This is a genomic window from Desulforhopalus sp. IMCC35007 (assembly GCF_005116575.1).
In the GTDB taxonomy this organism is placed as follows: Bacteria; Desulfobacterota; Desulfobulbia; order Desulfobulbales; family Desulfocapsaceae; genus Desulforhopalus_A.
This window is the reverse complement of sequence record NZ_SWCN01000011.1, coordinates 1-115,343: the sequence shown is the minus strand read 5'-3', so window position 1 is coordinate 115,343 and position 115,343 is coordinate 1. Positions and strand designations below refer to the sequence as shown.

At 47.3% G+C, this 115,343-nt stretch carries 90 protein-coding genes, 1 tRNA gene and 1 pseudogene (1 of these 92 running past the window's edge); 48 read left to right on the top strand and 44 right to left on the bottom strand.

What is annotated here, in order from left to right:
• On the top strand, window positions 1-384 hold the end of the coding sequence (gene pyk / locus FCL48_RS13195) for a pyruvate kinase (RefSeq protein ID WP_136872752.1). 1,413 nt of this gene lie to the left of the window's left edge; the window shows 384 of its 1,797 coding nt (coding positions 1,414-1,797); its start codon lies beyond the left edge, outside the window; its stop codon occupies window positions 382-384.
• Between the two features lie 112 nt (window positions 385-496).
• Here the strand turns inward: pyk and FCL48_RS13190 are convergent, their stop codons facing one another.
• The gene (locus FCL48_RS13190; protein WP_136872751.1) at window positions 497-1,306 is read right to left on the bottom strand and encodes an XdhC family protein; all 810 of its coding nucleotides are present in this window, start codon (window positions 1,304-1,306) and stop codon (window positions 497-499) included.
• A 661-nt stretch (window positions 1,307-1,967) separates the two neighbouring features.
• Here FCL48_RS13190 and FCL48_RS13185 point away from each other — a divergent pair.
• From FCL48_RS13185 to FCL48_RS13175, 3 genes are read left to right on the top strand one after another with little or no spacing between them, the layout of a single operon-like run.
• Complete coding sequence (locus FCL48_RS13185) at window positions 1,968-2,399, top strand: hypothetical protein (RefSeq protein ID WP_136872750.1); 432 nt, start codon at window positions 1,968-1,970, stop codon at window positions 2,397-2,399.
• Complete coding sequence (locus tag FCL48_RS13180; RefSeq protein ID WP_136872749.1) at window positions 2,396-2,791, top strand: helix-turn-helix transcriptional regulator; 396 nt, start codon at window positions 2,396-2,398, stop codon at window positions 2,789-2,791. Before FCL48_RS13185 ends, FCL48_RS13180 begins: the two co-directional genes overlap by 4 nt.
• Window positions 2,788-3,285 carry a protein-export chaperone SecB gene (locus tag FCL48_RS13175; protein ID WP_136872748.1) on the top strand — a complete coding sequence of 166 codons (498 nt, stop codon included), beginning with the start codon at window positions 2,788-2,790 and terminating at the stop codon, window positions 3,283-3,285. Before FCL48_RS13180 ends, FCL48_RS13175 begins: the two co-directional genes overlap by 4 nt.
• A gap of 205 nt (window positions 3,286-3,490) precedes the next feature.
• Here the strand turns inward: FCL48_RS13175 and minE are convergent, their stop codons facing one another.
• The 3 genes from minE to minC are packed head-to-tail and all read right to left on the bottom strand — an operon-like array spanning window position 3,491 to window position 5,353.
• Window positions 3,491-3,754, bottom strand: a complete 264-nt coding sequence (gene minE / locus FCL48_RS13170) for a cell division topological specificity factor MinE (RefSeq protein WP_136872747.1) — start codon at window positions 3,752-3,754, stop codon at window positions 3,491-3,493.
• Window positions 3,755-3,757: 3 nt separating this feature from the next.
• On the bottom strand, window positions 3,758-4,573 hold the full coding sequence (gene minD, locus FCL48_RS13165; protein WP_136872746.1) for a septum site-determining protein MinD: 816 nt from the start codon (window positions 4,571-4,573) through the stop codon (window positions 3,758-3,760).
• A 48-nt stretch (window positions 4,574-4,621) separates the two neighbouring features.
• Complete coding sequence (gene minC, locus FCL48_RS13160) at window positions 4,622-5,353, bottom strand: septum site-determining protein MinC (RefSeq protein WP_169309211.1); 732 nt, start codon at window positions 5,351-5,353, stop codon at window positions 4,622-4,624.
• A gap of 590 nt (window positions 5,354-5,943) precedes the next feature.
• Here minC and gss point away from each other — a divergent pair.
• Window positions 5,944-7,860 carry a bifunctional glutathionylspermidine amidase/synthase gene (gss, locus tag FCL48_RS13155; RefSeq protein WP_136872744.1) on the top strand — a complete coding sequence of 639 codons (1,917 nt, stop codon included), beginning with the start codon at window positions 5,944-5,946 and terminating at the stop codon, window positions 7,858-7,860.
• A gap of 181 nt (window positions 7,861-8,041) precedes the next feature.
• Window positions 8,042-8,824 carry a sugar phosphate isomerase/epimerase gene (locus tag FCL48_RS13150; protein WP_136872743.1) on the top strand — a complete coding sequence of 261 codons (783 nt, stop codon included), beginning with the start codon at window positions 8,042-8,044 and terminating at the stop codon, window positions 8,822-8,824.
• 45 nt (window positions 8,825-8,869) lie between these two features.
• Here the strand turns inward: FCL48_RS13150 and yqeC are convergent, their stop codons facing one another.
• The 10 genes from yqeC to gltB all read right to left on the bottom strand — a co-directional run bounded on the left by yqeC (window position 8,870) and on the right by gltB (window position 25,061).
• Window positions 8,870-9,601 carry a selenium cofactor biosynthesis protein YqeC gene (gene yqeC / locus FCL48_RS13145; protein WP_169309210.1) on the bottom strand — a complete coding sequence of 244 codons (732 nt, stop codon included), beginning with the start codon at window positions 9,599-9,601 and terminating at the stop codon, window positions 8,870-8,872.
• 19 nt (window positions 9,602-9,620) lie between these two features.
• Window positions 9,621-11,906: a xanthine dehydrogenase family protein molybdopterin-binding subunit gene (locus FCL48_RS13140; protein WP_136872741.1), complete on the bottom strand. Its 2,286-nt coding sequence runs from the start codon at window positions 11,904-11,906 to the stop codon at window positions 9,621-9,623.
• Entirely contained in the window at window positions 11,906-12,355 is a 450-nt protein-coding gene (locus FCL48_RS13135) for a (2Fe-2S)-binding protein (protein ID WP_136872740.1), read from the bottom strand. Before FCL48_RS13135 ends, FCL48_RS13140 begins: the two co-directional genes overlap by 1 nt.
• Complete coding sequence (locus tag FCL48_RS13130) at window positions 12,345-13,142, bottom strand: xanthine dehydrogenase family protein subunit M (protein ID WP_136872739.1); 798 nt, start codon at window positions 13,140-13,142, stop codon at window positions 12,345-12,347. Before FCL48_RS13130 ends, FCL48_RS13135 begins: the two co-directional genes overlap by 11 nt.
• Before the next feature lie 166 nt (window positions 13,143-13,308).
• A complete protein-coding gene (locus tag FCL48_RS13125) occupies window positions 13,309-15,864 on the bottom strand; it encodes a PAS domain-containing sensor histidine kinase (RefSeq protein WP_136872738.1) in 2,556 nt (851 codons plus the stop codon).
• 96 nt (window positions 15,865-15,960) lie between these two features.
• Window positions 15,961-16,479, bottom strand: coding sequence for a molybdopterin-dependent oxidoreductase (locus FCL48_RS13120; RefSeq protein ID WP_136872737.1), 519 nt, complete (start codon window positions 16,477-16,479; stop codon window positions 15,961-15,963).
• A 728-nt stretch (window positions 16,480-17,207) separates the two neighbouring features.
• Window positions 17,208-18,590, bottom strand: coding sequence for an MATE family efflux transporter (locus tag FCL48_RS13115; protein ID WP_136872736.1), 1,383 nt, complete (start codon window positions 18,588-18,590; stop codon window positions 17,208-17,210).
• The gene (locus tag FCL48_RS13110; protein ID WP_240744842.1) at window positions 18,568-19,128 is read right to left on the bottom strand and encodes a TrmH family RNA methyltransferase; all 561 of its coding nucleotides are present in this window, start codon (window positions 19,126-19,128) and stop codon (window positions 18,568-18,570) included. The genes FCL48_RS13115 and FCL48_RS13110 overlap by 23 nt, the downstream gene beginning before the upstream one ends.
• Window positions 19,129-19,169: 41 nt before the next feature.
• The gene (locus tag FCL48_RS13105; RefSeq protein WP_136872734.1) at window positions 19,170-20,585 is read right to left on the bottom strand and encodes an FAD-dependent oxidoreductase; all 1,416 of its coding nucleotides are present in this window, start codon (window positions 20,583-20,585) and stop codon (window positions 19,170-19,172) included.
• Between the two features lie 9 nt (window positions 20,586-20,594).
• The gene (gene gltB, locus FCL48_RS13100; RefSeq protein ID WP_136872733.1) at window positions 20,595-25,061 is read right to left on the bottom strand and encodes a glutamate synthase large subunit; all 4,467 of its coding nucleotides are present in this window, start codon (window positions 25,059-25,061) and stop codon (window positions 20,595-20,597) included.
• Window positions 25,062-25,471: 410 nt separating this feature from the next.
• On the opposite strand from gltB, the gene FCL48_RS13095 reads away from it, so the two are divergent.
• Window positions 25,472-26,257, top strand: coding sequence for a transporter substrate-binding domain-containing protein (locus FCL48_RS13095; RefSeq protein ID WP_136872732.1), 786 nt, complete (start codon window positions 25,472-25,474; stop codon window positions 26,255-26,257).
• A gap of 96 nt (window positions 26,258-26,353) precedes the next feature.
• Here FCL48_RS13095 and FCL48_RS13090 read toward each other — a convergent pair whose 3' ends face one another.
• The 3 genes from FCL48_RS13090 to FCL48_RS13080 all read right to left on the bottom strand — a co-directional run bounded on the left by FCL48_RS13090 (window position 26,354) and on the right by FCL48_RS13080 (window position 28,406).
• Window positions 26,354-26,728: a hypothetical protein gene (locus tag FCL48_RS13090; protein WP_136872731.1), complete on the bottom strand. Its 375-nt coding sequence runs from the start codon at window positions 26,726-26,728 to the stop codon at window positions 26,354-26,356.
• 684 nt (window positions 26,729-27,412) lie between these two features.
• Window positions 27,413-27,928 carry a rhodanese-like domain-containing protein gene (locus FCL48_RS13085; RefSeq protein ID WP_136872730.1) on the bottom strand — a complete coding sequence of 172 codons (516 nt, stop codon included), beginning with the start codon at window positions 27,926-27,928 and terminating at the stop codon, window positions 27,413-27,415.
• A gap of 19 nt (window positions 27,929-27,947) precedes the next feature.
• Window positions 27,948-28,406: a MauE/DoxX family redox-associated membrane protein gene (locus FCL48_RS13080; RefSeq protein ID WP_169309209.1), complete on the bottom strand. Its 459-nt coding sequence runs from the start codon at window positions 28,404-28,406 to the stop codon at window positions 27,948-27,950.
• A 230-nt stretch (window positions 28,407-28,636) separates the two neighbouring features.
• Here FCL48_RS13080 and FCL48_RS13075 point away from each other — a divergent pair, with 230 nt between their 5' ends.
• A complete protein-coding gene (locus tag FCL48_RS13075) occupies window positions 28,637-28,969 on the top strand; it encodes a hypothetical protein (RefSeq protein ID WP_136872728.1) in 333 nt (110 codons plus the stop codon).
• Window positions 28,970-29,104: 135 nt separating this feature from the next.
• On the opposite strand, the gene FCL48_RS13070 is transcribed toward FCL48_RS13075, so the two are convergent.
• The 10 genes from FCL48_RS13070 to galE all read right to left on the bottom strand — a co-directional run bounded on the left by FCL48_RS13070 (window position 29,105) and on the right by galE (window position 40,478).
• On the bottom strand, window positions 29,105-29,350 hold the full coding sequence (locus FCL48_RS13070; protein ID WP_136872727.1) for a hydrogenase/urease maturation nickel metallochaperone HypA: 246 nt from the start codon (window positions 29,348-29,350) through the stop codon (window positions 29,105-29,107).
• A gap of 39 nt (window positions 29,351-29,389) precedes the next feature.
• Window positions 29,390-30,481: a hydrogenase formation protein HypD gene (gene hypD, locus FCL48_RS13065; protein ID WP_136872726.1), complete on the bottom strand. Its 1,092-nt coding sequence runs from the start codon at window positions 30,479-30,481 to the stop codon at window positions 29,390-29,392.
• Between the two features lie 111 nt (window positions 30,482-30,592).
• Window positions 30,593-30,835 carry a hypothetical protein gene (locus FCL48_RS13060; RefSeq protein WP_136872725.1) on the bottom strand — a complete coding sequence of 81 codons (243 nt, stop codon included), beginning with the start codon at window positions 30,833-30,835 and terminating at the stop codon, window positions 30,593-30,595.
• A 178-nt stretch (window positions 30,836-31,013) separates the two neighbouring features.
• Window positions 31,014-32,462, bottom strand: coding sequence for a Ni/Fe hydrogenase subunit alpha (locus FCL48_RS13055; protein ID WP_136872724.1), 1,449 nt, complete (start codon window positions 32,460-32,462; stop codon window positions 31,014-31,016).
• Window position 32,463: 1 nt separating this feature from the next.
• On the bottom strand, window positions 32,464-33,405 hold the full coding sequence (locus tag FCL48_RS13050; RefSeq protein ID WP_136872723.1) for a methyl viologen-reducing hydrogenase: 942 nt from the start codon (window positions 33,403-33,405) through the stop codon (window positions 32,464-32,466).
• 12 nt (window positions 33,406-33,417) lie between these two features.
• A complete protein-coding gene (locus tag FCL48_RS13045; RefSeq protein ID WP_169309208.1) occupies window positions 33,418-33,837 on the bottom strand; it encodes a hydrogenase iron-sulfur subunit in 420 nt (139 codons plus the stop codon).
• A 138-nt stretch (window positions 33,838-33,975) separates the two neighbouring features.
• Window positions 33,976-37,026: a CoB--CoM heterodisulfide reductase iron-sulfur subunit A family protein gene (locus tag FCL48_RS13040; RefSeq protein WP_169309207.1), complete on the bottom strand. Its 3,051-nt coding sequence runs from the start codon at window positions 37,024-37,026 to the stop codon at window positions 33,976-33,978.
• Window positions 37,027-37,142: 116 nt separating this feature from the next.
• The gene (locus tag FCL48_RS25665; RefSeq protein ID WP_305791020.1) at window positions 37,143-38,591 is read right to left on the bottom strand and encodes a 4Fe-4S dicluster domain-containing protein; all 1,449 of its coding nucleotides are present in this window, start codon (window positions 38,589-38,591) and stop codon (window positions 37,143-37,145) included.
• Window positions 38,592-38,605: 14 nt separating this feature from the next.
• A complete protein-coding gene (locus FCL48_RS13025) occupies window positions 38,606-39,100 on the bottom strand; it encodes a hydrogenase maturation protease (protein WP_136872720.1) in 495 nt (164 codons plus the stop codon).
• Window positions 39,101-39,449: 349 nt separating this feature from the next.
• Window positions 39,450-40,478 (bottom strand): UDP-glucose 4-epimerase GalE, encoded by a 1,029-nt coding sequence (galE, locus tag FCL48_RS13020; protein ID WP_136872719.1) that lies wholly within the window; start codon window positions 40,476-40,478, stop codon window positions 39,450-39,452.
• Window positions 40,479-40,661: 183 nt separating this feature from the next.
• Between galE and FCL48_RS13015 the strand changes: the two genes are divergently transcribed.
• Window positions 40,662-40,850, top strand: a complete 189-nt coding sequence (locus tag FCL48_RS13015; protein ID WP_136872718.1) for a 4-oxalocrotonate tautomerase family protein — start codon at window positions 40,662-40,664, stop codon at window positions 40,848-40,850.
• Window positions 40,851-40,866: 16 nt separating this feature from the next.
• On the opposite strand, the gene FCL48_RS13010 is transcribed toward FCL48_RS13015, so the two are convergent.
• Window positions 40,867-42,822, bottom strand: coding sequence for a helix-hairpin-helix domain-containing protein (locus FCL48_RS13010; protein ID WP_136872717.1), 1,956 nt, complete (start codon window positions 42,820-42,822; stop codon window positions 40,867-40,869).
• Between the two features lie 276 nt (window positions 42,823-43,098).
• On the opposite strand from FCL48_RS13010, the gene ltaE reads away from it, so the two are divergent.
• The 4 genes and pseudogenes from ltaE to FCL48_RS12990 all read left to right on the top strand — a co-directional run bounded on the left by ltaE (window position 43,099) and on the right by FCL48_RS12990 (window position 47,193).
• Window positions 43,099-44,100, top strand: a complete 1,002-nt coding sequence (ltaE, locus tag FCL48_RS13005; RefSeq protein ID WP_136872797.1) for a low-specificity L-threonine aldolase — start codon at window positions 43,099-43,101, stop codon at window positions 44,098-44,100.
• A 428-nt stretch (window positions 44,101-44,528) separates the two neighbouring features.
• Window positions 44,529-44,756, top strand: a pseudogene (locus tag FCL48_RS13000) (ferredoxin family protein); the annotation flags it as partial.
• Between the two features lie 2 nt (window positions 44,757-44,758).
• Window positions 44,759-45,403, top strand: a complete 645-nt coding sequence (locus tag FCL48_RS12995; protein WP_169309206.1) for a ferric reductase-like transmembrane domain-containing protein — start codon at window positions 44,759-44,761, stop codon at window positions 45,401-45,403.
• Window positions 45,400-47,193 (top strand): FAD-dependent oxidoreductase, encoded by a 1,794-nt coding sequence (locus tag FCL48_RS12990; protein WP_136872714.1) that lies wholly within the window; start codon window positions 45,400-45,402, stop codon window positions 47,191-47,193. The genes FCL48_RS12995 and FCL48_RS12990 overlap by 4 nt, the downstream gene beginning before the upstream one ends.
• Before the next feature lie 133 nt (window positions 47,194-47,326).
• On the opposite strand, the gene FCL48_RS12985 is transcribed toward FCL48_RS12990, so the two are convergent.
• The 3 genes from FCL48_RS12985 to FCL48_RS12975 are packed head-to-tail and all read right to left on the bottom strand — an operon-like array spanning window position 47,327 to window position 51,216.
• Window positions 47,327-48,661 carry a protein kinase gene (locus FCL48_RS12985; protein ID WP_136872713.1) on the bottom strand — a complete coding sequence of 445 codons (1,335 nt, stop codon included), beginning with the start codon at window positions 48,659-48,661 and terminating at the stop codon, window positions 47,327-47,329.
• 3 nt (window positions 48,662-48,664) lie between these two features.
• Window positions 48,665-49,390 (bottom strand): metallophosphoesterase, encoded by a 726-nt coding sequence (locus tag FCL48_RS12980; RefSeq protein WP_136872712.1) that lies wholly within the window; start codon window positions 49,388-49,390, stop codon window positions 48,665-48,667.
• 8 nt (window positions 49,391-49,398) lie between these two features.
• A complete protein-coding gene (locus FCL48_RS12975; RefSeq protein WP_136872711.1) occupies window positions 49,399-51,216 on the bottom strand; it encodes an ABC-F family ATP-binding cassette domain-containing protein in 1,818 nt (605 codons plus the stop codon).
• Between the two features lie 253 nt (window positions 51,217-51,469).
• Here FCL48_RS12975 and FCL48_RS12970 point away from each other — a divergent pair, with 253 nt between their 5' ends.
• From FCL48_RS12970 to FCL48_RS12960, 3 genes are all read left to right on the top strand, one after another.
• On the top strand, window positions 51,470-52,372 hold the full coding sequence (locus tag FCL48_RS12970; RefSeq protein ID WP_136872710.1) for a M23 family metallopeptidase: 903 nt from the start codon (window positions 51,470-51,472) through the stop codon (window positions 52,370-52,372).
• Between the two features lie 74 nt (window positions 52,373-52,446).
• Complete coding sequence (locus FCL48_RS12965) at window positions 52,447-52,833, top strand: polymer-forming cytoskeletal protein (RefSeq protein WP_240744838.1); 387 nt, start codon at window positions 52,447-52,449, stop codon at window positions 52,831-52,833.
• 38 nt (window positions 52,834-52,871) lie between these two features.
• A complete protein-coding gene (locus FCL48_RS12960) occupies window positions 52,872-53,114 on the top strand; it encodes a hypothetical protein (RefSeq protein WP_136872709.1) in 243 nt (80 codons plus the stop codon).
• Between the two features lie 300 nt (window positions 53,115-53,414).
• Here the strand turns inward: FCL48_RS12960 and FCL48_RS12955 are convergent, their stop codons facing one another.
• Window positions 53,415-53,732 carry a TusE/DsrC/DsvC family sulfur relay protein gene (locus FCL48_RS12955; protein ID WP_136812700.1) on the bottom strand — a complete coding sequence of 106 codons (318 nt, stop codon included), beginning with the start codon at window positions 53,730-53,732 and terminating at the stop codon, window positions 53,415-53,417.
• A 553-nt stretch (window positions 53,733-54,285) separates the two neighbouring features.
• Here FCL48_RS12955 and FCL48_RS12950 point away from each other — a divergent pair.
• Both FCL48_RS12950 and FCL48_RS12945 read left to right on the top strand, forming a co-directional pair.
• Complete coding sequence (locus FCL48_RS12950) at window positions 54,286-56,181, top strand: SurA N-terminal domain-containing protein (protein WP_169309205.1); 1,896 nt, start codon at window positions 54,286-54,288, stop codon at window positions 56,179-56,181.
• 428 nt (window positions 56,182-56,609) lie between these two features.
• Entirely contained in the window at window positions 56,610-60,779 is a 4,170-nt protein-coding gene (locus FCL48_RS12945; RefSeq protein ID WP_136872707.1) for a DEAD/DEAH box helicase, read from the top strand.
• 34 nt (window positions 60,780-60,813) lie between these two features.
• Here the strand turns inward: FCL48_RS12945 and FCL48_RS12940 are convergent, their stop codons facing one another.
• The 3 genes from FCL48_RS12940 to FCL48_RS12930 form a co-directional block, all read right to left on the bottom strand.
• Window positions 60,814-61,233 carry a cereblon family protein gene (locus FCL48_RS12940; RefSeq protein ID WP_136872706.1) on the bottom strand — a complete coding sequence of 140 codons (420 nt, stop codon included), beginning with the start codon at window positions 61,231-61,233 and terminating at the stop codon, window positions 60,814-60,816.
• Window positions 61,199-62,746 (bottom strand): uroporphyrinogen-III C-methyltransferase, encoded by a 1,548-nt coding sequence (gene cobA, locus FCL48_RS12935; RefSeq protein ID WP_136872705.1) that lies wholly within the window; start codon window positions 62,744-62,746, stop codon window positions 61,199-61,201. Before cobA ends, FCL48_RS12940 begins: the two co-directional genes overlap by 35 nt.
• 225 nt (window positions 62,747-62,971) lie before the next feature.
• Window positions 62,972-63,652, bottom strand: a complete 681-nt coding sequence (locus FCL48_RS12930) for an adenylate kinase (RefSeq protein WP_136872704.1) — start codon at window positions 63,650-63,652, stop codon at window positions 62,972-62,974.
• Window positions 63,653-63,995: 343 nt separating this feature from the next.
• On the opposite strand from FCL48_RS12930, the gene FCL48_RS12925 reads away from it, so the two are divergent.
• From FCL48_RS12925 to FCL48_RS12910, 4 genes are all read left to right on the top strand, one after another.
• Window positions 63,996-65,303 carry a homoserine dehydrogenase gene (locus FCL48_RS12925; protein WP_136872703.1) on the top strand — a complete coding sequence of 436 codons (1,308 nt, stop codon included), beginning with the start codon at window positions 63,996-63,998 and terminating at the stop codon, window positions 65,301-65,303.
• A gap of 8 nt (window positions 65,304-65,311) precedes the next feature.
• Entirely contained in the window at window positions 65,312-66,535 is a 1,224-nt protein-coding gene (locus FCL48_RS12920) for a cofactor-independent phosphoglycerate mutase (RefSeq protein ID WP_136872702.1), read from the top strand.
• 14 nt (window positions 66,536-66,549) lie between these two features.
• A complete protein-coding gene (locus FCL48_RS12915; RefSeq protein ID WP_136872701.1) occupies window positions 66,550-67,002 on the top strand; it encodes a thioesterase family protein in 453 nt (150 codons plus the stop codon).
• A gap of 46 nt (window positions 67,003-67,048) precedes the next feature.
• Window positions 67,049-67,125 (top strand) — tRNA-Met (locus tag FCL48_RS12910).
• A gap of 63 nt (window positions 67,126-67,188) precedes the next feature.
• On the opposite strand, the gene FCL48_RS12905 is transcribed toward FCL48_RS12910, so the two are convergent.
• Together FCL48_RS12905 and FCL48_RS12900 are read right to left on the bottom strand one after the other, a co-directional pair.
• A complete protein-coding gene (locus FCL48_RS12905; protein ID WP_136872700.1) occupies window positions 67,189-69,144 on the bottom strand; it encodes a methyl-accepting chemotaxis protein in 1,956 nt (651 codons plus the stop codon).
• A gap of 101 nt (window positions 69,145-69,245) precedes the next feature.
• Window positions 69,246-69,746, bottom strand: coding sequence for a cache domain-containing protein (locus tag FCL48_RS12900; protein WP_136872699.1), 501 nt, complete (start codon window positions 69,744-69,746; stop codon window positions 69,246-69,248).
• A gap of 384 nt (window positions 69,747-70,130) precedes the next feature.
• Between FCL48_RS12900 and FCL48_RS12895 the strand changes: the two genes are divergently transcribed.
• Entirely contained in the window at window positions 70,131-71,273 is a 1,143-nt protein-coding gene (locus FCL48_RS12895) for a hypothetical protein (RefSeq protein ID WP_136872698.1), read from the top strand.
• Here FCL48_RS12895 and FCL48_RS12890 read toward each other — a convergent pair whose 3' ends face one another.
• On the bottom strand, window positions 71,274-73,136 hold the full coding sequence (locus FCL48_RS12890; RefSeq protein WP_240744837.1) for a glycosyl hydrolase family 28-related protein: 1,863 nt from the start codon (window positions 73,134-73,136) through the stop codon (window positions 71,274-71,276).
• Between the two features lie 272 nt (window positions 73,137-73,408).
• On the opposite strand from FCL48_RS12890, the gene FCL48_RS12885 reads away from it, so the two are divergent.
• The 3 genes from FCL48_RS12885 to FCL48_RS12875 all read left to right on the top strand — a co-directional run bounded on the left by FCL48_RS12885 (window position 73,409) and on the right by FCL48_RS12875 (window position 76,802).
• Window positions 73,409-74,851, top strand: coding sequence for an MBOAT family protein (locus tag FCL48_RS12885; RefSeq protein WP_136872697.1), 1,443 nt, complete (start codon window positions 73,409-73,411; stop codon window positions 74,849-74,851).
• Between the two features lie 20 nt (window positions 74,852-74,871).
• Window positions 74,872-75,807, top strand: a complete 936-nt coding sequence (locus FCL48_RS12880; protein ID WP_136872696.1) for a hypothetical protein — start codon at window positions 74,872-74,874, stop codon at window positions 75,805-75,807.
• Window positions 75,808-76,049: 242 nt separating this feature from the next.
• Window positions 76,050-76,802 (top strand): YdcF family protein, encoded by a 753-nt coding sequence (locus FCL48_RS12875; RefSeq protein ID WP_136872695.1) that lies wholly within the window; start codon window positions 76,050-76,052, stop codon window positions 76,800-76,802.
• A 90-nt stretch (window positions 76,803-76,892) separates the two neighbouring features.
• Here the strand turns inward: FCL48_RS12875 and FCL48_RS12870 are convergent, their stop codons facing one another.
• Entirely contained in the window at window positions 76,893-78,230 is a 1,338-nt protein-coding gene (locus FCL48_RS12870) for a glycerate kinase (RefSeq protein ID WP_136872694.1), read from the bottom strand.
• A gap of 544 nt (window positions 78,231-78,774) precedes the next feature.
• Between FCL48_RS12870 and FCL48_RS12865 the strand changes: the two genes are divergently transcribed.
• The 6 genes from FCL48_RS12865 to FCL48_RS12840 all read left to right on the top strand — a co-directional run bounded on the left by FCL48_RS12865 (window position 78,775) and on the right by FCL48_RS12840 (window position 84,883).
• Window positions 78,775-79,875, top strand: coding sequence for a BMP family ABC transporter substrate-binding protein (locus tag FCL48_RS12865; protein WP_136872693.1), 1,101 nt, complete (start codon window positions 78,775-78,777; stop codon window positions 79,873-79,875).
• Window positions 79,876-80,042: 167 nt separating this feature from the next.
• Window positions 80,043-80,684 carry a phosphoribosyltransferase family protein gene (locus FCL48_RS12860; protein WP_136872692.1) on the top strand — a complete coding sequence of 214 codons (642 nt, stop codon included), beginning with the start codon at window positions 80,043-80,045 and terminating at the stop codon, window positions 80,682-80,684.
• Window positions 80,685-80,690: 6 nt separating this feature from the next.
• The gene (locus tag FCL48_RS12855; protein WP_136872691.1) at window positions 80,691-82,211 is read left to right on the top strand and encodes an ABC transporter ATP-binding protein; all 1,521 of its coding nucleotides are present in this window, start codon (window positions 80,691-80,693) and stop codon (window positions 82,209-82,211) included.
• Between the two features lies 1 nt (window position 82,212).
• Entirely contained in the window at window positions 82,213-83,304 is a 1,092-nt protein-coding gene (locus FCL48_RS12850; protein WP_136872690.1) for an ABC transporter permease, read from the top strand.
• Between the two features lie 46 nt (window positions 83,305-83,350).
• A complete protein-coding gene (locus tag FCL48_RS12845; protein WP_136872689.1) occupies window positions 83,351-84,280 on the top strand; it encodes an ABC transporter permease in 930 nt (309 codons plus the stop codon).
• 18 nt (window positions 84,281-84,298) lie between these two features.
• On the top strand, window positions 84,299-84,883 hold the full coding sequence (locus FCL48_RS12840) for a pentapeptide repeat-containing protein (protein WP_136872688.1): 585 nt from the start codon (window positions 84,299-84,301) through the stop codon (window positions 84,881-84,883).
• Window positions 84,884-84,956: 73 nt separating this feature from the next.
• Here the strand turns inward: FCL48_RS12840 and FCL48_RS12835 are convergent, their stop codons facing one another.
• From FCL48_RS12835 to FCL48_RS12825, 3 genes are all read right to left on the bottom strand, one after another.
• Window positions 84,957-87,395 carry a bacteriohemerythrin gene (locus tag FCL48_RS12835; RefSeq protein WP_136872687.1) on the bottom strand — a complete coding sequence of 813 codons (2,439 nt, stop codon included), beginning with the start codon at window positions 87,393-87,395 and terminating at the stop codon, window positions 84,957-84,959.
• A gap of 109 nt (window positions 87,396-87,504) precedes the next feature.
• Window positions 87,505-88,395, bottom strand: coding sequence for a phosphate/phosphite/phosphonate ABC transporter substrate-binding protein (locus FCL48_RS12830; protein WP_136872686.1), 891 nt, complete (start codon window positions 88,393-88,395; stop codon window positions 87,505-87,507).
• Window positions 88,396-88,705: 310 nt separating this feature from the next.
• A complete protein-coding gene (locus FCL48_RS12825; RefSeq protein WP_136872685.1) occupies window positions 88,706-89,572 on the bottom strand; it encodes a YitT family protein in 867 nt (288 codons plus the stop codon).
• Window positions 89,573-90,298: 726 nt separating this feature from the next.
• On the opposite strand from FCL48_RS12825, the gene FCL48_RS12820 reads away from it, so the two are divergent.
• From FCL48_RS12820 to FCL48_RS12750, 15 genes are all read left to right on the top strand, one after another.
• Window positions 90,299-90,766 (top strand): hypothetical protein, encoded by a 468-nt coding sequence (locus tag FCL48_RS12820; RefSeq protein ID WP_136872684.1) that lies wholly within the window; start codon window positions 90,299-90,301, stop codon window positions 90,764-90,766.
• Entirely contained in the window at window positions 90,763-92,322 is a 1,560-nt protein-coding gene (locus FCL48_RS12815) for a nitrogen regulation protein NR(II) (RefSeq protein WP_136872683.1), read from the top strand. Before FCL48_RS12820 ends, FCL48_RS12815 begins: the two co-directional genes overlap by 4 nt.
• A 1-nt stretch (window position 92,323) precedes the next feature.
• Complete coding sequence (locus tag FCL48_RS12810; protein ID WP_136872682.1) at window positions 92,324-92,683, top strand: response regulator; 360 nt, start codon at window positions 92,324-92,326, stop codon at window positions 92,681-92,683.
• 35 nt (window positions 92,684-92,718) lie between these two features.
• Complete coding sequence (locus FCL48_RS12805; protein WP_136872681.1) at window positions 92,719-94,836, top strand: molybdopterin-dependent oxidoreductase; 2,118 nt, start codon at window positions 92,719-92,721, stop codon at window positions 94,834-94,836.
• Window positions 94,833-95,285, top strand: a complete 453-nt coding sequence (locus tag FCL48_RS12800) for a 4Fe-4S dicluster domain-containing protein (RefSeq protein WP_136872680.1) — start codon at window positions 94,833-94,835, stop codon at window positions 95,283-95,285. Before FCL48_RS12805 ends, FCL48_RS12800 begins: the two co-directional genes overlap by 4 nt.
• A 75-nt stretch (window positions 95,286-95,360) precedes the next feature.
• Complete coding sequence (locus FCL48_RS12795; protein ID WP_240744836.1) at window positions 95,361-97,049, top strand: GAF domain-containing protein; 1,689 nt, start codon at window positions 95,361-95,363, stop codon at window positions 97,047-97,049.
• A 36-nt stretch (window positions 97,050-97,085) separates the two neighbouring features.
• Window positions 97,086-97,490, top strand: a complete 405-nt coding sequence (locus FCL48_RS12790; RefSeq protein WP_136872679.1) for a hypothetical protein — start codon at window positions 97,086-97,088, stop codon at window positions 97,488-97,490.
• 91 nt (window positions 97,491-97,581) lie between these two features.
• Window positions 97,582-99,291 carry a sulfite exporter TauE/SafE family protein gene (locus FCL48_RS12785; RefSeq protein WP_136872678.1) on the top strand — a complete coding sequence of 570 codons (1,710 nt, stop codon included), beginning with the start codon at window positions 97,582-97,584 and terminating at the stop codon, window positions 99,289-99,291.
• A 79-nt stretch (window positions 99,292-99,370) separates the two neighbouring features.
• A complete protein-coding gene (locus tag FCL48_RS12780; RefSeq protein WP_136872677.1) occupies window positions 99,371-99,997 on the top strand; it encodes a hypothetical protein in 627 nt (208 codons plus the stop codon).
• A gap of 37 nt (window positions 99,998-100,034) precedes the next feature.
• On the top strand, window positions 100,035-102,500 hold the full coding sequence (locus tag FCL48_RS12775) for a PEP/pyruvate-binding domain-containing protein (protein ID WP_136872676.1): 2,466 nt from the start codon (window positions 100,035-100,037) through the stop codon (window positions 102,498-102,500).
• A gap of 285 nt (window positions 102,501-102,785) precedes the next feature.
• On the top strand, window positions 102,786-103,802 hold the full coding sequence (locus FCL48_RS12770) for a dual specificity protein phosphatase family protein (protein ID WP_136872675.1): 1,017 nt from the start codon (window positions 102,786-102,788) through the stop codon (window positions 103,800-103,802).
• Entirely contained in the window at window positions 103,799-105,262 is a 1,464-nt protein-coding gene (locus tag FCL48_RS12765; RefSeq protein WP_136872674.1) for a sigma-54 dependent transcriptional regulator, read from the top strand. The genes FCL48_RS12770 and FCL48_RS12765 overlap by 4 nt, the downstream gene beginning before the upstream one ends.
• Before the next feature lie 65 nt (window positions 105,263-105,327).
• Window positions 105,328-105,636: a hypothetical protein gene (locus tag FCL48_RS12760; RefSeq protein WP_136872673.1), complete on the top strand. Its 309-nt coding sequence runs from the start codon at window positions 105,328-105,330 to the stop codon at window positions 105,634-105,636.
• Window positions 105,637-105,679: 43 nt separating this feature from the next.
• Window positions 105,680-107,863 carry a sigma 54-interacting transcriptional regulator gene (locus FCL48_RS12755; protein ID WP_136872672.1) on the top strand — a complete coding sequence of 728 codons (2,184 nt, stop codon included), beginning with the start codon at window positions 105,680-105,682 and terminating at the stop codon, window positions 107,861-107,863.
• Between the two features lie 279 nt (window positions 107,864-108,142).
• Window positions 108,143-109,792 carry a fatty acid--CoA ligase gene (locus FCL48_RS12750; RefSeq protein WP_136872671.1) on the top strand — a complete coding sequence of 550 codons (1,650 nt, stop codon included), beginning with the start codon at window positions 108,143-108,145 and terminating at the stop codon, window positions 109,790-109,792.
• Between the two features lie 368 nt (window positions 109,793-110,160).
• Here FCL48_RS12750 and FCL48_RS12745 read toward each other — a convergent pair whose 3' ends face one another.
• Window positions 110,161-113,217: a PAS domain-containing sensor histidine kinase gene (locus FCL48_RS12745; RefSeq protein ID WP_169309204.1), complete on the bottom strand. Its 3,057-nt coding sequence runs from the start codon at window positions 113,215-113,217 to the stop codon at window positions 110,161-110,163.
• A 156-nt stretch (window positions 113,218-113,373) separates the two neighbouring features.
• On the bottom strand, window positions 113,374-114,570 hold the full coding sequence (locus FCL48_RS12740; RefSeq protein ID WP_169309203.1) for an MFS transporter: 1,197 nt from the start codon (window positions 114,568-114,570) through the stop codon (window positions 113,374-113,376).
• 265 nt (window positions 114,571-114,835) lie between these two features.
• Between FCL48_RS12740 and FCL48_RS12735 the strand changes: the two genes are divergently transcribed.
• Window positions 114,836-115,213 (top strand): hypothetical protein, encoded by a 378-nt coding sequence (locus tag FCL48_RS12735; protein WP_136872668.1) that lies wholly within the window; start codon window positions 114,836-114,838, stop codon window positions 115,211-115,213.
• Window positions 115,214-115,343 lie beyond the last annotated feature (130 nt).

Sequence of the window (115,343 nt, the reverse complement as noted above, 5' to 3'; positions counted from 1 at the left end):
CTGATGGAAGAAAATCTGTCCAACCCGGTCTTGACAGCCGTTTCCGGATTTAAAAACTCAGCGGCCACCCTGCTCCTTGATGCCACGGGAACCCTTTATCCAGCCCTGTCAAAATGGAGCAGAACCATTCCTTCCATCCTGGTGACAAAATCCTTAAAAGTTGCACGACACGCAACCCTGTATAAAAATATTATTCCCTTGATTATCAAAGAGGATCTCGACCGGGATCAGACAGTTCTACGCGGGATAAAGATGGCCCTGCAATTTGGGATCATACGGGAAGGTGACCTGATTTCCGTGGTGGAAGGCCCACGGCGCACTAAATCCGGCATGAACCAGAACGGAGCCCTACAGATCATGGTTGTCCCCAAAACTGAGGTCTGATCTTGCCTGCCAGCAGCTACTGGCCAAAACCATCTCAGAAGAGTCAAGACAAGTAGCTGTTCTCTGGCAGGCTTTGTAAAACTTTTGCCTGCCATCTTGAATTAAGGTGGCCTTAAATTTTGACCTTCTTTACCACCTTCATATGTTCCGGTGAGCCATTGTTTTTCATCAGCAGGATCTCACTTATAATGGCAACGGCTATTTCTTTGGGCTCGATGGTCGCCACGTTCAGCCCCATTGGGGTGAAGAGTTTCTCTATTTTCTCACGGGCAATACCTTGTGCCAGAAGATAGTCAATGGTGGTCCTGATCTTTTTACTGCTGCCGATCATCCCAATATAGGCAGCATCGGACTCCGCCACCGCAGCAAGGGCCAATTTATCCAGATCATGGGAGTGGGTGGCGATGGTGACAAAGCAGTTGTCAGCAAGGGGATAGCCTGCAAGTTCCGTCACAGGATCGCCGCAGACGATATGTGCAGCCTCGGGGAACCTTTCTTTTGTGGCGATCGTCTCTCTATCATCTAAGATTTCAACACGGTAGCCCTGCAAAAGTCCCTGCTTATATAGCTCCATCCCAACATGACCGCCACCGACAATGATGAGGCGTGGCTGGGAAGAAAACACCTTGATTAAAAAGTGGACCCTGCCCCCACAGGTCATCCCAAGTCCGCCACTTTCTGTGAGAGAGTAGTCGATTTCTTTACTCACCCCTAGCCTGATACATTCACCCGCTTCTGCCACTACCTGGTGTTCGAGGCTTCCACCACCTACGGTGCCGCAGGTTTCACCCTTGCCATCTACAAGCATCATCGCCCCACACTTGGCGGGTGATGAGCCACTGTTACTGATTACAGAAACCAGGGCAACGGGTTCTCCTGCTGCGACTTTTTTTGCCAGAGCATCTACGACTGTTTTTTCCATGTCTTTTCTCGTTCTCTATTTCAATAAGGCCAACATCGGCCAGAGAGTCTTCTTTCTATCAAAAGATCACATAATACAGCATACTTGTGTTGTGATATCTTGCAGACACTCTACCACAATCGATTGCTAGAAAGAAGTGATAGTGATAAAGTCAATTCGTATCTTCGGGCGATTAGAGTGAGAAGTGGTTTCGTCGTAGGGAGTAAGCCAGATCTGTATACCACATCAAAATTGCAGGTTATACGGTTAGAAATTGGATCTAATGGGCCATTTTTCTCTCTCAATAGGTAAGAGTTTGAGAAGCTATTAAGACCTATAGTTAACTTGCTATATCTCCAAACCACAAACAATGTCTGTATAGGTTTTGTACGCGTAAGATAACAAAGGAATTAAAATATTCATGGGCTAAAAGTTATGAGGTGAAAAGGAACTACCTCTTCTTTATTTCTGATAATTGCCAGTAGCCGATTGATTACCGACGTCGCTTCATTTGCAAATAAAAAAAACACAATCAGGGGTGTTATTCAACTAAATATTTTCCAAAAAACAAACAATTATCGCAAATATCAGCGCTACAGACTGTGCGTTTAAAATTGTAGTACACCACAATCTGTGACTTGACATTTTATCGCCTTTCACTTAACCTACAGGTTAACAGGGTATGCAATTAAGAGAAGTCAAAAAGGGAAAATGGACTATCTATGAGGTGTGTAACCCGAATGGGACATCACCACTACTTGCTTGGTGTAATGAGCTTAACCCAAAGTATAGAGGTTCTCTCAAAGGGCTTTTTGCTATTCTTTCACTTGTAGCGACAACGCAGGCAGGGCCAACGTTGTTGCCGAAAGAGAAATCGCATGAAGCAAACAAAAAAGAAAAAATATTTGAGTTTATTGCAGGCGACTTACGACTGTTTTGGTTTTACGCAGAACATCAAAGAAAGGTCATAATCTGTGGTTGTCAGCATATAAAGAAAACAAAAAAAGCGAATAAACTAGAAATAGATCGCATTATCAAGATCAAGAATGGGTACGCTGAATCTTACAAAGCAGGCAATCTTACATATTTTGATGATGAGGGGAAAATATCATGACAGAATATACTTCATTTTCAGATCTCTGGGCAGATTTTGAAGACGACCTAGAATACCTCACAGAGCAAAACATACTTGAATTCACTCTTCAGCTTCATCAGTTCATGGAGGAAAGAGATGTTTCAAAGAAAGAACTCGCAGACCACATCGGTTCCTCACAAGCATATATAACCAAGGTTTTCAAGGGAAAGGCCAATTTCACCATTGCGTCAATGACCAAGCTAGTGAATGCACTTGGTGGAAAACTTACTATTCATGTGACTGGTCAAGAAGAGAAAAACCAAAAATGGTTTAGAAGATTTGATGGTAATAAAGATGTAAAAACTCGCTGGCGTCAAAAACCGATAATTGAAAATCAATTTAATGAGATGTTGGAGCACGCTGGAGCATGAATCCACCATTAATTGTAAAAGAATATTTCTTCCCTTTTGTGCAGGTCTCAGCTGACCCGAACATTACTGATGAAGAATCGGCAGCAATGGATTTTGAGACCAAGGTTGCTGTAGATAAGGACCCTGACAATGACACCTACCAGGTTACTCTAGAAATCACAGCTATGCCAGAGGATGAAACAAAGCGGATACCTTACGCCATCCACCTGATAGTAGTTGGTATGTTCTCTGTGGATGAGAATTGGCCTGATCCTGAAAAACTGCTCAAAGTCAATGGCGCCTCAATACTCTATAGCGCAGCAAGGGAATTTATTATTACAATTACATCAAGAGGGCCTTGGCCTCCAACGATATTACCTACAATATCATTTTTACCAACTCCAGACTCAAAAGCCAGTCTACCAGAAAAAAACGACCTCAAGGAGCAAGCAAAAGAGACAAAACAGAAAACGAAAAAAGTCTCAAAAACAAAGTCTGCAAAAAAAATATCTTGAACATATAATGTTTAGTTCTTGGTACAAGATATCACAATTCCATTAAAACTCAAATCTCAACTCATTAAGAAAAACCGCTACTTTGTGCATTATCGTAAGGGGCGCAACATAATTCCTCAAAGTTCCCCAGGATGCAGATCAAAAGTAGCATAACATCCAGTAAGCAGACAATGCAGGTCCCCGCATTGTCTGCAATACAACCTGGCTACTCGGCCTCGGCTTGCTCGGGTAACATGATGTTTAACTCAAGCACCTCGCAATCATCATCTTTATCCAGCTTAACGGTAACGGCGCCATCCGGAACCTGGATATATTTGCGGACAACAAGCAGAAGTTCTTCCTTCATCATGGGCAGGTAGTCCGGCCCGTTTCTCGTCATTCGCTCCTGGGCGACGATAATCTGCAGTCGATCTTTTGCCGTCGAGGCGGAGGTCTTTCTGTTGTTTCTAAAAAAATCTAAAATTCTCATAGCTTAGCTCCTGAAAAGGCCAAGTTTCTGAAAGAAACCTTTTTTCTCGATTTCCAGGAAACGGTGCATCCTGTCTTCCCCCAGTAAGCGGCCCACCGCATCGTCATATGCCTGTCCTGCCTTACTCTCGGTGTCAAGAATCACCGGATTGCCAGAGTTTGAGGCACTGAGAACTGATTCTGACTCGGGGATAACACCAAGAAGTGGAATGGCGAGAATGTCTGTGACGTCCTCGACGCTGAGCATTTCGCCTTTTGCGACTCTGCTCGGGTCATAACGGGTCATCAGCAGGTGCTCTTTGACCGCATCGCGGTTGTTGACGGCACGGGCTGTTTTACTCGCAAGCAAACCGAGGATACGATCGGAATCCCGAACCGATGAGACCTCGGGGTTGGTTACGATAACCGCTTCATCGGCAAAGTACATTGCCATAAAAGCACCCTTTTCTATGCCCGCAGGAGAGTCACATATAATAAAGTCAAAAGTTTGTGACAGTTCATTAATGACCCGCCCGACGCCTTCAATATCAAGGGTGTCTTTGTCCTTGGTTTGTGATGCTGCAAGGATATACAGGTTGTCAACACGCTTATCTTTGATCAGGGACTGGTTAAGATTTGATTCCTGACGGATAACGTTGATAAAATCGTACACCACCCTTCGCTCGCATCCCATGATGAGATCAAGGTTCCTCAGGCCGACATCAAAATCGATGACAACCGTCTTATAGCCCCTGAGTGCGAGTCCTGTTCCGAGTGCTGCGCTGGAGGTCGTTTTACCAACGCCACCTTTTCCTGATGTTACAACTATGACTTTTGCCATTGTTTACCTCTTGGCTCATCGTTTATTCTTAATTGAAAGGATTGTTCTTTATGGGATTAACGGATCGATCTCCAGACTTTCTCCTTTCAGAGACATCTTAACTGCTGTGTTCCGTCTCGTAGAGGGCAGGTCTTCGTTGATGGTATAGTACCCGGCAATGGCAACCAGCTCTGCCTGGAGATCCTGGCAGAAAATCCGGACGTCCTCGCGGCCACTAACCCCAGCAAGAGCCCGTCCCTTGAGGCTTCCGTAAATGTGAATATTTCCGTCAGCCATTACCTCGCCACCAGGATTTACGGTGGACATGACAATCAGATCACTTCCTTTGGCGTAAACCCTCTGTCCGGAACGAACGGGATGATCAATTATCTGGGTAACTGATGCTGTTGTCGGTACGGGGCTGACTGAATCTTTTTCAGGCTGGGGCTCTTCAGGTTTGGCCGGTTCCGGTACAGCCGCTTTTTTGGAGGACCAGATGATAATGCCATTGGTCTGCGCCTCTTCTTCAAAGGATTTTGGAGCCCCGGTTATTCCGACAGGAATAAAACCCCGGGAGGCGAGAAGCGTATTGACACTTAACAGCCAGGTGAGGTCAAACTCCTCACACAACTCACCAAGATCAACAAGAAGAGGAACGTTGTTAAAAAAACCAGCTCCCTTATTTGCCTTGTCCCGTATCTGTTCGTCTATCGTTTTAAGGTCTGTTGAGTGAACCTCAAGCACGATGATTGAGACGGTGCGCACTTTTAAAGTTGCCGCCTCTTCGCTGGGACTGTTCATTATGGCTGAATTCATGAAAAAAAGAATATGTCTGACTAGAGTTAAAGATCGTTCCTGATAATCTACAAAAGTTGTTACTAGTACCGTGAATTGGCGGAGAATTCAAGTTATTTGCAGGTCTGCCGTAACTCTGACAACGGGGTGGTTTTTCTTTTTTTATTGTAATATCTAATTGTTAGGTCAGCAAGAACATACCACGAACATTGGCAGACAAGTGAAAATATTTTTTGCGGCCCCAGACGGTGAAATCTTACCAAAGTACCAGGAGGTGGGTCACCTGAACGACACCACATGAAAACTTCTTGTACATGCCATTAACATTTCTTTGTTTAACGTTCAAGGCAAAGCTGTCTTTTTACAATCGGACCGTTAATAGAATCCGAGGTTAGCACCCCCATTACCTTGTAACATATTGACATTAAATCAGATTACACTTTTTTTCTAACCCCCTGTGCAGGCAAGATGACTTTTGACGACCTTATCACTATTGTACAAACTGAAACTGAGACCTGCAACACATGGACAGTGCTTCTATGTAACTGTTTTTACAATAATATTTAATAAAAGATTGAAATATATCGAGGAACATCTTGAACAATTCAGACACAAAAACCCAACCTTTCGGGACTGTATTAGGATACGCCGCCGGAGATGTTGCGGCCTACTCCTCTGACTACAGCACCGCTTCGGAACGCCAATACCCAAAACGAAGTTCCTATCGAAGTTATGTTGATAATATTTTTATGGGCTACAAATGGCAATGTGTTGAATTTGCCAGACGCTGGCTGTACCTCAACAAAGGTTATATCTTCGACGATGTCGCCATGGCCTACAATATTTTTGAACTCCGCTCGGTGCGGGATATCAGAACCAACTCCCGTTTGCCATTCAACGCCTTTGTTAACGGCAATAAGAAGCATCCTGAGCCGGGATGTCTGTTGATCTGGAATAAAGGCGGCGAATTTGAGGGCACAGGCCACGTTGCCGTGGTGACCGAAGTTACCGATCAGTATCTGCGCATCGCAGAACAGAATGTCGGTCAACATTTATGGCCGGATAAGGGCGACTATTCCCGACAACTCCATGCCAAAGTAACAAGCGACGGGGAATACTGGGTTACCTGCTCCTATGGTGACGCCGAAATCTTAGGCTGGATGATACAAACAGACGAGGATACCTATGCCGAGCCGACCAAAGAAAAAAATCCTCAGCTCTTCACCATCAAAAGTGCCCAGGCTCATCCAAGCAAATCCAACAAGAAAACATGGCTGAACGTTGCCAATGAGGACGAGGCAGCCTTTGTAGAGGCAATGGGTGGACATTTTTTAACTGCTGTTGCTTCTGAACAGAGGCGTTATTTTATCCTTCCACACTCAATCCAGGAGGAACTTGAACGAGCGACAAATGAGCTGCACGGATTATTTATGCACGCCACAGAGTACGTACTCAGCAACGATGAATTACTGAAGAAATTCAATTTACCCCCGGCTATACTGCCAAAAATCCGCCATTCCTGGGATAATCGGCTTAATCATTTAATCACCAGCCGTTTTGATTTTTCCCTGACCCAAAAGGGCTTGAAAGTTTACGAGTATAATTGTGATTCGGCGTCCTGCTATATGGAAGCCGGAAAGGTCCAGGGTAAATGGGCACACCATCATCAAGTCACCGATGGCGAAGACGCCGGCAAGGACCTCTTTGCGGAACTGGTGCAAACCTGGAAAAAACATGATTCTATATCTATTATCCATATTTTATGCGATACAGACCCGGAAGAGCAGTATCATGCACTATTTATGCAGGATGCAATACGGGCGGCCGGATTGTCCAGTAAACTGTTAATCGGTTTATCGGGCCTTGTCTGGGATGCCCAGGGTAACGTGATCGACGCTGAAGGCGTGCGCATCGAGTCGGTGTGGAAAACCTGGGCCTGGGAGACGGCCCTTGATCAAATCCGCGAGGACCTCCAGGCAGACACTGCAACTGCAAACGACACGGGATCACACACATATGCCGCCTCCTGGGTGGAAGGACAGGCTGTAAAACTCTCCGATGTTCTGCTGCACAAAAATATCATGGTCTTTGAACCGCTCTGGTCGCTTATTCCAAGCAACAAAGCCATCCTCCCCGTCTTATGGCTGCTCTTTCCCCATCATCCCCTATTGCTCAACGCCTCGTTTTCCGTAACTGCTGAACTCCAGGCCAGCGGTTATGTGGCCAAACCGATTGTCGGGCGATGCGGTGCCAATATTGCTCTTTTTGATCATGAGGACAATGTGCTTGAGGAGACCAGAGGAAAATTTGCCGAGCAGAATAAAATTTACCAGCAGCTTTGTCCATTGCCCCGGGTTGACGGGTACTACACCCAGATTTGTACCTTTTCCGCAGCAGGTTTCTACGCAGGAAGCGGCACACGTGCTGATACCTCCATGGTAATTAACAAAGACAGCGACTGCCTGCCACTGCGCTTTGTCAGCGACAAGCAGTTTTTATCCGAGGCGTTTTAATGCAATTTCACTCCACTGCAAAACAACCGCAGTCTGCACCCTGGAGGGATCGTAAAACCGAAAGCAGGCAAAGGCCAGAGTCAAAAGGCAGGCCTGTACCTATTTGGGCCAACTGGCCCTCTCTTTGCCCGCCTTCTGACCTTTTATATAAATTTGAGTACAGCAGAGTAAGGATGGTGTCATGAAAATAGGATTAATGAATAATCCGGCAAAATCAGTCTATGATGAGGCTGTATTCTGCGGCAAGGCCGGCTTTGACTTTTTAGATTTAACCATCGAAGGACCTCACGCCGCCGACATTGATGTTGCCCGACTACAGCCGATCCTTGATTCCTATAACTTATCAATAACCGGGCATACCGACCCCTGCCTTCCCTACGCCTATCCCATCCAGGGGGTCCGCGATGCCTGTTTAAAAGAACTGGAGCGGTGTGCAGGAATCTTTTCCGCACTTGGGGCCAAGATCATGAACATCCATCCCTGCTATGTCTGCCCTCCGGCGATGAGAAAAGATTTGATCCCCTTTCATATTGAGGTATTACAGCCAATTGTTGCAATGGCTGCAACACATGGGCTGACAGTGGTATTCGAAAATTTCAAAGCCCCTTTTGACCGGGTTTCCACTTTTCAAACCTTACTGAACGAAGTGGTGGGTCTAAAAGCACATCTTGATTTCGGCCACTCAAACTTTGGTAAGGACGGTCATGAGGTTTTTTGCAGAGAGCTGGGAAAACAGATCCTGCATGTTCATTTTTCAGACAACCGTGCGAGATCCGATGATCATATGCCATTAGGTGTCGGCACCGTGAATTGGCAGAATGCTGTCCATTCATTAAAGACTATCGGCTACGACAGCACCATAACCCTGGAAGTTTTTTGCAATGATCTGCACATGCAACAAAAATATCTGAATCTGAACCGGGAGATGGTCCTGGAACTCTGGGATGAGAAGCCGCTTCTCTGAGATTATCACTGTTGTCTCTATGATTTTAGCCAGCATTTGCAACCGTCACTGGTGGATGATCTGTTCTATCCATGACCTCTGCACACTTCCTGCAACCACCTTGCGATCTGCAGACAAAGGATCTGCCAGTAACGCTCCCAGGCTTCGTGCGTGAAACAGGTCCTGTTCTGACTCGACCTTGTTGATATAGACGATTGTGTTTCCCACACTTTTTGCAAAGAGCCCTTTGGAGTGACTGATGATTTTTTCCAGATGATTAATGGTCACGGTATCACCTAGCCGAGCACCCGTGATTGTTTCAAAGCAGTCAAAACGATGGACAAGATTCTCATCGATCACCCTGCCAACCGTCTGTATATCCACGACTCCAATGGTATCTGTGGTAAAGGTGGGAACCACGGGTTCAAAATCCAGCCAGCCTTTTAAGGGTTTTCTGGCAGCACCGTCGGCTTCTAAGAGAACCATATCAAAGATACCGCAATGGCGGGCCAGGATATCTTCATCAAGACCTGTCATTTTTTCGTGAGCAAAAGGTTTGCCTGCGACGTAAATGCCAGGATTTTCGGGAGGATTTTTGATAAACCCATCCCCTGTAAGGTCAATTACATCGTAGAGATCAGACGTCGGGGAATACATTTTTGTGGTCGTCGACAGCAGGGTTTTCAGCCCCTGCTTTTTGGCCTCACGGCCAAGGTGAAAGAGCAGGCTGGTTTTTCCACCTGCTCCCACAATAGAGACAACCCCTCCTCGCAAAAGACCAAAAGCTTCAAGAAACAAGGGGTTTTCCGCAACCACTCTAATTGCCCAGGTGTAACAGAATTTTTTCTGCAGTAACGGGCAGACTACGGCAACGGACCCCGGTTGCATTGTAAATGGCTTCTGTGATCGCCGGTGCAGGGGTATTGCAGACCACCTCACCTATTGACTTTGCCCCATATGGGCCAGTGGGCTCATGGCTCTCTTCAAAGGCCACCCTGATTTCACCGATGTCCTGGCGGCTGGGAATTTTATATTCCATAAAAGAGTTGGTGGCCAGGCGACCCGAGCTGCTGTAGCGTACCTCTTCGTAGAGACCAAGACCAATACCCATAACGATGCCACCTTCAACCTGAATTCTTGCAAGGTTTTCATTAAGCACAGTCCCGCAGTCCACCACTGCAACATAATCCACGACCCTGCTTTCACCGGTTTCAAGATCAACTTCAACTTCGGCAAAGCCCGCCATAAAAGGAGGAGGAGAGGTCTCGCCACCGTAGGTTCCTTTACTGACAAGCTGGTCCATACCGGCAAAGGAACAGAGTGTTGTGGCCAGGTTTGACAGACTCATCTGCACCTCCCCAGGTCCTGTAAACATGCCATTTTCATAGTCTACCTCAGCCGGGGAGAGCTTGAGAAGGCGTGCAGCCGCCTCACGCATCTGCTGGACCATCTGTTCAGCTGCAATAACTGCCGCCCTGCCGGTGACATATGCCCCACTGGAGGCATAGGCGCCTGGATCATAAGGCAGGGTGTCGAGATCAAAACTTGCAACGATAATGTGCTCCATCTCGACTTCAAGTATTTCCGCTGCTATCTGACAGAGCATGGTGTCAGACCCCTGTCCCATATCAGAGGCTGCATGACTCAAGGTAAAAAAGCCATCTTCATTGAGCTTGATAGTCACAGAACCAGTATCAATTTTCGAAATACCTGAGCCCTGCATGGTCACCGCCATCCCGTAGCCTCTTTTGATATGAGGTGCGAGATTCTTACCTGGATACTTTTTCTTCCAGTCAATAAGCTCCATACCCCTTTCAATGCAGCGATGCAGGGTACTGCTGGCAAGGACCTCCGGGGCCCCGGCCACTGATCCTGACAGGGCTTCGTGGGAGTCACCCTCACGGATGAGATTTTTCAGGCGTAATTCAGCAGGGTCCATGCCAAGTTTTTCTGCAAGCTCGTTGACCGCAGACTCCAGGGCAAAGGTCCCCTGGGTGGCACCGTAGCCGCGCAGAGCACCTCCTGGGGCCTTGTTGGTATAGACGGCGTGGCCATGGTATCTACAGACAGACGAATAGAGGGGCAGGGTCTTTTGCCCCACAACCCAGAATACGGTTGGAGCATGCTCCCCGTAGGCTCCGGTGTCTGACAAGGTATGAATATCAACGACCCTGATGGTACCATCCCTGTCTGCACCGATACGCACGGTCAGAATCATGGCATGACGGCTGGTGGTACAGCTGAAGGTTTCCTGTCTGGTATAGACAAGCTGGGCCGGCTTGCCGGTCTTCATGGTGACAATGGCCGGAAAAATCTCTACAGATGCGGTCTGTTTACCGCCAAAACCTCCACCCACCCGAGGTTTCAATATCTTGATCTTACTCTTGGCAATCCCCAGAATGTGGGAAAGATGGCGGCGTACATGGTAGGGAATCTGAGTGCTGGTCATGACCTGCAAGCGGCCCTGCACATCAAACGACGTCGAAGCCCGGTACGTCTCCATCATTGCATGGGCCTGAGCCTGGGTTCTGTACGTCTGCTCGACCACAACTTCACTGCGGGCAAGCTCCGCTTCCACATCGCCAAATTCGAGACTATGGGCCGCAGCAATATTACGACTGGCATCACAGCCCACATCAAAATTGGTGTGGGGCTGGGCTGTATGAACAAGAACCTCATTATCCAGTGCACTCTCAACATCTAGTACCGGAGTAAGAACCTCATAGACCACTTTAATTGCAGCAAGGGCGCGGATAGCCGTTGGTTCATCCCCCGCAGCCACAATGGCCACTTCATCCCCCACATAACGAACGACATCTTCGAGTATTCTGCGATCGTAGGGCGAGGGCTCAGGGTAGGATTGTCCAGCAAGGGTAAAGGGTGTCTGGGGTACGTCCTTATAGGTGAGCACACATTCAACACCTGGCATTGCAAGAGCTTTGCTGGTATCAATACTGGTAATCCTGGCCGAGGCGTGAGGGCTGCGCAGTATTTTTACAATAAGCGCGTTATTGTTAATTGACAGATCACTTGTATAGGCTGGGGTTCCTTTAACAAGTCCAATACCATCAATTTTAGGGATTTTTCTGCCAACGTAGTCCATTATTTGACTCCCAAATACTTTACGATAGCTCTCATCTGCCCTTTATAACCTGAACAACGACACAGATTGCCGGCAAGATAGTGATTGATGGATGTAACCGTCGGCTCCTTTAATTCACGTTTCATGGCAAGCACCGTCATGGCAAAGCCCGGAGCACAAAAGCCACACTGTTCTGCACCTTCGGCTACAAGAAAGCGGGCAAATTCTTCCGCTTCACCGGCCAGGGCCTCAATGGTTGTAATTTCATGACCTTGCATGCGTGCGGTAAGAGTCGAACAGCTCAGCGTCGGTTTTCCGTCCAGCCAGACGGTACACAGGCCGCAGGAACCGGTATCACAACCTTCCTTGACACTGAGATAGCCATAACGCCTGAGGGTCTCGGAAAGAAATTCCCCCGCTGCAAAATCAAGCGTCACCGTATTACCATTAATGGTTGTTTCAAGCTGCATCTAACACCTCTATGAGCGCACGTTTAACAAGAACAGGACAGATTTTTCTGCGGTATTCACCACTTCCCCGCGGATTATCACCAAAGCTCAGATTTTCTGCCGCAAGCAGCCCTGCCTGCTCTGCCGTCTCCCTGGTGAGTCCGTTTGCAGCCAGATGTTTTTCGGCAGCTTCCACGCGTATTGCCCGGCTTGGCCTGCTGCCGACAACAACCCTAAAGTCCGTACCAACCCTGGCGACTGCACAGTTCAGTACCGCATAGTCGGTTGTAGATTTACGCATGCTGGTAAATGCGGCAACCCTCTCATCTTTTGGCAGAATGATCTTCACCAGAATATCACGCAGGCCTTTACCTGTAAGATAGTCCTGCAATGAAATCCTGCCTGCACCCTGAAAGACAAGTTGGGCATCAATGGCCAGTAATGCGGTTATGGGATCAGAAAAGGGGTACCTGCCGGCAACACTGCCGCCAAGGGTTACACAGGTTCTGAGCTGGATACCGACGATATTTTCAACAGCCCGCACCAGAGCTCCAGAGGCAAAAACATTTATACAAGAATCAGTTTCAAGGGTTCTGAGCGATACCATTGCCCCAATTTCGTAGCTGTGCTCCGTCTCTGTTATGGTATCCAGGCCAAGCTTTGAAAGATCAACAGCGGTTGCTATTTTTCTGGAACCAAGACGTAAATACCCACAACCGCCCAGAACAACTGCCCCCGGATCAGTTTCTACAGTGGCCAAAGCATCACCCAGACTTTCGGGAAAAATGATATTTTCAATTTCCAGCATAATGAAAAGATTCCTTTTAAAAAAACTTCAGATCAAAAAATTAACTCAACACCAACAGACAGGCGGAAGCACTCTAGGATAGAAGAAGATGAAATGCAAAGAAATACGACATAATAAAATGGAGATGATCAACAGAGCCGACACGAGGCATGTGCCGGGGCGTTACTTACGTATCTTTAGTATGTCTACTCTTATCAAGAAGTTGGCGTACAACCTGACTGAGATAGGCTGTGTCCACCGGTTTTAAAACCAGCTTTGCAATACCCAGCTGGCTGCAGTGTGCTTCACTCATCTTTTCACTGTAGCCGGTGCAGAGAATAATGGGTATTTCCGGTGAAATCTCCAGCATACGACCCGCCAGGATTTCCCCGGTGAGTTTTGGCATCGTCTGATCGGTAATGACAAGGTCGATCTCTTGGTATCTTTGATTAAAAATATCCATCGCTCCAAGAGGATTGGTCGTGGCAAACACCCTGTAACCAAGCTCACTGAACAGCATCTTGAGCATTTCTACAATCATTAGCTCATCATCTACAACAAGAAGAGTCTCCCTGCCCCTTTGCAGGACAACTTCAGCCACCCTGGCTTCTTTTGCAGGCGCAGATATTTCAGGAAAATAGAGATGAAAGGTCGTCCCCTTACCTTTTTCACTGTCAGCCCATACAACGCCCTCATGGCTTGTTACAATTCCTTTGACAATGGCAAGGCCCATTCCGGAACCCTTACCCACTTCTTTTGTGGTAAAATAGGGATCGAAAATGCGGTCAATAATAGCAGGATCAATTCCCGGACCATTATCTGAGACCTGAAGATGGAGATAGGAGCCGACAGTCAGACCCGGCTTCCCTGCGACATCTTCTTCCGCTAATTGCTCCTGAACGAGCGATAATTCAAGCAGGCCACCGGTCTCACCCATGGCCTGAGCGGCATTGGTGCAGAGATTCATAAGTATCTGATGAATCTGATTATGGTCGGCCAGGATTTGCCCGAAGTCACCATCCTGGTACAGGCTGATTTCGATGGTTGACGGTAGTGTGGCTCGCATCAGGTCAATGACGTCTTTAAGCAGAACCTGCAATTCCACCGGCTGCCGTTGCTGGCTTGAGGTGCGGCTGAAGGTCAGAATGTTTTTTACAAGATCCTTGGCCCTGTTTCCGGCAGTAAGAACCTTTTCAAGATTTGCCCTTGGCTGGCTCCCCTCATCCATTCCATTTCTTGCAAGTTCAGAAAAACCGAGAATTGCTGTCAGAATATTATTAAAATCATGAGCTATCCCTCCTGCAAGTGTTCCAATTGCCTCCATTTTCCGAGCCTGGGCAAGCTGGGCCTCAAGAAGCTGCTTGTCTTCGGAGGCCTCGACAGTCTGAGTGATATCCAGATGCGTCCCGGCAGCCCGTAACGGTATTCCTCCGGTATCACACTCCACGACCTTGCCATGGTTCAGGATCCAGGAGTAGTTTCCATCTTTTTTACGCAGACGATATTGGATCGACCAGTTACCACTGTTGCACCTGAGATAGTATTTCAGTTCCTCTTTGACTCTTTGCAGATCATCGGGATGTATGAGTTTTTCATAAAGTGTTATTTCTTTACCAGGTTCGCCAACAGCGTAGCCAAGCATCGTGTAATAACGGTCGCTGTAGTGGGCCACACCCGTTTTCAGATTCCAGTTCCACAGCCCAAGATCGGCGCCTTCAAGAGCAAGCTGCAGTCGCTCTTCACTGCTACGTACCCGTAACTCTGCGCTCTTTTGCGTTGTAAGATCCTGAGTAATGGATAAGATGAGCTTGTTGTTATCGTTTGTGCTGGTAAAAGGCAGCTTTGACACGGAGTACCAGCGTTTTCTACCGTTTTCTTCTTCAACAATATCTTCGGCATCAAGGATCGCTTTCTGCTGACTGATCACCAGCCTATCATCTGCCAGAATTTTTTCCGCCTTAGCCCTGTCCGGATGGACATCCGCATAGTAGGAACCCGTCAGCTCCGGAACAGGAAGCCCAAACTCCCGGGCCACGGTCTCATTGGCAAGAACAATTTTACCCATACTGTCACGCACGCAAATCCTATGGGGAATACGATCCACGATCCTGCGAAGATTCTCCTGACTTCTTTTGAGCTCTGCTGTAATTGCAGATTTGCGATAAAAAAGGATAACCAGTGTGATGAGCAAAATTACCATCAGTGTGAAAAATGTCACAATCAACCGGATTTCATGATCTATGGTACGATTGGAATCGCTAATACTTTTCTGCACATGAATATTAAACAGCCGGGAAACCTCCTGTTCCGATGCCACCAGGCCACTGAGTCCGTTTTTAATATCACTAAGAGCCAGGTGGGCTTTTTCTCGCCCTGCCGAGATCTTTGCATCAATCAGCTCAAGATGAGGATAGAGCTTTGTCGAAACATCATTTATCGCAGGACTGAAGTACTCACTGGATTTGACGACGACACCGACACGAAGATAAATAAGATCGATCGCCTCCACCAGAGCTGTATAAATTTCCTCGGAAGGATTATTTGAAAACTGCTCAACAAGCAGACGGAGCTTCGCCGTATCAAGCTCGAGTTTATTCGAATGAAAATATGTTTCATGGATCTCATCTGTCAGGTCTTTACCGAGTTGTGACAAGGAATGGTAAATATAAGCACCAGCCCCTGCACTGATGCAGAAAATCACAACTATTGACAGATAAAAACTGTTATTACGTTTTTCCCGCATTCAAAACCTTGTCATAAAAAATAGTCGATAGACACATTGCGATATACCGAGTGTAAACACCACGGCATGTAGTTTACTCATCAACTCTATCTCCACTCAATTTTTGAGATACACCGGGTCAATGGATTGTATTGCCCAAACCCACCGTAAACGCATACTACTGTCAGCAATTTTCCCTCCCCGATCCTTTGGATAGATGATTCTGAGAGGGCCTTTATTGCGGATTGGCATCATTTTTTGTTCGTACCGTGTTGCCAGCATAACATCCCAGTTACGCCAGTCATACTGGGGGATAATTGCCATATAATTATCCAGAGCGGTAATTTCTACTTCCACTGCATCTTCAATGCCTGCATCACGGAGTAAATCCTGTAACAGCACCCCGTCAAACTCCCCGGAGTCTTCCGGCCAATATGTCGTTGTGCTCATTTTTTTCAGTCCGAGGGCTTCTAGCTGAGCGTGGGTATATGTTCTCTCACCGGAGGGAGTAGTGACCCTCAGGATAACCTTGCTGCCAGTAAGAGGAGCAAGGGAGATATCCGTCAGTTTTACTTCTTTTGCAATGGACAAGCCCGGAAACAGTGCCAGGATCATCAACAACCAAACAACTCTCATAATAGGTGTCTTTCTCTTGTTACAGCAAATTGACTACCATCAGCCACAGCAGGAACTGGCCACCTCACGACAGGCTCCTCCTGGAGAGTTCAAACAATGAAGCACCAACCATATAAAGACACGACCGTATCCTTGCTGCTGCAGACGATGTAAAACAAAGACCGCCAGCGTCTTCACTGGCTGCATAGTGGCTGAAGACAAAATGGCGTCCTAACTAACAGTCTATCACAAACTAAAAGATTATGAACAGGAAAAATATAGGAATACTAGCAATTGCGATAACATGCACCACATATTTTGTAATTAAAGCAGAGTTATTTCTGCTCCTTTACTGTAGAGAACCTTGAATTATTGAACATTTCGGCAGCCTTGCCAGTTGATGAACAAGACCCCGAAGGGGCTGAATACGGTCATTGCTCTCTGGCCAGTACCCCTTGGAATCGAGTTGCCACAAATCGAAAATATCTCCCACCAGTTACAGATAATCTGAATCTGTTTTCTGCAAAAAATCTTATAGCTGCCTGCTCTTCAGATTTTTTCCACCCAGGTGTGTATATAGATCCATAAGGTCCTGAAGTGTAAATGCATCTTTTCCTCCTTTACTGGCATTGATTGACAACACAGGAGTAAAGTCGTGTTACGATTGTATAAAAATCCGGTTATAAATAGATGATTATCTACGATACTTTTGGGGAATTATAGAGGTGTCAGAAAAGCGCTGAAGAAAATCAGGACCTGTTTATCACAAAAAGGGGACTGCGTGGAGAACCCGGCCAGATTCGCAGGATACCAAAGAGTGCCCTGATCACAAGCCAACCGCCGGTAATCCACCAGATGACAGCAAGGGAATCAAGCTGCAGGATCTCAACGACTGCGAGACAAAAAGAGGCGCAGAGGGTCGCCACAATCACCACATTACGAAGATATTTAAAATCCCCCGTTCCCCAGTGAATGCCGTCGGTGACAAAGGCTATTGCTGCGACAGGCTGGAAAAGTGCGGCAATGATCCAGGCCAAGGAAAAGAGACTGGCGCCCCCCTCAGGTAGAAGCACCGTTGCCACCCAGTCTTTACCTGCGATCATTGCTGCCATGAGCAGGACGCCAATAAACAGACTCCAGCCGCAGACAAGCCATGCCACCTTTCTCGCCTGGACCACCTTTTGACAACCAACATAAAAACCAATGGCGCTTTGGGCCACCACTGCAGTTGCATCAAGAAAAAAACCGGTAAAGACCCACACCTGGCGGATTGCCTGATGTGCAGCCCCGGACTCAGGCCCCAGTTGAGTTGCCAGCCGGGTTGCCAGCAGGAGAAAAAGAATAAGTGATCCTGTTCGAAACAACATATCCCGTCCTATTTTCAGCATCTTCGTCAAGTGGCCCAGCTCAATGTCAGCGGTAAACCCCAGCTTCTTAAAGACCACATATCCGCAGACAATTGCTCCGAAAACCTGGCTCAAGCTGCTGGCCAGTGCAGCACCGGCAATACCTAAAGCGGGAAGAGGGCCCATACCAAAGATGAACAGGAAATCAAGGCCGATATTCATTACATTGACACCTACAGCAATCCCTAGAGGAGTGCGCATATCCCCAAGTCCATATAAAAGGCCAAAGGATGTTATCGTCACAAGAACCGCCGGACCGCCAAAGGCTCGGATCTGGATATAGGTCTCGGCATACTGATGAATTACAGCAGTCGCACCCAGTAAACTGGCAACCTGAGATGCAGACACATAGAGAAGAAGAGAGATACATATTCCGATGCCAACAGCCAGTATTAGGGCAAGACTTGCTATTTTTCTCCCCTGCGAGAGCTCCTTTCGTCCGAGGGCCTGAGCAACTTCCGTCTGGCTGCCAACGCTTAAGAAGTTAAATAACCAGAGCCCGCTACTGAGAACAACTGTACCAACACCCAGTGCAGCAAGGGCTTCAACTCCAAGCCTTGCCACAAAAGCTGTATCGACAAGCCCCGTCAGTGGCTCTGCCACCATTGAAAACAGGACAGGTATCCAGAGCAGGAAAAAGGATTTTCCGGGAGTCTCTAAAAACTTACGGATATGAATGGATGTCGTCTCGTCTGCCACCCGATCAACCGACACTTTCTGCTGCATGCTGCCGCAGATACTCGTACATCACCACAGATGCGGCAACACTCACATTGAGGCTACCGACCCTGCCATACTGGGGAATGGAGAGACTGCGAATTCCATCGTAGCGGGCAGGGTCAAAACTGATGCCAAACTCTTCATGCCCGAAAATAAAGGCGCTCTTGCCGGGGAGCTTGCTCTGCCCCACGGGCTTCCCCTCGCCCGGCTCCAGCGTATACATGGTATAACCCTTTCCAATCAGGTCCTGATAACAGGCGTCAAAATCCCGGTGAAAGAGGGCCGGAACCCATTTAAAGGAACCTTTCGCCGCCTTTACCTCAAAATAATCAATTCCAATCAGGTGGACCTCTCTTGCCCCGAAGGCATCGGCACTGCGAAATATTTTGCCGATATTAAAGGACGGCTTCAGATTATCGAGGACAATAACAAAGTGATGTACTCCAGGGGTGGCGTAAACGAGGTTGTGGCGTCGGTGTTTTTCATACTGCCGTGCGGCCCACTTGCGTGTCAGCCGCAACTTCTCCTTTGCACTTTTCGCCACAACTGAATTCCCATCTGAAAAAATCTTAGAACAACCCGATATTACACGTCAAGATATTCAAGAATGCTTTCCGCCGCTGTCCGCCCCTCTGCAATGGCTGTAACCACAAGGTCGGAACCTCGGACCGCATCTCCACCGGCAAAGATTTTTTCGTTACTCGTCTGAAAAGCAAATGCTGCTTCAGCCGGGGCCACAATAAGGCTTCGATCACTCAGTTTCACACCATTTTCCACAAGCCAGCCAGGAGGACTCGGCCTGAAGCCAAAGGCCATGATCACACAATCCGCTTCCAGCACCGTCTCTGAACCCTGAACGGGAACCGGCCGCCTGCGCCCTTTTTCATCGGGCTCACCCAATGTAGTGGAGACGACCTTTACCCCGGTAAGATCTCCGTTTGCATTAAGCTCAATTGCCTCAGGCTGCAGGTTAAAGAGAAAGCGGACGCCTTCATCTTCGGCGTTGGCAACCTCGCGCACTGATCCCGGCATGTTTGTGCGATCCCGGCGATAAGCGCAGACCACATCACGGGCACCCTGACGAACAGCGGTACGCAGACAATCCATTGCAGTATCTCCACCGCCAAGCACCACAACCCGTTTACCTTCAAGGTTGACATAAGGATAATCCGGGCGCTTGATGCCCATCAGATGATCGGTGTTACCAATAAGGTAATCAAGAGCGGCATACACCCCTGCAGCATCTTCACCATCCAGTCCTGCCCGCATCGAGGTGTAGGTGCCTGTTGCCACAAAAACGGCATCAAACTCTTCCAGCAACTCGGAAAAATCCAGATCTTTTCCTATCTCCACCCCAAGGCGAAACTCAATCCCCATCTCGGTGAATATTTTCCGTCTGAGTTCCATTACCCTCTTTTCCAGTTTAAAGGCAGGAATACCAAAAGTAAGGAGACCACCAATCTCGGGATGTTTATCAAAGACCACAGGCTGGACACCATTTCGCACCAGAACGTCGGCACAGCCGATTCCAGCGGGCCCCGCTCCCACCACGGCAACCTTTTTATCGGTTTTGACAACCTTGGACAGATCGGGTCTCCAGCCCATCTGAAAAGCGGTATCGACGATATATTTTTCTATATTTCCAATGGTAACCGCACCATAGTCGTTATTCAGCGTGCATGCCCCTTCGCAGAGGCGGTCCTGGGGACAGACCCGTCCGCAGACCTCCGGCAGGCTGTTCGTCTCATGACAGAGCTCGGCCGCCTCAATAATCCGTCCTTCATTGGCAAGCTGGAGCCAATCGGGGATGTAATTATGAACAGGACACTTCCACTCGCAATACGGATTCCCGCAGTCAAGACAGCGATCCGCCTGCATTTGCACCTGGGTTGTCTGGAAGGGATTATAAATTTCCACAAATTCATGACGGCGCCGCTCGATAGCTTTTTTTTGCGGATCCACCCGTTCAACTTCTATAAATTGAAAAAGATTCTGATTCATATTCTACCTTTATTGCACCACAGCCAGGGTTTCACGGGGGGAATTCCCACGACGTCCGAGCAGGGAGTCCACATCTGATGTTTTCGGCTTCACCAGTTTAAACAACGACACATAATGTTCATCAAACCCGGAAAGAATCCGTTCGGCCCTTTTGCTCCCGGTCTCTTCTGCATGGCGGTTTATGATCCCCCGCAGATGTTCCCGGAGCACTGCATGGTCCTCTAAAGTGAGAACATCAACAAGCTCAGGATTCACCCGGGATTTGAGACTGTCAGACTCATCTAAGATATAGACAAAACCACCGGTCATTCCGGCCCCAAAATTAACGCCGGTTTCCCCGAGGATGGTCACAATTCCACCTGTCATATACTCACAGCCGTTATCGCCAATTCCTTCGACCACAACCTTGGCCCCGGAGTTTCTTACACAAAAACGCTCTCCGGCCTTGCCTGCAGCAAACAATTCGCCGCCTGTGGCTCCATAGAGACAGGTATTGCCAATGATCACCGCCTCATGGCTTTTGTAACTGACCCCAAGTGGAGGCCGAACAACCAATTTACCCCCGGCCATACCTTTCCCCACATAATCGTTGGCATCACCGGTCAGCACCATATTCAAACCACCGGCGTTCCAGGCTCCAAAACTCTGGCCGGCCGTGCCGCTAAAAAGCAGGGTAAGAGGAGCTGTGGACATGTCTTTATTTCCATAAAGACGGGCGATTTCCCCTGAGAGCAGGGCCCCTACCGTACGATCGGTATTGCGAATGGTAAAGCTGCCTCCTCCACCGCTTTTATTTTTAACGGCTTCTCCGAACCTTTCCACAAGTTTGAGGTTAAGAAGACCTTTATCATCCGGAGTATTTGGTTCTGAATAACACAGACCGCTTGTCGGAGGAGGTACTGCTGTCTCCAGAAGAGGTGCAAGCACGAGCTTTTCCTGCTTTTCAGTAATGCCTTTGAGCTCAACCAGCAGATCGGTGCGACCAATGAGATCGGTAAGCTTTGCAACCCCCAGTTCGGCCATGAGCATCCTGGTCTCCTGAACCATGAACTGGAAGTAATTCATGACCATCTGGGGAATACCGGCAAAGTACTCTTTTCGAAGGGTCTCATCCTGAGTGGCGACTCCGGTGGCGCAGTTATTGAGATGGCAGATGCGTAAGAATTTGCAACCGAGGGAAATGAGAGGGCCAGTTCCAAAACCAAAGCTTTCAGCGCCTAAGATGGCGGCCTTGATGATATCCTGTCCCGTTTTCAGACCACCATCCACCTGCAGCCGCACCTTATGTCTCAGCCCATTGGAAACCAGGGCTTGCTGAGTTTCGGCAAGACCAAGTTCCCAGGGACTCCCCGCATACTTCACCGAGGTCAGAGGGCTTGCACCGGTACCTCCATCATAGCCCGAGATCGTTATAAGATCGGCATAGGCCTTGACCACCCCCGTGGCAATGGTACCGACACCCGGTTCTGAAACCAGCTTGACACTGATACGCGCTTTTGGGTTGACCTGCTTGAGGTCAAAGATCAATTGCGCCAGGTCCTCTATGGAATAGATATCATGGTGGGGTGGCGGTGATATAAGTGTCACCCCAGGGACAGAGTAACGAAGCTGGGCTATCTGCGCGGTTACCTTATGGCCGGGCAACTGCCCGCCTTCCCCGGGTTTTGCTCCCTGGGCCATCTTAATCTGAATAACCTCCGCATTGACGAGATAGTGTGGAGTGACACCAAAACGGCCTGAGGCGACCTGTTTAATCTTAGAGACCCGCTCGGTCCCAAAACGGTCCGGATCTTCCCCGCCCTCACCACTGTTTGAGTAACCGCCCAGACGGTTCATGCCAATGGCAAGGGCTTCATGGGCCTCCTGGCTCAGCGCTCCAATGGACATGGCCGCAGAGTCAAAACGGCTGTAAAAGGTAGATGCGGGCTCCACATCTTCAAGGGGTATAGAGGCAGTATCTGTTCGCAACCCCAGGAGATCACGAAGACAGGCAACAGGCCGTTCATTGACCAGCCTTGAATACTCCTGATAATCACTAAAAGCACCGCCACGTACTGCCTTTTGCAGGCTCTGGACTACATCCGGATTGTAGGCATGGTACTCGCCGCCATGGATATATTTAAACAGGCCACCACGCACCAGCGGCTTATGCTGACGCTTCCAGCTCATTTTGGCTCGCCGAAGCTGATCTGCATGAAAATCACTGAAACTGGCCCCCTCAATGCGACTGACCACATTGCTGAAACAAAAATCAACAACCTCCCGGGAAAGGCCCACTGCCTCAAAAAGCTGAGAACAACGGTAGGAGGCAATGGTTGCAATTCCCATTTTGGACAGGATTTTCAGCAGTCCCTTATCTATGCCTTTGCGGTAGTTGTAGACGGCCTTATTATAGCTCATGTCGGCCATGGATTCCGCAACCAGCTGGCTAATAGTCTCGTAGGCAAGATAGGGATAGATTGCTGTTGCACCCATGCCGAAAAGAACGGCAAAGTGGTGGGGATCCCGGACTGAGGCCGTCTCGACAATAATATTGGTATCGCAGCGGGTTTTATTTTCAACCAGAGTCCGTTGCACGGCTCCCACCGCCATGGCCATGGGGATCGGCAAGGTATTCTCTGAGATATTTCTATCGGAGAGGACCAGAAGCACCACCTTGTTTTTCACCTCGGCTTCAACCCGGGTACAAAGCCCTATAAGAGCCTCTTCCAGATTACCGTCAGCCGGATAATTGATATCAACAACAGCGTGGCGGTAATGCGCCTGATCGAGAGCCAGAAGATTCTCCATGTCAGTGCTCACAAGCACCGGCGAATCAAAGATTACCCGGTAGGCATGGCCCTTCACCTCATCAAAAACGTTTTGCTCCCGGCCAACACAGGTGGCAAGGGACATAACATGCCTTTCCCGCAGTGGGTCGATGGGAGGGTTGGTCACCTGGGCAAACATCTGCCTGAAATAATCATAAATGCTGCGTTCTTTTTTGGATAAAACGGCCATGGGCGCATCGTCTCCCATGGAGGCAATTGGCTCCTGCCCCGTCTCGGCCAATACCTTGATCACCTGTTCGACTTCTTCACTCGTGATGCCAAACAGTTTCTGATAGATGAGCAAGGTATCATTGTCAAATTGCCGCTCGAGATCCTGATTTGCCTCTTCAACCATAAAGGGAGGCAAACGGTGACAACATTTCTTCATCCACTCCTTGTAGGGGTGGCGACGCTTGAGCTCCTGATCGATATCCCAGGAGGTCCAGCGGGTACCGGTGAGAGTATCAATGACCAGAAGCTCACCTGGCCCGACCCGGCCTTTTTCCAAAACCTCATCAGCCTCGTAATCCCAGATCCCGACCTCGGAGGCAAGGGTGATCCATTTGTCCTTTGTCACCACATAACGGGCCGGTCGCAGGCCGTTGCGGTCAAGACCACAGGCGGCAAAACGGCCGTCACTCATGACAATACCAGCAGGCCCGTCCCACGGCTCCATGTGCATGGAGTTGAAATCATAAAATGCCCGCAGGTCCTCATCCATATTGGGGTGATTCTGCCAGGCAGGAGGAATAAGCAGACGAAAGGCACGAAACAGATCCATTCCACCTGCCAGAAACAACTCCAGCATATTATCAAGAGCCGAGCTATCAGAACCTGTACTGTTGACAAAAGGAGCGGCTTCCGCCATATCGGGCAATAACGGAGATCTAAACTTGTAGGACCTGGACCTGGCCCATTGCCTGTTGCCTGTAATGGTATTTATCTCACCATTGTGGGCCAGAAAGCGAAAAGGCTGAGCCAGCGGCCATTTCGGCAGAGTATTTGTGGAAAATCTCTGATGGAACAGACAGATGGAAGACTGCATTCTGATATCTGCAAGGTCCGGATAAAAGAGTGAGAGATCAACAGGACGGCACAGACCTTTGTAGATAATCACCAGATTGGAGAGGCTAACGATATAAAAATCAGGATCATCTGTAATCCGTTTTTCAATCCGCCTTTTCACCATATAGAGCCGGCGCTCCAGATCCTTTGATCCCCAGCCAAACGGACCATTAAAAACGACCTGAACAATGCGAGGCATGGTTTTCTTCCCGAAATCACCCAGGACCCCGGTATCCACAGGAACTTCCCTCCAGCCCAGAACGGTCAGAGTCTCTGCCTCAAGTTCCTCGTTTATTATCGCTTTCTCGGCATCATTTTTGTCTGGATCCTGGCTGAGAAAGATCATTCCAACGCCATATCTGCCACCAAGGGCCCAGCCCTCTTCCCTGGCGATCGCTTTAAAAAAACTGTCGGGTTTTTGCAGCAGTACCCCACAACCGTCACCGGTCTTACCATCAGCGGCGATCCCTCCGCGGTGGGCCATCCTGGCGAGGGATGAAATTGCCGTGCGTACCAGTTTATGGCTGGCCTCGCCTTCCATATGGGCAATCAGCCCAAATCCACAGTTATCTTTTTCCAGCTGGGGGTTATATAAGCCCATTCGGTCCTCTTAACACTTTATCAATATCTTTTTAATACTCGTTATTACATCAGTTACTGCCATGGCTTGGTGAACGATTGCAACATAACCAAGTCACCAATCTTTTTAAGCCGGCATCGGATCTGCCGGAGCGTTGCAGCCAATATTAATCTTCGCATTTCCCCCCACGCAAGCTCTTATTTTTTCATGGGTCGGATAACAGGATATTCTACCGGTTTTTCAGCAAAAAGGACATCTCAGCATTTATTAACATAGATCCTGGCTTTTTTGATGAATTATGAACAATTTTGCTATAAAACATTTATTGACACATATCTACCCTAAAGAACACCTACTTTTATTCTGTTCTATCTCCCGCAACTGCTATAACAACCTAAAATCTCATTTCCTCAACACAAAAGGAGAATACAATGAAACATATTACACAACTCAGCGTTATATTCACCCTCTTAACACTGCTGCTGTCCACTGTCGCCTGGGCCCAGCCATCCCGCCTGGATGAAATTGCAGAAAGGGGTTACATCCTTGTTGGAACCACCGGCGACTACAAACCTTTCAGCTATTTTAATGAAGAAACCAAGATGTTTGAAGGCCACGATATTGATGCGGCCAGACTGCTTGGAGATGCCTTGGGTGTTGAGGTTCGTTTTGTCAAGACCACATGGAAGACTCTCACTCAGGGCATTCTGGATAATTCCTATGATGTTGCAATGTCGGGAATTACCAGAAACCTCACAAGACTAAAGCAGGTTGGCCTGACCAGCCCGTACATCAAGGTTGGCAAATGCCCGCTTATAAGAATGACCGATAAAGATCGTTTTCAGAGCGTAAAGGAGATCGATGTTTCCGGCGTAAAAATCGGAGTAAACCCTGGCGGCACCAATGAAAAATTTGTTCTTGCAAACATTAAAAATGCAGAAATTGTGGTGATAGAAAAGAACTTAAGTATTCCGGAAGCGGTTGAAAAAGGTGAGGTCGACGTGATGATCACCGACAACGTTGAGGCCATGCTCGTTGCCGGCAAAAATCGACAGCTCTATGCAGTTGCCCCGGACAAAACCCTTACCAAAGATGATTTTGGCTACATGCTGCCCCGGGATGATTTTGCCTTTCTGAATTGGATGAATCTCTGGATGCACCAGATGCATGAAAAAGGAGAATTTGCAGCACTTAAAATGAAATGGATTGCCGAGTAAAAGACCTGCTGTACTATTGCTGCCCCTTACGATCAATCTGCAATGGTAAGGGGCAGCATCACGCCGTTTTATTACAATGAATACGCCGAAGGCTCTTTAATAGCCGCTACCTACTATGAGATTATCTTTTGTTCGTTTTGCATAGGTATTCTTCATTTTCCCCTTCCATTCATACTGAATCCATCCCCCTGCAGGATCTGCTGCAACAAGGGCCTCATAGACAGGGGCCGCCTTTTCTTTCAGGCTTTCTCCTTGCAGGGACGGGTGGACCAGAAGCTTTCCTGCTTCCTCCAGAATAAAGACATAGGGATCGTAGGCGTCTGCTGTAAAACTGGTTGAATCTTTTCCACCATCTATCGCTGCAACGATATCATCCACATTTTTACTGATAGCCATTTTATCTACAGCCAAAGCACCTGAAACTACAAAAAGTATCGATAACATTGAGAGGATAACCATTAATCTTTTCATTGAGCTCTCCTTGTTGAGGTAAGCGTAATCATGCCCCGCAACCACAGGTATGCGAGCCGCACAATCACCTTTTACTGAAAAAGATTTATCAAGTATTGTCTAACTGTAATCAATCTTTTGTACTACCCCTAAAAATTGCATTCTCTGTTTTGTGATTTTAAATATTAGCGTATTTTCATGATCTTACACCAGGGACTCACAAGGTTCCAGTTCACAAAAGTGCGCAAAAAGTACAACTCAAAACAAGCGAACCCTGGAGGAGCACCCTTTGGTCAGATCTGCAGTGTTACAAGACATTTGCAATATTTAGGTTACATTTTGCAAGCATTCTGATGTCCTTACCGTATCAGCACCACCTCCTTGTTTTTGTCTGGTTGAAGTTTTGCTCTTACAATATACAACGATCTGCTCGTTTTTCTGCCAAACAGCCAAGACAGCCTGCATATTCACAATTGTACAATAGAATCGTCCTGTCTGGTGCCAGCACGTCTTGATGGGCCTTTTGGTCGGCTTTCTACATATTTGCATTTTCCATGCCTAACACTTTTTCCTGGCATTTATTGCAAGGGACGAAGGTCGATATTTTAGGACTGCACGGCAAGAATGCAATATTTACCCACCTGTGAGCAAAAAAGGGCAACACCTTCTGGTGTTGCCCTTCGTTATTCCTGAAAACAGCCTCAGCTATTTTACGGTAGCAACCTCATAGTCTGCACCTTTCCAGGCGAAAATTCCACCTGGATAACGATAAACATTTTTATAACCCAATTTTTTGGCCCAAAGGGCGCCGTTATGACTTCTGGTACATTTTACAAATCCGCAGTATACGATTATTTTTTTTTCTTTGTCCGGTCCGAGAAGGGCCAGGAAATCCTCCTGACTCTTGCCAGCGGTTTCAGCATCGTTCCAGGTAGTCATATCAGGAATGGGAAAGAGGAACTGCACAGCCCCTGGAATGTGATTTTTCTTATAACTCTCTTCATAGGGCATGGTATCAATCACCAGAATGTCTTCCCCCGATTCTTTGAGTGCGGCCAGTTCTGCCGTTGTTATAAGATCATAGCCACCAGCGGCAACATCGCGAACTAATTTTACAGCGACAGTTTCCGTTGCTATTTCATCTTTGAATTTTGAGCCGAAAGCATAGGCATTAGATGCCACTAATAGCATAGCCAGTGTGAGCGCGACAAGGTTCTTCATCTGTGTAATCTCCTGTTAATTATTTATATGATTCCCGGTAGTTGCAGTACCAGAGTGAATATAAGAGCAAAAATATCATTACAAGGTCCCGTACAATTGCAACACGCAGCCCCTGAAAAGCGCGATGCTCAGGATCCTCTGAACCAAAGCATCCGCAATCGATATCCAGCCCCTGGGAAATTGCATAGCAGAGAACAGCAATAAAAAAGAGCAGCAAGAAGATAGTCAGATATTTACTTGAGGCTCTGTTAAAAATAAGGCCCAGGGCAAGGGCGATTTCGGCAAGAGGAAGGAATACCGCCACCGGTGTCACAGCAAAACCGGGTAGAATGGCGTACGCATTAATGATTGCGGCAAAATCAGCAATATTAAAGAGTTTTGGAAGAGCTGCAGCCAGAAGTACCAGGATAATAACCGCCCGACATATTTTTTCTGCTACAGACAGGATTCTTTGCTTTTTTTTTCGGCGCGCGTCCACTCTCTCTTCCTTTCTCTCTCGGGCTTTCGTTGTGCATTGGTGTTGACTTTGATCAACTGCACAAGATGCCGTAACAATTGGATTTTGTCCAATAGTTAAAGCCTATCACAAAGAGTAGATTTATTGGAAATATTGATATGTTCAGATTAATTCGGAAATGTATTTGGAGAACCTGTCATTTACCTGCTAAACTGAAACACCCGTAAAAGAAAAATAACGAGGAATCAGAAATGAACCCAGAAAAAAGAAAACCCCCGCTTGCCTTTACAATCGCTCTATTCAGCATCCTGCTGGGCGGCATAGGGCTTGGTGTAAGTCTGTTGATCCAGGCGGTACCAAAAGGGATCGATGAATTAGCGATAGGCGGTCTTCTTCTGGGAGCAGGTGAATATCTCAACCATCCAAGGTTGTCTCGACAACCGGCCAGCTCCAGTACTCAGAAGACGACTCTCAACCTCGCCAATTTTCTTATGCGCAGGCGCAACGTCTGCGCCCTGGGGAACCTGCTTGATATTGCAGGAATATTGATGCTCTGTATAGGCTTGGGCACACTTTTATTATAGCATCTCAGCAGTTTTCAAACCGATACCCGTGCAAGAGTGTCCCTTGAATGCCGGACTCACCTGATTGTTTGATGAATATTTCAAGACGGTTGAACTGTGATACAAGCAAAGCTCGCAGGGAAAAGAAAGTCAGTATCACTCCAGTTCAAGACGCTGCAGAATCAGATCGCTACTATTGTCATGATTGACCACAAGCTCTATCCCTCTGGTCTCTTGATACTGCTCGGCCAGTACATTAAAACCAAAGAGAAATGACTCTTCAACAATTCCCGCATTGCTGCCAATACTAATCTCGGCCATCTTAACACTTTTCATCCCATGCTCGCGCACAAGATCCATCAACTGCGTATGTAAGCCCTGCGCAAGGGAGAATTCATGCATTGTGTGACACTGAGGTGTACAGATACATCATGGAAAATATCAATGTGATGAGTTCTTACTCGACTGCAAATGGTATTTAAAATAAGAGTGACAGATCCCCTCATCGGAGATCATACACGGACCAATCGGAGACTGGGGAGAACAGACCATACCAAAGGCCGGACAATCGGGGGGAAGGCCTCTTCCGGTAATGATAGCATTACACTGACACATACAGGATTCCTGGCCTTCTTTAAAACGAACATTAAAACGTTTGGTCGCATCATAAAGTGAGAGTTCATCACGGATAACAAACCCGCTTTTCTCTATGGTGCCGAGGCCACGCCAGTCGGTATCCACGGTAAAAAACACTTCGGAGACCATTTTGCGCGCTTTGCGGTTATCCTCAGAAGAATAAATAAACGCAGAAGTGTCATCAAAGACAGATACATCATTGCGGATCTGACGCACTAGGCTGACCAGCCCTTCCAGGATCTCTACAATCTCAAAGCCTGCTATATAACATGAGAGTTTATGGGTCTTGGCAAGTTCGGTGTAGGCCTCGGTATCGGATATCGTATTGATATGATCTGAGCAGAGCAGACCCCGGATATTGAGTTCCGGATCCAGCATAAGAAGGTCTATGGTCGGGGGTAAAAGGCGAATTGAGGGGATAACACAGAAATTCTCGACACCAAAACGTGCCGCTTCCAGAATTGTTTCCGCAACACTGGGAGCTGTTGCTTCAAAACCGACAGCGGGATAGACAACGATCGATTCAGGTTCCCGTCGGGCGATATCAAGGGCGTCCATGGGCGAGGTGATAATCTCGACCCTTGCCCCTTTTGTCATTGCCGAGCCAAGAGACTCCTTGCTACCTGGTACCTTGAGCAAATCTTCACAGACAGCTGTGATCACATCCGGCTGCATGGCAATTTTAACAAAGGCATCGATATGACCCGCTGGCATAACACAGACACTACAACCAGGACCGGCCACCAGATCCAGGTCTTTAGGCAGCAGTTCCCGAAGACCGTGCTTTAAGATTGCCTTGTTCTGCGTACCACAAACAACCATGAGACGCATGGGTCGATCGACAAGCATATGCAGCTCATCCAACAGCACCTTTTGACGTTCAAGATCCTTACCCAAATTTCGGCTCCCTATGGCATACCTAAAGCCCAGGCGATATATATCACCTGGGCTTTATTATTTCGTAAGCAATTTTAAAACACAATTGCTTAATATTCTTGAAATAGTTCCTTACTGCTCGGCTTCCGCCTCTTTTTTCATTTCCTGGTAACTTGCAGATTCGGTAATTTTTTCGGACTCTATTTTCTCAATTTCTGCACGGGTTAAATGAAATTTCCCGCAGGCAGGACAGGTTCCGTCAAAATCATCACCAACAGCTCGAGCTTTGAGCTCATCTATTGTCATATGATCAAGTTTGCCACAGGCACCGCTCGGATTTTCCGCACGAACCTGAGTTCTACGTGGGTTTGACATTGGAGCTTCCTCCACAAAGTGAGTCATCCGATAAACGGATAACATTATAATAAAAACTATATTACCTTATCAATCAAAAAAAACAACTCAGGCGGACAAGATATGTCATCATTCATCCGCCGCCCTCGTTATTGATCTACAGACAAACAGTCCTTACGGACGCTCTGCAGACGTTTTTCTAGCTGACAATATTGTCGATTTCAACACCTTTTGAGTCCTTGATTGACACTGATACTGGTATGCCGCCATCCAGGCGGTGGGTTGCACAGGACATTCAGGGGTCGTAGGCGCGCACCGCCATCTCTACCTGATTGAGCAGGCCCTCATTATAAATACCATTTTTAATAAGAGTGGTTGCGGCCTGCTTCACACTCATATTCATCGGCGCAATATTGTGGGTTGTACCAACAATGAGATTGGCCTTGGTGATACAGCCGTTCTCATCGGTGTGGTAATCGTGAATCAGGGTTCCCCGTGGAGCTTCAACAACACCTACACCCCGTCCGGCCTTAGGTTCAGCTTTGGCACGAACATTAGGATCAGTGATGCCCTCCCACTCAAGTAACTCAATGGTTCGTTCACAGGCATAGATCATCTCGATCAGTCTTGCGTAGTGATAGAGGAGTGTCTGCTGGGCAGGACGACCAAAAGAAGCCCGGAAGGCCTCAAGTGCAGCCTGAGCCTTTGGTGTGGAAATCTTATCACAGACGTTGATTCTAGCCAGGGTGTTGGAACGGTAGATACCTTTTGGAGCGGAAAGCTCCATATCAAAACCTTCGTTCCAGTTCTTGGCGTATGGCATTTTCGAGTAGCCCCATGGCTCCACATGTTCGCCGAGATATTTCAGGTAATCAACGCCCTCAAAATCATCGTAGCTACCGTCCGCCTTCATCAGCCGCAACTTACCGTCATAGAGCCTGAGTGCGCCGTTTTCACGATCCACGGTCCCCAGAAAACCGGTGTTAATCACCCCAAGGTCGCTGATAACATCCATATACTTGGAAAAGACATTCTCAATGGCGAAATCCAGCGCATAAGTCGAGAAATCCAGAAGCGTACGGGCGCCTTCTAAAAGCTCCAGACGCTCTGCTTCCATCATCGGCTTTGCAAATCCACCAACAACGCCTGCAATGGGATGGATTGCTTTACCGGCAAATTTATCGAGCATCATCTGACCGAGCTGACGCATCTTGACCACCTGAGTGGCAAGCTCCGGTGCGGCCTTAACCACTCCGATCACGTTTCTCACTGAATAGTCAGCATCTGGGCCCAGTACAAAGTCGGGTGCAGCGAGAAAGAAAAAGTGGAGAATCTTATCGTTGATGTGGGCCAGAACCTGGCACATCTCACGCAACTTATGTCCCGTCGGGGTTGGGGTCACGCCATAGGCCGCATCCACTGCTTTATTGGAAGCCAGATGGTGCATCCATGGGCAGATGCCACAAATACGATTGACAATGCGGGGTACTTCTTCGGCAGGCCTTCCCTCTATAAACTTCTCAAATCCGCGAAGAGACTGGATGTGGAGGAAGGCATCCTCGACATTACCATCATCACCAAGATGTATTGCAATCTTGGCATGCCCTTCAATGCGGGAAACCGGTGCTATATTTAAAACCTTTCCCATCTTAATCCTCCTCTACGACCTTCTTTTTCAGAGGTCGAAGTGTTCCGTGGGCTCCTGAAAACCTCAGTATTGAACGACGATCTATAACAGATTTATAGTCAATGCCATTACTTGCAAGAGCATTCATCATATCAAGCAGCTGATTGCCATCTTTTCGTACCGGACCAAAACAGCCTCGACAGGGAACTCTGGCACTAATACAACTTGGCGCCCCCCGCTTGGCACAACCCGCAGCAGTTACAGGTCCCATACAGAGGTATCCCTGTTCCAGCAGACAGCGCATCTTATCGAGCGGTTCGCCCGGCTTAAATTCCGCATTGGTCAAAAAACGCTTGAGTTTATCTACATCACCCTTTCCTTCACGTCTGGTCGGACAGGTGTCACAGACACTTTTGCCGGGAAGTACAGGATCCCGACCTTCCACCAGAGACATGATTACCTCGGCGATCAGTTCAGGATTTGGCGGACATCCGGGAAGCTGCATATCGATCTTCACCTTCTCATCACATGCATAAACACGATCAAGCAGTGCCGGCACCTCGATGTTTGGGATCTCAGCACCCGGGTCTGTAGATTCAGTGCTGAAAATATCAGCAACGGCCTGACCCAGATCCTGTCCATTCATGAGCGCCGGAATTCCACCATGGGTGGCACAGGTGCCAAGGGCAATAAGCACCTGGCATTTTTCCCGCATCTCTTCGAGAACCTCGAGGTGTTCATGGTTACTGACCCCGCCTGTAACGATACCAACAACGGCATTTGGTATGTTCAGGGTAACCCCTTCACCGCACTGGCCAAAATATTTATGGTCCATTAAAACCGGTGCATGAACAATATCCAGGGCCTCTGTGATAATAGGAACGAGAGCTTCTCCGATATTCAGGATGGCTATTTCACACCCGGAACAGGATCCCAGCCACTCTAAAGCTGTAGTTACACCCATATCTCCCTCCTGTTACGCCACTGGGGCATCCTGACTGTTGACAGGACCTAATTTTTTAACCTGGGCGGTCATCTTCGTAACCGCTTCCACGAATTTATCAGGTTCCGCTGAAGACACCCAGGCTAGGCTGAATCTCTCTGCTTCGTATCCAAAATCTTCCAACAACTCCACGACCATATTCGAGCGGGTCATCGCTTTATAATTACCATCCAGGTAATGACATTCACCGAGGTGTCAGCCAAGTACCATGACCCCGTCAGCACCTTGGGAGAGAGCATCCATAATAAATTCAGGGTGCACCATTCCAGAGCACATAACTCGAACAATCCGCACATTATGTGGATACTGCATCCGGGCAGTACCTGCGAGATCAGCGGCGGCGTAGGAGCACCAGTTGCAGCAAAAAGCAACTATTTTAGGCTCAAAACTCATGTGATCTACTCCTTTTTTATCCCGGCTTATTTTCCATGTACCGGGGCTATTAAAGTTTATCTCGAAAATCCTCTCCCAACCGTCAATGGAGAACGTATTGAGCGGCGGGAGAGGCTTCGATTGTATTCAAGATAAATATCAGACTGCCAGGGCAGCCTGTACCTGCGCACTGATCTGCTGCATCGTAAATCCTGCTACAAACACACCCCGCTTCGGACATGTTCCCTGACAAAGACCACAGCCTTTACACTGCGCCTTGTTCACCCGTATGATCTTGCCGTTTCCTTCCGGCCGGTCAACGAGCGAAATTGCATGGTATGGACAGACATCAACGCAGAGTGCGCAACCATCACAGTAGTTTTCATCCACCGTCGCCTTGATTGCATCAAGAGAGACACTGGTTTTCGACAACAGTGTTGCAGCCCGTGAAGACGCGGCCAGCGCCTGGGCAACTGACTCTTCAATGGGTTTTGGATAGTGAGCCAGACCTGCGACAAACATACCATCAGTTGAAAAATCCACCGGACGGAGTTTGGCATGGGCCTCCTGGAAAAAACCATGACCATCAACCGGCACCTTGTAGAGCTTACCAAGATCCGAGGCGTCCACCTTTGGCCGAACCGCCGTTGCCAGAATCACCAGATCACATTCAATCTTCAGCGGTCTGTGCAGTACGTGATCCCAAACTTCAACGGCTACCATATTTCCTGCCTCGCTCACCTTAGGCTTGCCATGAAGTTCGTAGTTAATGAAGACGACACCAAGTTTTCTTGCCTGCTTATAAAGCGACTCCCGCTGTCCATAGGTGCGCATATCCCGGTAGAGGATATAGACATTACGCTCCGGATTTTCTTTTTTGAGAGCAATCGCAGACTGAACAGAGTGGGTGCAGCACACCTTTGAACAGTACATATTGTCGCCCTCACGAGAGCCGACGCACTGAATAAAAACAAAACGCCTGGCACTTTTTACGTGCTGCTCTTTCAGCTCAAAAAGCTTGTCAAACTGCACTGAGGTGACAACACGGGTGATACTGTCGTAGTTGTACTCAGTTGGAGTAAAGGGCTCGCCACCGGTTGCAATGATGCCTGCCCCGTGCTCGACAACCTTAGTCTTGCCATCCTTCGTGGTAACCGTAGAACGGAAATTTCCGACAAAACCCTCAACAGCCGACACCCTGGCTTCTTTGTGCAGGAGGATCTTTTCATTCCTCATAACCTTGTCTACCAGTTTGGCAACCTGTGTTGGAACATGCTCACCCGACCAGGTGTGCTTGAGGTGCAGTGCATTTCCACCAAGGGTATCTGTCTGTTCGACCAGATCGACCTCAAAACCCTGCTCGGCAAGGTTGAGCGCCGAAGTCATACCCGCGACACCGCCACCGATAACCAGACATTTCTGGGTGATCGGAACTGAGATTGGCCTTAAAGAATCACCATAGGTCACCTTGGCAACCGCCATTCTCACAAGGTCTTTTGCCTTGGCTGTAGCACCTTTAGGATCTTGAACATGGACCCAGGAATCGTGGTTTCTGATGTTGGCCATCTCAACCAGATACTCGTTGAGGCCTGCTGCTTTCAAGGTTTCCCTGAAAAGCGGCTCATGGGTACGGGGGGTGCAGGCGGCAATGACGATCCGGTTCAGATTCTGTTCCTGGATGCGTTTGGTGATCATATCCTGCGTATCCTGAGAGCAGGAAAAGAGATTTCGTTCAACATAGACGACATCAGGCAGGGTGGCTGCGTAATCTTCCACACTTTTGACATCGACTACGCCAGCGATATTTGAACCACAATGACAGACGAACACGCCAATGCGTGGTTCTTCACCGGTAATATCTTTTTCCGTCGGAAAGCTCGGCTCAGAGGTCAGCTCATGTCTTGCCGGTGCAAGCAGATCAGAAACAGCGGCGGCCGCGGCAGAACCCTCCACAACCGATTGCGGAATGTCTTTTGGTCCTGCAATTGCCCCACAGGTAAAGATCCCCTCACGGGAGGTCTGAACCGGAGCAAAATCAGAGGTAGCTGCAAAATTTGCAGCGGTAAGTTTAATATCCGCTGTCTTGGCAAGTTCTAAAACATGCTTTGGAGTCTGCAGGCCCACAGAGAGCACAACCAGGTCGTAGAACTCCTCGAGCTGACGTCCATCTTCGTTGACATAGCTCAAACGGCAGTCTCCGCCAACCCCATCTGTCTCTACGCCATTGACACGGCAACGGACAAAACGGACGCCAGAATCATTTTTGGCGCGCTCAAGATACAAATCAAACTCTTTGCCGTGGGTCCGCATATCCATATAGAATATGGTGGTCTGCAGGCCTGGAACATGATCTTTTGCAATAACCGCCTCTTTAATGGCGTACATACAACAGACAGAAGAGCAGTAACCGTTGCCACAGAGATTTTCATCCCTGGAACCGACACACTGAAGAAATGCAACCTTACGTGCAGGCTTGCCGTCCGATGGGCGAATAAGATGCCCTTCGGTGGGACCGGACGCGGAGAGATATCTCTCGAGTTGCAGAGCAGTTATGACATTTGGGTTGGTACCAAAGCCCCAGACTCCTGCTTCAGTTGGATCGTATGCCTCAAAGCCAGGCGCAAGAACAATCGCGCCGACATTGATCTGGTGCATTTTTTCGGTGTCATTAAAATTAATGGCTCCCGCATCACACACCGTCTCACAAAATCCACAGGCACCCGGCTTTTTCAGGCGGATACAAGAATTTGGATCAATCTGATACTTCAGGGGTACAGCCTGGGCATATTTAACATAAATCGCCTTACGCTTGCCCGTTGCGGCATCGTACTCACTGTCTACTTTCTTTGGACATTTCTCCGTGCAAGCACCGCAGGCGATGCACTTATCCACATCTACGTACCGTGGAGACTCTTTAACCGTAACATTAAAATCCCCAGCGATACCATCTACTCCAACGACTTCGCTGAGCGTCATCAATTTTATATTCAAGTGCCGACCGCACTCTACCAATTTTGGCGCGATGATTCACATCGAGCAGTCATTGGTCGGGAAGGTCTTGTCAAGCTGGGCCATGGCACCGCCAATAGCTCCAGACTTTTCAACCAGATACACATAGTATCCGGAATCAGCGAGATCAAGGGCTGCCTGCATCCCTGTGACTCCACCTCCCACGATCATTACAGACCCAACTTTCTTTGTGCCTAGCATGACGGGTATCTCCTGTCGAATGGTTCTAGAAAATCTTTCTGCAAAAGCAAAAAAGATATCTCATTTCTTAACATGCCCAGCCTCTACGAGGATACGAGCACTTCCTCTGCAAAAGCTTACTGCTTATCCGGCATTATCAGGGAGTCAGCAACAAGCTCCCAGAGATACTTGACCTCAATGCCAAGATCATACTCTTTGTTCAGTGATTTCATAATCTGATCGCGGCAGTTATGGCATGGAGCGACAACCAGCTCAGCACCGGACTCGGTAATCTGACGGGCTTTGGTTCTTCCGTAGAAGACCCTCTCATCGGAGTACGGCATCGCCCAGGCCCCACCACCGGCGCCGCAGCAATATGCACCATTTCTGTTTGGGTTCAACTCGCGCACATCATCACAACAGGCTTTGGTCACTGCGCGGCCTTCTTCAAAATAGGCCTTTCCAAAAGCTTTGAGCGATTTACGACCATAGTTACATGGATCATGATAGGCGACGGGATGTGCATGAATAGACTTATCCAGCTGTACTCTACCAGCTTCTATATATTCGAGGAGGAGATCAAAAACCGTGGCAATCTTAAATTCTTTGAGTGCTTCAGGGTACCATCTGTTCAACCCGGACCGGGTTGCAAAGTATGCATGGCCTCACTCGGGGAGGAGGAGAACCTTACAGTTCAGCCTCCGCATGTTGTCGACTATTCGTCCGACAACGGTTTTCATCGCCTCATCATCACCGGAGAACAGGCCCCAGTTCACACCTTCCCAGTTTTCAGAAGAGATAGTCCAGGATTCACCTGCGGCATAGAAGATTTTCCACCACCACTTCATGTCATCAGGCTCACCAAAGGGCTCTTTGGAATTGACTGTGACAAGCACCCTAGCGCCATGGACATCAATGGGAGTTTTAAAGCCCGGGCAACATTCTTCAGCCAGTTCTTCTCCAAGATCTTCACAGAGAAAGACGAAATCTTCTTTTGGAATACCAAGGTTATTGCCGCGCTCAAGGCACATAACAACACCTTTATGGATGGGACCGGGAACCTTATCACGCTCCCGGGCGCCACGGATTTTGCGCATGAGGGAAATGATCTGAATATTTGCAGGACAGGCCTCTTCACATTTTGCACACATGGTACATTTCCAGGGCCAGGAAGATTCAATCAGCTCCTTATCCATTCCAAGTACTGCCATCCGCACAATCTTTCGCGGATCCAGACCGTCCACGCCTGATATGGGACATGCACTTGCACAGGTGCCGCAGGTGAGACATGCATCCGCCCATGATGGATCAATAGCCAGGGCGCTCTTCGTCCCGTTGATCATTAACGGCTCTACATCGCTTTCCTCCAGGGCTCCCAAGGCGTTGGGACTTACGTGATTGGATAGACTAACATGTGGTTCTCGGCCAAACTTTTCGCAGAGTTTCTGGTAGTCATGAAACTTCATAAGATACTTTCTGCCAGGACCCTCTGTGGCAGGAAGAGTGCCGGCATTTATCCAGTTTCTTATGGTGTTTCGATGAACCCCAAATTCATCTGCAAGCTGGCTGACTTTAAATTCATACATCATAAACAGTCACCTCACTTGACTTTAAGAGAAAGAACTTGTGAAACCTTCTCACACGCCTCTGTTACAGCTTTTGACATTGCAGGAGAAAGCCCGGGAGCAATCTCCTCAGGGATGAACTCAATTTGCGCGGCTAGGATTTGAACTTTAATGCCGGTATGTTGTTCTAACTCCTGCAATAAATTTACGGTGGGAAACTGGTGAAGGGAAAAATCATGGATTTTTTTTGCCGGAATCTGATCAGGAAAGATCTCAAAAACCTCACCCGGCTTTTTATCTGTGAAATCGACGGCATCAAGGATGATTATCCGATCCGGCCGCCCCTCTTCAGTTAACAGATAATCAAACAGATACTCACGTACACAGGTGCCAACATCCACAGCTTCGATATTGTCTGGAAGGTCAAAAGTATCGTTGATTTTGTCAATAACAGAAGGCCCATAGGCATCATCTCCCATTATGACATTTCCACAGCCAAAGATTTTAACGACTTCTTGTGTTGTTCTCATTGTGCAAACAGTGCCTCATGTTCAAAGTTTCAAGGAAAGTACCATTAGAGACTGTTTAACGCAATATCATTTTTATCGACAAAAACGGGGGATAGCACATAGTTGTGGAACTATTGATATATTTTATTAAAATCCCACCATCCCGTACCCGGCAATGAGCAAAAACACCACTCTGTCGGATATTGTATTGGTTTCCAATTACTTACCAACAACAACGAAACCGCAGACAACCTGCACAATTGGTATGGAAATGGCTAATTGGTATGACCAAAAACAAAGCAGCCCCTGTCTTGTAACAAGACAGGGGCTGCTTTTCTTGGCCGTTTTGATTTATTTTTTTGTGCTTATACTATTTCACTGCTTGCCCAAAACCCGTAGGATTTTCCTTCTGCCAGCGCCAGGTATCCTCACACATCTCCTGGAGCCCATACTGAGCAGTCCAGCCCAATTCTGCCAGGGCCTTTGCAGGGTTTGCATAACAGGCAGCAATGTCGCCTGCCCTTCTGCCAACGATTTTATAGGCAATTTCTCTACCACTGGCCTTGGCAAATGCCTGCACCATTTCAAGAACACTGTACCCCTTGCCGGTTCCGAGGTTATAGGTAACCACCCCGGGCTGTGTGACGATTTTATCGAGAGCTTTGACATGGCCTTTGGCAAGATCGACCACATGGATATAATCCCGGACCCCGGTTCCATCGTGGGTTGGATAGTCGTTGCCAAATACAGACAACTCCTGCAACTTACCAACCGCGACCTGTGAGATATAGGGCATGAGATTATTGGGAATACCGCTCGGGTCCTCCCCGATCTGCCCGCTTTTATGGGCTCCGACCGGATTAAAATATCTGAGCAGACAGACATTCCAGGCAGGATCTGCGACCGCAACATCAGTCAAAATTTCCTCCACCATAAGCTTGGTCCGGCCATAGGGGTTTGTGCATGAGAGGGGGAAGTCCTCTGTAATTGGCACGCTGGCAGGATCGCCGTATACCGTGGCGGAAGAACTGAAAATTATATTCTTCACCCCATATTTTGCCATGACCTCGGCCAGTACCAGAGTACCTGTTATATTATTATGGTAGTACAGCAGAGGCTTTTCAACGGATTCCCCCACGGCCTTTTTACCGGCAAAGTGAATGACAGCATCAAAACGGACACCACTTGCGGCAAAAACATCTTCAAGCCCTTTCCTGTCGAGCAGGTCGGTCGTATGAAACTCTATTTTCTTTGCGGTCAACCTTTCGACCCGATGCAAAGACTCCGTACTGGAGTTTGATAAGTTATCGACCACACAAACATCATGCCCACACTGTAATAGTTCAAGACAGGTATGGCTGCCGATATATCCGGCTCCACCGGTAACTAAAATATGCATAGCAGTACTCTCTTTTTCATAGTTGGATTTTCAGTTGAGGCATCGTAACATCACAAACATTACACGTGGACCGCCAGACCGTTTTATGCACAGGGAAAAATTGTCCTTTGTTGCAAAAAGAAAAAAGGGTACTTTACCCAGGCTACACCTAAAAAAACAATTCAACACACGACAGGAGTAACAATGCCATACGTAAATATCAGAGTTGCAGGAACATTGTCAAAAGAGCAGAAAGCCAACATCGCAAAAGGGGTCACCGAGGTCATCAGCAAAGAGGCGAACAAGCCACCCGAAAATGTGCTGATTTTCATTGATGAGGTCCCCCACGAAAACGTCGCCAAAACAGGCAAGCTCCTTGAGCCTCCCAAATAAGACCCGGCAGTTGCGGTTATTCTTCCAACAAATGAAGATACTCTTTTTCTGAGAGTATCTTCACTCCCAACTCCTCTGCTTTTTTCAGCTTGGAGGCCCCCACCTTTTCCCCACAGACGAGCAAATCCGTTTTTCCGGTAATCGAACTGCCCACTTTGGCTCCGAGCCTTTTGGCCTGCACAGTCATCTCGTCTCTGGTTCCCTGACGCATGGTGCCACTGAAAACCAGGAGCTTTCCCGTAACCGGGCTTGACTGACCGGGAGCATCTGAAGCGACATCGGTTCTCGTGAGATTAAACCCAAGCCGGTACAAGGCAAAAAACATCTGCCGAACACTCTGCAGCCCGGGGAGAATTTCGTCTGCAATCTTTTCACTAAAACCTTTTATCTCGACGATCTTCTGTCGATCAAGCTCGAATACCTCTTCAAGCGGGTAGACGCTGAGCAGTTTTTCGCAATTGCCCATACCAAGCCGATGGATGCCAAAAGCTGCGAGAAATCGCCAGTCCTCGATAGACTCCTCCCGGCTCCGCTGTAATTGAGCAACCATATTTTCAGCCTGTTTGGGGCCAAAACCAAAGGAAACAAACCGCTCCTCATCCAGGTTATATATCTCCAGCAGACTTGTCACTCCACCTGTATATATTTTTTCAATGGAAGAGGGGCCAAAACCATCGACGTTCCCCAGAACCTTAAAAAAGTGCTCAATGGTATGGGTTATCTGTGCGGCACAATTCATCACATTGACACAGACAAGGTAATCATTCTCCCAGACAAGGGGAGAACAACAACTGGGGCAGACCTCCGGCAATTCAGGGGCAACAGGCTCAAGAACCGCTTCTATTTTTGGAATAACTTCCCCTGAACGGGAAAGCTGTATAAGCGCCCCTCTGCCGATTCCTTTGTCCCGCACCATGCCAAAATGGTGGGCCGTCGCCCGTTTGATCAGGGCACCGCTGAGCCGGGTCGGTTCTATTTCCGCCACGGGATTCACCCGGCCGGATCTGGAAGTCTGGGCCACCACCTGCAAGACACGGACTTCTGCAATTTCCGTATTCTGTTTATAGGCAATCTGCCATCTGTGGTGATGCCTGGTCGCCCCCATGTGCTCTTTTATCCTGGAATCGACTACTTCAAAGACAATACCATCAACATCGTAATCAACCTCTTTCCAGAGACGCTCCACAATACCTTCAAAATCAGCAGCAAGCGCCTTCCAACTGCCTTGCCAGGAGGGTAATTGGCTAAAGGGATAGAAAAGAGCAGCACCTTCAGCAATGGCACGGGCGGCGGGCTCATCGAGTTCTTTTTCCTTAATGAGGCTTGCCTGAAAATTCCTCGAGTTATCAAAGACTCCCGCCAGATGCTCAGAAAAATAGGAACGGCTTACGACAATCTCCCCGGCTCCAAGTCCCCTTTCTCCAGCTCCGGCCACCCTGAGACCCCGCTCAAAGGCGCGGCTTATATCCGTTCCTCTCCGACCATCTCCTCTGGTGTAGAGGGTTGTACCATCATCGTATGCAGCGTAGCCGTCAAGCTTTGGAGTCGCGCGAAACAGAATACTTTCAACGTCTACTCCGCACTCTTTCGCTGCTTTATCAATCCGCGAAGCCCAGCGAGCAATGGATTTAAAATCGTAGGCCTTGTCCGTTGAAAGCATCCGGACAGGCAACTCTACAGTCTTGGCAAGAACCAGGGCCTCAGGCTCAACATCTCCTAAAAAAGGATGATCCGGGTTCCTGTTTTTCAGTTCTGCAAGAAAGGTAAAATCATAGAAGACATCAGAAATGAGGGGCTCCCCCCCTCGGTACAGCAGGTTTGTCGCGACCAGAAATTCAACCAGTTCCTCATCGGAAAGAGAGGTTACCTCACGATCGCCATTTGCCACCTCAAGAAAACCGGTAATGGTCAAGGCCGAAAATTCAAATCCTGCCTGCTGCAGAACTTCACACTGTTTGCTACTTAACTCCATTGTCCATTTCCATCCATATCGTCCATCTTTTATTTGAAATACTCCATAGGATACACTGCATCACACGTTTTGTTTAAGCTCCAGCTCTTTGGCAAGATCCAGAAATACTGCACAATCTTCAAGCAACACTTGAGACACTTTTGTACATCTCCGTACCAACCGCCAGAGTACTCTCGCACAATCAAACTAAACCGGATAGAGTAGTAACTCTGACACTAAAGCAAACTACATAATACTTTTTCAACCTTGATACAATATGGAGCAACCGTGCAACACATAATAGACCTCCGCAGCGATACAGTTACCCGTCCCTCAGAACAGATGCGGGCAATCATGGTCGAAGCCCAGGTGGGCGACGATGTATATGGTGATGACCCAAGCGTCAATTTCCTGCAGGAAAAGATAGCCCGGCTCACGGGCTTTGAGTCAGCACTTTTCACAGCAAGCGGCACCCAGGCCAATCTCATTGGCATCATGAGCCACTGCGAAAGAGGAGATGAATATATCGTTGGACAACAGGCCCATACCTACAGATACGAAGCAGGAGGCGCAGCGGTCCTTGGTTCCATTCAGCCCCAGCCCATCGAATATGAAGCGGACTCCACCATAGACCTTAGCAAGGTGGAGGAAAAAATCAAACCCGACGATGTTCATTTTGCAAGGACTAGGCTTCTCTGCCTGGAAAATACCCAGAACGGCAAAGCACTACCGCTCTCATACCTCAAAGAGGCCTCGGATTTTTGCAAACGACATAGCCTGAAACTCCATCTCGACGGGGCGCGTCTCTTTAACGCTGCAAGCGAGCAAAAGGTGGAAGCAAAGACGATCACCAGCCATTTTGACTCAACCTCTATCTGCCTCTCAAAGGGACTGGGCGCTCCAGTGGGCTCCGTGCTCTGTGGCTCGAAGGCTTTTATCGAAAAAGCAAAACGCTGGCGCAAAATGGTGGGAGGCGGTATGAGACAGGCTGGTATCCTGGCCGCAGCAGGAAGCTATGCTCTCGACCACAACCTGACCCGCCTTCAAGAAGACCACGACCATGCCAGAAGGCTTGCAGAGGGTCTCCGGCAGATCCCGGGCGTTGCGGTAACAAGCGTTGCGACCAACATGGTCTTCTTCCAGGTGCCAACCAGCACCACAGAGGCATTGGCACAACATCTCAAAGATCACGGAATACTCATCAGTCCAGGGAAAACCACAAGACTGGTCACGCATCTTGATGTCAGTGGAGATGATATCGTCTATGTACTTGATACAATAGCAACCTTCTACAATTGATACCGACACCCCATAACGTTCAACCGTTGACCTGTTACAGGAAAGGCCGAACGTTATGGGAGCTGATGCCCAAAAACATCAAAGTATTTTTTAGAACAAAAGACCATCACCTGCTGACCAAATGAAAAAGCAGTCTAACCAATACATTATGGAAGAAATATGCACGTTGCGCATATGGACTTTGCGCCTTTGCCTCTATTGTCCCAGATAATTTCTGTCATATACCCTCTAATATCAATTATTTTTCCGCCTTCCCTGCTTACGCCGTGCGTTTCATATTACATTTCAGAATTATTGAACAACAGCCATAATTCTTGCACTTTATCAGGTCAAAATAGCGGCCAACTGTTGTTTAACGATAGAGAGAAAGAACAAAAAACGGTTGGACGAGTCTTCAGGAGAGAGTTTTTCAACCAAAGCAACAAAGAAAGAGAGAGAAAATGACAATACAAGCGATTAACGGATGCATCGGCTGTGGGACATGCGTAAAAAGCTGCCCAACGGATGTCATACGACTGGACCCGAAGACCAAAAAAGCTGTTATCAAATATCCAGCAGATTGCCAGATCTGCCATCTGTGCAGGATGTATTGCCCTGTCGATGCCATTACCATTTCACCAGAGAAATCGATTCCAGTCATAGTTTCATGGGGTTGATAATGAAAGAGAACACTCAAAAAAAAACCATGTTACCCCTGGCCGTTCTTTTTATAGGGTTGCCCCTGTTCTTCTATGCAACGGGTGATTTTCCAAAACGCACACCGTTGAAAGATTCTCTTTCAGTTTTGACGATCCTGGCTTTTTGCCTGATGCTCGCCCAGTTTTACCTCACTCGAATGAACCGCAGTCTGCTGGGTGGGTACCGACAAAGCACTATCACCACAATCCATAAGGCGCTCGGATATATATTTCTCCCGGTCCTGATTATCCATCCCTTTCTCATTGTCGTACCGAGATACTATGAATCCGGGGTTAGCCCCACTGAGGCCTTTTTCACCATCATCACCACGTTTAGTTCCTTTGGTATTATCCTGGGAATCTGTGCATGGTGCCTCATGGTCATCTTAGGGGTTGCATCTCTTTTCCGCACAAAGTTATCCCTGTCCTATAAAACATGGCGACTCATCCACACTATACTGGCTGTTCTCTTTATAGTTGCAGCCTCCTGGCATGCCATAGACCTTGGTCGCCACACCGACACCTCGCTCAGCACCTTTATTATTATAGTTGCAGCAGGTAGCCTTCTCCTTGTTTTAAAACACTATATTTCAGAATCACTGCTCAAACAGGAACCAAGCAAATGACAAATCCACAGGAACACAATGCCATTTCCCGACGCCATTTCATGGCCCTTGCTGGCGGTGCTGCAGGAATGGCGACCCTGGCCGCGCTGGGGATATCGACAGGCTGGGCTGCTAATAAATCAACAATAGACGCGAGCGCCATAAAATCTCAGGAGACAACATCCGACGTCCTTGTTATCGGGGGTGGAATGGCTGGACTATTTGCAGCCGTTAAAGCTCACGACGCAGGTGCCTCTGTGACACTTGTCTCCAAAGGACGTCTCGGTTCCTCGGGGGAGACACCTTTTGCCAAAGGAATATTTGTTTACGATCCCAAGAAGGAAAAACTGAGTCTTGATGAATTTGTCGACACGGTTTCCCGCTCAGCCCTCGGTACAAACAATCCAGTTTATACCAGACAAATGGCAGAACACTCCCTTGCCCGTGTCAATGATCTGCGGGAATGGGGTTTTTTTGAGTCGCCGCTCTACAATAACTGTTTTAACAAGCCAATGAAGGAGCGAAACATCCCCGTTCTGGAAAGAATTGTTATCACCCATCTTATCAAGGAAAACGGCAGAATCGTCGGCGCGGCAGGCTTTAGCCTCGACGAGGAGAAGGTTCATATCTTCCAGGCCAAAAGCGTCATCCTCTGTACAGGGGCCGGTGGTTTCAAGCCTAATGGCTTCCCCATCTGCGACCTGACCCACGACGGTACGGTGATGGCCTATAACATCGGAGCAAAGGTCACCGGAAAAGAATGGAATGACGGACATCCCGGTCAGACGACAAACCCGGCCGCCTGCTACGACGGCTGGCATGGCATGTTCGACAGAAAGCCCGGCACGACAGGTGTTGAGGTTCACCATGATCTTGGGGTAGATTTGAATTATTCCGCCTATATGAATGGCGGCCCCCTTGCTGGCGGCCCTCCGGGAATGGGTGGTAATAAACGTCTTGCAGGCGGCCCCTATACACCTGCCGAATTTGAACGAAAATTTGAACGAAAAGGTGGTCCGGGAAGCGGCCCTCCACCTGGAAAGGAGATGGGTGACAAAGGCAGACCTGGTCCCCCTTCAAATCACGATGGAGGGCCACCAAAAGAGGGCGGTGCTCCTCCGGGAATGGGTGGTTCACCGGTTGGAGGCTCTTCCGCTGGAATGGCCATACATAAATCAGAAGGGCTGGTTCCTATAAACGATAAGTGCGAGTCCAATATCCCCGGATTGTATGCAGCAGGTGATGCCCTGGGCTCACATATGGCCGGAGGTATATATACACAGGTCGGTTCATCACTTGCCGGATCCGCAGTCCAGGGAGCAATCGCGGCAGAGGCCGCCGCAGAGTATTGTAGAAATGTTGATGTTGTGACTGTTTCCAAGGCAAGGATTACAGAAATACAGGAAGAGATTCTTGCACCACTGAAAAGAACCGCCGGATACAGCCCCGCCTGGGTCACCCAGACCCTGCAGGGAATCATGATCCCCAACTTTGTTCTCTATATCAAAAAAGAATCTCTCTTAAAGGCCGCCCTTGCCTATGTAGAGGAACTGCGTGATCATCATATGCCTATGTTGAGAGCCGCAGATATGCATGAACTCAGGCTGGCCCATGAAACAGGCAACATGATCATCAGCGCAGAGATGAAACTGAAGGCATCACTTATGCGTAAAGAAAGCCGCTGCAGCCATTTTCGACTGGATTACCCGGAGATGGACGAGAAAAACTGGCGTGCATGGATCAATATTTTCAAAGGCCACGACGGAACCATGCAAATGGAAAAGCAGCCTTTTGGCACCTGGCCTGTATAGGTTTTCTCCAGGCACAGTGGACATACATGTCTCCCCGCTAAAAGGAGACATGTCTCCCCCATGATCGTTGCCTTACACGGCCAGAAAAGCCCAGCCCTGAACACAAGCCTTACATCATAAGTTACCGCCGATTTTATGCACTCACGGCGCAGACACAAGCCGCACCATCACGGTCCAAACGCTGAAAGTAGCTTTCGGTGACATCAACGATCCACGCCTGCTTTTTATTACTGTGATCCGCCGTCCAGACCCAGTGTACAGAAGAGCCAAACAACGGCCAGTTCGAACAGGAGCTGACATGCAGAGGCGGCGCAAGGACGAGACAAATTTCCTCAACGGTGGGAAGTCTCCAATTTTTTTGACCCTCCCAGACTATATCATTGAGATGATCTATATATTCCTGTGCCTGGCTAAAGTTAAGGGGAAAACCAGCGCCCCTTCTCTGCCAGAGCAGACCACTGTTCTGCTCCTTTGCAACCAGATGATCCAGCACAGAAAATTTGGGCTGATAATATTTTACAGGACGAAAAAGATGATCAAGTCCAAGCAATTCTCTGATATTTTTAAACATAACCCGTTCAGCTTTCGCACGAACTCTTCCTTTCGGAGGCTTTTTCCATAACTCTGCCCCGGAATCAAGGCTTGCCAGGTTATTTTGCACAACCGGTAGGGCCTCCAGCTCAATCCGCATGGACATGGCACTGCTAAAACGGTTTTCGACAAGCCTTGCTGTCGCTTTTTCCAGAAACTCCTGCCACTGACCCTGCACTTCCCGGCTGGGAATATCAAGAGTTGGCCGTTCGTCATTATAGGAAAAGAGGCGTCCGGTCAACATCCGAAACCCGAGCACACCAACGCTATAAAGATCCGCCCTGGCGTCAGCGCTTTTAGGGTCCCTCCCCTGCTCGGGTGCAGCATAGTACGGGGAACCGACCTGCATCCCTGCAATAAGCATCTTCTCTTCACCCCGTACCCGTGACAAGCCAAAATCAATGATTTTGATCCGATCATCGTTGGTAATCATAAGGTTAAACGGCTTGACATCCCGATGGACAATGCCTGCAAAATGCAACCGTTCAAGACCCCGCAGGATCTGCTGCAGATAATACTTCGTTTTATCCAGTGAAATAACTCTGGACAGATCCTCGACCCGGTACGCCTCACCGATAAAGCTGCCGAGGGAATGGGGAAAATATTCAAGTACCATAAAAGGCGTGCCATCCTGCTCATCACAATCGATGATTTTGGCCACATGATCATGGGAAACACCCCCCATAATCCGTCCCTCATCAACAAACATTTCCCGCAAACGTTCGTAGCCCACCAGGCTTTCAAAAATATCATCTCTTGGCTGTAGTACCTTAAGGGCCACCAGACGTCCGGTAACCGGGGCCTTTGCCTTATAGACGGTACTCATCGCCCCTCTGCCAAGACGCCCTGTTATCTCGTATCGACCTATCTTTTTCATAAATCACCCCAGGCGTTGCGCGTACACCTTGGGAAAGCCGCGCCCTTGAATTTTGTCTTTCGTCTGCTGGATATCGTAGGGAACAAATCGTACCTCAATCTCTCTCGCAACCGAATTCCACAACACATATTTGGCACTTTTATCACCGTCCCTTGGCTGGCCAACACTTCCACAGTTTATGATATATTTTTTCCCTTGATCCAGACTGAACCGCCCTTGTTGTAACTCCTGGCGGACAACCACTCCATCCACCTCTGTTACCAATTGAAGATCATGGGTGTGGCCCACAAAAAAAAGTGAGGCAGCGCTTTTTTGAAACAGCTTTTTAATCTTTTCATCGTCCTGTTTGGCCAGGTAGAGAAAGAGGGAGGTTTCTGGAAATCCATGAACAAAGTAACCGTCTTCAAGCACTATGAAAACGGGAAGACTTTGACAATACTGAATATTTTCCAGACTCAGCAAGGCCTTGGTTTCCTGATTATTTTCAGCAGCCTGAAAATTGAGCCAGCGACGGCCTCTTTTGTCCATCAGGGCGAATTCATGATTACCGAGCACCGAGATATAGCCGTGTTGGCGAATAGATGTGAGAACCTCATCAGGGTCCGGCCCATAACCAATGTTATCGCCAAGACAGACAACACGGTCTATTGTAAAAGAACGCAGATCAGCCTGCACCGCCCGCAGTGCTTCAAGGTTGCCGTGAATGTCAGCGAGGATCGCAACGTTCATCCCGTCCACTACCCTTCAATTTTTGCTTCCAGTTCATCCCAACGCTCATAGAGTTTTTCGACCTCCTCCTGAGCTGTTTCAAGCTCGGCCCAGCAGGCGGAGAGTTTTTCGGAATCAGAGACGACCTCCGGGCTCTCCATTTTTGCCTGCAGTTCTCCTACCCTTTGTTCTCCCACCGCAATATTTTCTTCAATCTGATCGTACTCACGCTGGTCTATGTAAGAAAGACGACCTGACTTTTTCTGAGCCTGTGCAGGAACAGTTTTTTTCATTGCCTTTTTCTCCTGCACCTCCTCTGGCAGATCATCAAGCCACTGCTCGTAATCGGCATAATAGGTCACCCCGCTCCTGCCGCCAAAGCCAAGCAGCCGGTCACAGATGCGATCAAGCAAAAATCGGTCATGGGTCACAAGTACCAGAGCTCCTGGAAACTCGAGCAGACTTGACTCCAACACGTCGAGAGAAGCGATGTCAAGATCATTGGTGGGCTCATCGAGCAGCAGAATATCAGCGGGGGACCGCATAAGACTGGCGATAAGAATCCTCGCCTGCTCTCCTCCTGAGAGCTGGCCGACCTGGGTTTCCAGCTGGTCTGGTCTGAAGAGAAATTTTTTTGCCCAGGAAACCACATGCAGAGACCGGTCCCCGTAAACAACGGAATCCCCGTCGGGCGCAAGAGCGCGCTTCAGGGTGAGGGTTGGATCAATTCCCTTTCTATTCTGATCAAAGGTGACGATTTTGACATTTTCTGCAACTTTGATGGTTCCACTGTCAGCCCCGTTTTCCTCATCCGCTGCAGCGGCCATGATCTTCATCAATGTCGATTTCCCGCAGCCGTTTCGCCCGAGAAGTCCGAGGCGGCTTTTTGGTGCCAGGGTAATATCAATATTTTCAAAAAGCACCTTGTCATCATAGGCCTTTGAAACCCCGATCATTTCCAACAGCTTTTTGGTCTTTCGTCCGGTCGCCTCAAAGCCAATCTGTACACTGGAGATGGATCGGTTTCGTGCCTTAACATCAGCAAGATCGTCTGTCAGTTTATAGGCTTCATCAATCCTGTATTTGGCCTTGGTTGCCCGGGCTTTGGGACCACGCCTCAACCATTCAATTTCCCGCCGGGCTTTATTGGCAAGTCGAAGTTCTTCTTCTTCCTGACCGGCCAAAAATTCGTCCCTTACTTCAAGAAACTTTGAATACGGCCCTTGAACCTGCAAAGTTCCCTCGGGGTATACGGCAGACAGCTCTACAATTCGATTGGTACAGTTTTCTAAAAATCTTCGATCATGGCTGACCAGAAGATAGGCCTGGGGGCTATTAGGCCCGGTGAGAATTTTCTCAAGCCAGAGAATACCTTCAATATCAAGATGGTTGGTCGGTTCGTCCATTACAAGTACATCAGGCTTTGCCAGCAGCGCCCTGCAAATAGACAATCGTTTTCGCCAGCCTCCGGACAAGTTGACAACCTTGTCATCATTGTCGGGAAATTCAGCTCTACTTAAAAGAGTGTGGACCAGAGTGTATTTCTCGGTTTCTTCAAGATCTTCATCTTCAAGTGATACTAACAGATTGTCAAAGACACTCCTGTCATCGTCAAACAGATCCTCCTGAGCGAGATAACTTAAACGGATGAATTTCTGCCGCACAATCTGACCGCTATCGGCCTCTTCAAGCCTGCAGATAATTTTTAACAGGGTCGATTTACCGGAACCATTTGGACCAATCACCCCGATTCTATCGCCGGAATGAACAACAAGATCAATATTTTGAAATAATTCCTGAGCTCCATATGCTTTGGAAACTCCTTTACAGACAATGATATTTGACATAGATAACAGAAGGTTTAAAAATTATGCAGCATGTGTGAAATAGATACAAAGGTTCGTCTCCAAACCCGAATTATCTAGCGGATACAAGATGTTCGACAAAACGTCAGGCCACTGTTTCTGCACGTTTTATATTGAATTAATTACCTCAGCCGAGTATAAGCAATAAGAATTTTAAACTTTGTTTTGGTAAAGAGATGCACCAGAAAACAGCATACTTTCTGTTTTTTAAATAAACAACAATTTTGGAGACTACATGGATGACCAAGTCCATATCATCATTGCTGGAGACAGGGGCAAGGTAATAAAAGTACCCTGTTCACGGAAAAAAATTCGCATCTACGCCGCAGTTTCAATCGTTATCCTGCTCTTTCTCACTGGCACCAGTATCTGTTCCATATCTTATTTTACCCGGCAGCACTACTCTTCAGATGAAGTCAGCAAATTACAACGAGCCCTCAAAATAAGCACCAAACAGCAGAAAGAACTTGATCTTAAAATTGCCAAACTCGAAAAATATGCGGCCGAACAGGCCGCCGCCTTTGAAGCTGAAAAAGAGAACCTTATTTCAACTGCGATTAACAAACTTTCAAAACGCAGCGAACTTATAGAAGATATCGTCACTTCTATAGGTATTAAACTGCCGGAACCGGAAACAACAGACAACCAGAACAGCGGTGGACTTTTTATCGAAGATAAGGGCCAAGAGCAGGACGACCTGCTGCTGAAAGCTGATAAATACCTTGAAACCGTTCGTTTTTTACCCTTAGGCAGACCCGTCAAGGGTACTATTTCTTCTCCCTATGGCAGGAGAAAAGATCCCTTAAACAGGAAAGCCGCTTTTCATACAGGGGTAGACTTCAAAGCAAAACGAGGTGACAAGATTTTAGCGACCGCCGATGGGGTTGTTATCAAAGCCTTTAGAAATGGTGGCTACGGTAATTACGTTATGATTGATCACGGCAACGGCTATACCACTTCATTTTCTCACATGCAAAAATACAAGGTACACCGTGGAGATAAAGTCAAGCGGGGGCAAGTTATAGGTCTTGTAGGTAACACTGGTCGATCTACCGGGCCACACCTTCACTACGAGGTGGCCCTTAAAGGAAAAACCGTTAATCCATACAAATTCATGAAACTTGCAAAAGTTAAATAATCAGACGAGCACATCGTAACGGAGAACAACACATCATGGGGATGTTTGGAAAGCCTGCTAATATGGAACAAGAAATGAAAAAAGTTGAAAGTGAAGCCATCTCTTCAATCATAGACAAGAGTATGATCATAACCGGTGAAATTACTTTCAAAGGTAAGGCTAGAATTGATGGAACCATCAACGGCAATATCGAAGGCGAACATCTCATTCTCAGTGAGACGGGCAAAGTGAATGGCGATATCAACGTCACTTCATTTAACTGCTACGGTATACTTGAGGGAAACGTTACAGCGAACTTGCTCACCGCGAGGAAAAACTGTTCCATACATGGTAAACTTGAAGCGACAAGCCTTACCGTAGAACCCGGCGCCTCAATTCAGGGCGAAATCCGTGCGGCGGCCAAAGATTCAGCCCCTGTCAGCAAACCGCAAGACCCACCTGTGAAAATAAACGCCAAGTAACTGTATCTAAATCAAGCTGCCAACAACAAACAATCATTATGTCTTTATCACAACCGAAGGTGGCAAACTTACTTACCTGCCCCCACTGTGGAAACGATACCGAGTTTTTTGAAATAGCAGACGATGTTATCACCACAACTCACTACATTCAAAACAGTGACGGTAGTTTCACTATAGAGAGCAAGAGTTCTCAGTCACTTGGGGATGTGAAACTGTTTTGCGGCAACTGCGAGGAAGATCTCAGCTCATTTCACCAGCGTTTTTCTGAAATGATTTTCTAAAGAAAAAACCAGCAAAGAGAACAATAACTCCTGGAACGTGTCGGATACGACAAGAGGAGTAGCGGTTATGTTGATGGCTCACAAGTAAATCACCGCATGAGGATTCTTGGACAGTTTCAAGACAGCCTCCACTACCTTAGTTTTCTAAAATATTTTGTAGCAATAAAGCCTCACACCTGAGGAGTCTTATAGGCCATCAGCCTTGCAACAGCCGGTGCCAGGCGGTCAGAAAAAACAAAAAAAGGGAGTATGCAATTATTGCATACTCCCTTTTTCAACTACAACATCAGATCGTATTAATTATACACAACCTGTTGGCTTAGGAAGACCAGCCATTTTACATGCTCCCTTACCAGGTCCTGATGGGAACAGTTCGTAAATTCTCTTGAGTGGGAAACCAGTGGTTTTAGAAAGGATACGAACCATAGGTGCGATACCGTTCTTCTTGTAGTACTCTTGAAGAGCGTCGATAACTTTCTGATGCTCATCAGTCATCTCAGAGATACCTTCTACACCTTTTACATAGTCAACCCAATCAGCGTTGAAATCATCACCTTTGAGAAGAAATCCGTCCTCATCTACCTCGAAGCTACTTCCATTGTGTTCAAGTGTTGGCATTGCAAACCTCCTTAAAATATTATTTAGTACTTCTCGCCATTTTTATAAATTCAGAAGCTAACTAGGGCTTAATACTATAGGCAAAACAATTTGTCAAGTGAATGACTAATCATTTAACCAAACAATTCGTCACAAAACAATCTGTAGATATGTCGCGAAATTTCAACAAGATAGGCCAGATAAAAAGTGATCTCCAAAGAGACAAAAAAACATGGGTGAATTTAAAAGACAGCTCAGTTCTCATTGTTTACTGACACACAACATTAGAAATATATACACAACTCACGTCCTTGTTTGCAACAGCTTTGTTTATTGCATATGCAAATTTCTCCCCCCTCATATCTTCATTGTACTCGATCGTCATTAAAAGCTGCTGGCTCTAAACCGGCCGGAGGTAAGGGAAAAAGTATTTTTCCTTGCAGTGGAGCCAAAGAAAGAGTAAATCGATCACATTATTTATTATTTAACGTAATTGGCCTGTTGCTCCTATGCAGCTTCCATGGTGGTATACAATCTGGCCATATCTATTAATTTAAAGGACTCATCAATCTTCATGCTTCAAATACTACGCAGGAAAGCGCAATCAACTTTTATCCAAATCATAGTTGTCATTATTGCACTGGTTTTCATTTTCTGGGGAGTCGGGTCGAATCTTTCCGGCGACAGGCAGGCAGCGGTGGTCGTCAACGGTGACGAAGTGTCCTTCCAGGATTATCAGCAGGCCTACGACAGAACCTATGAAAGATTCAGCCAGCAGTTCGGCGGTAACATGCCAAAAGACCTGGCGGAATCCTTAGGCATCAAGCAACAGGTCATCAACCAGCTCATACAGACCAGTCTTCTTCGGCAAGGTGCCCAGAAAATGGGAATTTACGTCAGCGCCGAAGAAGTGCGAAAGGTAATTGAAGGCATGGTACAGTTTCAGGATAATGGGGCCTTCAGTATGGACCGCTACAAAGCTGTGCTCACCAATATCCGCACTGCACCGACAAAGTTTGAAAAGTCAATGCGCACAGACAGGCTCGCCGAAGTGGCTGTGCGGGAAATAAGTAACTTCGCCTCGGTGGCAACTGAATCTGAAATCCAGGAAATCTACAGCCAACTCAATGAAAAAGTTGTCGTAAATTTTGTCTCTTTTAAACCTTCTGATTATCTCAACCAGGTGCAAACTGACGACGCAGGTCTTTCAGCCTGGTATGAAACTGTTAAAGACAATTACAAGACCTCCCCTGAAATCCAGTTAAAATACTTCACCTTTACCTACGATAAGATCGCAGATAAAGTTGTAATCGATGACAGCCAAATCGAAAACTATTACCAGGAAAACACGCAGCTCTATACCGTACCTGAGCAAAGAAAAGCGTCTCACATTCTCTTTAAAACCACTGCTGATGATTCTCAGCAGGTTTTTCAGGAAAAAGAGGCAAAAGCTGAAAAGGTTTTGGCTCTTGCTAAAAACGGCTCTAATTTTGCCGACCTGGCCAAAGAGTATTCGGAAGGACCTTCCCGTGAAAACGGTGGCGAACTTGGATATTTTTCTCGGGGGCAAATGGTTCCTGCCTTTGATGATGCGGTATTTTCCATGGAAAAAGGTGCCGTCAGCGAGGTAGTACAAACCCAGTTTGGCTACCACATCATTTATCTTGAAGATATTAAACCCGCATCCACCCGTTCGCTTGAAGAGGTGAAGGCACAGATTGTAACCACTCTAAAGGAAAAAGAGGCTGAAAGCCTTGCTTTTCAAGTAGCAAACAGTGCTTACGAAAATATCATCGCGGCAGGTGGCCTCGACCAGTATCTATCTGCCACGCCCGATGCCGAACTGCAAACAACAGAACTCTTTAAGCGAGAAGCCGCGCCGGATGATCTGAAAAAGGATTCCATCTTTCTTGACAAGGCTTTTTCCTTGAACAAAGGTGACTTCAGCTCACTGATAAAAGGGAACAGTGGTTATGCAATTTTTTATGTGGAAAATGTTAAAGAACCAGAGACTCCTGCTCTTATCGACATAAAAGAACTGCTCACCAACGATTTTAAAACAGCAGAGTCCAAGAAACTGGCTCAACAAGCGGCAGACGATCTCTTAAAACAACTCCACGATGGAGGCAGCCTCGAAGAGATGGCAGCAGCTAAAGGTTATGCGGTTACAAACTCTGGAGAACTTAGTCGCGACGGACAAAACGACAAGACGACCTTTCCGCAGCAGTTGTTGAGTGAAGCCTTCCTTCTCTCAGGCAACAGTCCACTTCCCCAGGAAGTTGGCCAGGATGGAGACAATTACTACGTCTATTCCTTTCTCAGCAGAACCCTGCCTAAGATGCCAGAGGGATCCACAGAGATTGAACAATACAGAACAAGCTTGCTGAATTTTAAACAACAGCAGCTGCTCTCAGCCTGGCTTCAAAACCAACAGGTCAAAGCGAAAATTTCAACCCATCCAAGTCTGTAAAAGAAATAAATACTTCGTCATATCCAAGCATCTGTCAGAGCTCCTCTGACAGATGCTTTTTTTTGTCCTTCTGTCCTGCAGCATTATTTGTCCTGATCTCATTTCAGCTCAAAAAGCAGTTCTTTTTCGACCTTATAACCTTCTGTTTTAAGACTTTGTATCAGACACTTAGCAAGAAAGACTGGCTGCAATTCCAGCCCTGAGTACGCCATGATTTTTGCCGAAGCATACGACCTCGTCGCATCGATATAACCAATACAAGCAAGAGTACTGTTCCCATTACCAGAGACACTCCACATAAGATATGTACATATTTTGGTTCTCATTACGCTAATACGATGTTATAATGCCCGATTGCTTTTTCGCCTTCTCCTAAAACTATGGTAACCGAACTTTCAGTTACTCCAGATTTCCAATAAATCGCAACCATGCAAACAGACGCCACTCTCCTCGATAATTACTACAAGCTTTCCCAATTCGAACAAACCCTTCTCAAGTTCCTCTCAATCACCTATGAACCGGCTCACGCCACTCTCATTGTCAATTGTCTGAGAAAATTAGATCTGAAAAATCCAAGGGGAAATAAGCCAACTGCTGCAAATCTCAGCCACTACTTCAATAAGTTTGAAGAACTCGGACTGCTGACCAAAGATAAACAAGTTGTTGACGATGTTGTGGAAATTCTAAGTAAGATAGCAGTGAAGGAAGGAACATTTGAGATATATGCAAACACCATACAGGAGGAGGCACCGGTTTCTTACTATTATGGCAAGTGGACCACACGTTGCTGGCGCGGCATGCGGGAGATGCGCATCGGCATTTACACACAACAGTTTGATCAGATACACGATGCCTCAGAATTTCTCGACAGTCAGTGTAAGGAACTAATAGCAACTCCGCCTGCAACCGTCAGAGTATTAGCCCAGCCCTTTGACCGGGAATGGTTCAGCTCTCTGCCGACATCGTTTCAGTTTTACCTGCTCAACAACGTTTTACAGTACGGCCAGTCAACCCTCACCGATTACCCGGAGATAATTAACTTTCTGACCTCTGAAGAGGAATTTGCGCATCTTACAGTCGACGAGCAACTGCCATTTAGGAGACTCTTGTTTAACCAGCTGCTCTTTCGTGGCAGGATAAATGACGCCAGGAACCTTGTTCTGCATCACACCGATTCTTTTAGTGGGACCGGAGCCCTGGGTGCTGTTTACTTTCTTCAGGGAAATACCGATGATGCCATCAGAGCCTTTGACGAAGACCTGGCCTTTCTTAAAAAAATCAGTGACGATGACAAGGTGGCATTTTTTGGTCCTGCCGGACTGTTCTATATCCTCGCCTTAATTTCCTCCTGCCCAAAAGAAGAGTACCATACCATTGCAGACTCCATATCCATAGCAATGTCTCTTTTTGAAGGAGCAAGGGAAAATGATTCCTACGCCTTTTTGTCTGCGGTCCTGAATTCTCAAATCAATAATGGGAGCAAGAGCGAAGAGATTATACTTCCCGACACCCCTGACCTCGATGTACTCACCGTAGCCTTTGCGGGCATCTGTCAGTACTGGCTCAACAGTGCAGTTACAAATGTCATAAAAGATGAAATTCAAAGGTTCTATCAACGGGCACTTGAACAGGGATATTCTCTGCTCACCCTGCTCCTCGGAGAGACTCTGAGCACCATCCAGCATGAGAACACTGAATACGAAAACACCCTCAATACCCTGAGGGAAACGACGGGTATCATTCCCATTCTTCCGCTTCTGGAACCGGAAGAACCCTGGAAACGCAGCCTACAGGCCCTTATTTTTGCCACCACCGAAGAATCAAGCAGTCACCAGCAGACCGTGCGTATGGTCTGGATGGTCGCTTTAGAAGACAAAGAAATCAGTGTCTCCCCCAAAGAACAGAAGCTTGCCGCAGACGGTGTCTGGAGCAAGGGGAAACCAATTTCTCTCGCCAGACTGTATAATACGGCTAAGTTTAATTACCTCACGACACAGGACAGGAAGATCTGCGCTGCTATCAAAAAAACCCATAACCCTGTAACCAACACCACAAACTATACATTCAACATGGAAAAGGCCCTTCTTGCAATGATAGGCCACCCCCATCTCTACCTGGCTGATTCCCCTGGGACCCCTATGGAGTTTGTCCCCGGTGAGCCGGAACTTCTCGTCGAAGAAAGAGGAGAGAATCTGCGTATACGCTTTGCTCATCCTATCTCTGAAGAAAATATCAACTTCAGTAAAGAAACACCCACTCGCATTAAAATTATAAACATCAACGACAATCATCGTCGTATTGCTCAAATCACAGGGAAAGACGGCATCACCGTCCCCATGTCGGCCAGCGAAGAGGTGCTTACAGCTATTGGCAATATCTCTTCATTCATGACAGTACACTCGGCTATTGCAGCCGACAGCAAGAGCCGTCAGACCAGCAACGTTACCTTCGTTGAGGCGGATTCTTCGATCTACATGCACCTCATCCCCTACGGCACCGGCTTTCGCCTCGAGATGTTCGTCAAACCGTTTCTTGAGGGTGGTCACTACCTTAAACCCGGCCAGGGTGTTGAAAACATCATGGCAGAAGTCAATGGTAAGAGACTGCAGACCAAAAGAAATCTCGCCCTCGAGGAAGAGAAGGCCCGGGACATTGAAGAACTCTGCCCCATACTCGATCTGGCCATCGACATGGAGCAGGAAAATGATCGTGAATGGCATCTCTATGACCCGGATGATTGTCTCCAGGCCCTTATGGAACTCCAGTCCATTCGTGACAAAGTAATTATTGAATGGCCCGAAGGAGAAAAACTCTCAATATCTCACCGGGTCTCCGTTGAGAACCTTAACCTTAAAATCCGAACAAACCGTCAGAACTGGTTTGCCATGAGTGGAGAGTTGACCCTTGACCAAGGCCAGGTTATCGAGCTGAAAGAACTGTTACTCAAAGTAAAGAGTTCGTCAGGGCGCTTTGTGGAAATCGGCGACGGTCAGTTTATCGCACTTACTCAGGAGTTCAGAAAACGCCTTGAGGATATTAACCTGTTTTCAGATGGCCACATCGACAAGAACAGCGGGGAAATACTCATCCATCCTCTGGCGGCAATCCAGCTCGAGCAGATTGCAGAACAGGCGCATACCACAGCTGACGAAGGCTGGCAGAACCAACTGAGAAAAATCAATGAAGCCCAGGATTTTAAGCCGGAACTCCCCTCAACCCTGCAGGCCGAGCTTCGTGATTACCAGCGGGAAGGATATAACTGGCTCGCCCGTCTGGCCAAATGGGGCGTTGGAGGCTGTCTTGCAGATGACATGGGGCTTGGCAAAACACTGCAGTCCCTTGCTGTCGTCCTTAAACTGGCCGCAAATGGTCCTTCGCTTGTTATTGCCCCGACATCAGTTGCCTCTAACTGGCACTCAGAGGTTCAGCGGTTTACCCCAACGATCAATATCAAATACCTCGGCACCAAAGACCGGAAATCGGACATTGAGGCCTTGGGAAAATTTGATCTGCTTATCACTACCTACACCTTGCTCCAACAGGAGAGCGAACTACTGGCCACCGTCAAATGGCAGACCGTTATTCTTGATGAGGCCCAGGCCATAAAGAATGCGGCAACCAAAAGATCCCATGCGGCAATGTCATTACAGGCAGAATTCAAACTCATTACCACGGGAACCCCCATCGAAAATCACCTTGGCGAACTATGGAATCTATTCCATTTCATCAACCCTGGCCTGCTTGGCACCCTGAGCTCCTTTAATGAGCGCTTTGCAGCACCCATTGAGCGTTTTCAGGATCGGGAGGCCAAAATCCATCTCAAAAAACTTATACAACCTTTTATTCTCAGAAGAATAAAGTCCCAGGTTCTTGATGAACTGCCTTCCAGAACAGAAGTGACCCTTGATGTTGAGATGACTGAGGAAGAATCGCATTTTTATGAGGCTCTTCGTCAAAACGCCATCGATCTGCTGGAACAGTCAAAGGAGAAAAAAGGTCGGCATCTGCAGATACTCACAGAGATCATGCGCCTGCGTCAGGCCTGTTGCAACCCCCGTCTTATCGATCAGAACAGCAGTATTGAAAGCTCTAAGCTTCGGGTTTTCTCATCGGTGGTGGAAGACCTTCTGGACAGTCGACACAAGGCCCTCGTCTTCAGCCAGTTCATTGGCCATCTAAGCATCATCCGGGAGTACCTTGACTCCAAAGGGATCAGCTACCAGTACCTCGATGGGAGCACCACCTCTAAACAACGGAAAATCAGGGTGGACGCCTTCCAGGCAGGCCAGGGAGATCTTTTTCTCATCAGTCTCAAGGCAGGAGGTCTTGGCCTCAATCTCACCGCAGCGGACTATGTTATTCACATGGATCCCTGGTGGAACCCGGCCATTGAGGACCAGGCATCCGACAGAGCCCACAGGATCGGCCAGAAAAGACCAGTTACCATATACAGACTGGTATGTAAGAACACCATTGAGGAGAAGATCGTGAAACTTCATCAGGAAAAAAGAGACCTTGCAGGCAGCCTGCTCGAGGGAACCGATATCAGTGCAAAGATGAACTCGGAAGACCTGCTCGACCTGATCAAAACAAAGTAGGAAAGAATAACCACAGGACTCAAAGAGTAGCGGATTACTCTTTGAGTTTATTGAGAATGAGCCCCCAGAAAACGGTATCTCCTGAATCAAAGAACCAGCCAAGATGGCTATCACAGCCCCTGCAGAGAGCAAAGGTCCAGAGGTAGCCTTTAAACCAGGAAAATTCCGCAGTTGGGGTTCCGAGAACACTGCAGCCCGGAGCTGTCTTGTAGCAACCCAGCTCAAAAACGATCCCGGCCGGGTTGAAAAATGTATGGCAGAAAGAGCCGTTGACTGCCAGCTCATGCAGCCGCGAGGTTATCGGCTTCCCGCAGAACGTGCAGTACAGAGCGTCTTCAAGACGTTTTTGTTCCTGTTCTTTTACAACCCGCAAAGGCCGAACGGGCAATTTCGCCCTGCCTTCCTTCAAGCTGTATGTATTATTTCGCTGCGTCTCCGCTGTAGTAATCCACAATGGCTTCCACCATATCAGAAATTGTGAACTGTTCGGGCTGTACGTGCACCTCAAGATCGTTATCAGTCACACTTTTGGCGGTTATCGGTCCAATGGCTGCAATTTTCACCCCGGCAAGTAATTGCTTCAACTCCTCCTGATTCTTCGCATTAATCATTTGGAGAAAATTGGTGACAGTTGAAGAACTGGTAAAGGTGATCATATCGACTTTGTTGTCGGTAAACTCGGCCCTGAGGCTCTCCTGATCACATTGTACCGGCCGATTCTGGTAAATAGGTGTAACTGTCACCTGGGCACCTGCACCACGCAATGTCTCTGGCAATATCTCGCGCGCCTGAGCCGCCCGGGGAATCAAAATATTACGTCCCTCAACGCCTTGATCAAGCAGGCTTTCTGCAAGCCCCTCTCCGGTAAATGTTGCTGGTATCAGATCGGCATTAAGACCATATTGCAGCAGCAGGTCAGCCGTTGCTTTACCAACAACTGCAATATCAGGGCCCTTAAGATCCCTCGCATCCATACCTTTTTCGTACAACCGTTTGAAAAAAAACCTAACTGCATTGAGAGACGTAAACAGAATCCAATGATACTCTTTTAGTCGCTCAAGCTCTTCATCAAAAGCCTCATACGAGTCAACAGGTTCGATATTTATTGTGGAATATTCCAAACAATTTGCACCGTATTCCTCAAGGCCCTGGACGAGATCACTGGCCTGTTCCCGGGTACGGGTCACCACAATTCGTTTTCCAAACAGCGGCCTCTTCTCGTACCAGTCTATGGTTTCTCTTAACTTTACAACTTCCCCAACTATTATCAGAGAGGGTGGCGTGATACCAGCACCTTTCACCACATCAGTAATAGTTTCAAGGGTCCCAACAACGGAGCGTTGTTCAGGTGTTGAAGCCCAGCGCACAACAGCGACAGGAGTTTCAGGAGCCCGGCCATACCTGATCAGATTTTCAACTATTATAGGAAGATTTTTAATCCCCATGTAGATCACAAGAGTTCCGGCACCGGTTGAAAGTTTCGCCCAATCAATATTGGAGTTTTCCTTGGTAGGGTCTTCGTGTCCGGTCAAAAATGCAACAGATGCGGTATAGTCCCGATGGGTGATGGGAATACCTGCATAGGTTGCAGCTGCAGTGGCAGAAGTTACTCCGGGAACGACCTCAAACGCGACTCCGGCTGCATGCAGTTCTTCAAGCTCTTCGCCTCCACGCCCAAAGATAAAGGGATCCCCACCTTTAAGGCGTACCACCATCTTTCCGGCAAGAGCATGATCAACGAGCATCTGGTTGATCTCTTCCTGGGAGTGGGTATGCTTTACGCCTCCTTTTTTACCAACGTAGATTAATTCAGCCTCTTCCGGAACGTGTTTGAGTAATTTTTTGGAGGCAAGGTAATCGTAGACCACCACCTCTGCACGCTCGAGTAGACTTTTACCACGAACAGTAATAAGACCAGGATCCCCTGGACCCGCACCAACAAGATAGACCTTTCCGGTTTTCTTCATTTTCGTTCTTCTTATAGTTTTAATACGAATAGGCAGTAACCTTACTCAAACAGGGAAGATATTCCTCCCCCCCGGTTACTTAATATTTCCGTTTTAAATGAACAGCTTACACAGGGTAACTGCATTGTTATTTAAAGACAAAAAGGGCCTTCCCATCCACCAGGAAAGCCCTATCACCCAAAAAACCAATATGAAATCAGAATCATTCTGATTTCATATCAATCTTTACAGTTCTTTCATTATGGCTTCAGTTACATCGCCGATAGAAACAGAACCATCAACGGAAATGACTTTTGGTCCATCGGTTGCCTTGAAGTAATTTACAGCAGCCATCGTTCCGGTTTCCTCGTCATAGTAGATACCATGACGTTTACCGATTGCATCCTCATCCTGGTCATCTGCACGGGTTTTGAGCTCTCCGCCACACACACGGCAAACCAGTTTACCATCTTTTTCAACCGGCTTGATTGCATCAAAGGCGATGTGATTAGGATGATTATTATCATTCACACAGAGACGACGTCCCATGATACGCTCTTTGGCAATTTGGCGATCAAGTACGATTTCGATAACATAATCAAGAGCCAGACCTTCTTTTTTGAGGGTCTCAGCAAGGGTGATTGCCTGTTGCTTGGAACGTGGAAAGCCGTCAAGAATCCAGCCATCTTTACAGTCATCTTTCTGCAGACGGGCCACCATCATAGGGATGGTGATATCATCTGGAACGAGATCTCCTCTGTCAATGTACTCCTTGGCTTTTTTACCAAGCTCCGTACCACCACCGATATGCTCTCTGAAAATTGCGCCGGACTCAATGTGAGGGATGTTATATTTCTTCTGAACGATGGCTCCCTGAGTTCCTTTTCCACTTCCATTTGGTCCAAAAAACAGAATGTTTTTACCCATAATTCCAATCTCCTTTTAAACTTATCATTAATGACTGCGGTATCTAAAAACTTTCGTTTTTCATATAACATCAGGGAAAAGCCGCCCCTGCAGTGAATGGGGTATTGCCTTGGGGCTTTAGTTGCCTTTCAATTTTCGACAAGCAAAATACTATAGACCAAATAACTTTCAAGGGCCATAAAAATATCTCCTCTTGTTTTTGACTTTCAATCGTAAAGCGGTTACTTTCAGGAACATTACTGTCCAGTTGGGAAGACACCCCCGCCGGCAATTCACTTATACGCCCCATTGATTGTCACCCCCTGGGCGCGATTTTTATTAACCAAGTACATCGTTAACAACCATGAAAGAAATACGCATTGGTATAATCGGATTCGGCACCGTAGGCGAAGGCCTCGGAAGAACACTCCTGGCCCAGCAAGAACGCCTGTTACAGAAAACAGGAATTTCTTATTTACTGGCAACTGTGGCTGATATATCACGAACTTCATTACCCACAGGGTTCGAGCATGTCACTCTCACCCAGAATGCCGATGATATTTTTGTCGATCCGAGAATAGACATTGTGGTTGAGCTGATAGGTGGAATGGAGCCAGCGAGGTCGTTTCTTTTAAAAGCGATTGAAAATGGCAAGCATGTGGTCACCGCCAACAAAGCCCTTCTTTCTGTACACGGCACCGAAATCTTTGCCGCTGCCAACAAAAACAACGTCGAGGTTGGTTTCGAAGCCAGTGTCGGAGGCGGAATTCCCGTCATAAAGGCCTTAAAAGAAGGACTCGTTGCCAACAGAATCAACTACCTCAAAGGCATCATGAACGGTACCGCCAATTATATTCTCAGCCAGATGACCGACCGGGGCACCCCTTTTGATGAAGTGCTTGCCAAGGCTCAGGAACTTGGTTTTGCCGAGGCAGATCCAACCTACGACGTGGAAGGGATTGATACTGCACATAAACTCGCCATCCTTATGTCCATTGCCTATGGGCTCAATGTCCACCTCGATGACATCAGCGTTGAGGGTATTTCCAGCATCATGCCCATTGATATTCAGTTCGCCAAACAGTTTGGCTATCGTATAAAACTCCTGGCTATCAGTCGCAACCACGGAGATCATGTTGAGGCCCGCGTCCATCCCACCATGGTTCCAAACGACCATATGCTCGCCACAATCAATGGCGCCTACAACGGCATTCAGTTCCAGGGAGATACGGTAGGTGATGTTCTTCTGTACGGTAAGGGCGCCGGTATGATGCCAACGGGAAGTGCCGTTGCAGCAGATGTGGTAGATATCGGAAGGAATATCGTGACCGGGGCAATCAACAGAGTCCCACCCCTTTCATATCTGCCGGAACATTTGAAGGCACCCGTTATCACCCCGATGAATGACCTTGTCTGCCCCTTCTATTTCCGCACAACGGTACAGGACAAACCAGGGGCACTCGCTCAGATAACCGGCATTTTCAGCAAGCATGGCATCTCAATTAAATCAATGATGCAGCAAAGTGATGATGACGACGATGCTCCAGTTTATATCGTTTTCCGCACCCACCTGACAACGGAAGGCTCGGTGAACAAAGCCCTGGTCGAGATCGACGCCCTTGACGTGTGCATTGCCCCGACAGTGAAAATCAGACTCATGAATGCCGAATAGAGGCCGCTATGAAATACCTGATCCTCGTAGGCGATGGGATGGGAGACTATCCACTCGACAAACTTGATGGCAGAACTCCTCTTGAAGCTGCCAACATCCCTATGATTGACTCCCTCTGTCAAAAGGGTGATTTTTTTCTTAATCACACCGTTCCAGCGGGCTATCCTCCGGGAAGCGACGTTGCCAACATGTCTCTTATGGGCTACAATCCTGCCGCCTATTATACAGGAAGAGCACCTCTTGAAGCGGCCGCTATGGGCATCAAACTCGCCACAGATGAAATCGCCTACCGCTGCAACATGGTGACCCTGGATCATGGTCAAAACAATACTGTGTCCATGCGTGATTTTAGCGCAGGACACATCAGCAATGCCGAATCCCACCAGCTCATTGCAGCCCTTGAAGCAGAATGTTCAACGGAGTCCTTTCACTTCAGACCCGGAGTCAGCTATCGGCACCTTCTGATTTACAAAGGGGAGCATCCCGGATTTTTAACGGTCCCACCCCATGACTACATTGAAAAAGATATCACAGAACACTACAACAAATACCTCGCCCTTCAGGAGTGGAAAGAGTTGCTTGAAAAAGCAAAAACGGTACTGGCGACACATCCGGTCAACATCAAACGTATCCAAGATGGCAAAAACCCTGCGAATCTGGTCTGGCTCTGGGGGGAGGGCAAGATGCCCACAGTACCCACCCTTACCGACAGGTTTAACATTTCAGGCAGTATGATCAGTGCCGTTGACCTGTTAAAAGGCCTTGGAGTGCTTGGGGGACTGACGCCACTCGATATCCCCGGGGCTACCGGCTACATCGATACCAATTATGCCGGAAAGGCCAATGCCGCCATCCAGTCTCTGACAAATGAAGATTTTGTCTTTGTTCACCTGGAAGGTCCGGATGAAGCAGGTCACAAAGGTTCCATTGAGGATAAAATCACCGCTATTGAAGACTTTGATGGAAAGATTGTTGCCCCAATTCTGACCCACCTCAGGAATGTCGGTGAAGACTTTCGGGTAGTGGTCACCATGGATCATTTCACTCCAATTGCCCTGCGCACCCACGTCTCGGACCCGGTACCCACCCTTTTATATGACTCCCGGGAAAAAGAGAAGGGCTCAGGCCAGGTGTTTTCGGAAAAAAGCTGCAGACAATACGATAACACGATGAAAAACAGTATCCTCAATGGTCATGAAATGATCGAAAAATTATTTAATCCGCACCATTAATCAATAACAGCGCAATGTCTGAAAATATTTTCACAACAACCGTTCGCGTGCTCTATGGCGACACTGATGCCGGAGGTGTTGTCTACAACGCCAACTATCTTCGTTATTTTGAAATAGGCAGAACCGAGCTTATGCGGGAGTGGATCTGTTCGTACAGCGATATCGAAAAACTCGGTTTTATTCTCCCTGTTACTGAATCATGCTCCAGATACAAGGCTCCCGCCTTTTATGATGATTTACTCACCATAGAAACGATTGTTTCTGAACTGAGCCGTATCAAGTGCAGATTCAGTTATAAGATTTTCCGTCAAGAAGGTCCAGAATCTCAGAAAAAACTTCTGGTCAAAGGCTACACCGTTCATGCAGCAGTCACCCGGGAAGGAAAGCTCACCCGTCTGCCAGATGATATTCTCAAGAAAATAGCGCAATATGCCAGCCATACTGAAAAGATAGAGGACTCTATCTAAAAGCCATTGACATATTTTCTTAGAGGTGTATATTGACCGAACTTGACGCGGGGTGGAGCAGTCTGGTAGCTCGTCGGGCTCATAACCCGAAGGTCATAGGTTCAAATCCTGTCCCCGCTACCAAAACGATTAAAGGACTTACAGCACAATTGCTGTAAGTCCTTTTTTTTTGAACTGTGGGGCTCCTTACACCCGGAACTGGTCAACAGTTGTCTTTAATTCATTGGATAGTCCTGCTAAGCCAGCGGCATTGGATTCAACTTGAGAACTATTGTTGGACATCTCTGTTAAGGCGTTATTTACATATTCAATCTCTGCTGCAATTTCATTGGCCACCACGGAACTTTGACTCACATTCTCTGTCACCTCCTGCATCCCGAGAGACGCTTGAACAACATTTGATGCTATCTCCTTTGTGGTTACAGACTGCTCTTCAACGGCTGCTGCAACAGTTTCAATCATACTGCTCACACTGCTGATCGAAGCGGTAATCTCCCCGATTTCAGCAACCGTATCTCTCGTCGAAGATTGTATACCGTCAATTTTCGCCTTTATCTCAAGAGTTGCGGCCGATGTTTGCCTGGCCAGCTCTTTGATTTCGCTTGCAACAACAGCAAAACCCTTACCGGCATCTCCGGCTCGTGCGGCCTCTATGGTTGCATTAAGTGCAAGCAGGTTGGTTTGTTCTGATATTTCATTAATAGCCTCGACAACCTTACCAATTTCTTGAGCAGAGCTGCTGAGATTACTGACATTATCCGAGGCTTTTTGGGTTCGAGCAACGGCTTGGCCACTAGAGATTCGGGTTTTTTCAGTATTTTCAGCAATCTCGCTAATGGTGGCGGTCATTTCTTCTACTGCCGCTGAAACCATACCAATGTTGGTTGAAGATTGTTCGGCCGCAGCAGCCACGGATGACATGTTTGAACTCATCATCTCAGCGGCATTTGAAACAGAAGCCGTTCTTTCAGAAATCTCCGCAGTTCCCCTTGACATTTCTTTGGAGACTAAAAGAAGTTCAGCCGATGAGTTATTAAGCTGGCCGGAATATCCAGCGACATCAGCCATTATCCTCTGTAGTTTTTCAACAAATACATTAAACCAATGGGCTAAAAGTCCAAGTTCATCCTTACTGGAAATAGCAAGACGCTTCGTCAAGTCTCCATCCCCATCCGCAGCATCTTTTAAACCTGCCACAACAAGGTTAAGTGACTTAACAATGACCCCTGCGACGATAACCATTATGGCCACAGCTATTGCGACAATCACAAGGGAGATCACAAGAGTCAGGCGACCTAATTTTTTAACTGGTGCATACACTTCAGCCTGCGGTGCATTTATTGCCACAGTCCAGCCAATATCGGGGATAGTTTTAAATGATACTATCTTCTTGACTCCCTCAAACTCATAGTCGATAACCCCATCTTTTTGATCGAGCATACGTTTACCAAAATCAAAGGTGCCAAAATTTTCTTGTCCGACCTTTGTTTTATCCGGATGAGCCAGAACCAGTCCCTCAGCATTCATCATGTATGCATAACCGGATTGTCCAACTGTAATGGGGTCTATATATTCTTCATTAAAAGCGGTAAGATCCAGAACAGCAAAAATGACACCGAGGAGTTTGTCATCATTATGAACAGGAGAGGCCATAGTGAAAACAGGAGTGTTTACCATTGCCCCCTTCCCAATTTCTGAGACGACAAAATTCCCCTGTACCGCTTCTTTATAATAACGGTCACCGCTTATGTTCACCTTATCTATCTGCTCATCAAGATCTGAAACAATGATATTTCCATCTAAATCAGCAAGGGCAATATTGGCAAAATATTTATAATCTTTACGGAGATCCTGCAGCTTCAGACTGAGTGTTTTCCTTGAGGCCTTCCCAAGAAAATCAGTTTTAAATGCAGTACGTACATCTTTTTCCTTACTCCAGTTTTTTACATTCAACTCCCTCTCAACAAGCCATGCCTCAAGAAATTTTGAAACCATAGCCACTGACTCTTCGAGCTGACTTGTAACAGATGCTTCCAAAGCTGTTTTCGCTTTTGAATAATATGTAATTGAAGCAATTGCCATACCTACAGCAATAAGCAGAGCTGCAGGAACGAGTATTTTATACTTTATGGAATTTTTCATGAAATCATTTCTAGAATTACCCTACCAGTTAATTGAGGTGGGACCGTCAGATTCTGGTAAAACTGACGGAAACCCAATATTCTGCAGTAATTAGTCAGGTTTTAATTGTTGATCTTTCCCAGTTGCTCAAGCGACATCGCCTCATCGTAGATACCGGAAGAGACCTGGTAAGGAAAACCTGGAACCTGAATAGCAAAAGTGATTTTTCTTGACGCTTCAGTCTCGCCTGGTTTAGGCCACCAGTATTCAACCCAGGCACCATTAGGGTTTTTAGCCGCCTCACAAATGATTTTGGTTATATGGTTGCCTTTTTTATCTTCAACTGCTGCGAATTTTTCGGGAGTCCACTCCAAAAGACTTGGATTAACATGCCCTACGATCTGCTGGGCTTCACAGTTATACACCTGTACGTAGGTATCTTTCCAGGCAAACTCTCCTTTAGGGTCATTAAAGGCAGGCAACCCCTCTTCCCCAAGACTCTGTAATACCTCAACACCTTTTAAAACCTGTTCGTATATTTCTGAGGGTGTTGCTGATTCAGCCTTAACGTTTACGGTACATGCCATTAGAGCTGCAACAAGCGTCATAACCAATTTCTTCATTTTTGTTTCCTTTTAAAATTATTCATTTTTGGTGGACAATTTCCACGTCTTCTACCTTAACCCAGAACCAAAAAACTCATACATATCTGACTCAATATCAACAAAACCATAGTCTTATTTCTCACATAAATCGGCCAGTTTCATGTGCTGTATATGAGCTTATGTCAAAAAAAAATGAGAGTCAAGCTGGTGCCACAAATTCTTCCGATTTATTGCTAGGACGACTTCATTGGTAAGATTTTTATCCTCGACATTTTTTCTACTATCTTCAAGCTGGCACACAGCTTGAAAAAAACGACTCCATCTCTATCTAAAATATCCCTCACATTAAATAAGTGCTGTTTTAATAAGCGCTTGAACGTAAACGTAAGCGAGGAAAGTTGCATGAGAAGCACAGAAGTTCGTTACAGGAATTACACTGTCGTCTTTTTTATAACCGTATCGTTATCAACCCTTTCTCAGACCACCCATGGAGAGGTCACCTCCCTCCAGGATAATTACGGCCCTCGGGAAAAAAGTTCGTATCCCCCCGCACAAATCAGTTATTCAAAACAAACGGACAACTATCTGACGAACCTCCAGGGAAAACTCAGTAGAAAGGTGTTTGAAGATACAAGTGATGAAACCCTGGCTGACCTTAATTTTGAATATGGCCGCCTTTTTTCGCTGGCCCGTACAGATTATCAGGCCTTTGGTTACCTCACCTCTCAGATTGACAGCGACAATCAGATCAGACTGAATTCAAGTCTTGGCCATTATGTGCCTGCAATTGATGGTGAGCTCCTCTTCTCCTACCGACTGTTGGGGAAAAAACTCAACAATACACTGGTGCAGAGCGGAAGTTTCAGCAAGAATACCTATGAAAACAGTTTTGCGGCAAATTACACCCGGTACAGCAATTCATTTCTTCGAGAAACCTCAGTCAGCTATTCCTGTAGCGTTATCCCCGGTGAAACCCTGCACCGTACTCGTATACCTCACGGCGATCAACAGCAGAACACGGCCTATCTTCTTGACGCTTTCAGCGAGACAACGACCCATGAGGTTCTCGCTCAAATGGCCTTTGGCTATGAAGAATTAGGAGCCAGTTATCTGCATGGATTAAAGACCAGTCTGAGCCTGGGGTATGAATATATAAATCAGGATGAAATGTTTGATATGTCCGAACAAGTTGAAGAATCTCTTACATTTCTTGCCAGCATACGGCAAAAAACATCAATCGGTTCCATCACCACCTTCTACAGGTACCTCCATTCGAGCCAGACCTTGTACACTGGCTATTCCATCAGTGGCCTGGAACTCTATGTGAAAGAAACCCGCTACCAGGATAAGAAGAATTCAAGATCTCTTGGCTTTCTGATTAAATTCAACCTATTGAATCCGGACGATCTGTTTGGAAAAATTAAAAAATTATTCAAAAGATCAAATGCCGCAGGCCTTGACCAGGATCGTATCCGGCACAGTATGAGTCTTCGCTCTACAAAGTTTACAACCCAGCCAACAGTCAGAACACACATAGATTCCTGATTACTGGTCCTGATTACCACTTGCCTCAGGGGTGATACTCTTTTGGCCACGGGCTGAATGAATTCTACGTAAGTCCCGTTGAGCCTCGTACAACGAGCTGATCCCCAGCGCCTGTCGATTGAGCCCTTCAACGGTGTACCACTGATTTGTTCTGTCCAGGGTTGACTGCCCTATGGTCACAGGTTTTTCTCCCTTTCTGGTAATTCCTATAAAAAAGGCCTGGGGTACATGCTCATACATCGTGGCTTCTGAATGTGAAGAAGTACCAGCTGTAGCATAGGTACGAAAAAATTCATCGTCCGTGGGACCGGTATAACAGCTCATCGTCTCTGGTGCTCTAATGTTCCAGAATACATTCCGCACTCCTGCATGGGGTAAAACAGACATATCCCCGCCAGGACAGACATAAAAACCCGTCAATTTGTCAAACAGATTTTCAAAAGGAAAAATACCATGAAAATCTATCACAGCATCAGTACCTGTGGCATCGTTTCGTCCTTCATAGTGGCTTGTCGAATTGGTGACAACATTACCTGAGGCCATCATGGTGAGGGTAACCGGATGCACCAGCCGGGCATAAAAGTCAGCCTGAGCCAGCAAAATATCATTACTCCGGCCAATCGTTACCCCAGCATGACCGTCTTTTCCTTCAAACCTGAGATTTTGCAGGGTACAGTTGGCGGAGTGGCTTATTATCGTCCCTTGGGTGAGGTCTTTAAAGGTTACATTTTTCACCCAGCTATCAACGACATGACTGATCCAGACACCATTCCACAGATAATCCTGCTCCTTGGCCGTTCTGATAACCGTGCCCGTTTGGTCCTTATACGGCTTGTGGTGCTGATAATCACCAGGCCAGCTGCTCTCAATGAGAAGATTCTCAATCCCCACCTCACGTATTCCTGAAAACGAGGTAATCCTGGGTTTATACCTGGCAAACAGGTCAAAACGGGCAGGCTTGCACAGGCGAACAGTGTTACTGTCCAGGACCTCGCTAATTTTAACGATCCAGGTGTAATCGCGTGAAGCCTTACCAAAGGTATCTGTCTGATCGGCAGTCAACTGAAAGGGAGAGGTAAGCTGTACTGAAATGTCGGCTTTTATGGGATCTGGGTTCGTCTCATCGATCAGAGGATCTTCAAGAGCGATAACGACATCCTGACCCGCCGCAAGCCCAGAGCTGTCAGCTACCCGAACCAGGGTTTGCCCTCGCAGGATATCGGCTGTAACCGTGGTAATCTGCTGCTCATTTTCAGGTCCGATCACTGCAATCGTGGCACCACTGCGGGCGGCTTGATCTGCTGGCACACTGCCCAGTCTCCGCACATTACCTTTAAAGGCTGGGTATCCAAGATGAAGAACTGTGCCGTTCGCGCCCCCCCCTTCCCCGCGAATGACAACCTTGTCCGAGGTGATTCTGAGGGCATTTGTTTCTGGTTTTGCACGAATCTCATATCGGCCTCTCGGCAGTAGAACAACACCTCCCCCGACATTGCCAGCAGCATCAACTGCCGCCTGAATTGCTCTAGTGTCATCAACCTGATCATCGGGGATTGCCCCATACTCCTTATCGGTTACATCAAATACAGGACCATTGATCTCTGGCAATGGACGTTCCCCCATGGCATAACCCGCCTGGGAAAAATCCGGGAGCTGCATGGCAGAATCGTCATTATTGACATATCTTTGCCACACCTCTGGAATCCAGGCAGACTCACTTTTTGGTGGTCCCTGATCATTCAAGGACACCTGCTCACCTTTTGGCTGAGCCACTCCTTCATCGGGAAAAACAATAGGATGTACAACCAATACAGCCAGAAGACCCAACGACAGTGCCTTGATTGTTTTATAAAAACTGTTCATGTAGCGATTCCACCCCTGCAATGCGTTGTTGGAGATACAGCATCCTGCTGCGGCTGACTGCGGTAACAACTGATATGTGGTACCACAACTCTTCGTTTAATCATTTGACGATTTGGTAACAGCCATATATAGTCGAAATTTCTAAATTCCAGTGACAGTGATCTTGTGACATTCTTGACGTCCTGCCATTACACAACTCTAACGATACTGTTTAGAGCTGAACATTACCAATCCCTCTGACTGAGTGCAAACACTACCTACAGTTTTCCATTATGTTATTTAATTCTTTACAGTTCTCACTATTTTTTCTGGTCGTCGTCACAGCCTACTTTCTTCTTCCCCATCGGTATCGCTGGGGTCTGCTTCTCGTCTCCAGTTACTATTTTTATATGTGCTGGAAAGCTGAATATGTCCTTCTGATCATGTTCTCCACCGTGGTTGATTATTTTGCAGCTTTACGAATGTCTGCCCTCACAGATCAAAAGAGACGGAAAAAATATCTGGCACTCAGTCTGACCTGCAATCTATCGATTTTGTTTTTTTTCAAATATTTCAATTTTCTCAGTCAATCAGTACACCAGACCCTGCAATCGATTAATATCTTTTACGACACGCCATTATTTAAGGTTCTCCTGCCGGTTGGCATCTCTTTTTACACCTTTCAGACCCTCAGCTACACCATCGACGTCTATAAAGGACGGGTTAGTGCAGAAAGGCACCTCGGCATCTATGCCCTGTATGTTTCTTTCTGGCCTCAACTGGTTGCAGGCCCCATTGAACGGACCAAGCATCTCCTGCCTCAACTCAGACAGCGCTACGAATTTGATTATCCCCGTGTCGTTGGAGGTTTGCGCCTCATGCTCTGGGGGCTTTTCAAAAAAGTTGTCATTGCTGATCAATTAGCTGTCTACGTCAATCGCGTCTATAACCATGTTGATGACTATCAGGGGTTGCCTCTCGTGGTCGCCACCTTCTTTTTTGCGATTCAGATCTACTGTGATTTTTCGGGATACACAGACATGGCAAGAGGGGCTGCCAGGGTCATGGGCTTTGATCTCATGGAAAATTTCAGACGCCCCTATTTTGCCAAATCCATTCGCGAATTCTGGCAACGCTGGCATATCTCCCTTTCCACCTGGTTTCGCGATTATGTCTACATACCACTGGGCGGCAATCGGGGAGTAAAATGGCGCTGGTATTACAATCTTATGATTACCTTTCTCTTAAGCGGCCTATGGCACGGAGCGAACTGGACCTTTGTGGTCTGGGGAGGACTCCATGGTTTTTATCTGGTTATAGAGAACATGAGTGGCTCTTTTCAGGCGAGAATCGCCCGCTGTATTTCTGCAGGAGAGCAGACCTTTATGAATCGCCTTACCCGCCTGGCGATGACCATGACGATGATCTGTTTTGCCTGGATTTTTTTCCGCGCTAATTCTCTTGGCGATGCTTTTTCTGTTCTCGGGAATATGTTTGTGATGCACTCAAGTACAACCGCAATTTCAGTGGTTGGCCTGCCTCTTTTGCTCTGCGATCTCTGCCTGGTTCTATTTCTTTTTACGGTTGATATGCTCGAGAGAAAACACTCCATACAGGATGTGATAGCGGACCTTCCCCTTACTCTGCGCTGGCTTTTTTATACTATTCTCCTCTGGATTATTGCTGTGGCGGGTGTGTTTGGGACACGGCAGGAATTTATCTATTTTCAATTCTGAACAAAAGATATTTTTAAAACATGGGCATTCAAAAATTCTTCATAAAAGCAGTCGCCTTCACCCTTTTGAACATATTCCTCCTGGTGGCGGTTTTGCTCTTTTTTTCAGGGAGCAACCGGGATATTCAATTCAATATCAAGGACACTGAATCTAATCTTCTGGCAACCGGGGCAAACAGACATTACGACATCGGGTTGCTGGGAACCTCACGGGGGCGGGTATTTTCAAGAGATGATAATCACCAGAGGGTAGAGAATCTTCTGCAGAAAAGCCTTGTTAATCTTTCAAAAGGGGGAGGCGGCGGCCTGATGCCCGCTAAAATCCATCTCTCTTATTTTTACAGCCGGGGCAACAGCGTTGATCACCTCTTTTATCTGGTCGACCCATGGGTCTTTTATTCTCCCATCAACAATGAAAACAACACCTTTTTCCTCCGGGATGAGCCGTTTGAACTGTCCATTCTCTGGCAGTTGATCACTGACCGCTACCCTCTCAATACAATTTTCTCCTATCTGAAGATGATTGCGGTGACTGACTGGCAGGAAATTTCCCGCTATGCAGGACCAGGTCTTACCAGCGGAACGCTGAAAAACATAGACCACGAAAAAGTACAGCAGGCAAAAATCTACTACCAGAGCAGGTACAAAAAAGAGAGCTTTAAACGCTACTGTCAGTATGTTGATACCATTAATGCACTTGCCAAAAAACATGGCAGTAAAATTACCTACATCATCTTGCCACTTCTTATTCCGGATTTCCCTGGAATAGAAGCCGTTGACCAGAAACTCAGGGAGGTCGCAAAGCAGCAAAGCCATGTAAGCTACATAAACCTCTCAACCGCTATGCAGAACACACAATATTACTATGACCATATGCATTTTAATACACGTGGAATCAGCTACTTTAGCCAAAACGTTCTTGCTCCAATCCTTGAGGGCAAAGATCTCTCATTTTGACAATGTCTCGGGCAATTACAACTGCTCTATTCCCTGTCCAAATTCACCAATTACAGAGACGATTAAAACTCTATCAATCGAATGAGTATTCAGCAAATCCAGCATTCATGAAAAATCTGCTATCTCTTTTTTCAAAACATGTTGCTAGAATGACGATCTGGGAGAACATAATATAGACTGGAATGGCACAATATTCTTCAGAGTGATCAGTCATCTGCTTTTTAAATAAAAAATGAATCAAAATGGAAATACGATACCTTTTAAAAACCATTCTTTTACCGCCTTTTACTCAAATAATAGTTCTACTTATGGCATGGCCATTACATAAACGCAGACCACTATGTGCAAACGCTCTCTTCATACTGGCCGTACTCAGTCTGTGGGGGTTAGGAACACCGATTGCATCAACGTCACTCGCGCTTTCACTTAGACAAGATCAAGCGCTCCAGCCCCATCAGTTGGCAACTTTGCAGGCCGATGCCATCGTAATCCTTTCTGGTACACAAAATGAAGCTACCCCTGAATTTGGTGAACCGGTAAGTGGCGAACAGGCATTAAGCCGCATACGGTACGGCGCTTTCCTTCAGCGTCGGACAGGGCTGCCAGTACTGTTGAGTGGTGGATCAGTGCAAAGCAATGAGCATCGCAGTCTAGCCGAGACTATGGCTTTTGATTTGTTTGAAGGTTTTGGGATTCAAGCAAAATGGCTAGAAGCTAAAAGCAGAACGACTGCAGAAAATGCTGACTTTAGCTATGAAATTTTAGAGGCAGAAAATAAAACATCCATTCTACTGGTTACTTCTTCATTGCATATGATGCGGGCAAAATGGAGTTTTGAACGAGCTGGCTTTTTTGTGCAGCCAGCCCCAACAGACTTTATTGACAAAAAAACACTATCCACCAGCTCCTTTATACCGAACGCTCACAGCCTGCAATTGAGCAGTGAGGCAATCCATGAATGGCTGGGGTATTGGGTTTACCTCTTACTGAATTAAGATTATTCCAAAGCAATATTGACTGTCTGTGCGCATACCAACCCTTCGTTAGGAAGGGTAGACGTTAAGAGTAGAGACCGCAGTAAAAGATCATCCACCAACCAAAATGATCCGTATATCCATTACATTGGTATTAGTAGGCCCCGTTTTATACAGATCATCAAGTGCTGCAAAAAAGTGATATGAATCGTTATTATCCAGATACTCCTTTGACACAAGGCCCAAAGCACGTGCTCTTTCACCCACGCTACTGTCGGTGATCGCGCCCGCCGCATCAGTCGGCCCGTCGCTGCCGTCTGTACCGGCGGAGAGCACCACAGTGTTTGGCATCCCCTGCATCTGCATTGCAGACGCAAGTACGAATTCCTGATTGCGACCGCCTTTTCCATGGCCTTTAATAGTAACCGTAGTCTCTCCACCGGAAAGAAGACAGGCTGGAACTCTCACCGGCTCATTGTGCCGGGCTATTTCCCGTGCCAGCGCCATGTGAAACGATGCAGCATCTGCAGTCTCTCCTTCTATCGTAGAAGAGAGCAGAAGAGTATTATAGCCCAGCTCTTTTGCTTTTTGTTTACAGGCCACAAGTGCTTCGTAATTGCACCCGACAACAACGTAGTGAACTTTGTTAAAAAACGATGCACCTTGTTTTGGTGTTTCTGCAACCAAACCCGCAACACCGCTCTGTATATGTTCTTGTACACGTAAAGGAATCTTATCTTTTATAGCATACTTTTCAAAGATAGCTGCGCATTGTACATATGTTGTGGAATCGGCAACACAGGGGCCCGAAGCAATTGTATCAAGGTCATCTCCCACAACATCTGAGAGCATTAAACAGACAAGGGTCGCTGGAAAAACCGCTTTGGCCAGGCCGCCCCCCTTAATCTTTGACAGGTGTTTGCGCACAGTGTTGATCTCGTGAATGTCTGCGCCGCAGTCTAGGAGGGCTCCGGTTGTCTGTTGCTTATCCTTAAGACTCACGCCATCCACCGGACAGGGGAGCAGCGAAGATCCACCCCCTGAGATCAGGCAGATCACCAGGGTTTTCTCATCACACTGTGCCGCCAGTTCCAACAGGGCATCGGCCCCCGCCACTCCATTTGCATCGGGTAAAGGATGACCGGCCTCCACAAGACGGACTTTTGCAAGAGGGAGGACATGGTCATATTTCACCACCACAAGACCTTCAGTGATGCGCTGGGCCAAAATCTCCTCGACAGCCCCAGCCATTGCAGCACCTGCCTTTCCGGCTCCCAGTATGACTATTCTGGTGTACAGTGCCAGATTGTAGTCACGCCCATCAACGCGTAAAATGTTGTGATCTACGGCACAGAACCGCCTGATCGCTGCTGCCGGATCAACCGCCCGCAGACCCGCCTGAAAGATATCAACAATATCTCTTCTCATTCCTGCGAGTTGTTCATCCATAGACTACGCCCTCTTCCCTTTTAAGGCTCCAGACCCAAAATCTTCTCTGCATTGGGCTGGAAATAATTTTTGCCATTTTCTCACATTTCTTTACTCAATTCTTTGCTATTTCTCAACGCATTGAGAAAATACAGATCACTCCAGATCAAAGACAGGTAAACGACAACTGGTAAAGCCACCTTTAAAATACAAAGGCCCCGGTACCGCCAGCAGTACCCAAATGGTTCATGGATAATGGAGAACGAACTCAGGGTCCATACATCTCACACGCTCAAAAGAGATACCACTTGCCCTCTTTTTTGCATCTCAGCTTCCCGCCTTCCACCTCCTCCCATAGTGGTTCGTCCAAACGGTCTTCATATCCATCCTCAAAGAAGATATTTTTTTAATAGAGCATCGGAATAAAATAGGATATCTTCTGTTCAGTACAGTCGTTAAAAAATTCTTCCGTCATGTTTTTGATGCGAAATCACAACCGTGTTATAAGAGCATCTTCCCATACAATGAGCATTTCTGAAATTTTCAACACCAAGGAGAAACAGCAATGAATAAAAAACTACAGTGGTTACTGGTCTGCATTACAGCGATCTGTCTGCTCGTGCCCGGCACCTCTTTCAGTGCAGAAAAAAAGCTGAAAGTCGCTTTTGCCCTGCTCTGGACCATAGATGATCAGGGCTGGACCACTGGTCACTACCGCGGCATCGAATATCTTCGTGAAAAAATGGGCGACCAGATTGAGGTCGCCTATACAGAAAAAGTTCGCGCCGCGGATGCCGAGAGAGTTTTCCGGGGTTATGCGGAGAAAGGGTTTGATCTGATTTTCGGAACCACTTTCGAACACATGGACGCCCTGATGCGGGTGGCCAAGGACTATCCCAATATTCGCTTTGAGCACTGTTCCGGATATAAGACTTCCCCAAACATGGGCAACTATTTTACCCGGATGTATCAGGGCGAATATCTTGCCGGTTACATGGCGGGACTGATGGGTTTTAAAAATGTGGGCACAGTCGCAACCCAGCCGATTCCTGAACCTATCAGAGGCATCAACGCCTTTACCATTGGCCTCATTAAAGGCCTTGATGAAGCTGGCGTACAATACGATAGCGACAAGCTCAACACAGTGGTATGGCTCAAGTCCTGGCGTGATCCCATCAAAGAGACCACTCTGGCCGAGACCCTGGCTGCACGCAAGCATGACCTGATTCGTCAGATGGCCGATACTCCTGACACCTCCAAGGCTGCCTGCGCGGCTGGTGTTCCCGCCATTGGTTACGGCACGGATGCGGCTTTGGCCGGTGCCGACTGCACCCTGGTTTCTTCTCTTTTCAACTGGGGCCCATATTACGTGGAAACCGTCAAAGCCGTCATGGACGGAACCTGGGAACTTCGCCAATACTGGAAAGGTTTTGAACAACAAGGAATTCAACTCAGCCCCTTTGGCAGCAAGGTTCCCCAGGATGTCCAGACGAAAGTAATAGCAGAGATGGAAAAACTGTCCCAGGGAGAAGACCACATCTTTGCAGGGCCGCTTTACGATCAGGATGGCAAAGTCCTCTATGCACAGGGAAGTTCTGCCTCCGACTCCGATCTCCTGTCCATGCGGGTTTTGATCAAAGGCGTAAAAGGCAATATCCCTCAGTAAGAGGATCACAGAACCTTGGGCAGTACCGGGAGCCCCTCCCGGTACCTGCCTTAATTTATGGATTTTTGGTCACGGATCATCAATATCAGGCCACCTTGAGCGAACCAGCCACTCTCGACAACTCAGGATATACCCTGTACTCAACACCATAGTAGAAAAAGGTAAACATGAATATTCTTGACGGTCTCGAATCCGGAGAGAAGTATCTCTTAACGGTAAACGGCCTTGATTACGCAATTGAACTCCCTTTCGTTCGCATCCCCTCGGGCGAGAAAAAGCTCAAAATTGCATCCCTGAATCTTGTGGGGCAAACCAGACTCAACAACGACCTCGGACTCCTTCTGGCTGAAAAAATCCGCACCACGATCCCCGATCTCTCCCGCGTTGCAATTCTCACCGTTGTTGAAAAGGCACTGCAGATAACCCAGGTTGCAGCCCAGGCCCTTGGTATCGATGCAGTGGCGGTTGCCTATAACCGGGTGAAACCCCACATGGAACCAGACTTCAGACCAATTATCCAGATTGGTTCGGATTCCATTACAAGCGGCAGTAAATTTCTTGCCCTCTACGAGCGCGACCTTGAATTGCTGGCCCACGCCGAATCTGTCATCCTCATTGACGATGTCGTTTCCACCGGAGGCACCTTTCTTGGCCTGGCAGACATTCTTGAAGAAGTAGCCCGACAGAAGCAACGTGAACCGCTTCCGGTGCTGGGCATCTTTTGCGTTGCAGTAGAAGGGAGCACTCCTCCTCTGCTCTCCGCCCCGGTCTACTCCCTTGCCAATCTGCCGGCACCTGTCGCGGAGTAAAGGCCGATGACGCAGAATCCAGCAGCGACACCACTGCTTGCCTGCCGTGGTGTTGAAAAACGTTTCGGCCCTGTCATTGCCAATAAAGATATCAACCTTGAAGTTTTTCCGGGGGAGATCCTGGCCATCCTGGGAGAGAACGGTGCAGGAAAAAGCACCCTGATGTCTATTATTGCCGGTCGCTACAGGCCGGATGCAGGCTCTATCGAGATTAACGGCAAGGCCAGTCTCTTTGTCTCTCCCGCCAAGGCATTAAGCCTTGGAGTAGGCATGGTCTACCAGCGATTCATGCTGATGGACACCCTCACCGTTGCCGAAAACATACTCCTGGCAGCCGATGCATGCGGCAGATCGGTTTCCCTTCGTGCCATTAAAAAAGAGATAAACCTCCTTGCCAACCGTTATGGGCTGGAAATTGATGCAGATCGGCAGGCCGGCAGCCTTTCCATGGGTGAGCGTCAGCGTGCAGAGATCCTTAAACTCCTGGTGCAGTCCGCAAGACTCCTCATCTTTGATGAACCCACCGCAGTACTCGCCCCACCGGACGTTGAACGATTTTTCCAGGTCGTAAGCCGACTCAAAGAGGACGGTTGCGGCATTATATTTATCACCCACAAACTCGAGGAGGTCCTGAAGATTGCCGACCGTATCGCCATCCTCAGAAAAGGCCGTATTATTACCCAGACGACACTTGACAGAGTCAGCAGTAAACGCGACCTCGCCCGCCTGATGGTCGGCCGGGAGGTCGTACTTCGGGTGGATAAACCTACAATTGCAACAAAGGACACCGTACTTGAGGTCTGCGGTTTAACCGGGCCCAAAGGTTCCATGCAACCCGCCTTTACCGATATTTCTTTCAACGTTTGCCGGGGGGAGATACTCTCCATTATTGGCGTTGCCGGGAATGGTCAGGCCTCGCTATGCAAAACAATCAACGCCCAGACAACAGGTCAAAACGGTACGATACAATTCTTAGGGAATTCCTTTGACGCAGCAACCTGGGCCACCCGCAGGCAGTCTGAGATTGCCTACGTGCCAGAAGACAGACATCATGCAGGCAGTGTTGCCGGGATGGATCTTGCAGAAAACTTTCTATTAACCAGGCTTGAACAAAGTGGCAACAGCTTCTGGCTCCAGCACGCCCGGATGGAAAGTGATATTCAGACGGCAGTACAAGAGTACAGCATCGTCACCCACAGCAGCCGGACTCTTGCCGGCCAACTCTCGGGAGGCAATTTGCAAAAGCTGATCCTTGCCCGGGAACTGGCCAAGAATCCTGCCCTTTTCATCGCGGAACAACCAACCCAGGGACTCGACATCTCGGCAACTGAAGAGGTCTGGCAAGCAATTCTTGCGCAGCGCCAATTTTCTGCGGTACTGCTTTTTACAGGCGACCTGAAAGAGGCTCTTTCACTCTCTGACAGGATTGCCGTGATGTTCTCCGGCAGGATAATTGAGATCATTAACGCAGGTGATGCCGACTCTGTCGGGCGAATAGGCCTGCTCATGGCCGGGGCTGGAGGCTGAGATGAGGTTACGCCTGGAAAAACGTTACACTAAACCACAAAATGAACAGCTGTTAATCGCGGTTATCTCTTTTGGCCTCGCCCTGCTCGTGGGATCAATTATTTTCCTGATTTATGGAGCGAATCCCTTTTTGGCCTATGGAGTTATGTTTCAGGGAGCTTTTGGCTCGAGCCTGGGATTCACTGAAGTCATCGTCAAGGCCATCCCGCTCATGCTGACTGGCCTTGCCGTTGCCATTGCTGCCACCATGTTACTCTGGAATATCGGCTGCGAAGGCCAGTTTGTCTTTGGCGCCCTGGGAGCTACCTGGGCCGCCCTCTACCTTACCCCCGACTGGCCGTCCTATAGTGTTCTTCCTGCACTGATCATTTGTGGAGCTGCAGCGGGCATGCTCTGGGCCCTCATTCCTGCAATCCTGAAAGCCCATTTTCAGGTAAGTGAGATTCTTACCACCCTGCTGCTCAACTATGTTGCCATCATCATCATGGACCATCTCTATTTTGGTCCGTGGCGAGACCCGGATGGCATGGGGTTTCCCGGTTCGGCCCTTTTCCCCGATGCTGCAGCCCTGCCACGCTTTTTTGATTCCCGTATTCACCTTGGGCTTTTTCTGGCAATTGCGGCTACCATTGTGCTCCATATCCTTCTTCGCCACTCCAAATGGGGGTTTCGCATACGGGTCATCGGTAAAGGGCCAATGGCTGCGCAGTATGCCGGAATGAAGGTAAACCGGGAAATAATACGAGTCATGCTTATCAGCGGGGCGCTGGCGGGACTTGCCGGAATGAGTGAGGTTGCCGGAATCCACCTCCGCCTCCAGGAAGGTCTCAGTGTCGGCTATGGCTATGATGGAATTATCGTTGCCTGCCTTGCTGGTTTCAGACCTAAAATGGTCCCAATTTTTGCACTTGTCCTCGGCGGGCTGATCATCGGAGGGGAACAGCTGCAAAGTTCCATGCATCTGCCAGCATCAATCGTCCAGGTCCTTGAAGGTGCACTGCTCCTTGGTTTTCTTGCAAGTGAAGCTCTGCTGCGATTTCGTTTGCGCATTATAACCTCTTCTTCTCCATCTCCCTCTACAAACAATGCTTAGAGACCATGAAAGAAACTTGGAAAAACAGAAGTAATTTCTAAATCTTATGATAGACGATATTGTTTTTATCTCACAGATAACCATTAAATCCTCCATTGGTGTCCTGCTGGCTGCAATCGGGGAAATCTTTGCCGAACGTAGTGGTATTCTCAACCTTGGAGTTGAAGGGATGATGCTTGTCGGCGCTTTGACAGGTGCCGCAATCGGTCTTGCCGGGGGGCCGCCACTGCTTGCCCTTGGCGGTGGCATGCTGGCAGGCGCCTTGCTGGCCATGCTCCACGCTTTTTTTAGTATTACTCTTCGAGCCGATCAGACACTCTCGGGCCTTGCTATTGCCATTCTGGGCGGCGGTCTCAGTAATTTCCTTGGCCGGCCTATTATTGGTGAGGTTGGCATCCGTCTTAAAGCTTTTCCCTTGCCCTATCTCAGCGACATTCCTGTTATCGGCGAAATCTTCTTCAACCAGTCGGTACTCGTCTACCTCGCCTATCTTATCATCCCGTTTGCAAGCTACGTGTTGTTCCACACACGAACCGGATTAAAAATCAGGGCCGTTGGCGACGACGCCGTCTCCGCCGATGTCATCGGCATCAATGTCACAGCAATACGCTATTGCTGCACCATTTTTGGGGGGATTCTTGCGGGACTTGGTGGCTGTTACCTGTCACTTGCCTACACCCCTGGCTGGAAAGAGAACATGACGGCAGGACAGGGCTGGATCGCCATCGCCATGGTTATCTTTTCTCTCTGGTCGCCTTATCGCGCAGTACTAGGAGCCTTGCTCTTTGGCGGGTTAACGGCCCTTCAATTCTTTTTCCAGGCAACAGGGATTGAGGTGATCCCCGTCTATATTTTATTGATGCTCCCTTATCTACTCACCATAGGGGTGCTGATTCTCGTCATGCACCTGAAAAAAGGCGGCAAAGATGGCAAAAGCCCCAGGTGCCTCGGAGTACCTTTCCACCGCGAAGGCTGAATTTTTTTGATAAAAAACATGATAACCCTTACCAGCCACACCTCATACGATGATCTCGAACTTTCAGGGGACGCAATTTCGTTTGAGCCACAGCTTCAATACACTGAGTTCTATGACTGTGCCTTTAAAAACTGCCGATTTGCAGAAATTCACCTTTTTGCCTGTATTTTTGAGAACTGCAGCTTTCACAACTGTGATCTTTCTTCAGCAACACTCAAACAGACCTCCTTTCGTGATGTGATGTTTATCGAAACAAAACTCACAGGAATTGAGTGGTCTGCGACAAGCGTTCCCTTAGATGTCAATTTCAGACAGTGCCTATTGAACTACTCTGGCTTTATCGGCGTTGATCTGAGAAACACCGAGATGAGTCAATGTCAGGTCAAGGAAGTTGATTTTACTGAGACAAATTTATCAAAGGCTGACTGCAGGGGCTCAGATTTTACCGGTGCGAGATTCGTTAACACCAACCTGACGCATACAGATTTAAGGAAAGCGGTGGGGTATGCCATTCACCCTGAAGGCAATATTTTACGTAAGACTAAATTTTCACTTCCTGAGGCGATATCACTGCTGAACGCTTTTGATATTGTCCTGGAATAAAACAATCCATTCGTAGCTCCATTGGTTTGAAGTGGATTATGAATGGATTGTCTGTGACAAGTTCTACATCTCTTTACTCAACCCCTCTACTGCGTAGATATGGACCGTAAGCCATATCTTTTTTCTTGATGTGGGTCAGCAACCATTCTTTGAGAAATTCCATCAACTCAAGAGAAACATCTTTTTCACCACGGGTGAATTCCTCCTGAAAGGCGACAACCTGGCCGACCAGCTTATCATGCAGCTCCTGATGGGCCTTTTGCTCGGGGTAACGATGCTCTGCAAAGAGCTTTTCTTCATATTTAAAATGTTTCGCCGTATAATCAATGAGGCGCCCAAGCGTTTTCCCCACAGCTTCTTTGCCAAGACCGGCATGCATCTGCTTATAAAGCTCATTGATCAGGTTGACCAGAACCTTATGCTGTTCATCAATGGAGTTGATCCCCACGGAGAGATTCTGCGACCAGCGAATGAGGGCTTTTACCACTGTAGTCTGGTGAACCCGTTCTATATTTTTATGGGAGGCTCCAAGATCGAACTGGCTCGTTTCCCCGTTTATCTTATCCGCAACCCTTTTCAATTCGTGCGAACTCTCCTGCAGACGCAAACTGCCTTCCTTTGCTTCTTTTGAAACCTGACTCACCGTCGCGATATCTTTGGCAATCTCTTTTGCCACCACCGAAGCCTGGAAAACATTCTCGTTCACTTCATTGATACTGGAGGAGGCCTCCGTCACATTCAAAGACACCTCATTTACCGTCGTCGCCTGCAGTTCGGCAGCCGTTGCGATCGTGCCCACAAGTTCATTGACATTATTAATCACAACACCGATCTGAGAGATCTCTTTCACCGTATCGTCAGTTGAACTCTGAATCGATTCAATTTTCGCCTTTATCTCTCCTGTTGCCTGGGCGGTCTGCTTTGCAAGCTCCTTGATTTCATTTGCAACCACCGCAAAACCTTTACCCGCCTCACCAGCCCTTGCCGCCTCAATGGTCGCATTCAAGGCAAGAAGATTGGTCTGTTCTGAAATTTCCGTGATCACTTCGGTGACCTTGCTGATTTCCCTTGCTGCGTTGCCGAGCTGGTTGACCTTTTCAGATGACATTGCGGCATAAGAGACCGCCTCTTCCGTCATGGAACTCGCCTTGGCTGTATTTTGAGCGATTTTCTGTCCGGCCATAGCCATTTCTTCCATGGCAGTGGCGACCAGGTTAACATTTTGAGAGGCCTGCTCACTGGAGTGTGTGACCATATCCATGTTGGCGCTCATCTCCTCTGTGGCCGCAGCAACTGCATCTGAACGGGAGGCTGATTGTTCTGCCCCACCGGTTAGATCTTCTGCTGCAAGGGCCAGTTCCGTGGACGTTGCCTGCAAGGATCGCCCTTCTGTGACTATATTGCCGATCAGACTCCTCAGCCTGCTACTCATCTGAAAGAGGGCCTCCTGAAGACTTCCCGGTACGCTTGAGCCATAGCTGTCTTCGGTCAGATCTCCCTTGGCGACTCTTCTGGCAAGATCCACCATTGCAGCAGGCTGGCCACCGAGCAGGTTCAGAATGGAACGTGCATTCAAATACAACATACCAAGAACCAGAAACAGGCCAGCGACGGACCCCCAGATAAAAAGATTTCTCGACTGTATGCTAATGGATTCGCTTGTATTCTGGACTTGCTCTACCGTTTTATCTGATCTCGCACGGATATCTCCATTAATGTCTGAGATGACAGACTGCAGGGTTGTATTAAGTTTGGCCGATTCCTTGCCCAGAAGGAAATCGATCCGATCACTGTTAGTTTCAACCAGATCGTCAAACTGGAGGCTGACGGCGTCACTCTCCCGAATTGACTCGGTCAGGTCAAGCGCAAGGACCACACTTCCAATTGTCTCTCCGTCAGACTGTATAGTCTCTTGTAGAACAAGAACATTTGAGTCACTTTCTCCAGCTTGTATAATTTGCTCAATGTCAGGCTTGCCCTGCGGCAGATATGACTGCAGAATTTCATTTTTACGGTTGAGAAACCGGGTAATCGGTTTTCCTTCCGAATCTTTGTAAAAAAGAAAGACTACATCCTTATTGGCATGGGCACTTCTCACATAGGTATTCAACGCAGCATAATTTTTAGTGATAATTGAATTCACCGAAGAAACAGACAAAAGCTGCAAAAGATTTTCGCCACTTTGTCTCCACAGGCCCTGAATATTCATGCGCATCGAGAGAGCAGTCGCTTTCAAGGTTTCCGATGACGATGTGGCAAGCATTGACGAAACTTCTGTCTGCATTTTTTGCAGATCGCCTTCAAACCTCTCAGAGAGTTTACCTAAATCCTCCCCGACCGATCCGGCTATCTCAGAAAACGACTTTTCAATCTGACTATTTAAAAGCCTGCTGCTTTTCTTTTGGGAGACCACCGTAAAGGTGATTGCGGCAATGATCATCACCAGAAGAGTAATGGCGACAGGTATAATCAACTGGGCACGAAAATTGTTGCGAAAAAGAGATTGAAACATTGTTATCCTCAGAGACTGGCCCTACTGGCCCAGGTTCTTTTATTCTGGAAAATTTACAGGCACACCCTGTAGCCGGTACTCCTGCTACAGGGTTTTGATACCTAAACTGTTATTCTGCGTAAGCACCTACTTTCAACGATTGCTGCAAGGACTGGACACCAGAATAGTCCAGCGGATCGGTCCAGCCTATGATTTTTGCTGCCTGTGCCGCTTTATCGCCTTCTTTAAGTTCTTTCAGAGCTGAGACAATTTTTACTGAAAGTGCATCATCTGTTGCTGCAACCTTGGCCAGTGGCCATTCCGGATAAAGCGTAGTGGAGCAGAGAAAGGGAAAATCACCATCGGATTTTGCCTCAATAACCTTGAAATCTTCCATGACAATCGCACCACTTGCCACCATTCTCTCAAGGGTGTCGGTGCGTACTGTACCTGCATCTACCTCTTCATTTTGAACCGCAAAGACTACATTGTCGTGGGTTCCGGAGAAAACCAGGCTGGCAAAATCCTGAAATGGATCTATACCCCTGTCGATAAACTCCTTGTATGCCATTTGCCAGCCACCAAACGAATTTTGCATCACTGCAGCAAATTTTTTCCCTTTCAAATCTTCAAAAGAATTTATGCTGTCATTATAGGCTGAAGCGATAACCACGCCGCCAAAAGACTTCAGGGCTTCGCCCTGACGGGAATTAATCATCGTCGCAACAGGGGTTGCAGCAAATTTAACCTGCATGGTGATAAACATAGATGAATTGACCAGGAAAAAATCAACCTCATTTGCCTCGACTGCGGGCATAACCTTATCAAAATCCAGGGGAACTATTTCCACCGGTTCACCAATTTTCTCAGTGAGATAGTCACCGGTTGCAGCCCATTTTTTCATAACCGCGGCCGAGCCATTTTTGGCCAGAATGCCAATCCTGACATCTGCATAAGCAGAAGAAAGAAACAACAGGGAACAGCTTAACAGAACAATTACAGCTCCAATTTTTCTCTTCATTCTTCACCTCCATGTGAATACATTCATCTAACATTGCATTACCTTTACAATGTCGAAATTGTCTCACGGGCAAGTGAAATATGTCAAGAATTGTTTTGCAAAAATCTCCTTAGGACAAGACAGACTGCAGTGGTCATCCGGCAATGTACCAAGCAGACACGCAACCGCTGGGGGAAGAGGCTGAACATTCAAATAAGCTATTGGTTCAGCAGAAAAATTACGAGGAAAAGGAAGCGAAAATATACCCCGAAAAAAGCTGTATGCCCTCCTGCCATATAGAGTCAGGCATACAGCGAAATGGTAGTGTTCTTTAATAAATTTTGCGCTTTCGAAAGGTTGAACCTATGACGTCAAAACTATTTTCGACGATAAATAAAGCGTCAGAATCAATGGAAAAAACTTTTTCTTCCAGCCGCTTCATCTGAATGTTATTTGTAATTGCCATCAGAATTTCCTTATCATTGCCACTAAACGCGCCACGACCTTTGATAAAGGTCGCACTCATATTTAAATCTTCAATCATCACTTCCGCAATTTCAGAAGTGAAATCGCTGATCACATAGACAATTTTCCTCTGATTCGAGAGTGTCAGCAGAAAATCGAGACTCTTGGTGGTAACATACGTAAGAATTATAGATGCAATAAGAATGTCGGCACTATAATTGACAACAACCAGGGAAAAAAGAACCATATTAAAGAGTAAAAACGTTCTGCCGACACCAAGGTTATATTTCTTGTTGAGCATAATCGCGATGATATCCAGGCCTCCGCCGGCACCAACGGATCTCAGGATAAGTCCGGATCCGGCACCGCAGATACAACCTGCGGCAATTGCGGCATAGAGCTGATCACTGACACCAAAATCCAGTACTATCCATTGCCCGGCAACGGTAATAACCGCAGTACAGTACATGGTATAGAGAACAAAACGTCTGCTCACGAACATCCAGCCTAAAATGAAAAATGGGATGTTGAGTACTAGATAAAGAATACTCGGTGACAAAAAATTCGTTTTGTAAAAAATAAAGAGGCATAAACCATACAATCCTCCCGGGATAAAGGAATGGTGAATAACGATACCGTTCATTCCTATGACAAAAACGACTGCTCCTGCAGTGAGAAGAAAAAGGTTCCACGGTACGGAAAAGCGAAACTGTTGCCATTTATTAAAACCCATAATACGTCAGTCCATGTGAAAATGAAGAAGATGTACTCCTATATTGCTGATAGTCTGCAAAAAACTATTAACGTGAAGCGACCCTAAAAAAGTCGCAAAATACATAGCTTAAATCTTTAGAACTGTCAAATCTATAAAAAAATCCACCCACGTCTTCAGGCTGTCTGAAAGAATTCGATTCTTCATACACGATAAAAGCATGCCAGTTCTTTGAGTACGGCAATATGATATCATAGTCTACGCCTGCCTCTGAAAATAAAATCTCAGGCACTTTATAGAGATTCTATCTTAAAGACTGGCTATTAAAAAAGAGCCTCATCTCAGCAAAACCTCTTACCTGCACCCATGTAAAAATAAAAGCGCCACTTTTTTGTTGCACAAAACTTTTTCTCCACCAGATCAAGAAACAGCAACAGTGCAGGTGTCTTTTTCCAGCATAGCAACTTTTACGTTGCACCTGTTCATTTCGATAAAACACAAGAGGATCTTGTCTTCTCCTGTTGTTCTCTTGGATACGCCAGTTTTGGGCCTTGAGTTGAGACTCCAGGAGTGCATCATTTATGTTGCATATTCCAGCATCTGGATGTTCAATTCCAACCGGAGTACGTGTATGCATTTTCCCCCGCCCCGTGTAAGAATTTGTATTGATGTATATTTTCAAAACTTGGCAAACCTTTCCAGGTAACAGGCATAGAAAATGCTTGAATTATATCTGATGAGGAGAATATGAAAAAACACCCTTACATACACATTATACCGATTATCCTGCTCGTTCTCTTTAGTTTTGCAGAGAACTGCTGGGCGCTCCAGTCCCATGGGGCACCTGAAGGTATATACGTACATCAGATGGCCCACCTTCTTTTTTCGGGTGCTCTTGGCTACCTGTACTGGCACACAAGAACCTCCCCGGTAATCAAGAGCAAAGGATGGAAATTTCTACAAATATTCTGCTTCTTCCTCATCGCCTGGAACCTGATTGCTTTTACCGGACACGAGGCTTTCAGCCATTTAACCCCTACCGATTTTATTGATAAAAACACCTGGAAAGAGCAGCTGGCTCCCCCCATCACCGGGATGAAGATTCTCTATTATCTGACAAAAATGGACCATTTTCTCAATGTCCCCGGCCTGTTCGCCCTTGTCATCAGCCTGAGAACCTTCTACAGGGAAGCTCTGCTGGAGGCGAAAAAATGAACGGTATTCCTCTGCTGCCAGCTGTTACCGTTGAATTTTTCGGGTCTGCCCTTGCCATTTTATTTTCCTTCATCGCATTACGCTATGCCTGGTTCCTTGTTCGTCTTCAGCCAAGCAATTTTATCTGGGGCTTTCTCTTCTATTTCTGTATAGCCATGGCCGCGTTTTCCCTGTCCCGGGGAGTTGGTCACATGGTTCGAATCATACTTGTATATACAGATCAAAACACTCTGTGGAAACAACTCTCCCCCTTATCAGGCGGCTTCAACACCATGTTGATGATCTCCGTTGCTGCGGTCATTATTTATTACCACAAGGGACTTGCCGCATATAAGCTCCTGCGCCAGGAGGCGGTCAAACTCTTTGATGCCAATACACAACTGGCATCAAGTGCCAAACAGCTTCAGGAACTAAACACCCATCTTGAAGAAATGGTTGAGGTCAGAACTCATAACCTTTCAGAGTCTGAAAAAAAGTTTCGCAATTTCTTTGAAAACTCAAAAGATATCATCTTCTTCTGCGATAAAAACGGATATTTTACCAATATCAACAGCAGTGGCATTAAACTTCTCGGCCTCACCCAGCCACCTGAATCCGTTAATTTCCATGACCTTTTTGCCCATAAAAATGATCTGGAAACCTATCTCAACGGGCTACACACCGACGGCTTCATCAGTGACCTGGAGATTGAATGTCGGGGAAACAACGAGGGACCAAAGTTTATACTGCTCACCGCCAACGCAATTTACGATCTCGACGGCCAGTTCGTTGCATATGAAGGTATTGGCAAGGACATGACAAGACTGCGAACCATGACAGAACAGCTGATCAACCAGGAAAAAATGGCCTCCGTCGGTCAAATGGCTGCAGGTGTTGCCCATGAGATCAATACCCCGCTTGGTATAATCCTCGGCTATACACAGCTGATGATGGATGATTTCGAACCGGATTCTGAAACCCATAACAGCCTCCTCGTAATGGAGAGGCAGACCAAGGCCTGCCGGAGAATTGTCGCTGATCTCCTGAAATTTTCACGCCAGGCCCATAGTGCAAAAACTGTCATAGACCTCAACACCATCATCGGTGAGGTTCTTGCCGTCACGGAACATACCCTGAACATTAATCGCATCGACATTATTCGTCATTTTGGAGCAGGTCTCCCGCAAATCGTAGGGGATGCCGAGAAACTCCATCAGGTCTTCATAAATCTTTTTAATAATGCTCAGTTCGCTATGGAAAATGGCGGTAAAATCATTGTCACAACCGGAAAGATCAACAATGAACTGCACATCATCGTTCAGGATACTGGCACGGGTATCCCGGATGAAATCAAGAACAAGATTTTTGATCCGTTTTTCACCACAAAAGATGTCGGCAAAGGAACTGGACTTGGCCTTTCTGTAACCTACGGCATAATCAAGAATCACGGTGGCCGTATAAGTGTGGAAAGCCCGGTCACTGATCCTCTATCAAATGAAACGGTACAGGGCACAGCCTTTCATATCTGGCTGCCTGTCAACAGTACCCCCAACGACGAAAACAGGGAGCAACACTAAAATGTCAGACATACTTGTTTTAGATGATGTATTGGACGCAGTCATCCTCATCAAAAAAATACTCACGAGACAAGGCCATTCAGTAGTGACCTTCACAGAGGAAGAAGAGGCTATTGAACACGCCAGAAAAAATCCTGTGGACCTTGCAATCCTTGATATAAAACTGAAAAAAATGAGCGGAATTCAGGTACTTGAGGAGTTGAAAAAAACAACTCCTGACCTGAAGGTGATCATGCTCACAGGTTATCCCACCATTGAAACAGCCCGCGAAGCCATCGAGCTCGGTGCTGGAGAATATTGCGTTAAACCGATTGACAAAACTGAACTTGAAGAAAAAGTAGCAGGAATTCTAGCAAGATAAAGCTGTACAACAGGAACTATGAACAAGGAGATTTTATGAAGAAATCAGTCTACTCCATATGCGGAATGTGCACTGTTCGCTGCCCGATCCGTGTGGAGTCACAGGACAACAAGATTACCTGGATCGAAGGCAACCCATACCAGTTGGACGGTGCGCTTTGTGCTAAAGGTACTGCCGGGGTCGCGATGATGAATGACACCGAGAGACCACAGCAACCCCTCATCCGCGTCGGTGCACGAGGTGCCGGTCGCTGGAGAAAAGCAAGCTGGGACGAGGCCTTTGACTTTGTGGCAGATAAGCTCAAAACCATTAAAAAAGACTTCGGCCCTGAGTCCGTTGTGCTGTCTTCCAGAGGCGGCCCGTGGCAGGATATGTACAAGGCGTTTATCCACGCCTATGGCTCCCCCAACTACACCAATCACGACTGCACCTGCGGCCGCAACACCCACCATGCAAGTTTGTCTATAAATGGCGTTGGCCGGAAAGGATTTGCATACGACATTAAAAATGCAAAGCATCTGGTTCTTTTTGGCCGGGACATGTTTTCCGCTCTTAGAATTGCAGAGAACAATCAGACTCTTGATATGCTCGAAAACGGTGGTCGTCTGACCTATGTGGATGTCCGTCAGACCATGACCGGCGTCAAGGCCACAAGGTTTTTCCAGGTTCGCCCCGGAACCGATTACGCTCTCGCTCTTGGTGTTATTCACCAGGTCATCAAAAAAGGATACTACGACAAGGATTTTCTTGATCGCTATGTTACCGGCTTTGACAAACTCTGCACCTTTATTGAAGAATACACCCCCGCCTGGGCGGCCAAGGAATGTGACGTCAAGGAAAAAGACATTCTGGCTTTTGTAGAGGAAATTGGCCAGGATCGACCCAATGTCATCTTCCACCCCGGCTGGAATCTGGCACGCTACAGTGATTCCTTCTACGCCAGCCGTGCCATGCACATCCTCAATGTCCTGATGGGCAATATTGAGATGAAAGGCGGCCTGTTTATTCCAAAAGGTGCTGGCGACTGTGGCAAAAAAGGGATTCGCAGTATTGACTGTCCCAAACCCGACATCAAACGCGGTGATGGTGTCGGCTGGGAATATAAGCACTTTGACAAAGGCCCAGGGCTTGCTCACCTGTTTTTCAGCCACATGATCAGTGAGGACCCCTATCCAATCAAGGCCTGGATCGCCATGCGCCATGATCCCTTCAGTGGCCTGCCGGATCCTGAAAGGCAAAAGCTTGCCATGGACAAGTGTGATCTGTTGGTTTCCATCGATACAAACTACAGTGAGTTTGGCTGGTATTCCGATATCATCCTGCCCGAGTCAACCTATCTTGAGCGCGACACACCAATTGTCCAGCAGAAAGGTCTCAAACCACGATTAACGCTCAGAAGAAAGGCCATAGAGCCTGTTAATGACACCAAATCTTCCTGTGAGATTTTCACCGCGCTGGCACAACGCCTCGGCCTTGAAGAGACCTTCCCTTTCAAGACGATGGAAGAGCTCTGGGCCTGGCAGCTGGAACCCACCGGCTACACCATGGCTGATTTTGACAAGAAAGGTTTTATAGAACTTTCTGACTCACCGGTCTTTTTCGATCGTGAGAAACTCGACGGCCAGTTTAAAACCCCAAGCGGCAAGATTGAGATCATCAGTGAAAAGCTGACGAGCAATAATCTTCCTTCACTCAAACCTTTTGTGGCCCCTGATAAAGCACCTGAAAAAGGAATGTTCAGGCTCATTTACGGTAAGGTGGCAATCCACACCCAGGGCCATACCACAAACAACCCACTGCTTTCTGAGCTCATGCCGACCAATACCCTCTGGGTGAATACAAAGCAGGCGAAAAAACTCGGAATTGTAAGCGGTGATCTCGTTGAGGTCTCTTCAAAAGATAGATCATATAACGCAACAGTTGCTGCACATGTCACCGACCATGTTCATCCAGAGGCCGTATTTACCACCCATGGATTTGGCAAGGAAATTCCGAAGCAGACCAGAAGTTACCTGGCCGGACTCAGCGATCAGAAACTTATGATTGGCAAACTTGATGAGTGGGATAAAGCTGGTGGCGGTGTCAACCTCTGTGAAGCTTTTGTCTATGTGAAAAAGAGTATCCGTAACACCAAGAGGAGAGCAGACCTGTGAAAAAATATATGATCCACCTCAATACCCGCAGATGTATTGCCTGCCACGGTTGCGAGGTCCATTGTAAAGCAAATAAAGAGTTACCCGTGGGCCCCTTTCTCTGTGAGATCAGCTGCACACCCCTGAAAATGGTCGGGGGGGTTCCCCGCATGGAGATAACATTTTCCACCTGCAGACACTGTGAGGATCCGCTCTGTGTACCTGTCTGCCCAACCAATGCAATGGTGCAGAGAGAAGATGGCATCGTCTACATTGATCAGGAAAAATGCATAGGCTGCATGGCCTGTAAGAAGGCATGTCCATGGGAGATTCCTGTGCAGAATCCAGATAACGGCAAGGCCGTCAAGTGTGATATGTGCATGGATCGTCTGGATGCAGGTCTCAAACCCGCCTGCATCTCGAAATGCACAACACATGCACTTAAGCTGGTCGAGCTTCAATCGCTGTAACAGAGCCTGCCAAAGTTTTTCAACCTCTTGTTCCGGCAGGTGTTCGGCCTTCCAGGCTGACTGCCGGAACTCTACATGACAATGGATTTAACAGATAAAAACAGTGATTACCTCGAGGTGTTTCAGGCGGTGACCAGGCTCATCAGCAGCCTTCACGATCCGCAGCAGGTCATGGACCTGGTCGTACGGCGCTTACCTGAACTCCTCGAGATTGACGCGGCCACCATCCGCTTGCTTGATCCCGGCACGGATAGCTTTGTCTTCGGCGCAGCATACGGATTGTCCGATGAATATCTGGCCAGATCCACCATAGATTCAACGGAAGTCATGGCGGCCCTCAAGAAGGGGGAACCAATTGCCAAAAAAGACATTGACATCCTCTGCGATCACGACAGCTGTGTGTATATATCCCAGGAAGGGGTAAAGTCGGCCATGTCCCTGCCCATCATTTTCAACAATGAGGTCATCGGACTGTTACGACTCCTCACCCGGGATTCACGTGAATTTGCTCAAAGCGAGATCGCCTTTGCCATGTCTCTTGCCGAACAGGTCGGCATGGCCCTCACCAACAGTCGTCTTTTTCAGGAATTGGAAGTTCAGGTCAAATTTCTCTCGGAACTCCGAGAGATTTCAAGTCTTGTCAACTCAACTCTTAATCTTGATGACATCCTGAAAATTATCGTCGATAAGCTGCCACCTCTCTTAAAGGTAAAAGGATGTACCGTACGACTTCTCCATCCCGCCACCAACCGACTGGAATTGGTTGCCGCATCAGGCCTTTCCGATAAGTACCTCAACCGGGGCAGCATAAGCCGCGAAAATGCATTTTTTAAAGCGGTCAGCGGACAACCTGTTGCCATCTACGATGCGACAAATGACCCCCGCGTTGATTACCACGAGGCGATTCGGGAAGAAGGTATCAAATCCATCCTTGTGGTTCCTATAAAAAATGGCCGGGATATCATCGGTATTCTGAGGCTGCTGAGTAATCAGCCACGCTCCTTTACCCAAAATGAAATCAATTTTACCGTCACTGTCGCCGAAGAGGGTGGCAACGCCATCCAGAAGGCGCGGACCTACCGTCAAATTACTCTTTTATTTGAGCAGATAGAGGAAAACGAGAGATTTCTCCATACCATCCTTGACTCTCTCTGGCTCCAGCTCCTGGTGGTCGCCCCGGACAAACGAGTCATTATGGCCAATAAATTTTTCCTGGAAACCAGAGGCTTTGAAGAAAATGAGGTCCTCGGAGAGTTCTATCATAACGTCGTTCCCTGGCACCGCATCGATGCTTCTCACTGTCCGGTAACCACCGTTTTTGAAGAACAAAAATCGGTGGCCGTCCTCGATCATCTTGAGAACCTGGAAAACCCTGAAGGGGCTAAGTGGTACGAACGGCATCTCACCCCCATTCTCGGTCCCGACGGTGAAGTGGATTTTGTCATTGAGGCTGTTCGCGATATTACCGACCAGCAGCTCCTGGAACAGGAAAAAATGGAACGGGTAAAACTTGAAGGTGTCATTGAAATGGCAGGAACAGCGGCCCATGAATTAAACAGTCCTCTTTTTGCAGCACTCGGCACAGCACAACTGCTGCGCGATGACCTCACATCCAAAGAGATGATTGAGGAAATGGATATGATTATCCGCAATATGAAAAGAATGGCCGAACTTACCCGGGAAATGACAGAGGTCACTGGCTTTGAGTCCAGGGAATATGTAGGAAAGACCAAAATCGTATCTCTGAAATCAAACAGTCAATAATGATTGGCATATATAGATGAGGGAGCACAGCTCAGAGTGGAAAAGATAAAGCAGTTCATGGCCTCTCCCGCAGGAGTTTTCCTATACGCCGTTATCACAGGAATCATAGGTATCATTATTCTACTGGCATTTTTGTCTATGGTACTCGCACCCTCGGTGCTGCCGGCTGCACTTCCAGTTATCATAGCGTTTAATTGTGCAACGGGAGGCTATAGCCTCACCGAAAAAAGCAAGACAAGGCAATCCTTGCAGAAGATTCCTCTTGGTTTGATCGCGATTATCCTGACGGTCGCGGGATGCAGTACTCTTATCATTTTCTGTCCATGGGAACCCTTGTTTGAGGCAAGGAGATACCTTATTTCCGGATCATCTGCCCTGATTTTCACCTTTGTTGGCGCCTGGGTTGCCGCGAAAAGCAAAAGTCTGAACAGGTCAGCATGATCATCAATTCTACACAGGGAGGTATAAGAAAAATACAAAACCAAAAAGCTGTACAACGTTTTACCAATTAATAAAAATAAGGAGAAAAAGGATGAAAGCAGTGCAAAACCGATTTATCACAATTGTAAGTATCACCATGATGCTTTTCGCAGGTTACGGTCTTTCCTTTGCAGAGACCAAAGTAACGACAAGCGGTACCGTAGCTGATGCAGTAACCATTGAAGGTACCATTGAACCTGGTCAGGACTTATATATTACAATAGCACAGCACGATGAGTTCAAGCCTTCAGATGCAACCATGCCCCATGAGAAGAAAAATTTTGCGAAAGAAACTAAAAAACAGGGTTTTGGAATGGACACCTCTATTCCCCCTCTCTACTATATATTGACCACCAACCCTAATGCCTTTGGTAAGCGTGCAGATGACACCCGTTTTGGTGGCCCCGCCGTACTGTTAGGAAAAGGACGTACCAAAGGTCTCTACTCAACCTATAGCTATCTACTCAACGATGATTTCAACGCTATCGATGAAACGGCAAAAGCCGCACTAGGCCCGATAAAGACCGAAGACCAGTGGAAAATGCTCAAGTGGGCCAACGAATCTTCGTACGGTATCAATACCATCGTCAAAGAAGGTAACCGCGTTGGTCAAATCGTCATCTTCTCAAGAACCGTACTGGCTGACGAATCCAGCACCAACTACTGGGATAAAGGCACCAAGATCAACCTGGACAAGGCCACTGGTAAATTTACCGCAACCTTTCAACCTTATCGCCATACTCCACCGGAAACCAAGTTTGATATCTATGTAAATGGTGCAAAAGAAACTGACTTTGCCCTCGCCGGAAAAGGTTTCTGGCTCACCAAGGGTTATCGTTACATGAATCCTCTGTGGATCGTCATCGGCGCAATCCTCGTTGGTACCTACTTCTCCATGATCGGCGCCGCAGGTGGGTTGCTCATGGCTGCCTTCCAGGTACTGGTCGTTAACACTGCAGGACCTGTTGGTGTGAATGCTGCAAACGTACTCAAACCATCCAACATGGCTCTTACCCTTTTCTCTCCACTCGGATCTTTCTACAGATTTGCAGTTGTTGAAAAACGTGTTGCCTGGCCTGTAGGTATTTCCTTTGGTGTTGGTATCTTCATCGGCTCTATCTGGCTTGGAAAGTATGTTTCTGCACTTCTGCCAATGGCCGCATATAAAGAGTGGCTGGCCATACTCGTTGTCCTCATGGGAATTAAGACCCTCATGGAAATGACCCCAAAGGCGATGAACAAGCGTAAAAACATCAAAGCGATGACCCAGAAGTTCAACGCTGCCGTTAAAAAAGCAAAAGAAACCGGTGAGGCAATGGAAATGGGTTCAATCGAGCCTATTAAAACCGGTCTGACAGACTATCGTTTCAAGTTCTGGGGCGAGGAATTCAGAATTAATCCTTTACTGTTTGCATTCCTTGGTGTGTTGATCGGTATCGTATCCCGTGCATTTGGTATCGGCGGTGGTTTCCTCCTCGTACCTGCGATGACCAGTATCGGTGCTCTGCCAATGTACGTTGCTGTACCTATCTCGCTGATTGGAACCTGTTTTTCCAGTATCGGTTCCTTCTTTGGTTATGTCATCATCGGTTACTGGCCTGACTGGGTTCTTGCCGGTGCTATCATTATCGGTGGTTTTGCCGGGGGTATGCTTGGTAGCCGCGCGCAAAAAATGTTCAGTGAAATGCAGTTGAAGGTCGTTTTAGCCTGCACCCTGTTCTTCCTGTTCTTCCGTTTCTTCAAGATTGAAGTCTGGATCTGATAACCGTAAAGAATATACTGCTGCAGGCCGGAAATAGTTTTCCGGTCTGCAGTCTTATACCAATAAGAGAGTATTATTAATGGATGCAGTTTTAGATACTATTTGGGAATATTTGGCCATGGCATTTCAGGTACTGGCCGACACATTCTTTGCCTTTCTCCTCCACCTCCATTTCCTCGGGCCTGCTGTCCTGATTTCCCTTCTGGCCTTTGCCACCATCTGTGTCACTAAAATTCTGGCCAGACTGATTGTCACCAAACGCTATATAGAGCTGGAAAAAAAATTCCACTACTGGGTAGATCTGCGTAATGAGGCAATGCAGGGTGAAGATAGGGAAAAAGCCAAAAGAATGGCCCGTAATATCGACCAGGCGGAACTCAACAGAGCGTACTACGACTATTTCTTTGAAGGCTTCATGCTCGGAATTGCCAGAAAAATCATTCCGATTTTTTTCATGTTTGCCTTTATCAATGAATACTACAGAACGGAAAAACTCACAGCCATGTTTGGGCGTGCTTACGTTATTGAGATACCGACAACAAGCGGTGAGCCACTTCTAGCCGGAGCCGTGTTCTGGTATATTATCTCCTTACTCATAGGCTACCTTCTGTGGTTTACTGTACCGAAATTGCTCAGTTACATTAAACCTGTAAAAAGAAATTCAACCCATTCTCTGCACCAGACAATGAAAGAGACAAGCTGCTAAATAATTTCTTGTCCACAGAGCCGTTACAGGATCAACAATGCAGCTGAATTCACTATTTAAGCATTGGAGTTATCGAATTATCGCGCCGGGTACACTTCTGCGTGAAAAATATGAGGCACTCAAGCTGCTCCTCAGCCATGATATCCGCTGCCATGAAGCAATGGCGGAATTCCAGGTCCTTCTCCACGATGGCCACCGCGAAGACTTCGCTCGAATTCGTAAAAGGTTTCATATCTTTTCAGCCCAGGTCGCGCAAATGATCGAGGCCCTTGAAACCATGGATCCTGGCAGGTACTCATCACTGAAAAGCTATCATAAAAAATTTGACTTCTATACCCGATTTCTCATCGCCCCACCGGCAATCGATTTCGCTCCACCCTATGTCTTACCATTGGAAGACATAGCACCTGAGAATAAAAAAATAGGCAATAAGGCGAAACATCTTGCCCAGTTAAAAAATAGCCTGACCAGTGTTGTACCCCGAGGCTTTGCGGTTTCAGGCAGCAGTTACCACTATTTCATAGAATATAACAACCTCCGCCAGATCATCGAAGAACAGCTCGCCGGTCTTAATATCAATTCCACAAAATCTCTGGATTCGGTCTCCCGAATGCTGGAGAAACTGATAACAGAAGCGGAACTGCCGCCCGACATTGAACAGGCGATGGATACCGCCTTCAACAGCTGGAACATGTCCAGCAATGATGAGATTAAAGTGGCCGTACGTTCAAGTGCCATCAGTGAAGATGGTGAATCATCTTTTGCAGGGCAGTACAGGACTGTACTCAATGTCAACCGGGAGGGGGTTGGTGCCGCATATAAAAAGGTTATAGCCTCCAAGTATGCTCCAGAAGCATTATTCTACAGGATCAGTCAGGGCCTCGGAGATGAAGAAACCGCCATGTCTGTACTGGTCCAGGAAATGGTAGCAGCCAGAGCCAGTGGTGTCCTTTACACCACTGGAGTTACAAGGGAAAGCAAAGACTTTCATCATCTCCATCTCCATGTAACCGGTGGTCTTGGTGAGCAACTGGTCTCCGGCGCCGTCAACCCAGACTATTATATTATTCACAAAAAAGAGCCCCATACCATCATCAGAAAAGAGACCCTGGGCCCGATTATCAGCGATGAACAGGCACTACACATTGCAAGGCAGGGCGTTGCTATCGAGGCTTTTTTCTCCACATCGCAGGATATCGAATGGGCCATTAATGACAATGGTGAGCTTTTTATCCTCCAGGCAAGAGAGCTGCATATTTCAAACAAGCAAACCCCAGCCGATCCCCCTGCAACACTCAGGGAACAGATCCTGCTCAGCGACTGCGAGAAAGCCTCGGGTGGGGTTGCCGGAGGCATGGTTTATAGAGTGGACAGTAAACAGGATCTTGAAAATGTTCCCCAGGGAGCAGTTATCGTAACCGGGGATTCCCCACCGGATTTTGTTAGAATTATCAACAAAGTCTCAGCGGTCCTTTCTGAGCGGGGCAGCCGGGCAAGTCATTTTGCAACCGTGGCCAGGGAATTTCACATCCCTTTTCTGACTGGCATTGAAAATGCCAGAGTACGTTTTCCCGCAGGGACCGTTATTACCGTTGATGGTAATGAGGGCCTTGTGTATGAAGGACTTCTCGAAGACCTTATACAAAAACAGAGCCGTCCAGCAAAAAAGAGTCCCTACTACCGGGTTCTCAGTCAGGCTTTAAAATTTATCACCCCCCTTGAGCTGACCGACCCTGCAGGAGAAAACTTCACCCCTGAAGGCTGTCGCTCCATGCATGACATCATTCGCTTCTGCCACGAAAAGGCTCTCCACTCCATGTTCACCACCGGTAAACCCGGTTCAGGCCGCGGATCCGTGCGTCTTGATGCCAATATTCCCCTTGATGTTTTTCTCTTTGATGTTGGTGGTGGTATAAGGGACCACAAGACAAAGGATCAACCGGTTCCTCTAGAAAAAGTGACCTCCACACCGTTTCAGTCACTGTGGAAAGGACTCTCCCACCCCGGCGTGCAATGGAAACAGAAACCATTTGACTGGGATGCCTACGATAAGATTGAACTTGCAGGAGGAGTGCCACCTAAAAAAGACAGTTTTGCCTTTGCAAGTTACGCCGTGGTCAGCGAGGACTACCTTCATTTTAATCTCCGTTTTGGTTACCATTTCACCATCGTTGATGTACTCTGCGGAGACAACTCTGCCAAAAACCACTGCATGCTTCGATTTGCAGGAGGTGGTGGTGACTACGATCACCTTTCTCTCCGCATTGACTTTCTCTCCGGTGTGCTGGATCGTCTGGGCTTCATCGTAGAAAAAAAAGGAGACCTGCTTGAAGCCAAACTGCAGGGATGTACAAAAGAGAGAATGGTTGGTACACTTGATATGCTGGGCCGGCTTCTTGGAGCCAGTAAACTTATGGACATGGTGCTTGATGGGGATGAAATGGTAAGCAGCTGTATTGAAGAATTCTACAACGGACGCTACTCATTCTCTCAGGAGGGTTAGGCCACCTCTCTATCAATATTTAACGTATACAACCTTGGTGATAAGGGTCTTTTCTGTTCTTGTTAAAATTGGCCATGGAGCAAATTCTCATTACAAATTGAAAGGGTGATCGATTATTATTTTCAATCTTCAGATAAACATGGTGAGTTCATAGCCTGTTTATGACACAGGTCTTATAAGTATTTGTACAGCTGAAACAGCGATCAAATGACGCTGAAGCGGCAAATGACAAGAGCGCTATACCCAGCTCATCGTCTCAATAACAAATTTCACGCAGAAGAACTTATGTCAGGTTATCAAGTTACATGGATTACAAAAAACCTCGCTGTGGGCCATGCCCCCATGTCCTACGACGAACTCGACCAAATCCGCGACCAGGGAATAGATGCTATTGTCAATCTCTGTGAAGAGTACTGTGACCTTCACGAGCTTGAAGAAAACTCTGGCTTTGAGGTATTTTACCTGCCGATAACAGATGATCGCGCGCCCAAAATGGAAGAGATGGAAAAAGGCTTAGAGTGGATGGATGAGGCCATGTATCTTGGGAAAAAGGTACTCGTTCACTGTAAGCACGGGGTCGGCAGAACCGGTACCTTTGTTACAGCCTATCTGCTGAGAAGAGGAATGGGTCTTAAAAAGGCCGAAAAGCTCCTGAAAAAAACCCGGGCAAATCCCACCAACTTCACCCAGTGGTGGCTGCTGAGGAAATTTGGCAAAAAAGAAGGAACACTGAAAATCGGTGAGGCAACTCCTGACAACCGTAACGGAATCGATCTCAGTGAATTTTATAACAGGTACGAACAGCTCCTGAAAAGAGTGGATTTTATCGTTCAGTCAAGACTTCCCCAGACAAAAGAGATCGATACCAATCGCTGCTGCACAAACAGTTTCTCTCTTGCCCCAATTGAGGCCATCTACCTCAATGAAAAGGTGAATATTGGTTTGTCCTCCAAAGAGCGAAAAAAAGTGATCGATAAAACAGTAGCCACATCCGGCTCAAATTCAGAAGGAGAAAGCACCACCATCCCGCATAACGAGACCTGTCCTCTCTATGGAGAAGAGGGCTGTATGCTTCCACAGCACAGGCCCCTCCAGTGCCGCATCCGCGGGGTGGAATTCACGGATGAACAGCTTGCGGAAATAAGTGGTGAGCTTTCCAGGCTCTCCAACGAAATTTTTTATGCTCTTTTTGGCCTCGACAGCAGTACCCCTCCTCCGTCGGTCAACCGTTCCGACGCTGTTTCCGGGAAATTCATCCAGCAATATTTTCAATTTCTTGCAAACCAGAAATACAACAAATGATAGAAAGTAAGAGTGTAGAAAAAACCACCAACCGTAAATTGGTGATGATAGTGGACGACGAGCCGGACATGCTATCTATGTTGGAGCTGGTAATTAAAAAAAAGTGTAACTGTAATGTTGTAAGTGCTGCATCCGGACTCATCGCCCTTTCATTACTGAAAGAACATAGTCCTGACGTTGTCATCTCAGACATTAAAATGCCCGACCTTGATGGCCTGGGGCTCCTCAGCAAGATTCGGGAACACGACCCATCTATTTCAGTCGTTATCATGACCGGCTACGGAACAATCGATATGGCGGTTCAATCCTTGAAAGAGGGTGCCTATGATTTTCTGCAGAAACCATTTGATAAAGACCATATTGTCAGGGTGGTCAATAACTGTCTGGAAAGAACCCTCCTTCTACGAACCAATAAACAGCTCAAGGAAAAAATCAGCACCCTCTCCCCTCCCCAGGGATTTGTCGGCCAGGGAGCGGCCCTGACCAGAGCTCTCGACCTCATCACCCGGGTGGCGGATACCGATGCCACCGTGCTCATCCGTGGAGAAAGTGGCACCGGGAAGGAGGTTGCAGCCCGTGCTTTGCACAGCCTCAGCAATCGCAGATTAAAAAAGATGATCACGGTGAACTGCCCGGCTCTGCCGGAACACGTTCTTGAGAGCGAGCTTTTTGGTTATAGCAAAGGAGCCTTCACCGGGGCAAATCATGAGAAAAAGGGGCTTTTTCTTGAAGCCCACGGCTCAACGATCCTCCTTGATGAAGTTGCAGATATTCCGGTATCCATTCAAACAAAATTGCTGCGAGTCCTGCAGGAGAAAGAAATTCAGCCACTCGGCCAGAACAAAACCATCAAAGTTGATGTCCGTGTTCTGGCTTCCACCAACCAGGATCTCGAAGCGAAGATCCGCGCTGGAGAATTCAGAGAAGATCTGTTTTACCGACTAAATGTCGTCACCGTTACCATGCCAAGCCTCCGTGAGATGCGGGAGGATATCCCTCTTCTCATCCATCATTTTTTCGTGAAGTTCAAGAGCCAGTACGACCGGGAAAATCTCCTCGTGTCACCGGATGTGCTTCAGCATCTGGGGCAGAGGAGATGGAGTGGAAATGTCCGCGAGCTGCAAAACAGTATTAAAAGAATTGTCCTTCTGAGCGCTGGCGGCAAAGTTGAGATGCCAGATCTACAGGACCTGCTGCAAAACTCCCAGGAAGAGCCTGCAGAGGACTCAAACCAGGGGGGATTTACAGATCTCTACACGACCCCTTACAATGAAGCAAAATCAAAGATTGTTCAGAGATTTTCCACAGAGTATTTACGCAACCTTCTTTCTGTTTATAACGGCAACGTCACCAATGCAGCAGCTGCCTGTGGTCTGGAACGGCAGGGATTACAACGGATTATGAGACGATACAAAATTGTCTCCAGTGATTTTAAAAAAAATCCATCTGACCTGATATAAGGGTACCTTTAAAATAAGAAAATTTGTTCAAATTCGAGTTGTTTGAGGAATTTTAGCTCAGGCATATGATTGATATCGGAGTCTACGCTTGGCGCCAGGGATACAATTCTGAGCACACAGATGAAGGTGAACAAATTGGTAATTTTTCAAGGTGGCCATACTTCCAATCCTCTGGTGGCTCTTTTCTTCATGCCCAGCCTCTTGAACCTTTACCAGGATACCAGCCAGCCTGCACAGGCCATAGCTTTGCAGAGATTTGCATTTATCTCCACCAAACCCAGACGCAGCTGATTTCATTACAGGCGGTCGGTGCGTATACCTCTGGCGCACCAAATCTGTTTATGATAGGCTACATGAGCTACAGTGCAATGTAATGTTGTCGTCAAACAATCTCCCGAACGAAAAGGCGGTTGCATTATGACAGATTTACCTGATACTGATACTCCTCTCGCCTCTGAAGATCTTCTGCAATTAAGAGAGCAATTCAAACAAGCCCCGATCGGTATTCTGCGGACCACCGTCGATGGTCGTATTCTCGTTGCCAACCAGGCCTTTGCAGAAATGCTCGGTTATGCTTCTTTCCATGAATTCTCCAGACTCACTCAACAGAATATCACCGATCTTTATGAAGATCCTGACTCACGTAAAGAGCTCGTCGAGATAGTTGAGCGACAACAGGATTCTCCTACGCACTTTGAAAGCTGCTGGAAACGCAAGGATAACAGTGTCTTCCCCTGCAGAATCCATGTCCGCCCCTCTGTGGATAAGAATGGAAAAGTCCTTTACTACAACGGCTTTGTGGAAGATATTACCTATAGAAAATCCATTGAGAAAGAACTGCTTGCAGGTGGGGAGAGATACCGAAGTGTCTTTGAAAATACAGGTGCCGGTACCATTATCATCGAAAAAGACACGACGATTTCTCTTGCCAATACTGGATTTGCCAACCTTATTTGTTACTCCAAAGATGAGATTGAAGGCAAAATGAAGTGGACGGCTGTTATCGCCAAGCAAGATGATCTGAACAGGATGCTCAACTATCACATCAAGAGGCGCGATTCTGTTGATAAGGCGCCAATCGAGTATGAATTTACCTTAAAAGACCGTCACGGAAATCATAAAGATGTCTTTCTTCGTGTTGATATGATCGTCGGCACAGATTGTAGTGTCGCATCTCTTATTGATATCACCTCACTAAAATCCGTAAAACGCAACCTGAGAGAAAGTGAATCACGTTTAAAAGGGATTGTTGAGGCCTTTGACGGCTACATCTATATATGCACTGCCGATTTTCAGCTTGTCTATATGAACAATAAGCTGAAGAAGAAAACAGAACCGAAAATAGGTCACCATCTCGGTCGCGATCGTTGTCACTTACGTATTTTCGGCCTTGATTCACCCTGTTCCTGGTGTCCACAAAAAAAAGTGTTTCAAGGAGCAACAAGTGCCATTGAGTTTCAGCACCCGGGGGATAACCGCTGGTATTACGCTGTAAGTTCTCCTATTTACGAAGAGGAAAACCTTGTATCCCAAACACAGACGGTTTTGATCGACATTCATGAGCGGAAGTTGTCAGAAATAGCGCTCAAGGAACGCGAAATCTACCTGCAAAAAGAAAATCTCCGCCTTCGTGAAAATATTGGGGATCGCTATAAATTCGGGACGATTATTGGGAAAAGCCGGGCCATGCAGCACATCTATGAACTGATCCTGCGTGCAGCAGCAACGGATGCCAGTGTTATTATCTATGGTGAATCTGGCACCGGAAAAGAGCTCGTAGCCCGTGAGATCCACAAGATGAGTGATCGCAGGGAACATACTTTTCTACCGGTCAATTGCGGCGCCATTCCTGGCCAATTGATGGAAAGTGAATTTTTTGGTTACCGTAAAGGCGCTTTTACCGGAGCTGATCTGGACAAGCGTGGCTACTTTGCCGAGTCGGATCATGGCACCCTTTTTCTCGATGAGTTAGGAGAAATTGATGAAGCAATGCAGGTCAAGCTGCTCCGGGTCCTGGAAGGTAGAGGTTACACCCCCTTGGGAGGTCTCGAACCCATAATGCCGGATGTAAGAATTATTTCGGCGACAAACAGTAATCTCAGACCAATGCTGGAGAATGGCAGTATGCGGGAGGACTTTTTTTACCGCATCCACATCATTCCTATCAACCTCCCTCCCCTGAGAGAGCGATTAGACGACATTCCTCTGCTGCTTGAGCATTTTATGGCCAAACACGGCAAAGGTCATCCCACCCGGCATTTGACCGGTCATGATCTGGACAAGCTGATGCAGCACGACTGGCCAGGTAATGTCAGAGAACTGGAAAACACCATTCAGCGTTTTCTCAATCTCAATGTCCTTGAGTTCGCCGGGCCTTGCGTAACCTGCAACGTTTCAGGCAAAAATCCAAAGAGCCATTCTCAAGCCCCTCAAACCCGGCCTCTACGCCAGGCAACCCGACAATTTGAGAAAGAACACCTTCTGCAACAGCTGGAGGCCTGCCGCTGGAACCGTACCCTGACCGCCAAAATTTTAGGGATACAGAGAAAGACCCTCTACCTGAAGATGAAGCAATTGAACCTAACTTCCCCGATCGAGTAATTAATGACTCATTTTGAGTGATATATACTCACAGAAAGATTCATATATAATTACAGTATATTGCTCCACTGTATCCACCGCAGGTGAGTCATGTCTGCCTCAATTCATTACATTCAAATCAGGCACCCACGCCCTTCAACTGGCTGCAATCACCCGAACTGTATCCACAGGCATGTTGTTTGCTTGTAATTATCCTGCATAAAGCCCGCAAAGAACCGGCAACAAGATCTATACATGATACTGTTTCAGCACCGCAAATCTCTATTTTCAGGAGGTTACATGCAGACAAAAATTATTTCGCCAACACCCTCGGCCTTTTCTCATCCCCTGCTCATCAAATACCTGTTGACGACACCGCTCATCTATTCCCCAGAGCAGAAAATAGTATATCGTGACCAGAAGGAAATCACCTATACACAACTTGGGTCCCGAATTTGCCAACTGGCTCACGGTCTTACTAAACTCGGGGTTCAGGCGGGAGATACCGTAGCCGTGATGGATTGGGACTCAAACAGGTATCTTGAATGTTATTTTGCTGTCCCAATGATTGGAGCGATTCTCCATACCGTTAATGTGAGGCTCTCATCCGAACAGCTTCTCTATACCATTAACCATGCTGAAGATGATATTATTCTGGTCAATTCAGAGTTCCTCCCCCTTCTGGAAGCCATAAAGGATAAACTCTCCACAGTCAAAAAAATAATCCTGCTCAGAGATTCCGGTACATCTGCCCAGACAAGTCTGGTCCTCGATCATGAATATGAAGCCATGCTGGGCGAGAATCCAACAGAATATTCCTTTCCTGATTTTGATGAAAACTCAATCGCCACAACCTTTTATACCACCGGTACCACTGGTCCGCCCAAGGGGGTCTATTTCAGTCATCGGCAACTTGTGATGCACACCTACGGCTTTGTCACGTCTCTTTGCGGGTATGATTGTCAGGCCAGAATCAGCTCCGCTGATGTCTACATGCCTATCACGCCAATGTTTCATGTGCATGCCTGGGGTGTACCCTACCTTATGACACTGCTCGGTGCCAAACAGGTATACCCGGGACGGTACGAACCTGAAATGCTGCTCAAACTTATCACGAAAGAGAAGGTGAGTTTCTCCCATTGTGTACCAACCATCATGCACATGGTGCTTTCCTCTCCCGCTGTTGAGAAGAGTGATCTTCAAGGCTGGAAAGTTATTATCGGAGGCTCAGCTCTATCCATTGGCATGTGCAAGGCAGCCCTCGACAGAGGCATTAATATTTATACAGCCTACGGTATGTCTGAGACCTGTCCGCTTTTGACCATCGCCAATCTCAAACCTCACATGCTTGAATGGCCAGAAGAAGACCAGATAAGGATACGCTGCAGAACAGGGCTGCCGGTAAGTAATGTGCAACTGGAGATCGTTGATCAGGACGGTAGTCCCGTAGCTCACGACGGCAAGTCTGTAGGTGAAGTGGTTGTCCGCGCCCCCTGGCTGACCCAGGGATACTTAAAAGATCAGGAAAAAAGTGAAGAGCTCTGGGCCGGTGGATGGCTGCATACTGGAGACATCGGCTTTATCGACGAAGAAGGCTATCTGCAGATTACCGACAGACTCAAAGATGTCATCAAAACAGGGGGAGAGTGGGTTTCATCGCTTGAGCTTGAAAGTATGATCAGCCAGCATCCCGGAGTAAGCGAGGTTGCCGTTGTCGGTGTACCCGATGAGAAGTGGGGCGAGAGACCTCTTGCTATAGTTGTTCTCAAAGAGGCCTTTAAGGGGGAAGTTACCGAACAGGATCTCAAGGATTTTTGTATGAGCTTTGTGGAAAAGGGAGTCATTCCAAAATTCGGCGTCCCTTCGAAAATCATCCTGGACCAGCAGATACCTAAAACCAGTGTCGGTAAAATCAGCAAAAAAGATATCCGGGGACAGTTTAAACAATAACCAGAGGAACTGTCGTTCCCCCTAGTACCCACCTTCTGTTTTTATTCATCCAGGGCCGCTACTGTACGCTGCAGCTAATATTGCATATAGTCGCTGCCCTGAATGGTCAGAAGAACGATCTCCATAGAATCAAGCTATATCAAAAGGTACGGGACTTTACAGGTCCTTGAAGAATTTCGTCCCGCTTTATGTGTGTAGAGCTTTAAAACCCTGGTCCCCCATGCCCGTATTCCGTATGCCGTATGCCGTATGCCGTACTCCTTTTGAGTATATGCGATGCTCCTGACTTCATTTTCCAACCGTTCTTTGAGAAAGACACTTGCCCGTGTTGGATTGTCACCCCTGAAAAGACACAAGGCCTGGAAAATTTACGAATGGAGTATTGCCCGGATTTTATCGGATAAGTCTTTTCTCGAAAAAGGTTTTGCGACAAACTGCACTCCTTCCTCCAGCACTCCGTTATGTCCGATAACATTGGAAGTATAACCTGACATGAAAAGTATTTTGAGATCCGGGATTATTTCCAGTATCTTACTGCTTAATTCCTTGCCATTCATTTCCGGCATGATCACATCGGAAACAAGCAGATCTATGGTTTTACTATTTTTCTCTGCAAGACGTAAAGCTTCACCACCACTGTTGGCCGGCAATACAATGTAACCTGTTTTTTCCAACATCCGACGGGTCATATCAAGCAGGGTTAAGTCATCCTCAACCAACAGTATGGTCTCATTTCTGCCTTCAGAAACCTGGGCCAGGCCACCTTCTTTATTTAAAGAAAGCGGCTCATGACTCTCGGGAAGCACTATCGTAAACGTTGTTCCCACTCCAGGCTGGCTTTCTACCGCAATATCACCGTTGTTCTGCTGAATAATACCGTAAACAGTGGACAGTCCAAGACCCGTTCCGTGACCCATTTCTTTTGTTGTAAAAAACGGTTCAAATATTTTATCCAAGGAATCCGGGTTGATACCTGCGCCATTATCAGTGACGACAAGCTGGATGGCTTCCTCACCCGGGGCACAGACCATCTGCGTCCGGACCATGGTGTCTTTATGAACTATTTTGGCAGTTGAAATGGTCAGGATACCGTTACCGGTTATCGCATCCCGGGCATTGACACATAAATTCGCAAGAATCTGATCCACCTGGCTGGGATCTATTTTGATAGGAAGAATACCCGGGTAGGGCTTCCAGACCAGTTCAATATCTTCACCAATCAACCGCCGTAACATTTTCAGCATACTCTCTACGGCATAGTTGAGATCAATCGTTTGTGGAAGAACTGTCTGCTGCCTGGAAAACATCAAAAGCTGTCGGACAATATCAGCGGACCTGCTGGCAGCATCATATATAATTTTCAAGTCATTATAGAGCCTGTCTGTTGGCTTGCTGTTACGCAAAGCCATTCCCGAATAACCAAGAATGACACCCAGGATATTATTAAAATCATGGGCAACTCCTCCCGTAAGACGCCCCACAGCCTCCATCCTCTGGGCCTGTTGAAGCTGAGATTCGAGCAGGAGCTTCTCTGTTATATCACGCTTAATTGCGATATAATTGATGATCTTACCGAAACGGTCGACAATAGGAGTAACCGTGGCCTCCTCTGTATAGTGGCTCCCATCCTTTCGCCTGTTCACCGTACGACCAGTAAAGGTCTTGCCGCTGGTGATCGTTTGCCAGAAGTTTTCATAAAATTTTTCATCGTGCAGGCCACTTTTGAGAAAACGTGGATTGCGGCCTATCACCTCTTTTTTAGAGTATAAACTTACCCTTTCGAAGGCGGGGTTTACGTAGGTTATAGCACCGAGATAGTCGGTAATCAGAACAACATCGCTGGCCTGTTCGATTGCCGTTTTCAGCCCTAAACGCTCTTTTTTCTCTTTTTCACGCGTGGTAATATCCCGCATAATGCCGAGATTACCGATCCATTCATTCCGGTGATTGTAAAGTTTGGTCCCAAACGACTCACCCTGAAACACTTTGCCAGAACGGTGCCTGTATGTCGTATGATGAAAGGTTTGGTTTTTTTGCGCCTGGGCACTAAAAAGCTTTTCGCCTAACTCGTGAAAAATCTGTTTTTGTGCATAGAGAACTTCTGTACTTTTTCCAACCAGCTCCTCGGGGTCATAGCCGAAAGTCAGCTTCACACCTTTGTTGGCAATCTGTATGATGCGGTTTATATCGGTTACAACAACACCATCGGTTAAGGCATTGAAAATGGTCTCAAAGAGATTCTTTTGGCGGCGATGCTCATTCTCAACTCGTTTCAAAGCACCAAGATCCCGGGTCACAGAGATGATATGAGGAACATTGTTGAGACTGACGACACGGGCAGACATTAATCCGATTGTGGGAGTACCATCTTTTCTGTAGAACTTCGCCTCTAGATTTTCACAGTGTCCTGTCTCTTCCAGGGTTCTGACGAGTTTTTCCCGATCTTTTAGGTCGTACCAGAGCTTAAGTTCTTCAGAAGTCTTGCCAATAACCTCCTCTCGCGTAAACCCTGACCACTCCAGAAAGCCTTTGTTCACCTCAACAAAGGTGCCATCGTCTAAGCGGTTAATATTCACCGAATCTGGACATGCATCAAATGCCTGTGAAAATTTTTCTTCACTCTCCTTAAGCGTCCTTTCTACCTTCCGCCGATCTGTGTCATCATCGACAAGAGAAAGAAGTACTGTTTTCCCCAGAAAAACAATTGTTTCCGCGGACCACAGCACATCTTTGATTTCACCCGATTTTGTTCTGATCTGCAGAGTATAATCTTTAATACAGCCATTTTTCTGGAGTTCAAGCATGAGATTTTTCCACTGTTCTCCATCTTTCCAGGCTCCGATATTTTCAAAAGAGTGGCCGAGCAACTCTTCTCTTAAGTAACCAAAACAGTCAAGGCAACGCTGGTTCACATCAAGAAGTACACCTGATTTCAGATCTGAGACAAGCATGGGCAGTGGATTTGCATTGAATGCCTTTGCAAAGCAGCCTTCCGTCTCAAGCAGGGAGGCTTTTATTTCTGTCTCGGCTCTGTTTATTTGTTTGGCAATATGAACGACGCAGGGACTGTCACTATCTGAAGGGAAAAGAAGAGAAGTCTGAACCTCAACCAAGGTATCTTTGACACTTCTGATTGACTTTTGTGGCTTTGCCAGGCCCAGAGGAGCCTCAACCCCAGAAGGGCAGTCAGCACAGGGACACTGAAGATCTCCATAGAGTTCATAACAATGTAGATTTTCAAGAGACTGTGCTGAGAGCCCAAAAAATACCAGGGCGGCTTTGTTGGCCTTTACAACTCTGTAGTTTTCATCCTGAACTGTAATTATATCATCCAGCAGATCATATATTTCCGGCCAGAATCCTGCATCTTCTCCGGCACTTGCTGCCGAATTTTTCCCATAATCACATTGAAATCTCTTCTTCAAAATATCCCACACGACATAAATCAAACATTGAGGCAAAACCCGAAAAACACCTACAACAAACCAGAAACAACTTTATACATATGTAACAATCATACTTATACAACAGGCTTAGTAAAGGGATATTTGACAAAACACCATCAATCACTGAGACAAATGTCAATCTCCCTGACTGCCGCCAGCCCCATCATGTTGCCAGTTTGAAAGGCCCCAGAGCAAAGAGCCCAGTCCCAGTAAAGTGAAGCAGGATGCCGCCCATGCAACCGCAGTAATCCCGCCAAATCCCCATAATATTCCACCAATAAGGACCCCAATCATTCGGCCTATCCCCGAGAGAGCGTAGAAGCCCGACATCATAGTGGCTCTGGATGCAGGTAACAATTCCGTGCTGAGGGAAAAGCTGGTGACCATGACCATCTCAAAAAAGAGAAAAACACAAAATATCCCGACCATTGCCCAGATAAGAGAAACGCCTATAAGCGGCAGGATAAAGTAAGCCCCGCTCACCAGGCAGAGGCAGATAATAATGGTTTTCTTCAGGCCTATCCGATCGGAAAAGAGTGCTGTCATCCCCTCGCCGATAAGCTCTGCGCTGCCAATAGCAACTGTGCTAAATCCCAGAGTGACCAGAGATACATCAAAACTCTCTTCCAGCCAGAGACCATAGACGACAAATAGCCCATCATTGGCAATGGAGATCCAGAAGCCAAAAAGCAGCATGCCTGCCGTCTCCCGCTGGCGAAATAGTGAGAAAATCCCACTGAGCAGGCCTGACTTTTCCCCAGACGCCCCTTTTTCTTTTGAATCTGGAGGAAGTATCCTGGCTATGAACAACCAGCCCAATGCCCCCAGAAATGCCAGGACATAAAATGATATCCGCAGTCCCATATGCTCGATGATCAGGGCAAAAGCCGGAATACCAATAAGAGTTGAACCAGCCCAGGCAGTCTCGATGATCCCGATCACTCTGCCGCGCCTGGTAAAGGGCACATGATGACCGATAAAGGATTGAATTGCAGGGTCAAAGACGGTTTTGCCAAAGCTCGCAAGAACCAGTCCGACAAAAACGGCAAGATACTCTGGTACCAGGCCACACAGTAACATCCCTATAGAAAGCAGAGCAAGCCCGGTCCGCATGACAACTCTATTACCAATCCGGTCAGCGATCGGGCCGCTGAACAACCCAAACAGAGAAGTAAACTGACTGGTTGCAATAATAGTTGTGATTGCAGTCACTGGAACATCGAGGCTGCGACCAAGGACCGGGGCAAAAGGATAGATAAACCGTCTTCCGGTATTGAGCAGAAGACGAATTAAAAAAATAAATATCAACTGAAAGGTAAAATTCTTCCCCATATTTTTCCGGCCTATATTTCTTTTAGAAATCATTCCACAGAAAACATCACAAGAGCAGATATACCAGCAATCTCTGGTCAGGAACAGAGAACTTTGAATCACAACACCGCTGATTGGCCATCAACCTCGATGGACTATTAGCTATTGTATTGAGTTGCGTATCATTTTATATTCTGCTGTTCAAAGAAAGACGACCGACAGCCAAAGAGATCGACATAACACACGATACGCCGATCTTCCTCATAAATTTAAACGCAGAACTGAGATGACAAAAAAAAATGTGTACGCAGGAGCCGGTAAAACAGCCGCTAAAATCCAGGAAAAACGAGAAAAATCAGCGGCATCAGCCCCCCAACATCAGCCAATGCTGCGGGCGATGGTCTGGTACAAGGAGGAAGACTACGAAACCCTCCTGACCCTTTTTGACGATGCAGAATTTTTGCCACGGACCTTTGCCGATTGGCATGCCCGGGCCGAAGAGAAAAAAACAGAGGTTGAGGCGGCGGGTGACCAGGTCATGAAAGTGTTTATAGATCCGGAAACCTTTCCCCAGTGGTGTGCAGATAAAAATATGCCAAAAGATGCAGCCTCGAGATCTCAGCTCGCTCTCGAAATGGCCCAGGCAAATAGTTTCAGCCTGTAACCACCTGAAAATCGTATAAAGCGCACACTTTAAGCCCAAGAAACAACCCTACGAGCACGGTTTAGTTGAAAAACCGTGCTTTTTTCTTGCCTTTTTTGCGTGTACGTATTAAGCTTATACGCACACTTTG

Bases quoted from the DNA above. Each gene is read 5' to 3' on its own strand.
- minD (WP_136872746.1), bottom strand. From the start codon at position 4,573: ATGGCAAAAGTCATAGTTGTAACATCAGGAAAAGGTGGCGTTGGTAAA.
- FCL48_RS12815 (WP_136872683.1), top strand. From the start codon at position 90,763: ATGAACGGTATTCCTCTGCTGCCAGCTGTTACCGTTGAATTTTTCGGG.
- FCL48_RS12855 (WP_136872691.1), top strand. From the start codon at position 80,691: ATGACGCAGAATCCAGCAGCGACACCACTGCTTGCCTGCCGTGGTGTT.
- FCL48_RS12795 (WP_240744836.1), top strand. From the start codon at position 95,361: ATGACAATGGATTTAACAGATAAAAACAGTGATTACCTCGAGGTGTTT.
- FCL48_RS12740 (WP_169309203.1), bottom strand. From the start codon at position 114,570: ATGGGGAAGAATTTTACCTTTCAGTTGATATTTATTTTTTTAATTCGT.
- FCL48_RS12860 (WP_136872692.1), top strand. From the start codon at position 80,043: ATGAATATTCTTGACGGTCTCGAATCCGGAGAGAAGTATCTCTTAACG.
- FCL48_RS12990 (WP_136872714.1), top strand. From the start codon at position 45,400: ATGACAAATCCACAGGAACACAATGCCATTTCCCGACGCCATTTCATG.
- FCL48_RS12830 (WP_136872686.1), bottom strand. From the start codon at position 88,395: ATGAAGAGAAAAATTGGAGCTGTAATTGTTCTGTTAAGCTGTTCCCTG.
- FCL48_RS12880 (WP_136872696.1), top strand. From the start codon at position 74,872: ATGGGCATTCAAAAATTCTTCATAAAAGCAGTCGCCTTCACCCTTTTG.
- FCL48_RS12735 (WP_136872668.1), top strand. From the start codon at position 114,836: ATGACAAAAAAAAATGTGTACGCAGGAGCCGGTAAAACAGCCGCTAAA.
- FCL48_RS13150 (WP_136872743.1), top strand. From the start codon at position 8,042: ATGAAAATAGGATTAATGAATAATCCGGCAAAATCAGTCTATGATGAG.
- FCL48_RS12915 (WP_136872701.1), top strand. From the start codon at position 66,550: ATGTCTGAAAATATTTTCACAACAACCGTTCGCGTGCTCTATGGCGAC.
- FCL48_RS12995 (WP_169309206.1), top strand. From the start codon at position 44,759: ATGAAAGAGAACACTCAAAAAAAAACCATGTTACCCCTGGCCGTTCTT.
- FCL48_RS12885 (WP_136872697.1), top strand. From the start codon at position 73,409: ATGTTATTTAATTCTTTACAGTTCTCACTATTTTTTCTGGTCGTCGTC.
- FCL48_RS12900 (WP_136872699.1), bottom strand. From the start codon at position 69,746: ATGAAGAAATTGGTTATGACGCTTGTTGCAGCTCTAATGGCATGTACC.
- cobA (WP_136872705.1), bottom strand. From the start codon at position 62,746: ATGAAGAAAACCGGAAAGGTCTATCTTGTTGGTGCGGGTCCAGGGGAT.
- FCL48_RS13180 (WP_136872749.1), top strand. From the start codon at position 2,396: ATGACAGAATATACTTCATTTTCAGATCTCTGGGCAGATTTTGAAGAC.
- minC (WP_169309211.1), bottom strand. From the start codon at position 5,353: ATGAACAGTCCCAGCGAAGAGGCGGCAACTTTAAAAGTGCGCACCGTC.
- FCL48_RS13190 (WP_136872751.1), bottom strand. From the start codon at position 1,306: ATGGAAAAAACAGTCGTAGATGCTCTGGCAAAAAAAGTCGCAGCAGGA.
- FCL48_RS12750 (WP_136872671.1), top strand. From the start codon at position 108,143: ATGCAGACAAAAATTATTTCGCCAACACCCTCGGCCTTTTCTCATCCC.
- FCL48_RS13070 (WP_136872727.1), bottom strand. From the start codon at position 29,350: ATGCATGAATTCTCCCTTGCGCAGGGCTTACATACGCAGTTGATGGAT.
- FCL48_RS12765 (WP_136872674.1), top strand. From the start codon at position 103,799: ATGATAGAAAGTAAGAGTGTAGAAAAAACCACCAACCGTAAATTGGTG.
- FCL48_RS12840 (WP_136872688.1), top strand. From the start codon at position 84,299: ATGATAACCCTTACCAGCCACACCTCATACGATGATCTCGAACTTTCA.
- FCL48_RS12755 (WP_136872672.1), top strand. From the start codon at position 105,680: ATGACAGATTTACCTGATACTGATACTCCTCTCGCCTCTGAAGATCTT.
- FCL48_RS12945 (WP_136872707.1), top strand. From the start codon at position 56,610: ATGCAAACAGACGCCACTCTCCTCGATAATTACTACAAGCTTTCCCAA.
- FCL48_RS12955 (WP_136812700.1), bottom strand. From the start codon at position 53,732: ATGCCAACACTTGAACACAATGGAAGTAGCTTCGAGGTAGATGAGGAC.
- FCL48_RS13140 (WP_136872741.1), bottom strand. From the start codon at position 11,906: ATGGACTACGTTGGCAGAAAAATCCCTAAAATTGATGGTATTGGACTT.
- FCL48_RS12770 (WP_136872675.1), top strand. From the start codon at position 102,786: ATGTCAGGTTATCAAGTTACATGGATTACAAAAAACCTCGCTGTGGGC.
- minE (WP_136872747.1), bottom strand. From the start codon at position 3,754: ATGAGAATTTTAGATTTTTTTAGAAACAACAGAAAGACCTCCGCCTCG.
- FCL48_RS13060 (WP_136872725.1), bottom strand. From the start codon at position 30,835: ATGTCAAACCCACGTAGAACTCAGGTTCGTGCGGAAAATCCGAGCGGT.
- FCL48_RS12895 (WP_136872698.1), top strand. From the start codon at position 70,131: ATGAGAAGCACAGAAGTTCGTTACAGGAATTACACTGTCGTCTTTTTT.
- FCL48_RS13120 (WP_136872737.1), bottom strand. From the start codon at position 16,479: ATGAGAGTTGTTTGGTTGTTGATGATCCTGGCACTGTTTCCGGGCTTG.
- FCL48_RS12920 (WP_136872702.1), top strand. From the start codon at position 65,312: ATGAAATACCTGATCCTCGTAGGCGATGGGATGGGAGACTATCCACTC.
- FCL48_RS12960 (WP_136872709.1), top strand. From the start codon at position 52,872: ATGTCTTTATCACAACCGAAGGTGGCAAACTTACTTACCTGCCCCCAC.
- FCL48_RS13105 (WP_136872734.1), bottom strand. From the start codon at position 20,585: ATGAATCAGAATCTTTTTCAATTTATAGAAGTTGAACGGGTGGATCCG.
- FCL48_RS13085 (WP_136872730.1), bottom strand. From the start codon at position 27,928: ATGAAGAACCTTGTCGCGCTCACACTGGCTATGCTATTAGTGGCATCT.
- FCL48_RS12780 (WP_136872677.1), top strand. From the start codon at position 99,371: ATGGATGCAGTTTTAGATACTATTTGGGAATATTTGGCCATGGCATTT.
- FCL48_RS13050 (WP_136872723.1), bottom strand. From the start codon at position 33,405: ATGGGTGTAACTACAGCTTTAGAGTGGCTGGGATCCTGTTCCGGGTGT.
- FCL48_RS12850 (WP_136872690.1), top strand. From the start codon at position 82,213: ATGAGGTTACGCCTGGAAAAACGTTACACTAAACCACAAAATGAACAG.
- FCL48_RS12805 (WP_136872681.1), top strand. From the start codon at position 92,719: ATGAAGAAATCAGTCTACTCCATATGCGGAATGTGCACTGTTCGCTGC.
- FCL48_RS13095 (WP_136872732.1), top strand. From the start codon at position 25,472: ATGAAACATATTACACAACTCAGCGTTATATTCACCCTCTTAACACTG.
- FCL48_RS12925 (WP_136872703.1), top strand. From the start codon at position 63,996: ATGAAAGAAATACGCATTGGTATAATCGGATTCGGCACCGTAGGCGAA.
- FCL48_RS12970 (WP_136872710.1), top strand. From the start codon at position 51,470: ATGGATGACCAAGTCCATATCATCATTGCTGGAGACAGGGGCAAGGTA.
- FCL48_RS12875 (WP_136872695.1), top strand. From the start codon at position 76,050: ATGGAAATACGATACCTTTTAAAAACCATTCTTTTACCGCCTTTTACT.
- gltB (WP_136872733.1), bottom strand. From the start codon at position 25,061: ATGGGCTTATATAACCCCCAGCTGGAAAAAGATAACTGTGGATTTGGG.
- FCL48_RS12820 (WP_136872684.1), top strand. From the start codon at position 90,299: ATGAAAAAACACCCTTACATACACATTATACCGATTATCCTGCTCGTT.
- FCL48_RS12930 (WP_136872704.1), bottom strand. From the start codon at position 63,652: ATGGGTAAAAACATTCTGTTTTTTGGACCAAATGGAAGTGGAAAAGGA.
- FCL48_RS13135 (WP_136872740.1), bottom strand. From the start codon at position 12,355: ATGCAGCTTGAAACAACCATTAATGGTAATACGGTGACGCTTGATTTT.
- FCL48_RS13010 (WP_136872717.1), bottom strand. From the start codon at position 42,822: ATGGAGTTAAGTAGCAAACAGTGTGAAGTTCTGCAGCAGGCAGGATTT.
- FCL48_RS13075 (WP_136872728.1), top strand. From the start codon at position 28,637: ATGAACCCAGAAAAAAGAAAACCCCCGCTTGCCTTTACAATCGCTCTA.
- galE (WP_136872719.1), bottom strand. From the start codon at position 40,478: ATGCATATTTTAGTTACCGGTGGAGCCGGATATATCGGCAGCCATACC.
- FCL48_RS13125 (WP_136872738.1), bottom strand. From the start codon at position 15,864: ATGCGGGAAAAACGTAATAACAGTTTTTATCTGTCAATAGTTGTGATT.
- FCL48_RS12775 (WP_136872676.1), top strand. From the start codon at position 100,035: ATGCAGCTGAATTCACTATTTAAGCATTGGAGTTATCGAATTATCGCG.
- FCL48_RS13130 (WP_136872739.1), bottom strand. From the start codon at position 13,142: ATGCTGGAAATTGAAAATATCATTTTTCCCGAAAGTCTGGGTGATGCT.
- FCL48_RS12785 (WP_136872678.1), top strand. From the start codon at position 97,582: ATGAAAGCAGTGCAAAACCGATTTATCACAATTGTAAGTATCACCATG.
- FCL48_RS12865 (WP_136872693.1), top strand. From the start codon at position 78,775: ATGAATAAAAAACTACAGTGGTTACTGGTCTGCATTACAGCGATCTGT.
- FCL48_RS12760 (WP_136872673.1), top strand. From the start codon at position 105,328: ATGATTGATATCGGAGTCTACGCTTGGCGCCAGGGATACAATTCTGAG.
- FCL48_RS13015 (WP_136872718.1), top strand. From the start codon at position 40,662: ATGCCATACGTAAATATCAGAGTTGCAGGAACATTGTCAAAAGAGCAG.
- FCL48_RS12870 (WP_136872694.1), bottom strand. From the start codon at position 78,230: ATGGATGAACAACTCGCAGGAATGAGAAGAGATATTGTTGATATCTTT.
- FCL48_RS13185 (WP_136872750.1), top strand. From the start codon at position 1,968: ATGCAATTAAGAGAAGTCAAAAAGGGAAAATGGACTATCTATGAGGTG.
- FCL48_RS12975 (WP_136872711.1), bottom strand. From the start codon at position 51,216: ATGTCAAATATCATTGTCTGTAAAGGAGTTTCCAAAGCATATGGAGCT.
- FCL48_RS12985 (WP_136872713.1), bottom strand. From the start codon at position 48,661: ATGAAAAAGATAGGTCGATACGAGATAACAGGGCGTCTTGGCAGAGGG.
- FCL48_RS12845 (WP_136872689.1), top strand. From the start codon at position 83,351: ATGATAGACGATATTGTTTTTATCTCACAGATAACCATTAAATCCTCC.
- FCL48_RS12810 (WP_136872682.1), top strand. From the start codon at position 92,324: ATGTCAGACATACTTGTTTTAGATGATGTATTGGACGCAGTCATCCTC.
- FCL48_RS12835 (WP_136872687.1), bottom strand. From the start codon at position 87,395: ATGTTTCAATCTCTTTTTCGCAACAATTTTCGTGCCCAGTTGATTATA.
- FCL48_RS12965 (WP_240744838.1), top strand. From the start codon at position 52,447: ATGAAAAAAGTTGAAAGTGAAGCCATCTCTTCAATCATAGACAAGAGT.
- FCL48_RS12890 (WP_240744837.1), bottom strand. From the start codon at position 73,136: ATGAACAGTTTTTATAAAACAATCAAGGCACTGTCGTTGGGTCTTCTG.
- FCL48_RS13025 (WP_136872720.1), bottom strand. From the start codon at position 39,100: ATGAGAACAACACAAGAAGTCGTTAAAATCTTTGGCTGTGGAAATGTC.
- FCL48_RS12825 (WP_136872685.1), bottom strand. From the start codon at position 89,572: ATGGGTTTTAATAAATGGCAACAGTTTCGCTTTTCCGTACCGTGGAAC.
- FCL48_RS13090 (WP_136872731.1), bottom strand. From the start codon at position 26,728: ATGAAAAGATTAATGGTTATCCTCTCAATGTTATCGATACTTTTTGTA.
- FCL48_RS12980 (WP_136872712.1), bottom strand. From the start codon at position 49,390: ATGAACGTTGCGATCCTCGCTGACATTCACGGCAACCTTGAAGCACTG.
- FCL48_RS12905 (WP_136872700.1), bottom strand. From the start codon at position 69,144: ATGAAAAATTCCATAAAGTATAAAATACTCGTTCCTGCAGCTCTGCTT.
- FCL48_RS13115 (WP_136872736.1), bottom strand. From the start codon at position 18,590: ATGCAGCAGAAAGTGTCGGTTGATCGGGTGGCAGACGAGACGACATCC.
- FCL48_RS13175 (WP_136872748.1), top strand. From the start codon at position 2,788: ATGAATCCACCATTAATTGTAAAAGAATATTTCTTCCCTTTTGTGCAG.
- FCL48_RS12950 (WP_169309205.1), top strand. From the start codon at position 54,286: ATGCTTCAAATACTACGCAGGAAAGCGCAATCAACTTTTATCCAAATC.